The 84,233-nt window shown below is 36.5% G+C and carries 86 protein-coding genes; 53 read left to right on the top strand and 33 right to left on the bottom strand.

Annotated features, from left to right (window positions below; translation table 11 throughout):
- Window positions 1-113: 113 nt before the first annotated feature.
- From ACPV3A_RS02030 to ACPV3A_RS01955, 16 genes are all read right to left on the bottom strand, one after another.
- A complete protein-coding gene (locus ACPV3A_RS02030; RefSeq protein ID WP_063477575.1) occupies window positions 114-2,879 on the bottom strand; it encodes a DUF5704 domain-containing protein in 2,766 nt (921 codons plus the stop codon).
- A 15-nt stretch (window positions 2,880-2,894) separates the two neighbouring features.
- A complete protein-coding gene (locus ACPV3A_RS02025; RefSeq protein WP_063477574.1) occupies window positions 2,895-4,253 on the bottom strand; it encodes an S-layer homology domain-containing protein in 1,359 nt (452 codons plus the stop codon).
- 84 nt (window positions 4,254-4,337) lie between these two features.
- Window positions 4,338-5,414: a hypothetical protein gene (locus tag ACPV3A_RS02020; RefSeq protein WP_063477573.1), complete on the bottom strand. Its 1,077-nt coding sequence runs from the start codon at window positions 5,412-5,414 to the stop codon at window positions 4,338-4,340.
- 21 nt (window positions 5,415-5,435) lie between these two features.
- A complete protein-coding gene (gene ltrA, locus ACPV3A_RS02015; RefSeq protein ID WP_006210078.1) occupies window positions 5,436-7,241 on the bottom strand; it encodes a group II intron reverse transcriptase/maturase in 1,806 nt (601 codons plus the stop codon).
- A gap of 696 nt (window positions 7,242-7,937) precedes the next feature.
- Window positions 7,938-8,498 carry a hypothetical protein gene (locus tag ACPV3A_RS02010; RefSeq protein WP_063477572.1) on the bottom strand — a complete coding sequence of 187 codons (561 nt, stop codon included), beginning with the start codon at window positions 8,496-8,498 and terminating at the stop codon, window positions 7,938-7,940.
- Between the two features lie 17 nt (window positions 8,499-8,515).
- Window positions 8,516-8,902: a hypothetical protein gene (locus ACPV3A_RS02005; RefSeq protein WP_063477571.1), complete on the bottom strand. Its 387-nt coding sequence runs from the start codon at window positions 8,900-8,902 to the stop codon at window positions 8,516-8,518.
- 71 nt (window positions 8,903-8,973) lie between these two features.
- The gene (locus ACPV3A_RS02000; protein WP_063477570.1) at window positions 8,974-9,456 is read right to left on the bottom strand and encodes a hypothetical protein; all 483 of its coding nucleotides are present in this window, start codon (window positions 9,454-9,456) and stop codon (window positions 8,974-8,976) included.
- Between the two features lie 18 nt (window positions 9,457-9,474).
- The gene (locus ACPV3A_RS01995; RefSeq protein ID WP_063477569.1) at window positions 9,475-9,954 is read right to left on the bottom strand and encodes a hypothetical protein; all 480 of its coding nucleotides are present in this window, start codon (window positions 9,952-9,954) and stop codon (window positions 9,475-9,477) included.
- Between the two features lie 21 nt (window positions 9,955-9,975).
- Window positions 9,976-12,057 (bottom strand): hypothetical protein, encoded by a 2,082-nt coding sequence (locus ACPV3A_RS01990; protein ID WP_063477568.1) that lies wholly within the window; start codon window positions 12,055-12,057, stop codon window positions 9,976-9,978.
- Complete coding sequence (locus ACPV3A_RS01985; protein ID WP_063477567.1) at window positions 12,054-13,940, bottom strand: ATPase, T2SS/T4P/T4SS family; 1,887 nt, start codon at window positions 13,938-13,940, stop codon at window positions 12,054-12,056. The genes ACPV3A_RS01990 and ACPV3A_RS01985 overlap by 4 nt, the downstream gene beginning before the upstream one ends.
- On the bottom strand, window positions 13,941-14,774 hold the full coding sequence (locus ACPV3A_RS01980; RefSeq protein ID WP_063477566.1) for a hypothetical protein: 834 nt from the start codon (window positions 14,772-14,774) through the stop codon (window positions 13,941-13,943).
- A 2-nt stretch (window positions 14,775-14,776) separates the two neighbouring features.
- Window positions 14,777-15,454 (bottom strand): hypothetical protein, encoded by a 678-nt coding sequence (locus ACPV3A_RS01975; RefSeq protein ID WP_063477565.1) that lies wholly within the window; start codon window positions 15,452-15,454, stop codon window positions 14,777-14,779.
- A gap of 19 nt (window positions 15,455-15,473) precedes the next feature.
- A complete protein-coding gene (locus ACPV3A_RS01970; RefSeq protein ID WP_063477564.1) occupies window positions 15,474-16,559 on the bottom strand; it encodes an SAF domain-containing protein in 1,086 nt (361 codons plus the stop codon).
- Between the two features lie 16 nt (window positions 16,560-16,575).
- Window positions 16,576-18,012: a hypothetical protein gene (locus tag ACPV3A_RS01965; protein ID WP_063477563.1), complete on the bottom strand. Its 1,437-nt coding sequence runs from the start codon at window positions 18,010-18,012 to the stop codon at window positions 16,576-16,578.
- Window positions 18,009-18,233 (bottom strand): helix-turn-helix domain-containing protein, encoded by a 225-nt coding sequence (locus tag ACPV3A_RS01960; protein WP_063477562.1) that lies wholly within the window; start codon window positions 18,231-18,233, stop codon window positions 18,009-18,011. The genes ACPV3A_RS01965 and ACPV3A_RS01960 overlap by 4 nt, the downstream gene beginning before the upstream one ends.
- Window positions 18,234-18,417: 184 nt before the next feature.
- Window positions 18,418-19,125 (bottom strand): translation initiation factor IF-2, encoded by a 708-nt coding sequence (locus tag ACPV3A_RS01955; protein ID WP_127502912.1) that lies wholly within the window; start codon window positions 19,123-19,125, stop codon window positions 18,418-18,420.
- Window positions 19,126-19,838: 713 nt separating this feature from the next.
- Between ACPV3A_RS01955 and ACPV3A_RS01950 the strand changes: the two genes are divergently transcribed.
- From ACPV3A_RS01950 to ACPV3A_RS01940, 3 genes are all read left to right on the top strand, one after another.
- Window positions 19,839-21,047 carry a ParM/StbA family protein gene (locus tag ACPV3A_RS01950; RefSeq protein ID WP_063477560.1) on the top strand — a complete coding sequence of 403 codons (1,209 nt, stop codon included), beginning with the start codon at window positions 19,839-19,841 and terminating at the stop codon, window positions 21,045-21,047.
- 57 nt (window positions 21,048-21,104) lie between these two features.
- Window positions 21,105-21,602, top strand: coding sequence for a hypothetical protein (locus tag ACPV3A_RS01945; RefSeq protein WP_063477559.1), 498 nt, complete (start codon window positions 21,105-21,107; stop codon window positions 21,600-21,602).
- Window positions 21,603-22,774: 1,172 nt separating this feature from the next.
- Entirely contained in the window at window positions 22,775-24,136 is a 1,362-nt protein-coding gene (locus ACPV3A_RS01940) for a replication-relaxation family protein (RefSeq protein WP_063477558.1), read from the top strand.
- A 77-nt stretch (window positions 24,137-24,213) separates the two neighbouring features.
- Here the strand turns inward: ACPV3A_RS01940 and ACPV3A_RS01935 are convergent, their stop codons facing one another.
- On the bottom strand, window positions 24,214-24,489 hold the full coding sequence (locus ACPV3A_RS01935; protein WP_063477557.1) for a hypothetical protein: 276 nt from the start codon (window positions 24,487-24,489) through the stop codon (window positions 24,214-24,216).
- Window positions 24,490-24,511: 22 nt separating this feature from the next.
- Window positions 24,512-25,171, bottom strand: coding sequence for a hypothetical protein (locus tag ACPV3A_RS01930; RefSeq protein WP_063477556.1), 660 nt, complete (start codon window positions 25,169-25,171; stop codon window positions 24,512-24,514).
- 148 nt (window positions 25,172-25,319) lie between these two features.
- Here ACPV3A_RS01930 and ACPV3A_RS01925 point away from each other — a divergent pair, with 148 nt between their 5' ends.
- From ACPV3A_RS01925 to ACPV3A_RS01915, 3 genes are all read left to right on the top strand, one after another.
- The gene (locus ACPV3A_RS01925) at window positions 25,320-25,442 is read left to right on the top strand and encodes a hypothetical protein (RefSeq protein ID WP_255308655.1); all 123 of its coding nucleotides are present in this window, start codon (window positions 25,320-25,322) and stop codon (window positions 25,440-25,442) included.
- Window positions 25,443-25,690: 248 nt separating this feature from the next.
- A complete protein-coding gene (locus ACPV3A_RS01920; RefSeq protein WP_063477555.1) occupies window positions 25,691-26,692 on the top strand; it encodes a hypothetical protein in 1,002 nt (333 codons plus the stop codon).
- 2,208 nt (window positions 26,693-28,900) lie between these two features.
- Window positions 28,901-30,184, top strand: coding sequence for an RES domain-containing protein (locus tag ACPV3A_RS01915; RefSeq protein WP_063477554.1), 1,284 nt, complete (start codon window positions 28,901-28,903; stop codon window positions 30,182-30,184).
- 21 nt (window positions 30,185-30,205) lie between these two features.
- Here ACPV3A_RS01915 and ACPV3A_RS01910 read toward each other — a convergent pair whose 3' ends face one another.
- Entirely contained in the window at window positions 30,206-30,622 is a 417-nt protein-coding gene (locus ACPV3A_RS01910) for a hypothetical protein (RefSeq protein ID WP_063477553.1), read from the bottom strand.
- 659 nt (window positions 30,623-31,281) lie between these two features.
- Between ACPV3A_RS01910 and ACPV3A_RS01905 the strand changes: the two genes are divergently transcribed.
- The 35 genes from ACPV3A_RS01905 (at window position 31,282) to ACPV3A_RS01735 (ending at window position 58,984) form a co-directional block, all read left to right on the top strand.
- Window positions 31,282-31,770: a hypothetical protein gene (locus ACPV3A_RS01905; protein WP_063477551.1), complete on the top strand. Its 489-nt coding sequence runs from the start codon at window positions 31,282-31,284 to the stop codon at window positions 31,768-31,770.
- A gap of 98 nt (window positions 31,771-31,868) precedes the next feature.
- Window positions 31,869-32,351, top strand: a complete 483-nt coding sequence (locus ACPV3A_RS01900) for a hypothetical protein (RefSeq protein ID WP_063477550.1) — start codon at window positions 31,869-31,871, stop codon at window positions 32,349-32,351.
- Complete coding sequence (locus tag ACPV3A_RS01895) at window positions 32,348-32,650, top strand: hypothetical protein (protein WP_063477549.1); 303 nt, start codon at window positions 32,348-32,350, stop codon at window positions 32,648-32,650. The genes ACPV3A_RS01900 and ACPV3A_RS01895 overlap by 4 nt, the downstream gene beginning before the upstream one ends.
- 136 nt (window positions 32,651-32,786) lie before the next feature.
- Window positions 32,787-33,191: a hypothetical protein gene (locus ACPV3A_RS01890; RefSeq protein ID WP_063477548.1), complete on the top strand. Its 405-nt coding sequence runs from the start codon at window positions 32,787-32,789 to the stop codon at window positions 33,189-33,191.
- Window positions 33,192-33,358: 167 nt separating this feature from the next.
- Window positions 33,359-33,754 carry a PilZ domain-containing protein gene (locus ACPV3A_RS01885; protein ID WP_082834235.1) on the top strand — a complete coding sequence of 132 codons (396 nt, stop codon included), beginning with the start codon at window positions 33,359-33,361 and terminating at the stop codon, window positions 33,752-33,754.
- Window positions 33,755-34,465: 711 nt separating this feature from the next.
- Window positions 34,466-34,744, top strand: coding sequence for a hypothetical protein (locus ACPV3A_RS01880; protein WP_063477546.1), 279 nt, complete (start codon window positions 34,466-34,468; stop codon window positions 34,742-34,744).
- Between the two features lie 115 nt (window positions 34,745-34,859).
- Window positions 34,860-35,279, top strand: coding sequence for a hypothetical protein (locus ACPV3A_RS01875; RefSeq protein WP_063477545.1), 420 nt, complete (start codon window positions 34,860-34,862; stop codon window positions 35,277-35,279).
- A 181-nt stretch (window positions 35,280-35,460) separates the two neighbouring features.
- Window positions 35,461-36,009 carry a methyltransferase family protein gene (locus ACPV3A_RS01870; protein WP_063477544.1) on the top strand — a complete coding sequence of 183 codons (549 nt, stop codon included), beginning with the start codon at window positions 35,461-35,463 and terminating at the stop codon, window positions 36,007-36,009.
- Between the two features lie 522 nt (window positions 36,010-36,531).
- Complete coding sequence (locus ACPV3A_RS01865; RefSeq protein ID WP_063477543.1) at window positions 36,532-38,535, top strand: hypothetical protein; 2,004 nt, start codon at window positions 36,532-36,534, stop codon at window positions 38,533-38,535.
- Between the two features lie 312 nt (window positions 38,536-38,847).
- Window positions 38,848-39,768: a DNA-methyltransferase gene (locus ACPV3A_RS01860; RefSeq protein WP_063477542.1), complete on the top strand. Its 921-nt coding sequence runs from the start codon at window positions 38,848-38,850 to the stop codon at window positions 39,766-39,768.
- Between the two features lie 159 nt (window positions 39,769-39,927).
- Window positions 39,928-40,161: a hypothetical protein gene (locus ACPV3A_RS01855; RefSeq protein ID WP_063477541.1), complete on the top strand. Its 234-nt coding sequence runs from the start codon at window positions 39,928-39,930 to the stop codon at window positions 40,159-40,161.
- 114 nt (window positions 40,162-40,275) lie between these two features.
- Window positions 40,276-40,719, top strand: a complete 444-nt coding sequence (locus ACPV3A_RS01850) for an HD domain-containing protein (protein WP_063477540.1) — start codon at window positions 40,276-40,278, stop codon at window positions 40,717-40,719.
- Window positions 40,720-41,136: 417 nt separating this feature from the next.
- Window positions 41,137-42,423 carry a S1 family peptidase gene (locus tag ACPV3A_RS01845; protein WP_063477539.1) on the top strand — a complete coding sequence of 429 codons (1,287 nt, stop codon included), beginning with the start codon at window positions 41,137-41,139 and terminating at the stop codon, window positions 42,421-42,423.
- A 39-nt stretch (window positions 42,424-42,462) separates the two neighbouring features.
- Window positions 42,463-42,801, top strand: a complete 339-nt coding sequence (locus ACPV3A_RS01840) for a DUF3221 domain-containing protein (protein ID WP_063477538.1) — start codon at window positions 42,463-42,465, stop codon at window positions 42,799-42,801.
- A gap of 467 nt (window positions 42,802-43,268) precedes the next feature.
- A complete protein-coding gene (locus ACPV3A_RS01835; protein ID WP_063477537.1) occupies window positions 43,269-44,105 on the top strand; it encodes a hypothetical protein in 837 nt (278 codons plus the stop codon).
- Between the two features lie 69 nt (window positions 44,106-44,174).
- The gene (locus ACPV3A_RS01830; protein ID WP_063477536.1) at window positions 44,175-44,735 is read left to right on the top strand and encodes a hypothetical protein; all 561 of its coding nucleotides are present in this window, start codon (window positions 44,175-44,177) and stop codon (window positions 44,733-44,735) included.
- Window positions 44,736-44,738: 3 nt separating this feature from the next.
- Complete coding sequence (locus tag ACPV3A_RS01825) at window positions 44,739-44,912, top strand: hypothetical protein (protein WP_156515019.1); 174 nt, start codon at window positions 44,739-44,741, stop codon at window positions 44,910-44,912.
- Window positions 44,913-45,265: 353 nt separating this feature from the next.
- Window positions 45,266-46,336: a hypothetical protein gene (locus ACPV3A_RS01820; RefSeq protein WP_063477535.1), complete on the top strand. Its 1,071-nt coding sequence runs from the start codon at window positions 45,266-45,268 to the stop codon at window positions 46,334-46,336.
- 46 nt (window positions 46,337-46,382) lie between these two features.
- Entirely contained in the window at window positions 46,383-46,928 is a 546-nt protein-coding gene (locus ACPV3A_RS01815) for a hypothetical protein (protein ID WP_063477534.1), read from the top strand.
- 53 nt (window positions 46,929-46,981) lie between these two features.
- On the top strand, window positions 46,982-47,275 hold the full coding sequence (locus tag ACPV3A_RS01810; protein WP_063477533.1) for a hypothetical protein: 294 nt from the start codon (window positions 46,982-46,984) through the stop codon (window positions 47,273-47,275).
- A 215-nt stretch (window positions 47,276-47,490) separates the two neighbouring features.
- A complete protein-coding gene (locus ACPV3A_RS01805; RefSeq protein ID WP_063477532.1) occupies window positions 47,491-47,829 on the top strand; it encodes a hypothetical protein in 339 nt (112 codons plus the stop codon).
- A gap of 109 nt (window positions 47,830-47,938) precedes the next feature.
- The gene (locus ACPV3A_RS01800; protein ID WP_063477531.1) at window positions 47,939-48,217 is read left to right on the top strand and encodes a hypothetical protein; all 279 of its coding nucleotides are present in this window, start codon (window positions 47,939-47,941) and stop codon (window positions 48,215-48,217) included.
- A gap of 407 nt (window positions 48,218-48,624) precedes the next feature.
- On the top strand, window positions 48,625-48,930 hold the full coding sequence (locus ACPV3A_RS01795; protein WP_063477530.1) for a hypothetical protein: 306 nt from the start codon (window positions 48,625-48,627) through the stop codon (window positions 48,928-48,930).
- A gap of 255 nt (window positions 48,931-49,185) precedes the next feature.
- Window positions 49,186-49,461, top strand: a complete 276-nt coding sequence (locus ACPV3A_RS01790; RefSeq protein ID WP_063477529.1) for a hypothetical protein — start codon at window positions 49,186-49,188, stop codon at window positions 49,459-49,461.
- A gap of 187 nt (window positions 49,462-49,648) precedes the next feature.
- Window positions 49,649-50,500 carry an N-6 DNA methylase gene (locus tag ACPV3A_RS01785; RefSeq protein ID WP_063477528.1) on the top strand — a complete coding sequence of 284 codons (852 nt, stop codon included), beginning with the start codon at window positions 49,649-49,651 and terminating at the stop codon, window positions 50,498-50,500.
- A gap of 237 nt (window positions 50,501-50,737) precedes the next feature.
- The gene (locus ACPV3A_RS01780) at window positions 50,738-51,961 is read left to right on the top strand and encodes a phosphoadenosine phosphosulfate reductase family protein (protein ID WP_063477527.1); all 1,224 of its coding nucleotides are present in this window, start codon (window positions 50,738-50,740) and stop codon (window positions 51,959-51,961) included.
- A gap of 254 nt (window positions 51,962-52,215) precedes the next feature.
- Entirely contained in the window at window positions 52,216-52,953 is a 738-nt protein-coding gene (locus ACPV3A_RS01775; RefSeq protein WP_063477526.1) for a Fic family protein, read from the top strand.
- Window positions 52,954-53,065: 112 nt separating this feature from the next.
- Window positions 53,066-53,953 (top strand): hypothetical protein, encoded by an 888-nt coding sequence (locus tag ACPV3A_RS01770; protein WP_063477525.1) that lies wholly within the window; start codon window positions 53,066-53,068, stop codon window positions 53,951-53,953.
- Window positions 53,954-53,991: 38 nt separating this feature from the next.
- A complete protein-coding gene (locus tag ACPV3A_RS01765) occupies window positions 53,992-54,321 on the top strand; it encodes a hypothetical protein (RefSeq protein ID WP_063477524.1) in 330 nt (109 codons plus the stop codon).
- Window positions 54,322-54,485: 164 nt separating this feature from the next.
- Window positions 54,486-55,169: a thioredoxin domain-containing protein gene (locus ACPV3A_RS01760; RefSeq protein WP_231887926.1), complete on the top strand. Its 684-nt coding sequence runs from the start codon at window positions 54,486-54,488 to the stop codon at window positions 55,167-55,169.
- 305 nt (window positions 55,170-55,474) lie between these two features.
- A complete protein-coding gene (locus ACPV3A_RS01755; RefSeq protein WP_063477522.1) occupies window positions 55,475-57,130 on the top strand; it encodes an AAA family ATPase in 1,656 nt (551 codons plus the stop codon).
- Between the two features lie 48 nt (window positions 57,131-57,178).
- Window positions 57,179-57,553 carry a DUF1257 domain-containing protein gene (locus tag ACPV3A_RS01750; RefSeq protein WP_063477521.1) on the top strand — a complete coding sequence of 125 codons (375 nt, stop codon included), beginning with the start codon at window positions 57,179-57,181 and terminating at the stop codon, window positions 57,551-57,553.
- 3 nt (window positions 57,554-57,556) lie between these two features.
- Window positions 57,557-57,766, top strand: coding sequence for a DUF2997 domain-containing protein (locus ACPV3A_RS01745; protein WP_063477520.1), 210 nt, complete (start codon window positions 57,557-57,559; stop codon window positions 57,764-57,766).
- 3 nt (window positions 57,767-57,769) lie between these two features.
- A complete protein-coding gene (locus tag ACPV3A_RS01740) occupies window positions 57,770-58,333 on the top strand; it encodes a 4Fe-4S single cluster domain-containing protein (RefSeq protein ID WP_063477519.1) in 564 nt (187 codons plus the stop codon).
- A 30-nt stretch (window positions 58,334-58,363) separates the two neighbouring features.
- Entirely contained in the window at window positions 58,364-58,984 is a 621-nt protein-coding gene (locus ACPV3A_RS01735; RefSeq protein WP_127502918.1) for a hypothetical protein, read from the top strand.
- Between the two features lie 424 nt (window positions 58,985-59,408).
- Here the strand turns inward: ACPV3A_RS01735 and ACPV3A_RS01730 are convergent, their stop codons facing one another.
- From ACPV3A_RS01730 to ACPV3A_RS01710, 5 genes are all read right to left on the bottom strand, one after another.
- Window positions 59,409-60,650, bottom strand: coding sequence for a replication initiation protein (locus ACPV3A_RS01730; protein WP_063477517.1), 1,242 nt, complete (start codon window positions 60,648-60,650; stop codon window positions 59,409-59,411).
- Between the two features lie 1,357 nt (window positions 60,651-62,007).
- Window positions 62,008-62,298: a helix-turn-helix domain-containing protein gene (locus ACPV3A_RS01725; protein WP_063477516.1), complete on the bottom strand. Its 291-nt coding sequence runs from the start codon at window positions 62,296-62,298 to the stop codon at window positions 62,008-62,010.
- A gap of 5 nt (window positions 62,299-62,303) precedes the next feature.
- A complete protein-coding gene (locus ACPV3A_RS01720) occupies window positions 62,304-62,858 on the bottom strand; it encodes a sigma-70 family RNA polymerase sigma factor (RefSeq protein WP_063477515.1) in 555 nt (184 codons plus the stop codon).
- Between the two features lie 263 nt (window positions 62,859-63,121).
- Complete coding sequence (locus ACPV3A_RS01715; RefSeq protein ID WP_127502920.1) at window positions 63,122-63,349, bottom strand: hypothetical protein; 228 nt, start codon at window positions 63,347-63,349, stop codon at window positions 63,122-63,124.
- A 602-nt stretch (window positions 63,350-63,951) separates the two neighbouring features.
- Entirely contained in the window at window positions 63,952-64,584 is a 633-nt protein-coding gene (locus ACPV3A_RS01710; protein WP_063477513.1) for a hypothetical protein, read from the bottom strand.
- Window positions 64,585-65,041: 457 nt separating this feature from the next.
- On the opposite strand from ACPV3A_RS01710, the gene ACPV3A_RS01705 reads away from it, so the two are divergent.
- Together ACPV3A_RS01705 and ACPV3A_RS01700 are read left to right on the top strand one after the other, a co-directional pair.
- Window positions 65,042-65,308 carry a hypothetical protein gene (locus ACPV3A_RS01705; RefSeq protein ID WP_063477512.1) on the top strand — a complete coding sequence of 89 codons (267 nt, stop codon included), beginning with the start codon at window positions 65,042-65,044 and terminating at the stop codon, window positions 65,306-65,308.
- Between the two features lie 21 nt (window positions 65,309-65,329).
- Window positions 65,330-65,515, top strand: a complete 186-nt coding sequence (locus tag ACPV3A_RS01700) for a hypothetical protein (RefSeq protein WP_063477511.1) — start codon at window positions 65,330-65,332, stop codon at window positions 65,513-65,515.
- 791 nt (window positions 65,516-66,306) lie between these two features.
- Here ACPV3A_RS01700 and ACPV3A_RS01695 read toward each other — a convergent pair.
- The gene (locus ACPV3A_RS01695) at window positions 66,307-66,780 is read right to left on the bottom strand and encodes a type II toxin-antitoxin system PemK/MazF family toxin (RefSeq protein ID WP_063477508.1); all 474 of its coding nucleotides are present in this window, start codon (window positions 66,778-66,780) and stop codon (window positions 66,307-66,309) included.
- Between the two features lie 519 nt (window positions 66,781-67,299).
- On the opposite strand from ACPV3A_RS01695, the gene ACPV3A_RS01690 reads away from it, so the two are divergent.
- The gene (locus ACPV3A_RS01690; RefSeq protein WP_063477507.1) at window positions 67,300-67,986 is read left to right on the top strand and encodes a hypothetical protein; all 687 of its coding nucleotides are present in this window, start codon (window positions 67,300-67,302) and stop codon (window positions 67,984-67,986) included.
- 53 nt (window positions 67,987-68,039) lie between these two features.
- On the top strand, window positions 68,040-68,276 hold the full coding sequence (locus tag ACPV3A_RS01685; RefSeq protein ID WP_063477506.1) for a hypothetical protein: 237 nt from the start codon (window positions 68,040-68,042) through the stop codon (window positions 68,274-68,276).
- Window positions 68,277-68,325: 49 nt separating this feature from the next.
- Here ACPV3A_RS01685 and ACPV3A_RS01680 read toward each other — a convergent pair whose 3' ends face one another.
- Window positions 68,326-68,715 (bottom strand): hypothetical protein, encoded by a 390-nt coding sequence (locus tag ACPV3A_RS01680; protein WP_063477505.1) that lies wholly within the window; start codon window positions 68,713-68,715, stop codon window positions 68,326-68,328.
- Between the two features lie 485 nt (window positions 68,716-69,200).
- Between ACPV3A_RS01680 and ACPV3A_RS01675 the strand changes: the two genes are divergently transcribed.
- Window positions 69,201-70,556: a hypothetical protein gene (locus tag ACPV3A_RS01675; protein WP_063477504.1), complete on the top strand. Its 1,356-nt coding sequence runs from the start codon at window positions 69,201-69,203 to the stop codon at window positions 70,554-70,556.
- A 124-nt stretch (window positions 70,557-70,680) separates the two neighbouring features.
- On the opposite strand, the gene ACPV3A_RS01670 is transcribed toward ACPV3A_RS01675, so the two are convergent.
- Window positions 70,681-71,753, bottom strand: a protein-coding gene (locus ACPV3A_RS01670; protein WP_127502937.1) for an IS3 family transposase whose coding sequence is annotated in 2 segments (ribosomal slippage) — window positions 70,681-71,552 and window positions 71,552-71,753 — 1,074 coding nt in all. Because the reading frame shifts where the segments join, the coding sequence is not laid out codon by codon here.
- Between the two features lie 357 nt (window positions 71,754-72,110).
- Here ACPV3A_RS01670 and ACPV3A_RS01665 point away from each other — a divergent pair.
- The 3 genes from ACPV3A_RS01665 to ACPV3A_RS01655 all read left to right on the top strand — a co-directional run bounded on the left by ACPV3A_RS01665 (window position 72,111) and on the right by ACPV3A_RS01655 (window position 74,358).
- Window positions 72,111-72,488 (top strand): hypothetical protein, encoded by a 378-nt coding sequence (locus ACPV3A_RS01665; protein ID WP_063477502.1) that lies wholly within the window; start codon window positions 72,111-72,113, stop codon window positions 72,486-72,488.
- 259 nt (window positions 72,489-72,747) lie between these two features.
- Window positions 72,748-72,936, top strand: a complete 189-nt coding sequence (locus tag ACPV3A_RS01660) for a hypothetical protein (protein ID WP_306085059.1) — start codon at window positions 72,748-72,750, stop codon at window positions 72,934-72,936.
- Window positions 72,937-73,464: 528 nt separating this feature from the next.
- A complete protein-coding gene (locus ACPV3A_RS01655) occupies window positions 73,465-74,358 on the top strand; it encodes a hypothetical protein (RefSeq protein WP_063477500.1) in 894 nt (297 codons plus the stop codon).
- A gap of 441 nt (window positions 74,359-74,799) precedes the next feature.
- Here ACPV3A_RS01655 and ACPV3A_RS01650 read toward each other — a convergent pair whose 3' ends face one another.
- The 5 genes from ACPV3A_RS01650 to ACPV3A_RS01630 all read right to left on the bottom strand — a co-directional run bounded on the left by ACPV3A_RS01650 (window position 74,800) and on the right by ACPV3A_RS01630 (window position 77,658).
- A complete protein-coding gene (locus tag ACPV3A_RS01650) occupies window positions 74,800-75,111 on the bottom strand; it encodes a hypothetical protein (RefSeq protein WP_063477498.1) in 312 nt (103 codons plus the stop codon).
- 129 nt (window positions 75,112-75,240) lie between these two features.
- The gene (locus ACPV3A_RS01645) at window positions 75,241-75,390 is read right to left on the bottom strand and encodes a hypothetical protein (protein WP_179087372.1); all 150 of its coding nucleotides are present in this window, start codon (window positions 75,388-75,390) and stop codon (window positions 75,241-75,243) included.
- A gap of 87 nt (window positions 75,391-75,477) precedes the next feature.
- Complete coding sequence (locus ACPV3A_RS01640; RefSeq protein ID WP_063477497.1) at window positions 75,478-75,849, bottom strand: hypothetical protein; 372 nt, start codon at window positions 75,847-75,849, stop codon at window positions 75,478-75,480.
- Between the two features lie 145 nt (window positions 75,850-75,994).
- Entirely contained in the window at window positions 75,995-76,396 is a 402-nt protein-coding gene (locus ACPV3A_RS01635; RefSeq protein ID WP_063477496.1) for a hypothetical protein, read from the bottom strand.
- 989 nt (window positions 76,397-77,385) lie between these two features.
- A complete protein-coding gene (locus tag ACPV3A_RS01630; RefSeq protein ID WP_063477494.1) occupies window positions 77,386-77,658 on the bottom strand; it encodes a hypothetical protein in 273 nt (90 codons plus the stop codon).
- 369 nt (window positions 77,659-78,027) lie between these two features.
- Between ACPV3A_RS01630 and ACPV3A_RS01625 the strand changes: the two genes are divergently transcribed.
- From ACPV3A_RS01625 to ACPV3A_RS01610, 4 genes are all read left to right on the top strand, one after another.
- Window positions 78,028-78,369 carry a hypothetical protein gene (locus ACPV3A_RS01625; protein ID WP_063477493.1) on the top strand — a complete coding sequence of 114 codons (342 nt, stop codon included), beginning with the start codon at window positions 78,028-78,030 and terminating at the stop codon, window positions 78,367-78,369.
- A 158-nt stretch (window positions 78,370-78,527) separates the two neighbouring features.
- Entirely contained in the window at window positions 78,528-79,790 is a 1,263-nt protein-coding gene (locus tag ACPV3A_RS01620) for a replication initiator protein A (protein ID WP_063477492.1), read from the top strand.
- 601 nt (window positions 79,791-80,391) lie between these two features.
- The gene (locus tag ACPV3A_RS01615) at window positions 80,392-81,939 is read left to right on the top strand and encodes a hypothetical protein (RefSeq protein WP_063477491.1); all 1,548 of its coding nucleotides are present in this window, start codon (window positions 80,392-80,394) and stop codon (window positions 81,937-81,939) included.
- Window positions 81,940-82,684: 745 nt separating this feature from the next.
- A complete protein-coding gene (locus tag ACPV3A_RS01610) occupies window positions 82,685-83,386 on the top strand; it encodes a hypothetical protein (RefSeq protein ID WP_063477490.1) in 702 nt (233 codons plus the stop codon).
- A 44-nt stretch (window positions 83,387-83,430) separates the two neighbouring features.
- On the opposite strand, the gene ACPV3A_RS01605 is transcribed toward ACPV3A_RS01610, so the two are convergent.
- Complete coding sequence (locus ACPV3A_RS01605) at window positions 83,431-83,853, bottom strand: hypothetical protein (RefSeq protein ID WP_174806178.1); 423 nt, start codon at window positions 83,851-83,853, stop codon at window positions 83,431-83,433.
- Window positions 83,854-84,233: the final 380 nt, after the last annotated feature.

The raw sequence follows: 84,233 nt of genomic DNA, 5'->3' as shown, positions 1-84,233 counted from the left end.
TTGTAGGAGTATTAGGTAGGAAGTTTAAGCTCAACATGAAGGCTTTCATTCCTTCCTTCGAATAATCAGTTGTTATTCTTTTTATTTGATAAGAACCCACTCTTTTCATACCATTAGGCACTTATAGAGTAACGTGTCGCACTGAAATGATAACCTGTTTTAACTGCAATATTTTGCAATCCTGATAAAGGATTGCTCCCCTGCCGCACAGGTAAAATATAATTATTGGCTCCAATTCGTGCAGCCCCGTCAATTTCTTTATCACCTACCCAAAAGCTGTTACCTGTAGGTACACTGCTACCTTTTGCTTTACGGAAAAAAGATTCCCAATTAAAATCAGCGATATCGGTTATGTGAAAGTCGTATACTCTACCAATTACATCAACAGGTACAACATCGGTTGCTACATGGTGCGCTAAATCCAAGTTGGCTTCCGGTTGGGTCGTAAAGTTTGGAGGAGCGTTCTCGGCAATGGTCCGGAAGAGAACATCATGGATTCCTTCATCCACCCATACCGGCATAAAGAATGTTGTTGCTTCCTGATTTACAGGAATTGATATCCAAGTATTTTTAGGATAAAAATTCGATTTGTCCTCACTGTAAACATCAAATGGGAACCAAACTTGTTTATCTCTAACATACTTAGCGTAATCGCGATCACCATAGCCCAATATGTTTCGATGTTGACCACTTGTCGGCATGTAAATCGTGAAAGGTCTATCGAGAATTGTTGCTTCTCGATTTGGCGCAGGGACCGTTTTTTGATTATGTGCCTTATCATCGGAAATAGCAGCATAGATGACAACCGGAGTATGCACAGTCACCGAGTTCATCCCGTTAATAGCAAACTCTTTATTACTTCCTCCATTAATATTACCTGGAATAATGTCGTAATATATCTTACCGGTTGTTGGCTGGTTAGCTTTATTTACAAGCGTTTTACTTACCGTATAACCAGATTGGTACAGAACATTTTGTCCGATTTCCTGGGGTTCAGGGATACTGCCAGGTCTTGGAGCTTCTTTCTCAACTTGAGCATTATTCATGATAGTAGTGCCATTAAATACAACATGGTCATTTTTTACTTTTACTTCTTTTACTTCGGCCTCTGCTACAGGCTGAAAATCCTCTTGAGGTGTTGGAGGTTCGCTTGAACCACCAGAAACTGTTTCGGTACCAAGATCAACCATGTTACATGGTTGTGGTTGCACATGATCTTCAACAGCCGTCTTGTTATCAGAAACCAAAGTAGGCGCTATATATCCGTTTGGATTCAAGGTTACAGTTTCACCGTAACCACCAAGAGCATAATTTTTTACAGTAGCATTCTTTAACTTGTATACTTCAAGATTATCGATTTGCCAGTAACTATAATCTCTGATCACAGTAACATTTTTTTGAACTGGCACTTCTTTGCTCATTGGTTTGGCTGGTGTTCCTGGATTTCCGGGTACTGCTGGTATTGTCCATGTCTTATTGTAGACCTTTTTAACCGTAACGGTATAAGTAACCTGACCGCGCATATTTGCCCATTTATTTTGGAATAAATAATTCTTACCAAAAACGTTAGCATATAAGTCCTCTGATGTTGGTATACCTTTGGAAACATCAAACTTCTCTGAACCGCGATCATCTGCTTTTAACACTCCGTTAGCTGAAGGATCTAAAACAGAACCAGAGAGAATGTTTCCTTTAGAAGGAGCTCCAATTTCATAGGTACAGCTGCCACCTCCACCACCTCCACTACCATCTAGTGGTTTGTAAACACCAACAAATTTAGTACCACCTTTTCCGACGGTTGTGTTTCTGGTAAGTAGATTAGGATCCCCCTTCTCCTGAACAAACTTCTTATCATTAGGAAATTCATTCTGGATGATGTAAGACCTTATAATTTCATTTTGTTTACCTTGGAAAGAGACCTTTTCTTCAAACGTATGACTTACTGGATCTCCAATTGACTTTTCACCAATATCAACCGATTTAATCCTCGTGCCATCTTCCAATTCATATATGGCTTCAACAGGATTTGCTCCCTCTCTATATACGCCAATAACATTTGTTCCTCCAAGATAGGTGGTGAAGCTACGCTGAGCTAACTTAGGATTAGAAGATGGCGTTCCTGTTTGAACATAATCCTGATCATTAGGTTTATGCTTTGATTGAATGTAAGATTTAATAAGTGAGTAGGTTTTTCCGTTGAAGACTACTGTCTCGTCAAGTTTTGCATTAATTTCTTCGCCTACTGGCCAACGCTTATCAGGATCATTAGGATTATCTACATTTCCTCTTTTGATTTCTGTTCCATCGCTTGTTCTGTAGATCTTTGTTACTTCATATTTAGCAGTATAACTTACTGGTATATCGTAATATTGTCTGAATCCATTAGGATCAGCCCAATTTTCTGCATTTTTAATGCTTTGCAAGTCTACATGGTCAGTATGATCTTCATTATTATTTCTTACTACATGGAAAATTGAAGATAAGTAAATGGTTCCTCCATAAGTAATATCTTTTAAGCCCGCAGACTCCAATGCTGCGGAAACCGAAGCTTCAGGCACTTGGAAATAGGTTGTTACAGTCCCATCTCCATTATCAATCTCATCTATCTGCTGAACTCTTACCACCCCATGTGTACCGTTTTGAGGAGCACATTGGGAACCGGAACATGAAGTTGAACGAGTAATTGTAAAACCAACAGTTTTGTATTTAATCCCTGTAGTGGCCTTTGTACTGGTTGTTGTAAAATTTATTCTTCCGTATTTATCAACCATTACACTATCAGCAGCATGAACCGTATATGAAAGGTTTAAAAAAAATAAATTTAAAATTAATACTATGAGCATAGTCAAGGCAATTCTTTTTTTATGAAGAGTTTTCATAGTTATCACGCCTTACTAATTCATCTTGCGAATAATATTAGTGAGTCTAAATAGTGATGCCTGCCCATCAATCTGTCTTAAATGACTACCTCCAACATTGGTTGACAAAGGGATGTCCGCATAACCTTCATACCAAACACCCTTTTGGAAATTAGTACGACTTTTAAAGAATTCGTCAAAGAAAATATCCTTGTACTGATCATATGATGTGATTTTAAATGAAAACTTGGTTCTAATATAGTAGAGACCTAGTCGGTCGGAAGAAAATACCATCGTTGGTTCTGCTGTAAGTTCACCTTCAGTTACAATCTTGTTTTTCTTAACCCACGCAACATAATTCTTCATATCTTTTAATACAAAAACATTCGATTGATTGAAATGACTAAAAAGGTCTTCAGCCCATTTATCGTTTATTGTTTTGTAATTCACATTTAGTAGTGAGTTATAGTAATCTTCAGTATTCTTCTTCCAAGCTTCCATAGTTGGGACATGCTTAATATAATTATCAGTTTGTGCAAGTTTTGACGGCTTGGTATCTACAATTTTAGGATACGCCATTTCGTACATCTCATTTGGATACTGTTCTAGTATGTAGACATAATCTTTTGCGTTTTTAGGTAGATTAGTAGTTCTAATAGTGCGTCCCCACGCATCTTTCTTTGCATTCATCGCGGATTCTGCATTTGCAACGGCTTTTTCATCAACTGGCAACGTTATTCCGCTTTTCACTTTTTGAATTCGTTGTATTACGGTTACAGCTTGAGCTCTTGTCGTTGTACCATCCGGATCAAGCTTGCCATTTCCCGTTCCTGAAATGAGTCCATTCTTCACAGCAATTAACATAAACTCATTATCATCTTTCGCAGTTTCACCGATGGCTCTCACTGCGATATGTACCATATCTAATCGGGTCATCGGTTTAGTCATGTCGCCAGAAGAAAAATCTCCTTCCTTATAAAGACCAGTAGATTTAGCTGAATCGATATAAGGAACAAACCACTTATCAGATTGACCATTGTTATTAACAGGAAGATCCATTGCAACAACAGTCATCTTAATGAACTCTGCACGTGTTACCTTGTTTTCTGGATGAAAGAGTCCATCAGGATAACCACTCACAATGCCTTGTTTGATTGCAGCAACTATACTGGATTCTGCCCAGTGGCCAACTATATCTTTAAAAGAATCGACAACTGTTTTTACAGAATCAGTAACATCCCCTACAACTTTATTTGCACTTTCCAAACCATTTTTAATCATGTCTTGCACGTCCGCAATTGGTGATGTACTAGCCGCTATTGCTGGTCCAATACCAGTTGTAGTTGTTGAAAGCATCGAGATAACCGCTATAGATGCTACTAGAGCTTTTTTCATTTTATATATCCCCATTTCATTTGTAATAATTTAACTTAATTTAATAGTAACCTGTGCAATTATCTGTGTCCAACTGAAACAAGATTATTTGTTAAGGCACGATAATGGATGATAACCATTAGCTGCTGCTTCTTTCCCGCTGATAAATGTTTCATGATTCATCACTCCCGATTTACAGACAGAGCGATCATAGTAGTATTTAGTACCATTTACAGTTATGCCGGTTATTTCTTGCTTTTTAATAATTCTTGCTCCACCAAGTGCAAAGTTATTATAATACTTCGTTCCGACAGGAATTCCTTGAACAAAAGCAAGAACACCTACGTCATCAATGGTGTTATCCCACTCTTCTTGGTCAATCGAAGGAAGAGTAAAAGTATAGGAAACTCCATATCTCCTTACCAGATTATTATGTTTGTTAATTTCGTATTCTAAATCTGACTGTATTAACGACACAATCGTTTGTCGACGAATATTATCAAAATTCGTAGTATCGTGGATTAGAGGAATTGACGAACCTACCCACATGGGTGAGACAAATTTTTGACTAGTGAGTGGATCTATTTCGAATAGATATCCCTGTTTGAGTTCTTTGGAATTTGCTTGATAAACAGTAATGTAATCATCAAGTGTAAATGAAAATATATTCCCTGCTTTATCTTTATAAGAGTATGGTTTTTTTTGTGACCACACATGTTTCAGTGCCTTATCACCATTAGCATCCAGATACTCCTGCTCAGAGTAAATATAGTAGCCATCATAACCGATAACAACGAACGCAGGGATATATCTTTGAATCGTTCCTTGTCCATAAGGATCATCAATAACCCCAAAGTTAATGTACAGATTATTAAAAAAGGCTCTTGCGGCCTCTTCCTTATTCACTCTTACATTCTTTGGTGATTCATATCGAGCTTCATTATCTTGTTCAGAATTGGTTAGGAGCACTGAAGCAGCATCTTGCGCTGCTGTATCGATAATTGCGTTGTACTGAGCTTCGAGATACATGGATTTTTTTTGTGCTTCGACATCAAGTGAATTTATAACGACGAATGGTAGGAGTATGAGTACAAAGATAATTGCAAAATTAATAGAAATAGGTAAGGGTTTGATACGATCACCGCCTTTTCCCCTTCTCCGCACCGTGCGTGCGACTTTCATCGCACACGGCGCTCCATCTTTTTAGATTTTTATATCAATAGGTTCCAAGTTACTCATTTTACGGTACTGGTTGATCTTCTGAATTATGGATTCAGAAATTTCAATGGTAGACATGAGTTTAACAATCGTCTCCGGTATTGATGCATGAATTATTTTATGGATATCTTTGTGTAGGATTCGTAGATTTTTGTACATGTCCGTTCCTCCAAGGTGAAGGGGTTGAAGGTGATGACAATGTATTTCATCAGCGGTAAGGAAGACGCCTGAAATTTCGCATTTCCCCGCCTTCATACTGTATCTACTCAACCTGTTATCCAGATATTCGATGCTCCGATCCGGGATGTTGGACTTCATGAGTTTAATAATCTCAGAATTTATGTCCGGATTTAATTTCTTATGAAGTAGTGTTCTACCTTCAGATGTGAATGGGTTTAGATCTTGTTGAAAACATAAGTTGTTCATCGTTTTCACATCTCTTAAAGGGAATAGGAATACTCCTGCAACTTTAAAAGTTCTGTAGTTATTCTTGTAGAACTTTTTGTAGGTTGGTGGTGGAATATCTGGATGTTGATATTTCCCGATTGCTTTTAGACGATTGTAAGTGAATGCTTTCAGATCATAGGCAAGTCGTGCGAACTCAACACTAACATGTGTTGCTCGTGAGAAGTACCTGTGGATTCCAAGTACAAAGCTATTGAACAAGAGTGCATTTTGTGCAGTGGGCGATTTGTGTATTGTTTTGATTCGATCTTTTGCTTCCTTCTTGAGCTGTTCTTTCTTTTTGTTGTTTATGCCCGTGTATGCTACTCTCTTTTTTCCTTTTTTCTCAGCCCATATAGTGAACCCTAGGAAATCAGATTTTCGTTTTCTAAGGTTCACGATTTGTGATTTTTCGGGTGAGATGTCAAGTTTAAGACGATCCTTGAGATAGAGTCTGACTGCATGGTACCACCTATGGGCTGTCTTCCAATCGCGGCAGAGTATTTTGAAATCATCTGCGTATCGAACAATGTAACCTTCTTTGAGGTTGGTTTTCTTGAGTGCTCTAATTCTGTGAAAGTTCCCCGCATACGCATATTGTGTTTCAAAGTTTACCCATTGCCCAGCTACCCATTGGTCCAAGTCGTTTAGTACGATATTGGATAATAGTGGTGATAAAATTCCACCCTGTGGAGTGCCCTTTAATGGGGTACCTTCTCCTTCAATCTCAGCTTTTAGCATTTTGCTGATGATTCTCAGTACTCTTTTATCCCTTATTCCCATGTTCCATAGCTGTTTTAAGAGTAATGTGTGATTAACATTATCGAAAAACCCTTGTATGTCTACGTCTACAACATAGTGGAGGTTCGCCATATTAATTAAATGTTGCACTCTGGCAAGGGCATTATGTGCTGACCGCACTGGTCTGAAGCCGTAACTATGTTTGTAGAAATAAGCTTCAGCAATGGGTTCAATGACTTGTTTGAAGCATTGCTGAATGATTCTATCGGTTATACAGGGAATACCCAGCGGCCTTTTTTTCCCGTTAGGCTTGGGGATATGGACTCGTCTGACTTTCTTTGGTTGATAATTCAGTAGCCTTCTCCTTATTAGGAGTACCATTTCTTCATCAGTTAGTGTCTTTAGGTTATCAATCGTTTTGCCATCTGTTCCGGGTGTAACCGAGCCTTTATTTGACTTTATGGTGCGGTATGCCAAAAGGATATTTTGTTTTGTTATTATTAGGTCGTAAAGATTGTTAAAAGCTATCCTTTTTTGAGCGTTCTCATATAGGTCAGTAAAGGTACTCGTCATGTCGTAGTAGTCCCAGTAACGTAGAGTTTGCACTGTGGCCTCACCTCTTTCAGGAGATTTCCCACGTTCCTACCTGATCGGTGCAATTCACTTTTTGGAAAATTGATATTAATTTAAAAAGACTTGAGGCTGTTCCTCCACACCCATTACAGGTATTTCATCGGTCGTGCCTCTACTCTCACAAGGATTAGTACACTTCGGCATGTGTTCTGCCTTATAGTAGACGTCTGGGATGGCAGTCCGCTATTACGACGTTCCTTGCTTTCCTTGTTCCCTGAGACCTAGCTATTTGTGCTGAGCCTTAGGTGCCTCCTTTGAGCCTGTGGACTGGATATCGCCTTAGTTCGATATAGCGTATTTCCTAGATCACAATCGTACTTTACGCCATCCACCCTGATCATTGGTCAGGACATATGTTTCCATATGTTATGAATATAGACCCGTACATTCGGAGGTTCGTCAGATCCTAAGATCATTCTCACCATAGCTAACTTTTCAGCCATCCGGCATATCAGTTGGCATACCTTCTTAGATAAGTGGCTCTAGCCTTCTTTCTGCCGACTTTACCTGTGCTTCGAACCCAACACGCTGCCCGTGTTACGCACGCAGGAGATTAATGGGATTGTTTCAGGAAACCTGGTCCCCTCATTCCAATCCTCGGTCACAGAGTTAGACTTAATTCATTAAGTCTCCGCCTTTCCCTTTATAAACCGGTTATAGCAGAACAAGTCACTCGTAATCCTCATTATATATCATGCCCCCGTATGGAATATAAATTTTTGCATCTGTATTATTTCCATTTGTGATAAAATCACGTAGAACCTGAGAGGGGGTACGGTTCGTGTTTTTAACGGTAACTGAAAAGAAATCACCTTTCGATAATTTGTACAATCTGCTAGGGTCATCTATTTTTTTTGTGTTATCTGGAAATAACACAGATAAAATTTGATGACTAAAGAACTCATCATAATTTAACGCATAACCACCAACAAATTGAGGATTATGAGGGTCTGTCATGTTATCGTAAATTGGATCGTATGTTTTATGCCGATGTTCAAGATTAATCTCGTATGTATTGCCTGTAGATTGCAGAGATTCAAAAAAATCGTTATACATAGTTGGTGTGATATAACCCTTGTCACGAACAGAATCAACGAAAGTTGTAACTGACTTATATGCAGTCATAAATGAAATATCATCTTGATGTTGTGCTGAATTATCTAATGGAAATACGTATAATAAAATGATAGCTAAGATCAAGGTAAACACCTTGCTTATTGAGTTCATCATGTTTCTATCCCCATCTCTTATTGTGCTGTATATATCACCTTGGTTATTACCCCTAAGGTATTTCTTTCAAAGTTAGCTGTATATTCTCTGTTTAATGAAATCGTGGATACATCAATCTCATCAAATTGAAGGTTTTTATTGTATAAGTGGTTGTTTACTATAATGTCTATTTTAGTATCCGGAATTTGTATTACAGACGCTGCTACCTCCTGTCCGGTTATAGCAGGTTTTACTGGAACTCCTAATGTCGAGTGTATATCTCTTTCCAAATGAGTATTACTTTTACTAACTAGGTCTAATGACTTTGATATCGATAAATTCAAATAAATTGCACTCCCTAAAGCAATTACAAATACTGTGGCTGAAAAGCTAAAAAACATCCAGGATTTAACGTGACTAGTCATGCTCACCACCTCCATATTGTTATGTGGTAAGTCAGATCTCTCCAACTTACCACATATCTTTACTAAAAATTTTATTTTTGACGGAACAACAGACCCCGAACGACTCCACTATTATCCATGACGACCTGAGCTTCAAACTTACCTGATGGGTTAATATAATCGTTGCTGGATTCATCGGCAGAGGTTACAAGCGAACCTGTTGCTGTGCTTCCTGTAATGGCACCATAACCAGCAGACCCTTTTGGAACGGTAACGTTTACTACTTGGCTGTACCAAACACCAACAGGATTTTTACCAGTGATAACTTGAACGCCAAACTGACCCTTATCTGAAAATTTTCGAAGTGCATTTGTTACTTGGCTACCAGAAACGGTTGTGTTGTCATAAACTGTATAAGCCGTTTGAGATAGTTCAGTTTGAATATCCGAGAAATTGTTCTGTGCACTTTTTGTAGCTTCTTGTGCGGAAATAAACATTACTACAGCAATAGTAATCAAAGCGATTACCAGAAAAAATCCTGCTGCCATTTTTAAAGCGCTTTGTGCATTATTCATCTTTTTAAATCCCCCTAATTATACTTGTTTAAAAACTAATCCTCGCACAACGCCGCTATTGTCCGTTATCACTTGTGCCTTAAACTTACCTGAAGGATTGATGTAATCATTGCTCGATTCGTCAGAAGTAGTTGTTAATTGACCAGGAGCATTTCCAGTAATAGAGCCATAGGCTGTCGTCCCAATCGGCACCGTTATATTTACAATCTTGTTATACCAAGTGCCTACAAGGTTTTTACCAGTAATCACCTGGACGCCAAACTGGTCCTTATCAGAAAACTTTCGAAGTGCGTTCATTACTTGGCTGCCGCTAACTGTCGTATTGTCATATACGGTGAAAGAGGTTTGCGATAGCTCGGTTTGGATATCCGAGAAATTTTCCTGAGCATTCTTCGTCGCCTCTTGAGCAGAGATGAACATTACCACTGCGATGGTAATCAAAGCGATAACTAGAAAAAAACCAGCAGCCATTTTTAGAGCACTTTGTGCATTATTCATTCCAACCTTGCGTCCCCTTTTCTAAGAAATTCTACCTACTTGTTCGTAATAACTACCCATCTGTTCAATACTCATATACACGAGCGGGAATACGAGATACAAGAACACAAGAGCATACATTGGAGCAAATCCGAGCATTTGCCCCCATTCCTTTTTGGTATCAATAATTTTTTCATAATCTTGTTTTCTTTGTTCAAAGTTGAATGCTCGGTCAGTTTCAAGATCGTCGAATGCTTCGTTGATAGGGATTTTCTCAACTGCAACTTGCAATCTTTCGATCGTTCGAACAAAAGGAATAAATGGTACATCTTCTTTTAATTGCTCAAGAGAATCCTCAGGTCCAGAATCATAATGGAGAAGACATTTTTGGAGGGGTTCTTTGAAGACTGATGAGAACCGTTCCATCCATTCAAGAATCGTTTCAACTGATACTCTTTCAATTTCAGATAACATTGAAATGATCGTATGAAATTGTTCAACCTCATTTTGCATCTCCATCGCTCGAATTTTTTTCTGAAACATCAGAATCCAAACCGGAACATAATATCCAACCAATCCTAGACCGATAGCAATCAGAAGTTCCCACCACTTTAAGTACTCATTTGATATAACTATCGTCTTTTCGATTATACGGTTAGATGTGGATGCAACCATTTTGTCATCAGCATCCGGCATTTCTTTTTGTATTGCGAGGGCAACTCTATCTCTTAGATTTTGTTTCACCCCCTTCAATTGATTAATTATTTTTCTATCAAACTCGGTAGTTTTGTTAGCCTTCGCTAGTTCCTCCTGAGAAAGCTTCCCAAACATCACTTCACTTTTTATTGGAGTATTCAACACGTTGTGTACAGTAAGTGAATGCATGTAAATGAAAGAAGAAAACATTCCTAGAAAGAGAACACTGCAAAGCAACAAACGCCGAACGAAAAACCATTCAATTGGAAGGGGAGAATTAGATTCTTTTAGCAAAAGATTGAGCTTGTATCGTTCCCTTCTATTTGAAGCAGGAATAATGCGATCAACAATAAATCTTATAGGGGGAATCTCGTAAATCCGCTTTTCCCATTTAAACCGTTTTGTTTTCGCAACATATTTACCTTCATTTGTTTCTTGTATCTTCCTAAGTAATACATAAGAAACAACAATGATAGTAAAAACGGATATTTTAGTGATGATTCCTAACTTTGATGTATAGAAATCAGTCATGGCTGGGAAATTTCCGCGCGCCCAGGTTTCAATAGCTTTTGTGAACAAAACCGGGGTTATTGCTATGATGGTCAAACCTCGAAGATAGTAACTCAGTTTTTCCCTACGTAATATTTCAAGATTTATTTCTTTCTTTAGTCTGTCAAGAGCTGTTAGAAACATAGATGAACCATCTCTTAATTTTTTGTCACCAAACTCTTTTATTAAGAAGGAAATTCCAGCGAAAACCTTGAGAAACCGATTGGGTGCTACTTCGTAATAATTTTCGAGTTCCTTTTCCGGGTCTATATCTGTAAGAATTTCATATACTCGTTTTGCATGGAGTGAAGCCTCATATGATTTCGCTTCCGCAGCATCAAAGATTGCCTCTTCCACCATCCCATGCTGGTGAAAGTGATACCGGACATCAGACAGCATATCGACAAATTGTTTTAACAATCGATCCTCTACTTTATTAATGAAGGAATCCATCAGACTTCCATGAATGACCAATGCTCCTAACAACACCATAAAGGTGGTTAGAAGATCTCGATTGATGAAGATTAGAAAGAGAACCGTAACAGTGATTATGGTGAGAGTCATAAACACTATTCGCATAGTCATTTTTCGTAAAGTAAATTCATCATAAGAATGAATATTTGAAATCCTTCTCCGAACACGTGCGACGTAATTTTTAATGCCAGGGATTCTAACAGCTTTGGAATACGAAGATCTAAAGAATTTATCTAAGTTCCTCTTATTTTTAACTCTTTTTGGATTGATCAGATCCCTATAATAATTTGATTCCTGAAGGTCGCTGCTATTATCGATCTTTCTGGATATCACTTTCATTGCAATGAAGGTAAAGGCAAACAGAAAAATACTTGCACCAGCGATGGTTAACAGTAGAGAAGTCATGATACTTCACCCCAATGTTCTTCCAGAAATGATTTAAATCCTTCGGTATCCTCTGGAGACATATGGTCTATCATTTCAATTCTGTTTCTTTCAGAGATTTTATTTACCGGTACATACCTACCTTCACGAAATTCAATAATGTTTCTCGGTTCGTAAAGTTTTGGTGCTGTAACTCTCTCGTAATACTCACGCTGAGTGTCGAAGAATTTTTCGAATTTATTCTCCAGCCCTATGACTTTTTTATAATTATCCGGAAGTGGTGCAAGTTCAGTCGGAATACATTCAGTGATACGTTCGATATAACGTCTTCCGTCAAAATCCTTTTTGAGATGAATATCAAAATTGAGGACATTAACAACTTGTTCTTCCGCAATGGTTTCATCATGGAACATTCCAGTTTTCATTAGTGAGTTCCGAAGAGACATTATTAATGCTTGAAATGTTTTAGCATGATGCGAAAACAAAGTGAATAAACTTGCTACCTGACTCATTTGAATCATCCATGCGGCCACCGGATCCGTTGCCACTTCTCCCAAGATGTTCACAGAACCATCGGTTTTCTTTTGAATATCTAATGCTTCTTGACCAGAAATTTGGTCCGTTTCTCTTAAACTCAGTATGTTTCTTTCTTTGTAGATCTTACGGAGGTGGAGCTCAAATGCCATTTCTTGAACACGAATAGTATGCCAAGCATATATAAATCTGACCATCGCCATAATCAGTGTGGTTTTACCTGTTCCCTGTGCACCAGTTATAGCTGTAATTCGTGCGCCCTTGACAAGATATTTTATCAATCCTATTGGTAAATCTGCGTTTTCTTCTTTAATTAGTTGATCAAGAGAAGCGTTAGGCACATCAAATTTCCTCACGAAGAACGCCCATGTTTCTGCTAATTTAGGTCTTAGTACGACTACCCTACTTCCGTCTTTCATTTCATTTACCATATACCCATTACTCTCCGAAAGCTGGCCGGGATTATTATACTTATAGATATTTTGGCAAACACGTTTGAGTTCGTGTTCACTTCCAAAGGTTAGAAAAGATAAATGTATGGATTTCCCCTTAAAGAATATCCAAACGCTATCATGAGCATAAGGTACATCTTCAGATTTCATCTGCTGTATGTAGTGATCATACTCACCAACCAGATGCATAAAAGATGTTGGCAAACCCGAGACACCACCAGAAACACCATCAATATTCATGTCCCTTATCTCGTCAGTTGGTCCGAATCCTTTGAGTTCCTGGTACACCCTTTGAACAACTATATTGAGCTTGTCTTCAAAGTTGATTCCTTTAAATTCTTTTTGAAAAACATATTCAATTTCCTCTGATGTAATAATGTAAGAAGGCGTCTTACCTTCCTCTATTACATTTTTCAAATGATCAAGATTATGATTTTCAATTAATTTGGTGAGAGCATCGAAACCAAATTTCTTTTTGTATTGATATAGAAGAATTTCGAATTTATCCTGTATAGTTAAGCTTTTTCGATCATCAAACGGTATTACTAGATTAATATTGTTATCATTAAATCCATAAGTCTTGTATAACAGATCAAACAGAAAAGTTTTAACATATGTTTTGTCGTTAATGTCACCGTAAACGCATCCTTTTAAAGCCCTTTTTAGCTCTACGCGTTTCCGCTTTAAACGTATAAATTCCTCTTCTGTTAAATTCAAATCCATAAGATCGGATTTAGCGAGTTCGTGTAAAGTTTCCTTGATGTATTCACGTATTTTTTCCAATGAAAACTTCGCATCGCCTTCTTCTTTTCTCGGGGCAACAAATTTTCTGTCAGTAAGCTTGAAATAAAATAGTATAGCGGCTATTAAAATCATTACAACTATTAGGCTTGTATTGATCAAGTAGACTGATATCATTTACTCTCCCCCTGACTCAAGTCTTCCAAGTTTGAGGTCTAACTTAGCAGAAATCGCACGCGAGAGTTTATTCACTTCTGCGAAAAAGGAGCTGTTTTCATGTGAAGAAGATATGTGTCTGTTTCTCAAGAAAAAATCCAACACATTACTATCATTGGTAGCATCTAAGAATGAGCTGCAATGAGGAACAGTATATATTTTGTTTTTCAGTCGATATTTTCTTTGAATATTCTTAACACTATACTTTGATTGATCATCATACTTCCCAAGAACAAATAGGTGCTCCTTTTGATTTAGAATTTCTGGATACTCCTTGTTTTCGAAAAATGAATTCAATACTGTTAAATTCTGATTTAGACAGACAACTACCAAATCACTTTCCTGCAATACCGTTTTTGTTAGCTCATTTGTTACTCCACTAGGGACATCAATCAATGTTAAATCATAATAATTCTCTGCATTTCTTAAAATAGCTGGAACTGCTTGAATAAGCTGCTCATGAAAATCTTGATCTGGTTTTGTTGTTCCGTAGAGCATATCAAGATGTCCTTTAATTAATGGAGTAGTGTTGTCTCGAATAGACTCAGGTGTTAACCTGTTACTTTTTGCAAGTCTTTCCAATGCATCAATCCCATAATCCGTGAAGGAGTGTGATAAATGGTTTGAATCTACAGGTTTTTTATATGAGTTTTCAAGGGTCGTTTTACGCCAATGAGTATGTGTAATTAAAGTTTTAATAGGCGTATTCATACCGATATTTGTAGCCGTAGCAATTAGATTCGATGTTGTAGCAACTTGACCGTCTCTAATTCCCCAAAATGCAACCGTCGCCAATCTTATCCCCTCCTTGCAGTTTTGAGTGCATTGCTGATCGACTTCTCATCAACAATTTCACTATCCATTAACAAACCAGCTAGTGATTTTCTATAGTGTCCTGAAAATCGCTTCAGGTTCGAACGCTCATCATGTACATTTTCAACATATCTTTGGTAGTCAACTTCATCGAAGTTAAACAAGTGAATAGTATCTGTGCGAAGGATTTTCGGATTATCGAAGAAATCATAAATAAAATCCTCATCCATATGGGTTGAGATGTAATTATTAACAATCAGTGTAAAGATGTGCGATTCATTCTCTCTTTCTTTAAACAAATCTTCTAGAATAGCTCGTGTTCTTTTTAAAGCAGACTTTTCGAGTGTTGAAAAAATATAAATTTTATCGAACTCATCAAGAGAAACATCAGATATAAAATCGCTATTATCAATATCGATCTGTATGTAGTCATATTCATTCAAATTGACTTTGTTTAAATGTTTTTTGTTCAACGCACAGTCAAACCCCTCAAACTCGATAAGGTCCATCTTCTCCGTTATTTCAGGTATTGATGCAGCTACATCTCCAGATTGTGTTCCATCTACATAGAGACCTTTTAAGCCAGTTAATGAAACTACCTTTATCAGGTTTAGAAGGACCGATGTTTTATCTACAGAACCTATATATAATATTTTTTTCATGTTTTTCACTCCCATCTTTTTAAGGGTTTATGGCGTCTTGATTCTGCTCAAAGATATTCTGCTGTTTGTCTTCTGGAATTGAATTATCTGTTGTCGGTTCTAAAATATTGCTTTTTTCTGTTGGATTTGTCCCATTCGATGAGTTAACACCTTCATTGCTGGACTTATCGTTTAATTGTTGTTCTTCATTTCCAATTGCACTACTTGATTCATTCTGAGAAAAACCATTGGTTCCGTTATTTACTTGATAACTTGTGGCCCCTGTGGTGTACTTCATTTTGTCCACCTCATTTAATGAAGACAAATCTTTATCAAGTTGATTTCGGAGACGTTTGTTCAACTCAACCTTTGCGACTTCTATGATATTCGGATCATTTTGCATGAGTTCAAGTACTTTATTATTAACTGGATATGTTGTTATCGCCTTCTCTTGGAATTGTGGATCCGTATAAGTTAGGGCATAAATTCTTGCGCCATTAATAAATGCGTCCACTATGGCACTCGACATGGTTAGAATTTCGCTTTCATTCATTTCATACCAAACGGTCCCAGTAGCACCTACGAGTTTTTGAACCTTCTTTTTCGATAACACAATGTAATCATGCCCTGTAGGAAAGTTGATCCTAACATCTACGTATTGGGCATTCGCTAAATCTGAAGGAAGTTGCATTACATTAAACTCTTGATATCTGAGATCATTTGGTGTCACGCCCTCATCGTAAAGAATACTGGGAATAATCGCTGTATTCTTTGCTGCATCGATCTTAATCGTTTTATTTACTATTTCTTTAGGGTCTACTAGACTATTTGCCGGCACTTCGTCCTCATTTAATTCAACTTGTTGAAGATCATCAGGCTTAATTTTTGTACCTGCTTGAATATCTTTCTTAAGCAGCAAAACAGACTTCTTTTTTTCTTGTTCTGCAATTTGAGCTGCTTTCATCTCATCAATCTGTTTTTGATAGGCAGCACGTATTTCATTTTCTTTCTTTGTTTGCTGAACACCGTTGTATACCATTACTCCTCCGAATATAGAAGCAGTCAATACAACACCGGCTAAGCCTGCGATGATTAGTTGCTTGTGCCTTGGACGAATCTTTGACATTTGTATTTATCCCCTCTCAATTCCTTAAAAATAGAAAAGCTATGAATATTACAATTAATAAAGAAATAACAAATCCATATTTTAGATGTTTTCTGTTTCGGTTCTTACTCAATGAAACCGGGGCCAAACTAAGTATTTGTTCAAACATTTCATCAGAAATGTCATTCTTTCTGAATGGGTCCGGATGATACGGCAATGCAAAAACTTTCTCCCTAGATAGGTCACTTTCAATATCCGATCTGGTTTGTGCATCAATCAAAGGGATTACTATGTTCCATTTTGTTTGATGATCAAAAGAATCTGTTGCTGATAGAAACTCTTTTAAATGACGCTGTTTCCACTCACTTCCACAAGCTACAACTATTTGTATATCTGATCTCAAAAATTCTTCAAAATATGAGGTTTCTTCATATCCCCCTAGATCAAGAACAACAAAGTTGTACTCTGATGAAAGAAGTGAAATTAGATTTAGATCCGTATTATCAGATTTGTAAAAATCAACTCCATCAATGTCAAATTTTTTTGTGTTTAGAGTGCGACTAATATCTTTTATTCCTTCATATGCCAGTTCAACATATTTAAAGTCACTGCTTTCATTGCACTCTACTATTGCAACCTTGTTACCTTTTCTTGATAAGAAGTATGAAAGTGATATTGCACTGTGCGTTGTTCCGGTACGTATCTGTGCGCCCAAGACAGCGATTACTACAGAACCAAATACTCTGTTCCTTATTATGATTTTTTCCTTAACTGTGGGAAACGGTAGTGTGAAGTCTTCAATTGAATCATCAATTATAAGAGGTCGTTCTACTTTTCTATCATCTTTTGTACTTGTTATATGCTCTACAATCTCATCATTCTGATTTACTCCTGATTTCTCCTGATCCTCTCCCTTTAATCCTCGTTCTTTTTTATTTGTCGATATCGTTCTTCTTTCTGTCTTTACTGAAATTTCGTTCCCACCATTATCAATTTTGCGCCAGGCGATATCCTTGCTGTACTCCCGATATTTTGCCACTTCTGCAAATTCTTTTGATTTTTCAAAGCAATTCATGATGTCAACAATGCTAATCGTGCTATTTGTTGCTGATCTTACAAAAATGTTGTAAATCCCCATGTTCACAAGTTCTGCAAGTAATGGATGTCCCTCAGATTCGTTTGAAAGAACTACTGTCCTTATCTCACTGTGCCTAGTTCGAATGGACAGAAGAACATCAGAAAGGTATTCCAGGCGTTTATCATTTAACTTGTATGCAAGGTCAGTAATTACAATCAGTCCAAATACCGGTTCGTCATTTTCATAAGCTTCCTCTATTGTTTCGATTAAATGCTCAGCCACAACGACCGATTCAATTACTTTAAAGCCTTTAGACTCAATAAACTTCTTGAGCTTTGAACCAAAATCCGTGTTTTGAGTCGCTATAATTATCCTTCGGGTATCACTCGGCGTCACAATTCACCAACCTCCCAAATGCTTTCCCCAAGTACTTCATTAATTGCTTTTTTTATTTCCGGGTGTGGCTCTTCTTTGCTTTTTTCATATCTAGAGATCATTACCTGGTAAACTCGGAGTTTATCATTCCTTTTTTTAATCTCCCCAACAAGATCCTCTTGGGTCCAGCCTTTTCTTAGTCTGATGATTTTTAGTTTTTCAGCTGGGCTTTCAACAATCATCAACATACACCTCCTTAGTCGATATTTTAGAGACACAAAAAAACACGCTAACCAACCCTATGTAGGGTTTGATTAGCGTGCTTCGCTTTTGAAAAGATATATGGAGTTTTTATTTAAACACTTTGTCACAAAACAATCCTAGTACATTCTAAATGAAGTGTCAAACATCTTTTAGTCTTTTAGTTTAGTTATCTTCGAACGCTGCTTTCATTCGTTCATCTATATGATCATTGATATAATTATTAATGAATTCTAATTTCTTTGCAGTATCTTCTTTTTTTATTATAATGCCTGTTTTTATAGGATTAGCATTCCATTTTTCTTCTGCCTCATTTTTAAGTTCACGGGTTATTTTCCTTTCAGTATCTCTAATATTTAATTGTATTGTTCTAATAGCCACTCTCTCTTGAGCTTCTTTTTCTGCAGGGTCAGGTAATGCGAGCCTTGCTAGCCGTTCCTTTTCTTCATATTCCTGACGAATCTCATTTCTCATCTGGTCCATTTTTTCATTTAAAAGATCACCCATAGCTCGTAAAATGCGTTCTTCAGCTTGGAGTATATCCATAGTATTTGAATCTGCGGAATTTTCATCCTCAAAGTATGTGACTTCAGGAAATTTTTCTCTTACATACTCGGCAATAATCTCATTAGGTATCTTTTTTCCGTATTTTTCTCTTACCTCATATATAAATATTGCTATATTGATTTCGAGTTGTGATAATACTCTCTCTCTCTTCCCTTTTGTTCTGGGTAGAGTGTGAACTTTTTGCTTCTCTAGTTCATTAAACCAAGATCTTAAAGTGACAACCGGTATTTCTATTCCTTTCTCCTCTTTCAAATACTCTTGTGCTTTCCCAAGGGTCCACATCTGTGGTAGTTGTTCTTCTTCCACTTTGATTCCATCTCCTCTCCTCAAATATCAGTTTTATATTAGTGATATAGACTATAATTTGGTTTACGATAGTTTACCAAAAACCTCTATCTATATTATAGCCTATAAATATTCAAGTTAATAGATTCTATACAGGTTTTAGATTCTACAAATATATTAGTTATAGGTATGCAACGTACTAATTCCTACTCTTATAGATATCCTATATAATCGGTATAGTATATATTATAAGTCTCAAACACAAATATAAACTCTGCATATAAACTTCTATAGAATATATATATACAGAGTTTATTTAATGTAGGAATATATTACTTTGGTATAGAATATAGATAGAATAATAGATTTGATGGTCCACTATATCTTATATTCTATACTTCCTCGCGATATAAGTTAGATAATCAATATAGTCTACATTTATCAGTCCTCATCTATAACACTTATAGGTTGCAAAACCCCTATAGTCTATATATAGTAAATCTTCGGTTTGCTTCATATAAACTATATACCTCCTATAGGATATATTATGTAAAGGATAGTTTGTTACATATAGTATATATTTTTCGTATAGGCTATATAATCTTTCGCAAAATTCCTTTTCTTTCCCTCATTCATGTGATATAATCCAATTAAGTTAAATCAGTTAATTTAAGTTAAGTTAACTCAGTTGAGTTAACTTAACTGTAAAAATCATAAATTTGGAGGGTAATTCTATGGAAAAAAAGACATCTATGCTGCAAGCAGGATCGGACGCAGGAAATACTCGGCAAAAAACTTCTTATATTGATGAGACAGGGAATGTTGTCAGCATTTCTTTTCCTACACTAATGGCTCCGGGGAATTCAGTGGGTGACCCACTCCGTAAAGAGTCAAAAGATCTTTCGATCACAGACCGTTTACATGTATACATACAATCAAAAGCTCTTTCCGGAACCTATTATTATGTAGGGGATTATGCAAGAGATAAGAAGGGTATGGTTCAACCCGATGGTGCTTTTAAATCATCCAGTGAACTTCACATTGTTACTCAACTGACCGCATTAGCAATTATTGCAGCTTCAATGAACAAAGAACGAATTGATCATTTCTACTCTGGCGGCCTTCCTATTGAGGAGTTTAAAATCGTAGGTGAATCGACATTTCTTGAACGTATAAGCGGTGAGCATGTGATCGAGTTCTTAGATGGTATTTATAATGGAAAAGTTATTACTATCAATATTACTGGCGGGATTGTTAATATAGAGGGCGCTACTACATCACTTGCACTCACAAACAACATCATTGAGAACAAATTAATAGAACTGCCTAGTGCTAAGATCTTTGATGATGAAGACTACTGTATTGGTGATTTGGGAGCCGGCACCACTGATGTAGCACTGTTTGAAGGCGATGGGCTTAATGGTATTAATAGTACGAATTATGATCTTGGGACAAATAAATATATCGATGAAATGATAAATGAAATCAATGAAATAGATGAATTCAAAGAGGCTCGGGATTTCCTCAAGGAAAACAATATGGATGTCACTTCTCCTTATACAAACCGCGAGCAATTTTTACGGCAAGTGGTTTTTCCTGAAATAGCTACAATGCTAGCAGATAAAACAAATAAGTATCAGCCTACATTCAAGGTTTCCTGGGCTAGTAAAAGAAATGTTATTGTTACAGAAATCGTGTTAAAGCACATGAAGTCTTACTACGACGAAGTTGTAAAGCAACTAAATTTATTCGCTCTTACAAAAGCACCAAATGTAAATAACTTTTTCTTAGTGGGCGGTGGTTTGCTCTTTGCTTATTACTATTTTAGAAACATTGAATTCTTTAAATTACCTGATTTAGAAGTCCGGCCTGAAGCTCAGTATTTTACAAGCAGAGCGTATTTGATTAGTTCCTATATTCAAAACCTTGTTGCCTCTCTATAAAATTGAACTCTATACACAAAGTGGAGGGAGGTAAGACGCCCTGCAGGCGGTTTAAATATGAAAGAAAAAGCAAAGGAATTTAAGAGGGGGGTTGGCTTCACCTTCACTCCCTCGCGTATACCTGATGCCGGTGAAGTGGATTTCATTGATGAGTTAAACCGAATTTTAGCACTAAGCAATCTAAGTCAAAACAAATTTACTGAAATTATGCTGAAAGAGGCAGTTGAGTATCAAAAGATTAAGAAAACCCAAAAATTCAAGGATCTTTTTGAAACAAATGAGCAAGGGTTGATAATAATCGATGAGGATGATAGCACCTCTAATTTAAAAAAACCACTAATACAAACCGTAAACTCAATGGAACTAAACCAAAACGCCCACAGTTCATCAACATCTCAAGTTAAAGAAAAGGATGATTTTGAACATTCGCAAATGAAAGCTGTTGAAGATAAAAATTCTTCAGTTAATTCGAAGGATGTCGTTAAAGAACCGGTAGTTAATGATGTCTTAAGAAAAGCGATGGAAAGGGCAAATAAAACAAAACTTAAATCATAGTACTTGATGAACAAAGGACCTGATATAAATCAGGTCTTTTGTTTTGTATAAAATTAAAGGATCATGGATCCTAGAGAAAAGCCCCTCCTAAATAGGTACAACTAAATTAAAAGGTGGGTCAGAAAAATTTATGATATTTCCTTAAATTCTTATAGATCAAATCAGTATTTTATATTGGAGCACTTATCTTTTAAGATGTGCACCCCTTGAACACATTGGGTATATCCTTCCGATGATTTCGAGAGGGTGCATTTTACATTCTTGGACAAAGGAGAAATTGGAATGAATCATAAAACGCCATTTAATAATTATCCTTAACGAATTATGCGAAGAGAGGAGAGAACTCCTAAAAACGACTACAGCATAAACGTAATGTATGCATCGTAATTGAAAGAGGAGTTAACAAATGAAACTTTAATATCGTCACATTAATGAATAAAGCATATAAACTCTTTCTTTGAATCCCAATCACAAAAATAAGATATTACTCAGAATGTTCAAAGCGGCATTGATATCGTTCCTCAGACAGAGTATTTTTCCAATTTGCCAAGGGCACGAATTTGGGTCAGTCGAATATTAGCTAGCTAACCCTGAGAACTCATTATTAGCGATATTAGGTATGTTGCGTGGATGTTCCATAGATCCCACCTTTGATCATAAAGAAGAAATCTATACGATGAGTAGTCAGTTTAGAAAGGTATTTACAAGCATCCTCCATCTCAATAATCAATTAAGTTAACTTAATTGATTTAACTTAAATTAACTTAATTGATACTCTGGATTCATATTTTTTATATGTCTGTTCTGAAGTCATTCGAGTTCATTAGCAGGTGCATTTATAGTAACTAAAGGGTTTCTTGACAAATCAAATAATGAAAAGCAAGTCAGTTTCATAAATAGAACGCAGCAAGAGAAAGAAAGCTAATTAGTGGAATTTATAGTGGAACAATAAGTGGAATCAAAGGGAGACATTCCACAAATCATTCTTCTTTCTAATCTACTACGCATTCCATATGAATGTATTTAATGAATTCTCTTGTTACTTGATGTCTCGTTTAGAATTTGTTAACTTTTTCATGACACGAATGACATTTAACGAAGACGTGAATAAATACAGTAGAAGGTACGCATGATTTTATGCTCTTAAGCTGCTGTCCGGAGGGATGATATTTATGCCTAGTATTGGTGCATACTACTTCAGCAAAACGGAGGTTGATATAATCTCATCATTGTTTATTTTTAGAAGTGGTACTGCGGAGCAGGTTACTTATATGATCCAACCCGAGCTGGCACCAGAAGGCTTTGCAAATAATGCAGGGAAACGATCTGTTTATACCGGTAGAATAAAGTACATTGCAAAAACACTTAGCGGTTTGCAAAAAAAGGGTCTTGTTGCGCTAATGAAACCAGTACACACAATGAAATTCGTTTATTATTTAACTCAAGAAGGCCTCAACTGTGCATACTCAATCTTCGGAATTGAAGAACATTCAGCTAATCTAGCGAGTGGCTGGCCATGCGATTATGGGTACTTCGAATACACTCTCTATAAGCCATCTCTGGATAGATTCTCACATCACGACCTCTCACTTAACTATCACCTGCAAATGTTGAATTTCGCAGCTCTAAGAGGCTTCAAATACGAATTCATTGATAACCGATATGCATCAAGGGAATTTTATACGAAGAAGCAAGGCAAGAATGTAAAAAGATATTTTCGACCTGATGGGGAATTTAAAATTAATGATAAGAATCACTATTGGCTCGAAGTCGATATGTCCACTGAACGCGGCGAAAAATTGGCAGATAAGTTTGAGTCCTATCGAGACTACCTCGATGTAATCTCTGAGGGAATCTCCTTTTCAGAAATCAATGAAACACCAAGGTCAATTGTTTTCCATTCGTCAGCGACTTATATAACCGTAAGATGGATCTCAGTATTTAATGCTTTCATGAGTAAAATGGAAAAGTATACGCCGTTGATTAACTTCAGACTAACAAACAATTCAACACTTAGTAGGGCTGCAGATGCTGAGGTTAATTCAAATTCATATCTAAATAAGGTTAAAACCAACATTCAAATTCACTTGAAACGCGAGTCTGGATTCGTGGGGCTTCCAGATTCCCGCTCCAGTTCACCTAGCTTCATCAAATTGTTATCAAGTGATGAAGATGCTTTAGGTTGGTCTCCTAACATAGTAATCGTCGAGAATTCTGACGGCTCTAAACAAATCCTACTTTTTGAACGTCTTGAAGGACTTGAAAGCTTGGGTATTGCCAGGATTATTGATTTAAACAAGAAACTTCAAGAACTAGAGATAGGTAGAAGTGGACAAATAAAAGAAATTATCCCTATTTTGTACTACTATGACATAACCCCTGATGAGACAACGGTCAAAGGTACAGGCGTTGATATGGTGCTCCGAAGGACGTTAAGTAAACTGATCGTGCATGATGCTAAGAACAATCTATGGTTTGACGGTTTTAATAACATTGAGATAAAGGGAAACCCTTTAATGTATCGAAGAGACTAGACACCTTTAGCTATCCAGTCTTCGAAGCCATATGGTTCTAATTAAATTAATAAGATTTTCCAAAAAAAAGGGCGTTGTCAGTCATCCTTAATACGACGCCTCTTTTTTTTAAGCTCCGGAACTATTGCAGCAACAATTCTGTTTGTGCTATCTGAGAATGCCTCTTCACAAAAAGTTTCCATCACACGGCTAGTGATAACTTCTGGTGTTAATTCATAATCCACATCTATCCGTTCATTAATCGCGTCACAAATCATTTGCAATTGATAATACCTATGTCTATGCATTCGATATGTTACTTCCTTGTACTTAGAATTTTCTTTCCACCATTCTTGAAGCGATTCAAAAAACATAACAACCCCCCCCGATCTTCAATCACAAAACACTCCATACACTACGCTTCTGATTGTTCTCTGTGACGTCAATCCTTTTAGGATCGTAGATTCGATCACTTTCTTGTACAATATGGATGGCCTTAACCTTATCTTTCTCAAGCTTTTCTTTAGTCTTCTTAGGGAATGCTAGGTCTGTAATAAATAACTGAGTATGTGGTCTAGGTATAGGTGCATTGTAGAAAAGGTCATCATAATTAATGTTCGGTGCAACACGGTGAACCATATCCTTAGTGTGCAGACCATATCTTAATAAAGCATGCGTAGCATGTGATAAAAAAGATGATCCAAGCGCTATTTGAAACTCTGAGATTTTGTCATACAAGCACTTGTTCACTCGTACTTTAAACCGATCCCGCTTCCCGTTAATTTCAATGTAGCTATCTATTAAAGCAGCGTACTCATGTCCTAAGAATACTTGATTACCGTAAGAGAAGTTCCGTTTGAAATAAGGAGAGAAAAAGCGAATACATTCTTCACTTTTAACAGCACATTCGATTAAGCGGACTCCAACTTCACCCTCAGGAATCTCTAGGTGTCGCGCAATTCTGTGTATCCACACACGATAGGTATCAGGTACATATGGAGCTATAGAATGTTTCTTATCTGATCTAACTTTACGGCTGGCACTATTCATACCCATCACTCTCATCATCCCCCATCGGAAATTGCGAATATAACAGGCACTCCGTTCCCTAGTGCCTACTTTAAACATATGCCCGTCCAAGTATATTAGAACCTCACACTGGGCATAATAAGAGCAATATAGTAGGGCGTGGAGGGGTATGGAGATGCACAGTACTAAAGAACTTAAACTAACACAAAAAGAACTAGAGCTTTTAGCAAAAGGGTCAATAGAGACAGCCAAAAAGCTCGGCTATACTCTAAAAAAGAAAAAAAGAACTCGTCCATGAAGGACGAGTTTCTTTTTTAATATCAGAAAATAAATTGATTGGAGAAAATATTATTAGGAGCTGAAGCTCCAAACTACTTAATGCTATCTATTTTGAAAAAAACACTTAGAAACCCTGTATCATCAAGGGTTTTACCCTCACTCTTTTAAGAAAAGGGATAAAAGAAACATAAACTTATAAAGGTTTATGACGTTTTCGTGTATAATGAAATACGTAAACGTCCAGCTAAACAAAGGGGGCTTATTAGTGTGTCTATAATTGATAGCTCAGAGCAACAAGTCATGATCTTAAACAAGAAGAAAGAAGAGATATTAGCACATAAGGAACAGATACCTGATGCACCCTATCACTTATTCAGCATCAATGCGATGATTAGGGATGCAGAAATGCGATATGAACGTCTCAAAGGTAAGTATACATCTATAAAATGCAGTCAGTGTAATCAAGCAGTAGATGATGAAATGAAATCGATTAATCTCGGACGCAATATCATCTGTGAGCGATGCATTAAAACAATTGGTCAAGTAATGAATACGACTGAATTCGAAGATAGACATGGATTGAAAACAGGTACCGTCAAGCAAGATATTCATAACACACTTCACACCCTTCAAGGAACTGGGATAATCAGAAAATCAGGGAAATGCTGGCTTGTACATGATGTGCTTGCAGAACTCTATTATGATGCTGGTAAAAACAAGGCACGTCTTGAAATGTCATGGGTAGAAGAGATGGAAAGACACTTATCCTCACTACAGACCCAACACAAAATTCTTAATGATATTAAAGGTTCATTAACTGGCGCTACATTACAATTATTTAGTCTAGATGCTCAGATAAAGGATTATGAGAATCGTTTAAGAATAGTAAAAGGAGGGACTTTACCTTTTCGATGTTCGCAATGTCTCGGATGGATAAAAGAGAAGGGACTCCCAGTATTAATTAGTCATTTTACTCTTTGTGACAACTGTAAAGATACGATCCAGCAAGTTATGACCTCAAGCGAAGCCGAAACTAAATATAACCTATTACCAGGTCGAATTAGAAAAGACATTCACAAAGGTAATCTAGAAAAGTATCTTGAAAATGGTCTACTCCGTCAATCAGGGGGTATTTGGCTTTTTCATGAAACGATAATTAAGCATCACTACTATCCTGAAATAATAACTCCATCAAATAAACCAGAGATCCCATCATCTTTGCTAGCACGATCAGCTGCTGTGTTCCAAAATTCAATGGAAGGGAGATGACCCATGATCGTTGAGTCGAGGAACAGGACTTAGGAAGCACTCTTATAGTAAATATTTTAACTAGTACATCCTTAAGCATGTTGAATAGTTGTTGAACCTCACAAACAAAGATATTAACCGCCTAAACAAAAAAGACCCCCCATTAAAATATTGGAGGTCTTTTTCCCGCTTCATAGGATACCTCATCTTACTTTTGATTTAGCCAATCCTGTTCGATCAATCCACTCATCTAAATCATATTCATATCCTTTATCAAGCTTTTTCTGTTTGATTGTTATGAGCTTATTATAGATCAAGGGAAAGTGGTCCCATTTTGTGAAAATGACTTTGATTTTTGTTCAATCAAATCGTAATGAGAACACTATGACCGCTGAATACGATTAATAACCTTTTTTGATTGGATCTTTCTTAATTATGTTATTCTTAATCTCATTAATCTCCCGCTTCAATTAATTCCTCTATTATGCATTATTCTGATTCTTTCATTACAAGTGATTTATTGGAGTCTTTATTTCACTATCCAAGTCAAGAAAACAAATTCCCGGAGTTGAATTAGTAACCGATAACCTACGCCAGGACACTTGTAGCACCATCGATTTTTATTATTTCTCATACTATTTTTCCGAAATAATCCACTGAAGCGGGTGTTATATATGGATTTTAATGACTCTTGATAGATATATACCCCGTGATTATACACATTTTAAATGGACTTATATGATTTTTATATGTGTGATGCTCGAAATCATAAGAAAGGATATCTTACATACACCGGTCTCACCTCACTATAGCTTCTGAAGCATGGTCACGTTTTAAGGGACTTGGTTTCTCGAAGTTCTGATAACTGTGATATACTGTGGCGGATCTGAACTAGTTAAGCATGGGGGTACTCAATGGAACTCGGAAACGTAGTGGATAGATTCTTGATAAGAACCGTTCTTTTCTTGACGATTTACGTTATTGTAATGTGTATCGTTATTCTGAAACAAGTAATGTAAAGCGTAAAGCAAAATGCTACTGCAGTACATGTATGGTAAATTAAAGAAAATCTAAGATAATTGAGGTGAACTTTATGGTGTCTAATAGCAAGCGTAAGAATACCCAACCCACGGGAGACAATACCGCCAAACTTGCTTTAAAAATTTCAGTTATGGCAGTTATTATGTTCGCAATAGGCGGGGGAGTGCCACTTGGATTAGCCTTGTTTGGCTACCTCAACCAGTAGCATTTAGATATCTATGTCCAGTAAAGACCGTGCTTAGTACACCTGCCTTCTTATTGTTATGTGTCCTAAACCCCTCAGAACTGGTGTGCTTAGGCATTCCCTAGCTCCGACTACTCCGACGCATCTTTCGGCGTTATGAGTTTCATTAAATATTAGCCATTTCTCCGCTCAGAGCCCTTTGCAGCTTATCTACATAGCACTCACTAAAAATCCATAGGTTGTCTTCCAACGAATCATGCGATCTGCATTCGTGTCTACCTAAGTGGTTTCGTAATTGATAGCACCCCACTTCGTTCTCCACCCTTACGATTGGCAGCTAGAAACCGACATTCAGGTAGAAAAGCGTTACAAGGACAGTTGCAACAGAGGTGAATATGTCCCCCGCTCGTCTCGACTTCACTAATAACCAGTTAACCATAGAATCTCACACCTGTTGGGAACACGATCCTCTTTGTCCTTTTGAGAAACCGGCCCTTCATTCAATCTCCGAGCTGACCCCAATACTCGGAGCTGCAGTGGCTACGCTACAGCCGAGGAGGTAATAGGCCATGATCCTGCCTGATCATGGTGTCAATAGACACAATACTATACAGACATCTTCAGCAGCCCGTGGAGTAAGAATACCGGCTCTTTTTTATTCCGAAATAGCTATAAAGGCCGTCAATGCTCATTCGTTGTAACCAAACAAGTACACTATGACTCAAAGAATCTCTTTATGTTCATAGCGTATTAATTTACCATCTCGATGGGTAAGTAAAATCAATTTATTTATCCATAACCATTTAAATAGCTGAAAGTATTCGATTTGATCCGATTTCTTGTCTTCGCTCTTCTGATAGTTACTTTTTCATTTCAGTTGAGAATAAGGTTTGTTATATTAGATTTACAACTAGTACATGACAAGAGGTAGAGGGGGAGAGGATCCCGCTCCAAGTTAAATCCAAACGTTTGCTTTAGGTTATAAATTAACAATTAGGGGCGATATGACGGTGATCAGAGACTTAAGAGAGACTATGCTATGTTCTACCTGCGGGGAGATTGTTATTGATTTTACAAAGAAATATGGTTATCACCTCCTGGAGTCGCAAGATGACTGTCATGAACAAACACATGATGGTATCGAGAGTCTAGATTGTGAAGGTTGCGATCGTGACATTGAAGAGGAAGAAGTGTATTTCATCCTCAGTGTGGACGATACCACCCTGAATGATATCGCTGATAAAGTGGGGGAGAATATATCCGGTTGCAGCTACTGTGAAGGGGAGGAACGTGCATATTTTGTACATGCTTTTAACGATGACCCCTTTGACCCGAGCTCTCGTATGGAAGAGCCAGAGGGTATGAGCGTAGAATCATATTTATTTGATCAAGATGTACCTGAAGAACTTCACTCGTTAATGACCAAACATTTAGAGTGTAAATGTGGACGTGGACGTGATGGGTATCGTCCTGACGACATTACCGGTGGCGTATTCTCTCCAAGTGATGAAATATACACGAAAAATGATGTTGTAGATTTCTGGGGCTATGATTATGAAACATTCAGTGATTTTAGCGCAAAATATGGAGAAAATATCGAAGTAGATGACTTGATAAATTTCAAGAAATACCTCAGTAAATATCCCATGCTCGCGTTAAAACACCCCACAGGAAGAGCTATTTATAGCACATTGGAAAAACACTATACGGCCAAAGAGTATCACGTACTGTCACCAGAAATCGGAACTTTATATCGCGGCCGAACTCGGAAGCGGGATAATTCTAATGTGTTTACCGATAAAGATATGTGGTCACCACCAGCAGGATTACCTCAACATGGTCGATATAACTGTATTGGTGTCCCAGTGCTGTACGTGTGCGATAACGTGGATGCGGTTCCTTATGAAATACATCCCACCCATGATGATGTAATCGACATTGGAGAATTTCAGATCCTTGAAGATGAGCTGCATTTATTCGATTTAGGATCTTTTGATCCCTATTTCCAGGGCTTCTTCAATGAAGAGAATGAAGAAACTAAGATCCTAAAACAAGCCTATCTTTTACCAAATTTTATAGGTACCTGCTGCAGTGCCATTGGATACCATGGGGTTAAGTATGAAGGCGTACATAGGAACCGCTTCAGCTATACGAACTTTGCTCTGTTCAATATTACACCTGGTAAAGACATTAAAGTAAATGAAGTTATAAGCTATTCACCACAATTCACAATAACAATGGAGAAAATCCCATTGGCAAGCTCTCTGAAGCCTTTGGAGGTCTTCTGACGAAATATGAAGAACCCCCACCTAACGGTGGAGGTTTTTTTCTATTCTTCGAGTATTTCCCATTTCACCTCCATTGATTATATCTTGAAGTAAGAGATCGGGGGCTAGCTCTAAAAAATCACTGATTCGCGACAATTTCGATATAAAAACCGAACGGTCATTATAAGTGGCGCGAAGTTTTACATCATGCAGCAGCGCAGAAAGAGCCGTGGCAGTATCAACATAGACGGATTCGGCCGGTTCTTCTTTTTCCCATTGCGCATCCATTGTTCCAAAATTCAAAACGAGGTGCGTTTTCTCCGGCTCACAATCCGGATGTTCTTTGTAGAAGAACCCCCCACCTTTGCGGATAACGGTAATCTTGATGTGTTCACTCACTAAGCGTGCAACTTCCCCCTCTTGAATTGAACCTAACATTTGTATCGTAGACATGCTCATCTACCCAGCCTCTTTTCATCTTTTCTTTTTATCATATCAGGATCACACTTCATCCAGTAGTGCCCCGCTCCAGTACAGAGCAAAGATAAAATTTCGTTCTTTCTCGTAATTCCAATCTGAATAATACATTGATGAAACCTGGTACTGATGTTTTCGACCGGATCTGAAAAGATGTTCTTTTTAATCGGGAAGAAAGAAATACCCGAATTGATAGTCCTAACTTTTGGGTGTCTTTCTCGATTTTCCACAAGCCGTGTACACTAAGTATATAGCGCTAATAGGAGGTGCATCTCTTGAACAACTATCTACCCAAACGTTGGGTATCAAATCAAAAAACTATCCGACGAGAAACAAAGATCATGAAGATTACGGGATGGATCGTTGTTATACTAATTGCTCTAATGGCAGTTCTATATATGCATGATATGTTAAAGGAGCGGGAGACCCTTTGTTTTATTGCAATAGCTTTTATTGTAATAACCCGCTTCTGTTGTTCTTATGGAAGACGAAAAAAGAGTATAAAAACGATCTCTGCACTAGAAGAGAGGGCCTATACGAAAAATCAAAGTGGACTAAGTTAATTTTCGGAAATCCAGCATTTCAAACATTGTTGGATCAAAGAGGGTTAAAGAGAATTTGATGCAAAAGGATGTATGTCAATGACAAGAAAAATTAACGAGCTCAGAATGATTCTTAACAATATTCCAGATATCAATGAAGAGGAAGAAGCAATTCTGCTCCAAGACTTATCCTTTTTAAAGGATTCATTTGAAGACGCACTTGTAAATTCAAACCAGGAGGAAATTAGATCATTTTTAAAGTCAAAAATCGAATTGGTAGAACGAACGAGTCTGATTGTTTTAAATAAATCGTATTCTGATCTCATGAACTTGGAACCGATCCGTAATCTGTACGCTCCTATTTTTGAAGAACAACCCGAGCCGGTCTCTATACATCTGTCCCTTGATCCATCTCTTGTTCAAGACTTAAGCGAAATTAAAAGAAAACATCCTTACGGAGAAAAATATTCTCTAGATGACTTTATAGTACTTTTGTTAATTGAACAAACGATGAAACATGAAAGTGCAAAGACCCCATCATTATTTGAGAGAGCCAGTCGAGCAGTATCTGTCATCTTCAATAGATGATTATCTCAGCTTTCAGTTATAGAATGTTGCAATTGCAATGATCCATGGAATTGTAATGAATAGCCTATGTTAGAGATCTTGAACGGAGAGTGGTTGTTTTGGTCCAAACGTATAGAGATTTCGAATTGCTTTTTACAAAGAGAGTTGTACCCGAGGAGTTAAAACCGTTTCAAGTCGTGGCTCAAGTAAAGACCTGTGATGAACGGTTCCATAAGCGACTTCAGAACGTACTATCCGATAAGTGTATAACCTACCGACAATTAGATTTGTTCGAGAAAATGTTTACTTTTTGGACTCGTCGACAATATACGTTCTATATCGGTGATGAGAGAGACTACCAAACATGGGCGGAAATGATTAGAAATAATCAAAGGGTCTTGGCATTGAAAGAACTGGTATCTCCAGAGGGCTTGATCTTCGATTTTAATAGTGAGGGAAAAATGGATGCATTTATCACAGAACTCGAAAAGGTTCTTACACCGTCTCTCAATCTCAGATACGACGAATTCATGGAACTTGTCCAGAAAGAAAAAGAGTATGAGGATTTGAATTCCCATCAAATAGGAGCTGGTATCCAATGAAAAAGCGGCAGCGGAAGAAGAATGAAAAAAAGTACATTACGATTTATGTGGATGAATTTAACTTAATAACCATGACCGATGAAGAAAGGAAACAGGCATGGGATGATTACTTAAAGTATCGGAAGAAATATGCTTTCCGGAAGAGATACAAGGATCTTAAAACTTCTAAACCTCTTATGTATGTCTTCCCACCTAGTCAAAGCATGGGGTCGCTTATCTCCGAAATTAGTAAAAGATCGAGGAAAGGGAATCAACCAGGTACAACGGTTTATCAAAATCAAATTGATTTTATAACATAAAGTAATTGTAAAATGTATTTTTATAAGCATGGCTTCAATCATACTAGCTGCTATTTTCTATAAGTTAGATAAGATATGTTGATGCTACGAAAGCAATGTAGGTTTGAACGTTGGCTAAAGAGAGGATATTTTTATTATGAACAATTACGGATTATTTTCAATTGAAAAACGTGTTCAACCAGCTTTGCCTGTTCCCTATATTTTAACAGTAAAGATTTCTGAGGAACCAAAAGGGTTTTACACGCGCTTATACACTAAATTTCAACACAATTCTATATATATTTTTAAAGAAAGAAACAAAAAACTATTTAAGAGAGAATCAATCCATTGGAAAGCAGGTTTAAATAATACAAAAATAATTAAAGGAATTGAATATTCAATCTATAGTCGTTTTCGTCGTGTCATGGGTTTTAATTTTGAAACAGAGATCGATATGATAGATGCTTATTTTGCTTTAGAGTGTTTTCTAGATGAAATTTTGACTAAAGAATTTATAGATTATCAAATTGCAGTAAATTCTGAAGCTAGAATTTCCAAATGAAACCCTTGGATTTGTTGGTTACATTCTATTAGGTGTTTTGATGATAATCGCATTGGCATTATAGTCTGTAATGGGCCCTCAAATATTCTCGGTTCAATGGTGAAATTGGTTGGGCTGAAATACAAAAATTGAAATGGGCTAATCAAATTAGCTCTAACATATTCGTTATGGAATCCGTTATAAACAGTGATAAAAAAAGGTGGAGACATATGACACAGATAAATCGAACAAGAACCAACATGCAGCAAAAACGCGAATTTTTCCGAGTCCCATATCATTCGGTGGTATCCATATCAACAAATGATGAAATCTTTCTCAATCATCCTACCAATGATCTTAGCGGTGGCGGAATTTCTTTCATCTCTGACCAGGAAAAAGAATATCGAATCAACGATCGAATCAAAGGAATTCTTTATATCGATAGGCAGCCTGTTACTTTCTTTGGCAAGATCGTCCGGATCGAGGATGAACGCATCTCAGCTAAATTTATTCATATCAACGAAAATCAGCGATGCAAGATCATTCAGGAATGTAACCGAGTCCAGTTGAAATATCGGAAATAAATGTGATCGATATGAGGGGGAGGTATCATCTTTATGCTTGAGATTTATGATAATGCTTTACTTTTTTCATCCGCAACTGCTTTTGTTCTACTTATATTCGAGATATTTTAATTATTGAAAGAGTGTAAGGAAACGGAGGAACGGATCTCTCTAGTACATACATTGTTTCATAAAAATAATAAAGTAACTATGACTTTGATTCGTATCATTGCATTCGGGCTGATTTACGTCTTTATTAGTAAGGGCGCATTTTCGGAACCGGTTAGAACCATAAGCACCATCCTGGCAGCACTATTCCTTACTTGGGTGTTTATTGTTGCACTTTCTTTGGTAACAGTGAAGAGATCCCAAAAGAAGTAAGTTTAAGAACTTGGAGTTCAAATTATAAATTAAATTATCAAGATATTGAATGATTTCATTTGACTATGATAGGATGTATTTATCTAACTGATGTTTATGTTGACTCTGGCATGCGCCTCAAGAGTCTTTCTATTAAGAAGCGCTCTTCCGAGCGAATGATCTCTCCCTTAGGCAGATACCCGCCTATTTGAATGATCGTTTGTAGGGAAGAACGCTTCTTTTTGCGTTCGTCACAACCCAATCATATCATCAAGAAAGGAGAGAATCAGGAATTAAATCTAGAATAGATAAGCTTTTTTGCAGAACTCTGAAGGAAGGTCAAAGGCAACTATAATACTGGAGGAATAAAGAATGAGAAGATACGATGAATTAAGCGATGATTTAAAAGAAATTGCAAGAGAGCTGCACCCAAATGATTTTAGAGAATGGTCATATAAAACACAAGGCGTTGAAATAGCTTTTAGTACAAAGTCTGGGTGTTATGATTTCAGAAAATGCGAAGACAGAAGTTGTATAAGTTGCGGAAAAGATGTTGAAGACGAAGAGCCATTTATTCACGTAAATATCTGCAAACAATGCCACGAAAGATTCCTGTTTTACACAAATAAATTGGAGAATGCTAATTATTAATATTATGAATCTGCATGGAATCCAAAGGTGAGTGCAGTATCTCATCAAATCGCTACATCAAAACATGAAATACAGAATATAGCATCATCAAAATTATAAATAAGGAGAATGAACAATGAATAATATTACCGTATCTCGCGTTATGACTGCTTATAAATCTGGAGTAGTAAAGCCAGGTTTTGAGGGATGGGGGAGCATAGAAAAAAATTGTGGCTGCGCGATGTCTGCGCTGGCCTTATACGAACAATCAGAAACATTCCCAACCCTTAAGCAAGTGCTTAATGTTTGTGAGTATTTTGGTAGTGATAGAGTATGTAAGGCACTCGATGTCAGTAAGCCGTATATGTTCGGCTTTACGGATGCATATGATGGCATGAGATTCGGACTAAGCCATCACGAGGGCAGTATTGATTACTGGGAGGATTTCGAAAAAGCAGAGTATCATATGGGGTTCGACCATGGCACAGCAGTTCGAATTGCTGTGTTCAATGAATACTTCCCAGATGGGTACGTTGTTACTGAAGGATCCCTTTGAGACTACGAATAATTAGGAAATAACATTATGACCCGCTCCGTTTATGAGGAAGCGGGTTTTACATGTGTTAATGAATACGAATAGCACAGCCGACAATATATCATACAGCTCTAACAATGAATATATCAGTTTTATATGTATACAATCAAAAAACAAAAATTGAAAGGATAGGTGATCTTCTATGCTCAACGAAAATAGTTTTATAGCAATTCTTTCGTTATCAATTCTCATTCTCATCACATTGATCGGACTCAAAAAAATTTCACAGCGATCTACGGCCAAGTGGAGTGACTTCGTTCTCTTACTTCTACTTATTCTGTTTTATTGTGTTATCTTTTGGATCAAACCGGTACTATTTTGGTTTAATTCTCATATTCTTTTGGGATTACTGATTTCTTTGAATTTAATATATCTTATCCATTACCTCAGTATTTGTATACTTTCAAAAAACTGGACAGATTCCGAAAAACCCAAAGAAAACGGTAGTCTTATTATAAAAGGTATGTACCGATTCGTGAGACACCCGATCTATAGTATGTTTTTCTTTGAAGGTTTCGTCTTTATGCTAATCTCTCCTTGGCTACTGCCTATCGCTCTTTGTGCAATGGGTGTTCCCTTTTATCGATTGATTCGTCTGAGGGAAGAGGACTATCTTATTGATAAGTTTGGGAAAGAATATCAGGATTATAAGGAGCGGGTAAAATACAGAATTATCCCTTATGTGTGGTAACATAGATGGGAGCAAATACCTTTCGTTAAGGAGTTCGCGAAATATACTGGCAGTTTTGAGTAAAGGAAGCAATGTCCTTAGAATGGGTTGAACACTCCATACAGGAAATCCACAAACACATATGTTTAAACGCTGATAGGTATGAGTGCAGCCTCTAAAATATCAAAAGAATGTTGAAGTGATAGTAAATGAGTAATAAAATCATGCTTTCACATTCGAGTTCAGCTATTCATGTTATTGAGTGAGACATAATTACTGTTCCCTAAGAGATGTCGTACAATTGTGTTTTTTTAAGTAGAAAATATCTGCAAAGGGAATCGCTTTCGAGCGGTTCCTTTTGTCGACAGTTGTTAAAAACTTGCATGTATTCTGTGAATCCGAAGCTGCTATATAAGACAATCATAGCCGACATTTGAATTGTTTAACGTCTAATGCTTAACCAAATGTCGAATGACAGCTAAATCTCATATTTCAACTGGACTAACAAAATCGATAGTTCAATAAAAAAGCGAGGTACTGAACATGGCGAAATTTAAAAACCTTAGACATAAACTAAGAAACGAGGTGCACTGGAATCCATTCAGTGATAAATATGATGCAGATAAGATAAGTCAAGACTTGGAAAAATATATGGAAGCAGGCTCGTTAGACCTGGACGATCCATCTGCATTAACGATCGTCAGAAAAGGCCCGCTTTTTCACTCCATTTTCAAGATGATATACGATTATATGAAAGATGCCATCGAGAAAACGAAGGCTCACCCAGAGCATATCATGAAGTTTCTAATCGCTATCGGTAATTCAGAAATTATTAAATTGAATAAACACATGGACGAGACTATACGCCAATTTAATGGCATTCGATTAGAAGAAGTCGCTAGTATTAAATTTGATCCGGGGAATGGGAGGCCTCAGCTTAATGCAGGTGGGGTTTTCGAAATGCAGGTCGACCTTCTTAACAATTTATTTAATTATATTCGATACTTCTTGAATAATGAGCAACTCCACAATCATTATGATTCTAAAAAGATAATTGATATTGCAGGTTATTTATACTTAACCTCCAATATGTATTTCGCCGCAAAAGACTCTTATGACCGTATTACTTGGGAAGAAGGGATAATTGAAGAATTTCCTAAGAATGTACTTCATTTAGAATTCAAAAACGAGCAGTATCTTAAGCTTCTTAAGGTCGGTCAACATCGTGTTGAGAGAAATGTCAGTGCGACAGTAGTTGAAACGCATACAATTTTTTCAAAAAACCCTGAGCTTCAAATTATGATGAACCATAAGAGAAAGAAAGCGGCTATTCGAGAAGTATCTGTAGATCATCGAGGCTTCGTCTCTATACAGGTTGCTAAGACTGATGATTATCCTGTATCTAATGATTTGATTGAAGGTATATCCTCGATCTTCTCCTTTTATCCACATATTGATTTAGAACCATTGAAAGAATTACAAAGACTGACAATTCATGATGTCATCCTCCTATATAGCTCCTTGCTAATTTTGGCCAGGGCATTAAGAGAGCAGTTAAGTCAAAATGAAGACGCCAACAATACGGAGTTGAAAAGATTCTTTATAAGAATCAAGAAAAAAGAACTCCTTTCGTATTTGCAAAATGTTACAGCTTTTACTAAATCACAAATTGAATCGTTCCTTTCGATTATCGAAAACGATCTTTACAACACGGACAAAAAAAGAAGAGTTAATCTTTGGGCCCGACCTTTGGTAAAAACAAGGGAGGTATATTTTTTACTTCTTTCTAGCCTCCAAGCACCCAATTACTTGCAACTCATCGATGAATGGTTGGAGTCTGTTAGTTATTCGCTGGAAGATCGAGGTGCCGCATTGGAGAAATATCTTAAGAGGAACATTAAAAATGACCTTAGAGGTAAGGGAGAGTATGTAGTAATACCTGATAAGCAGAAATTCCATGCAAGCAAGAAAGAAGTCGAAGAAATTGATCTTATTGTCTCTATGGAAAAAATGATCCTCATCGCGGAAATCAAGAACATTAAGTTCCCTATGGAAGCGAGAGATTTTCATAATGGCTATAAACGTTTGAAGCAAGGCGCAGAGCAAGTTAAGCGGAAGCGGGATTTTTTGTTGAAACACAGCTCGATTTTTGATTCTGAACTACGCGGTTTTCAGGGTAAGGACATTCACGTAGTCGTGATCTGCAACTACCCGCATTTTACCGGAATGGATATCGATGGTGTATCGATAATCGATTATACAGCACTGCAGAGTTATTTAGATAAGGGAGAAATTAAAGAAATGAAAGCAACCTTCGATGGTGGTCTTGCTGTACAAACAGAGATTGTTGAAAAAACAAAGTTTTGGAGTAACATGGATGAATTCTATAATTCCTTTGAATCGTACGTAAAACTGCCTACCGTAGTTAGTAATCTTTTGGACATGCTTACCATTAAGGAAAGTCGGATAACACTCGAAGAGTCAACTGTTCAGATGCTGATGCAAGTTGCGGCATTCAATAACACTGAATCTGAAGAACAATCGTAATATAGATGTTTAATCCTGGTGGTCGGGGGTCCCATTAATACATACTTTTGGGAAACCTCTCGACCATCTAAGGATTTTTATGGTGATCATCTTATCGATTCTGTTATTTTGTAAACTATGTTAAAATGTCGTTATGAATTAATTCCAGCGGACTCCGACATGCGTCAAAGAGTCAATTTAAGTAAAGCGCTCCTCTGAGTGAATGTACTACCTTCTTGGTAGAAATCCCCCTATATGGGCCAACATTCATTGAGAAGGGCGCTTTTTTTGCGTCTTACACAACCCATCAATTGAATCCAAGGAGAGATAATCATGAGTAAACGTATTTTAGCCAACCGAATTGCAGAAGTCATGGCCCATAATGCAAGACCTATGCATATCAAAGAAATCGCATCCTATTTTCCAGACAAGCCAGAAAGTACAATCCGAGGCAGGCTATATCGCGAACTGAAGGATCGTTGTGAAAAAGTCGCACGTGGAGTATATCTTTTTCTGGACGGAGAAGGTTCAGCTGTTGTGGTAGAAGGTGATGGAAGGAACCTTTCTATTTTTGATGACGAAAGTATTGATGCCATCGTGACCGATCATCCATGGGAGGACATTAAATCAAATTCGGGAACAAATCGTAATTTTGTATCTGGATATGAAGAAACCACATTTCGTTACAATTTAGAGGATTTTAAAGAAAAAGCACGTATCCTTAAACCTGGTGGTTTTTTGGTAGAAATATTGCCGGCCGAAAACGAATCGAATTTCAAGTACCTGTATGAAATCAAAATGATGGCTGAAAAATGTGGGCTTTTATATTTTTCCAAAGTACCATGGAAGAAGGGTGTTCGTGTATGGAATACTGGACGTAAATCAAAAAACACAGAGGACATTATGTTTTTCACAAAGGGTAAAGCACGTTCTTTACGTCCGGATAAGCAACGAGGTGGAAATAGAAAAATGTCTGGTACGGCCTATCTTTTACCCACGGAATTTGATTTTCAACCCGCTTCTCCTCAAAAAAGGATTCATCAGGCAGAGAAACCTGTTGAGCTCTACGAAGCTATTCTGGAGGCAATTACTCTCCCAGGTGAAATCGTGATTGATCAAGCTGCAGGAAGCGGGAATTTAGGAAGAGCAGCTATGAGAAGAGGTCGTATTGCCGTTTTGTTCGAAATCCTAAAAGAGAACGTTAAAAAGATCCGCGAAAACCTTTCTATTCAAGAAATTCCTTTAATGTGTTAAGTAATCAATCAATTGTCCATCCAGCCTTACAATGATAGGATGGAGAGATAGATTGTTTTGCTTTGTTACATTCCTTTCAAAGTTTATAAAATGGAGGAACTAAAGATAAATCCGTAGAAATTTATTAGTATAAGTTAAAGGAAGAGGAAGTGTTTTCAGTTGAGTAGATATGTTATTAAGGTTGGAAATCAATATATTAAGTGGGCTAATATACTGAGTGTCGAAGGTGTAGTAAGGATCGGCAAAGTAGGAGAATATACAGACAATTTGATCGAAGCAAAAGTATTTGATGAGTTTGACAAAGAAGAAGATTTGGAAGCTTGGGAAGAATTTTATGAGACTAAGCATGGCGATCAATTTGAGTATAAGGAAATTGAATTTGTATTAAAATAATAACGAAGATGATCTTTTGCGAATTGGGTTGAATTGCTTTAATAGACACCTGGAAGGTATGTGGCTACGTGAACGTGGACGAATACTTATTTGGATATTTAGGAGGAAGCATAAATGTCGATGCTTGACGTAGCCATTCAAATCGCTGCAGAAGCTCACAAAGACCAATACGACAAAGCTGGGCAGCCATACATTCTACATCCCTTAAGAGTAATGATGCAGCTGGAAAGTGAAGAAGAAAGGGTTGTCGGAGTACTACACGATGTTTTGGAGGATTCGGAAATTACGGATGTTGATTTGAGCCGATTAGGATTCTCCGAGATAATTGTGACAGCCGTTAAAAGTGTCACGAGAAATCATATTTCTCCACAAAGAAAAGAAAATTATTGGGATTTCATTAGAAGGGCACGATTAAACCCAATTGGATGTAAAGTAAAACTTGCAGATGTTAAAGATAATATGGACTGGAGTAGGATTACGTCTCCTACAGAGTCAGACATGAAGAGAATGCAAAGATACCAGCAAGCTTATTTAATGTTGATTGAATATGTAAAGTGAAAAATTAATATTCTAAGCAAGTCCGTTAATAATTCGAATAAAAGTCGATGCGCTAACGGATAACGATAGTTAAACAAACACAGTCGAGCAGCTGGTCAATGTGATCAGCTGCTTTTTTGTTAAAACTAACTGGCAGGATTTTAGCGCGAATTTAATAGAAAAGGCTAGTTTTTACACAAAGCAACTTCTAAATATAGATTTTGAGAAATAACCCAAATTTAACCGTAACTTTTTCTCTGGTACTATGGTTATTAATAGTGTATTGAAAAAAAATAAAAAAGGAGCTGAATACCTATTGATGTTGTTATAAAACTAAGAGGAATAAGTTTTCTTAATCTTAATTACTCGATAGCAGGTAAACTTGACAGGAGGCGCTAGAAAAACGGTATTTAGAAATCTAAAAAAGAGGTGAATTTCATGAAGATAAAAAACAAAATGTTCACATTCATATTATCAATAGGTCTTGTCATGTCTTCAGTTAATGTAAGTGCAAACGAAGTTGAAATTGATTCCTATTCCTATGATTATTCAAATGAAATGAAATTCAGAGAAGAATTCGGATTGAATACTCATATTAGTGAAGATAAGAGCTTTCTGTCTAAGAAAGAAAATATGAACGAAACAAAATTTGGTGTTAAATTAACAAGAGAAGAGGAAGAACAACTAACATATCGTATTGATCATCAATTGAATAAGTTACCTTTGGTAAAAAATTATTTATCAACCAATAGCACTAGAGATGAAACAATTGTATTTATTGATCAAAAATTAGGTGGAGTCTTAAATGTTGGAATTAAGGATAAGAATGATAAAGCAAAACTTGAATCTGATTTGATAAATATTTATGGGGATCCTACATTGATTAACGTTTTCTCAGCTAAGTATTCAGAACAAGAACTGATTGATCTTAATGAAAGATTATTAACGTTATTAAATATTGAGCATAATGGAGTGTTAATCACCGATACCTTAATAAATTTGCCAGAACAAAAAGTAGAAGTAGGAGTTAAGAATCTAGATTCAGAAAAAAAGAAAATACTTGAAGATGCTTTTAATCCTGATATGTTATTAATCAGAGAATCTGCATTGGTTGAAGATCAAAATAGGGACTCAGCATATAATCCTCTGCAAGCCGGTACCGCTATTACTAATACAACAAATGGTGGACTGTGTACCCTTGGCTTTATGGCAAAATTCCCAAGTACTAGTTCAGGATATATTATTACGGCAGCCCATTGTGGTAATGCTGGGAATAGCTTCAAACAAGGAACAAATAGTGTCGGTTCAATGGGTTCAAGAATATACGGTGGCAATGTAGATGCAGCAGCAATTGGTATATCTTCTCTAACATATAGCAATCATTTGTACACTAGTAATTCAAGAGGAGGATATTTTGATACTGTTCAAAATAGTAGTAATGAATTTGTCGGGGAAATGATTTGTATCTCAGGCGCGTCTTCATATAACAACCCAGTTTCATGCGGTGTGCTGAAAAGTAAATCTGTTTCTTATACTATTGAAGGAGTGAATTTTACAGGTTTAAGGAGTGCCAGTTACAGTTCTTATGGAGGAGACAGTGGAGGCCCAATCTACTATAGTTCTGTTTTAAAAGGAGTTCATAAAGGGAGACATAATGGCGAAGGAACATATTCACATGTAGGTAATGTATTAAGTCGACTTCAAATGAATGCCATATTAAATTAATTTGAGAAGACAATAGTGATACTAACTGGGAGCGATTTTATGCATAAGAAAAAAGCATTGTTAATATGTTTATGTTTGTTCTTTCTAACTGCTTGCAGTAGTTCTAAATCTGATTATGAGACATTGACTGGCGTTGTTAAAGAGATTGATGTAGAAAACAAAAAAATCCTTGTCATTTCTGGATTGAAGAAAGAAGATTTGCAAGAAGATTACAAGGTATTAATAGAACTGAAAAAATATAAAGAAGTACTATGGGTAAGTGGAATTGATCCTTCTAAGTTTACAATCGGTGAGAAAGTTGAGATCTCATATAATTCTATAGAAGATTCATATCCAGGACAGGTCACTGCTAAAAACATCACTAAGCTAGATCATTAAATAGTAACTTAGATAAGATCTTACACTGTGCTTTATCTTTAGGATTGAATAACGAATATTCTTAATAAAAGAGAATTTTTCGAAAATCCATATCTTTAATTGATGGTTATAAACAATACCTTTGGCTACAGTTGCTCCTTTTATGTGTCAAGCTCCATGAAGCACTATAAAAGTTGATAAACTTGGTGTATTTTGTTCCAATTGAAGCGGGTCATCCCGCTTCTTTTTGATTAACAGAACTTTTAATCGAGCAAACATCCTGTTATTATAGATAAATAACTACTATCTTTATCAGTCCCTAGCATGCGCTTTAAGGGATTATCTCAAGAAATGCACTTTAACGAAAGTGACTTATTTGCCTATACGGCAGCTTACCTTTTAAGGTAATGGGTCCTTTTCGTTAAGGTGCTTTTTTTTCTGCCTTAATCACAACCCAAATAATTGAAACAAGAAGGAGTGCTATTTGAATGAATGTTTTAGCTAAGAAAATCGAGGAGTTTAATCAGAAACTTATGGAGTCGGAGAAAACTTGTGAGCATTATATTTTCACCCGTACCACAAAGGATTTAGTCCTCACGGAAGAGAAGCTAAATATGTGGAAGCGTAAAGCTTCAGCCGGCTCGGTTATACTTGGAGCAATTGACTGCAGGTACTTAATTGTTCTGAGAGAATTACAGTATGGATTTCTTAATATTGATGATGCGGGATGGGAAATGTGCGAACCCGTTTTCTCCTCAACCGATGAACTGATCGAGTGGTTTGCATTTAATCTGGATAATCCAATCATCGAGGTGACTTCGGGTCAATTAACTGAGAAACTCATTAATCGAGATAAGATCGAAATTCAGGAAGAAGAATATTACACCGTTTACCACCAAGATTCTCATCAGGAGCATAAATGGAGTTGTTGTCCATCTCTTAGCACCCTCAAAATGGAGTTACTATCACTGGCTGATAAAGAAACCCCTTTAGACCAAGTCTGTATCATCACACCAGAAGGTGAGAGGTTTAATTACGATGAAATGGTCAGTCGCATCATAGCAGACCCCATTGTTATTGGTGGTAATACAATCCATTCGCTAAAACAGATTGATGATGCAATGGCCAGAGAACTGAAAGGACACTATATTGCGCATCTTCAAAATCCCTATAACGAGTCAGTAGATGGGGAGCTCATCACCTATTCGGTATATCAATGTCCAAAGTGCCATACAGTCCACCGAATCGACTCTGATCTTCAAGCTGCAAGGTTCCAAAAAAACGATGCAGGATTTTTTAAGATGTTTTGCTTTGATTGTGCATAAATTCATTCGAACTCGCAGATCCACCTGATTCAAGTCAAACATGTTATAATAAACATATGGAGGATTAACATGAAGATTATTAATCACTTCCTTACCGGTGAATACCATACAGAGGGGCTTGAAATTCATATAGATGGATTATCCCCTTGTTTAACTCATCGCCAATCTGGGGAACATTATAAGACAACATTCCTCCCCCTTGAAAGAAATGATCTTTCTACACAGGTAACTCGTGAAAGAAGTTGGATTAATTTCGACTGGGGACAAGAGCTACACCATCCAAAACGGGAAGTGTATAAGTTGCTCGTTCTTGGTTCGGAACAAATTCAAGGCCTGATTAGTTTGGAAATTGATCAAGGCTTCATATTCGTCCATCTTGCAGAAAGTGCACCATGGAATGTTGGCTCCGACAACAAGATATTTAGTGGTGTTGGTGCTCACCTTTTTGCAATTGCCTGCAAGATTAGCTTCACCAGAGGATTTGATGGTTATGTTTCATTTATATCTAAGACTTCCTTAATTGATCATTATAAAAAAGAACTTGGTGCAAAAGATATGGGACGTGGCCTCTATATTGACACTCCAGCTGCATTACGGTTAGTTAACTATTACTTTAACGAGGAGGGGTAAGCGATGAACGAAATTAAGGTCCAACCTATCCCCAAAAATTTCGAAGAAGAACTTGAACGAATTACAGACTCCGGTCAATCTGTTCTGGCTTCACCGGTTGACAGCGAAAAAGAGCGATTGGAAATCCGGAAATCCATGATTGAAATCATGCGCAAGGAAAAAGCTCAACAAAGATAAAGAATAAAGAGAAAAAGGCACTTGGATAATCCAAGTGCCTTTATTCTAATACCTTTTAAACACTTCGTAGTATAGTTTGTCTTACTATAAGGACATCCAACTCTTTTTCCTCTTCAATAATAACTTTTAATTCATCCTCTTAGATGATAAGATGTTATCAAGAACTTACATTTAATTTGTCCCCAGCACGCGCTATAGGGATCATTTTTTTAAGAATACACTTTAACGAAAGTAGACCAATCTGTCATTTTACGGCAGCATGCCTTTTAAAGGGCGAATGGGTCATTTTCGTTAAGGTGTATTTTTTTGCGCCTTATCACAACCCAAATTTCAAAGAAGGAGTGATTTTCAGTATGACAAGAACAATTTATCCTGAACCCGTTGGCAAATCACAAGCAGGTGCATTGGAGAAACTGCAACATACCTTCGGATACAACAGCAAAGGGATCCTAGAGTCTCATGCCAAGAACCCTAATGGATGGAATCTTGAAGTCCATGCACTAAATGGTATGGAGTACAGGCAGCTAAAACGCGCTTTAAAGTTTGGATATACGACTGATGTAAAAGTGAAACGTATCGTAATAACTAGAGGCGAGGGACCAAATCATGAATGCCATATCCCTTATATTGCAAAGAACTGGGAAGATGCAGACGAAATTTTAAAAAGAATGGCCTTAACAGCTCCTGAAATTGGATACTACAAGACCGACTTTGAAATCCTCTTCACGAATGGCGATACATATCGGGGGACGTATGAGTTAAGTTACAAAGATCGGTTAGAAGCGAGTTTGTATGGTCATGTCACAAATCACTGTGAGTTTTATGGCGGCATCTGCAAAAAGCTCCCTGATCATCTAACAGATGATCAATATCTTAGCCTCTTAGATGAGAATACCTACCGATATTTGCTTCTTTTAGATGATCTTATCTATCCAAGTGCAAATCAAATTGGACTTGACCCTGAAATCATTCGAGCTGCAATTACAAAACCAATTAAACAAGAAGAGCAGCTCTATAGAGGATCTCTTACTTCAAACCTTACGGTGTTAAAAGTTGAAGGCCACCAGGATAGTTGCATCTACAAAGTCTTAAGTAATGGTTATAGTTACTCATCATTTAGTAATTCTGAAGCATTTAATAAGTGGATGGATAAATTTGGACTATCGCTAGGGGAACAAATACGTAACGATACCTACCACATCAATGGATCTTATCGAATCAAGATGGTTCCTGATAGATCTCTCTATTTACATCTTCCTCAAATCGCCATTCTTATGAATGGAGGTATGGTTAGAGCTTACAAAGAGCTTACTCCAGAAGTAACTAATATTTATGTTGTCATGAACTATAAAGAGAGCTTTCATTTCGATTACACCAAACCTAGTGGTCAATGGTATCTACGTAAGTTCTTTTGGGACAAGTGATTGAAGTATATTCATTCTAAATTAAATTATGAGGAGAGAGCTACGAATGAAAGAACAATTGATCAAACTAATGAATCAAATCAAACCGGATGCTGTTTTTATCGTCAACTGGTATATCGGAGACAAGGGAATTGAAGGAACATTTAAATCTGAGTACGAAAGTCAGGCTTTCCTAACAGAAATTATTCGAGGTTCAATTTGTATCCAGAAGCATCCCAGATTAGAAGATGTACTTATAATCGATGATAAATATGGATTTAACGTCACACAAATATACAACAGTATTCCTTACCAAACACCAGATACGGATGGATTCAAAGAGTGCATTTGCAAATACAACAAGTATAACAATATTTTTATAAAAGTTGATGAAGAGAACAAAACGGTTACATTCAAATTAGCCAATAAAATGGTTACTCTGAATTTAATCGAGTATACAAAGTGGACGTTCAAATATGTGAAGACCAAAAAACAATTGAAAATCTCAAGCATTAAAGACTTTAAAAGTTTTATTGAGGATCCGTTCTGGCATCCTACAACGATCGAGCTGGGAAGACGGGTTCTTAACATGCGAAACCTAATCCGTATATAATTTACCGTCCGTATTAATGAGAAAACAAACCAAAATAGAGAGGGAAATGAACAATGGATAATTCAAATCTCCAGATTGATAAAATGTTGGTCTTAAGTACGGCACATATCATGCAAGAAACTTGCGAATTTTTAGAAAGTAGATCATGTCCTTTAATTGTATATCCCAAACATGAATATGGTTATATTATTCTTGTTTATACGGATACAGAAGATGATGATAAGTGTGATGTAATCCCTGAATGTTTAAAAGGACTATTGGAATTCGCTGCAAGACAGGACTGTGAATGGATCATGTTAGATCGTGATGCATCGATCTGTGCAGAGCTCCCTAGTTACGAGTGGTAAATATATCAAAGTAGCATTATAACGAGAGGACTTCCAGCGCGAAGTCCTCTTCTCATTTTGATTTAATTAGCAATCTGGTTTCTCAATTAAGGATCTAGACAGTATCATAGGAGAATAGATTGAAATTACTGTCCATGTCATGAGAAATTGAAGTAAGGATCACCCAATAATTATCCCGCTTCTCTTATTACTCTAAATAAAAAAGGAGTGCGAGTATGACTCAAGTATACACCTCTCTTAGTGGAGTACGTTTCTTGAAGCCTCTAACTATTGAATGTAATAAACAATTTGAACTATTTATGTTATTCAATGTGTTGCCAACTGAGTATCTGAAAGTTCTTACTTCTCTATTCAAAGAGAAAAATAAGAACCGGGAATTCACTGCCATTCAAGAATTAATAATTGATATCGATGTGATATTAGAGAAACGAATTGATATTGATTCCACAATGAATGAACTCAAAACCATGCCTTCAGATTTCATTTTACATGTAAATGATTTAATACAATCCATGATAAAGTTCGAGAAAAAACGTGCATCAACCCATAAATAAACTCTATGATTAAAACCGAACCAGGAAGAGAACTTATTGAAAGATACAATTTGCAATTACTATTAGTGACTGATTGCCAGACATTATATCTTAAGAGAGAGGTTAAATTATGCGTAAAAGATTTCGTGTAAAACTAAGTTCTTGTACCCATTGTGGAGCAGACTATCAAAACTCGCAAAGCTCGTATCTGTGTGATGAGGTAAATCTCGATAAGCATAAAATTTGTGGTAACTGTCAAATTGGTAAACTGTTCATAACTGATGTAATTGGTGAGGTTTGTGTCTTATGCGGGGAGCTGGCTAAAATAAGTGATAAGAAGAATAAATGCAATGAGTGTGAAGCAAAATTTGAACTAGCTGCGGAGAGAGATAAGCAAATGGAATCATAAGAGTGACTGATCAAGTAGATTTTTCCCTAAGATAAAATACATGTAGTAGAACGAAATAGCCCTTTTCCACCAGAATATCCGAATACACTAAAAAACGCAAAATATAGTTTGAATTAGGCTTTTCATGTGGCAAGTATAATGAAAATAGGAGCTCAAGAGAGGGCGTTGATTTCGACTATAGTTGTTAGTTTGTATTTATCATGGTAGGATAAATCCATCTAACCCACAATGATGGACTCTTGCATGCGCTGTAGAGTCATTTTTATGAAGAAGCACATTTTTCCCGTGTCAAATCACCTTTGGTGTCTTTATGCCCATTTCTGGTGAATTGATGGGAGATCGTGCTTCTTTTTTTTGTGGTGAAGCGATCACAACCCAAATCTAAGGAAAAAACGGAGGCGTTACGTATGACACATTTTACTTTTACAGGTAGATATGCAGGTCAAACATTTTGCGGAATAACAAGAAATGAGCATGACAAGTTTATGCATATTCAAGGTTCCAACACTCCTGTTATGCAGCGTCTATTAAGAGGAGAAGAACTTTTATGTCCCAGTTGTAAGGGAATCTATTTGGAATCAAAGGATGAAAATGATGATTCAACGGATGATATTGTAAGGCAATTTGAACAGCTGATCGCATCTGAAGAAGATCAAGAAATTAAAAAATTGCTTATGGCAACCCTTGCTAGTTATCTTGTTGAAAATAATTAAGCAAAATCATAAAATAACTTCATTTTGAAACGGAGATATTCTAAATGGCTTTTACTGGTCAAAGAATCAAGGGTAGTAGAATTTAAACACCTCAAACAGTAACTATTTAGATTTAATTAAGAAAAACAATGAGTCTGATTTCTTTAGTATGTTTGAACACATTTCCCATTCAGCACTAAAAGAATTCTTAGAGTGGGCAAACGTTGTAAGATGGCAAACATTGATTAATGAGACATCACGCAAGGAGTGAAATATATGAAGTATAACATTGTTCCAAACATTGAAAACAGCGTATCCTATGCCAGTGGTAAGCACGCTGGTAAACAGGTAAAGCGCGAACGTTACTCAAATATGATCGGCTATGATTTTGGAGGTTATGTATATCTAGGAGCTGCGTATACAGATAATGCTAGGCAATACTTGTTTGAAAGTATAAAGGATAAATCCGTGTGGGTTACGGATTATAAAGGCTTTCGAGAGCATATTGATAAGTATGATTTTCCTGGAAGGATATTAAAATCAAGAGCATGAACACTTTAAAATGAAATTGAATTATTGAAGCGAGCACGCTTCACATGTCTGACCACTTTTAGTGGCTTTCCCCCTAAGAGGTGATAATGACATGTGATCGTGCTTTTTTGTTCTGAAAGCCTTTATTAATATGAATATACCTTTTCTGACATAACCCTACAGGGGTATATAAGGAGGAATAAATTAAATGAGTACCAACTATAAGATGGAACGTTTTTCTATGGAACAACTCATTGATCTACATAGAAATGTACATACTTATGCAATACCAATAAACGGACTTCCTCTCAGCCATTCGGAAGTATTTGAGAAGCGGGGCTGGTTATTACCCTACCTTTTTAGTTATGATGATTTACTATGGGGTAGGTGGACATATTGGTCAGACATTCTATTAAAAGGAACCCTTATTGGCAGTGGCCCAATTCCTCAAATCCAATGGTCTGACATGGGGTCCACCGGCGTAGAAAACACAAAAAAAATGTTTGCGAAATGCCTGCATCACAACGAGGCAACAATCGAAAACTTTGCTGATTGGTTGCTTTGGGGATTAGCATGCTCCGACGATGTACCGGTTGTTTCGGAACGTTTGAATGAGCATTATTATAGAACGTTTGATATATTCCCAGTACTAGATAATCCATATGACTACTTGTCTCATTTACTTTGTGAGCAATCCGGAAAGGGCTATAAAGCAGCTCTTGGGTATTATCCTACACCGTTTCATGTAACAAGAATGATGGTTGATTTTGTACATTCCAATGAAGAACCGGAAAAAATGAAAAGACAGACTGTAAATGATCCTTGTGTCGGATGCGGTGCAATGCTACTGCCCGCATCCAATTACTATTTACGAGGAACTGGTCAAGACATATCCAGCATTGCGGTCAGGCTCTGTAAAATCCAGATGAATTTCTATGCACCTTGGTATGCTAAACCAGGGAATATAGAGGGATTTGAAGAGGAGACGAAACCCATTGAGTTAATAATAAATCCAGCTGATAGCAGGGGGGAAGAGGGGCAGTTTTCCTTTGCATTCTAAGGAGCTTGTCGGTCAAGTATAGGTATGATACCATTAAGATATAATTTTTGTATTTCTTATGGACTCATGCATGCGCAATAGAGTCATTTCATTTTGAAGCACGTTCGTGTCTAATCACCTAACAGGTGGCATTATGCCTTTCTTGTTATCGTGATGGACTCAGAACGTGCTTTTTTGTTGTGCGCTATGAGATTCAATCACAACCCATAACTATTCAATAAGGAGGCGCTTTGATTCATGATTCACCTGAATAAATATTCTGTAAATGATAAAGCCAAGAACCGCGAAGAAATAGTCCCGCTCCTGAAGAATCATATTATTTTCTTTAGTGGTGGAAGAGCAAGTTTAGCTGCTGCCGATTTTGTGATAAAGAAGTATCCAGAGGATAACATTCTCCTTTACTTTACGGACACACTCTGGGAAAACCATGATACCTATCGATTTATAGATGAGGTGTCTGATAAATTGCAGCTCCCACTTCTCATCCATTGTGCAGGGCTCACTCCCATCCAACTCATGTTTGAAAAGAAGCTTGTATATAACAACATGATTGGAGACTGCTCTAAGCTTCTTAAGATGCGAGTAGCATCAGACTACTTGAAGAAGGGGATTAAGCCTGGAATAGAACAATGGCGTAATCCTCAGTATCTCAAACAAAACAACTTTATTGAGAACGCTACTCTCTACTTTGGTATTGGATTTGAAGAAATGCATCGAGAGAAGGCGATCGTAAAAAATTGGCTTCCTTTTAGCGTGAATATGCCGCTCATCGAAAACTTCATACGACCAGATGATGTTTTGAAACAGTATGATATCCGGGAACCTGAACTTTATAAACTCGGTTTCTCCCATAACAACTGTAATGGTCGCTGCATAAAAGCAGGTCAAGGACACTATCGTCACTTGAAGAAAACCATGCCTGACACCTTTAAAAAGCTGCTTGAAGAGGAATTCCATCTATCTATGTGTGTATCAGCTTATCGATATATCATAGATGATCAAGTTCCGGAAGAGGATCAGATTCCTCAACATGTGCAAGAAAAACTGCTTCAAGAATTAGATGACGCTTATCGCGATTACTTTTATGGAAGAGCTGATAAACCAAATTTATTTATCCATCCAGCTGCAAGTGCCCAGTCAGAATATATGAAGATCCGGAAGTATAGTTTTATGAAGAAAAAAAGTAAAACACCGGTAGAATTCGAATATCAAACTGAATCAGAAGAGTACGATACTGATCTTATTCCTGATTTACTTTTTGAAGAGAATGAAGACACCACACAACATACAACAAAGGGATTGCGATTTCCTAGCGAGCCCTACACACTTCGTGACTTTAACCGAGATGAGAAAGCCAAACCAGAACAAATCGATCTTTTTGATATCGGAGGTTGTGGTTGTTTCGTTGAATTTGATGAGCAGGAGAATAATATGTCCTGCAACACTACATTTGGAGGTTGATGATCATGCTAACACGCATAACTTACAATAATTTCGGTACAGTTGAGCATATGTTTTTTTCCGAATCAGAATCCGATGCACATACTTTATGGTGTAACATCTGGGGTGGGAGTTCAGTTAATATAATCAGTGTAGGCGAGGCAGTTGACACAGATGATTTCGGTGGTTTCATACATTCATAAAGTGGTTGGGTATTTAATGCAGCTGCTTCTGATATAATGCTAATAAGAACATCTCAGGAAGGAATAAGTGCCATGTTTGAAAAAATTGATGCCCTTCGTTCAGAGGTCGATCAGAGGCGTCCACTAAGTGCGGATCTTATGAAGATAGTTGCTCAGAAGTTCCGTGAAGAATGGACGTATCACACCAATGCAATTGAGGGTAATACTTTCTCGTACCAAGAAACTGCCTTCTTCCTTAGAGAAGGCCTAACTGTTAAAGGAAAGTCACTAAGAGAACATCTCGAAATTATAAATCATGCTGAAGCGATTGATTATTTACAGGAAGTCATAACGACTCGGGATCTTACAGAGCGTCTAATTAAAGATTTTCATGCGCTCCTTTTCCAAGGAGTTCGGGATATTGACTTCGCACCAGGGGAGTATAAGAAACATGATAATCATGTACTAACCATTTCCGGAAAAATCCATCATTACACACCAGCTATCCAGGTACCTATTGAAATGGAACAACTTATGCTGTGGTATGAGTCGAACAAGACGATTATCCATCCCATACAAATCGCCGCAACGTTCCATCATAAACTAGTAGCCATTCATCCGTTTACAGATGGAAACGCAAGAGTTAGTAGGCTGGCCATGAACTTTATTTTAATGAAGAATGGATTCCCTCCGGCCATAATTCGTAACGAAAATCGAGAAGACTACTATGCTGCGCTCGAAAAGGCTGACAATGGTGATCTTAGCCTCATCATTGATTTAGTAGCAGCAGAGGTGAAAAATAATCTCGACCTGATGCTATCCGCACTGTGACCATTATCTAAGAGATACTGCGCTCCCATTATAAAAGAGAAGAGAATCCGTAGTTTAATTACATACGGCTTCTCTTCTCTTTTTCTATAACCAAAATTGGAGGTAAAAGAACGTGCAAATGACATTTGACTATAATCAAGATCTAAAAGTTAAAAACCCGCCAACAAAACAAGAAAAACAGAAACTCAATAAATCAATTTCCTTATTTACTCAACCTGTACTTTCATTCGGAGAGAATGAAGAAGAGAATGGGGAGTACGGACCGTGGATTATAACAAACAAGTGCGATCGTGATATGCTGCGTCTTGCCGATTGTCATTATTCCCGTGCTCGTAAGTCTATTGGAAGCAGTCAATTTACGAGACCAGGAAAAAATTTGGTCTTACGTACGGAAATAGGAGATGCCGGCTGGGTTTCTTGGTATTCAAAGAAGCGGGATGATCATTTCAAAGATGTTATTGAATGTACTTTTTTTAGAAATGAATCACGTTACCTCTCCTCTGATTTAGTAAAATGGGCTGTTTATGCCAGTGTTCAAAGGTGGGGGATACCTTCAGAAGGCTTTATCACATTTGTAAAGGACGACGCTATACAATCTACGAACCCTGGATCCAATTATATTCACGCTGGATTTAAAAAAGTGGGGCGTACCAAAGTTAGAAATCTCACAATACTGCAGCTTTTACCTAATCAAATCGAGGAGTCTCTTCACGATATCCGTCTTATACATCAATTATTCAGTGTTAGACAACTTATCCATGTTGCTTTGACTGATGGTGAATTAGAGGAAGCTATTAATATTTATCGTTTGGCGAAAACAATTGAAGCAGGTCTACGTGAACAGAAGAGTGATATCGCTAGACGTAAACTTCATAAGTGGGATAGTTTTGTCCCTAATGAGGAACCTATGGATTTTTTACATCATATGTTTACAGATAACTGGATCCCCGAAGAAATGTTATGTCTATTTGAAGATGAAAACAATTCCGAGGAGTGGTAAATATTGACTATAATAATCAGAAGTGAGGCAATTAACTTATGAATAAACAAATCAACGAACTGTTATACCTTAGTAAAATCTCTTATGATGATAAGGCAAGTCTATACCAGGTTATTACTACTTTAAGTAAAACAGTCCTTTACGAATTTAAAGTTGCAACAGGGGAGGATGATCCCGAAGAAATCGCAAACGTCTTAATCGCCGAAGACTGGTTTGAAATCAAAAATGATGATATGAAGGAATGTAGTCTTAATTATTCTTACGATGAGAAGGGGAAATATTACATCATAGAAGACAATGGAAATACCTCCGAAACCCGCTCCTGGGTGGAGGCACTCTATGCATACGAACAATTAGTTAATAATTAATGTGAAAAGGATTGGATCGTAAAGATTCAATCCTTTTTTAATCTTGTCGCAAAGAGGTAACTCGTATCAAATAATGTGAGATTTATCATTCTCGATAAAACACCCTCTATAATACGATTTTTACAAGCCGAGCACTGGCTATGTTAATGAGATGAGGGATGAAGGTGAAATTGAGAAAGTCTTCAATGGTCATTATTGCAGTACTTTTGATTGTTACTTCTTGTGTAATAATGTTAGCTCTAATAAACAGGTCATCGGAGCTAGAAGGGTTACCAAACTACACTGATGATAAACAGAAAATTAATGTTGATGGATTCAAATATGAGAATCAACCTCATATAGGAGATCCCAATGCGAAAATTAAAGTGATCGAATTTGCTGATTTTAAATGTCCTGCCTGTAAGAAGTGGAGTGCCGAAAACTTCGAGAAATTCAAATCCGAATTTATAGATACCGGTAAAGTCGAGTTTTTTTATATGAACTATGCCTTTATTGATCGTGACTCCTATTTAGCTGCTGCTGCTGGAGAGGCTATCTACCAGCAAAACAACGAAAAGTTTTGGGAATTCTATGAATTACTTTATCAAAACCAAGGCAATGAATCTGAAATTTGGGCCACACCTTCATTTCTGATTAAGCTCGTCAAAGAGAATATCACTAACATTGACTTAGAGCAGTTTGAATACGATGTGAGGAATCATGTTTATTTACATGATGTAAAAGTGGATTATAAAACTGGAGGGTATTATGGAGTGAATGGAACCCCCTCTTTTTTTGTTAACGGTAAAATCCTTCGAAGCTCTTCGTACGAAGACTTGAGAAAGGCAATTTTAAGTGAATCAGAATAATATGGTTTTCGAAATGATACGTTTCAAAATTGCACTCTAGATAAACTCAGTTGCTCATTTATCAAAAGGGTATCTACAGAATTTCAAACAATAATGAATATGGATCTAAGCACCCCATTATTGGGGTGTTTTTTTATAAGTGCGGTTTGTTTCTCGAAAATGAGTAGAACATCTAATATTAGATTGTAAGGTAAATACAAGGAAACCACATGGAATTTCCATCTGATCAACCCAAGAAAGAGGGAGACTCAAGGTATCGGTACCTTGCCAGTAATATTAATATCCTTTAGGAGGATTGATTAAGTATGAAAGATATCATGGAATACCTGAACGCAGGATACCCTGCACTTTGGATACAGGACTGGGAAGAAGATCGAGTCTGTAAAGAATTAAAGAGACTTGCATCTATCGGAAAAAAACAAGGTGCTCATTCAAAACCTCTTCATTATTTTGAATGGAGTTGTACCAAAGGGTTAGTAGATATGGAAACCGAAAAACCCATACCGAATACTACGGACCCCTCAGATGCCTTAAGATATGTTGTTGGCGATAAAGCATCCAACTTCTCTATCTATGCTTTTAAGAACTTTCACCCTTACATAGAAAACCCTAATACAAAAAATATAATTATTCAGTTAATAAAAGATCTGATTCCCATAGGGAAACTTGATGAGCGGCACCTTATTTTTGTTAGTTCTTTAGTTAATATCCCAAGTGAACTATCAAAAGATATTACGCATATTCAGTTTGATCTTCCCGATGCAAAAATGCTCGATAATGTCCTTTACGATATTCTTTCTTCTATAGCTAAAGGGAGAATAAATTATCCCGATAACAACAACCCGGAATACATGAAAAAGCTCATTCAAGAGGAAATCAATAAAATGGAATTTACAGAGGAAGATCGCTATCGAGTTGTCCAGGCAGCTATGGGACTAACCTGTAGTGAGGCAGAGAATGCATTTGCATTAACATGGATCAGGCACAAATCCTTCACAACAGATGATGCTGTTACTTCAGTACAAAAAATCAAGACTCAATTCATTAACAGTTCTGGGATTTTGGAGTACATCCCACCAAAGTTCTCTCTTAATGATATTGGTGGATTGGATGAGTTAAAAAAATGGCTGGTACTGTATCAAAAAGCATTTACAAAAGAAGCGCTGGACTTCGGGCTTTCTATTCCAAAAGGACTTGTGTGTACTGGTCCACCCGGAACTGGAAAATCGGCTGCCGCACAGGCAGCATCAGCAGCATGGAAAATCCCGCTTCTACGCTTTGATATTGGAGCTATCTTTTCAAGTCTCTTAGGAGAAACAGAACAAAAGTTACGCTCAGTACTTCGCACTGCAGAAGCTTTATCGCCATGTATTCTCCAGATAGACGAGATTGAAAAACAACTCAGTGGAATTTCTACAGGAGGAAATGGAGATGGGGGTACAACTACTCGGGTAGGAGCGACTCTACTTACATGGATGCAGGAGAAAACAAAGCCCGTCTTTGTTTTTGGTACAGCTAATGATATATCCAAAATAGACTCTGCGCTTATTCGGAAAGGTCGTTTTAATGAAATCTTTTTTGTTGATTTACCTATGGATGAAGAGAGGGCAGAGATCTTTTCAATACATATTCGTAAGCGAGGACGCGATCCTAAATCCTTTAATCTGAACCAATTAGTGGGGAGTAGCGAGGGTTTTGGAGGAGCTGAGATCGAAAGCGCTGTCGAATCGGCTCTTTGGACAGCTTTTAATGATAATCAGCGGGAGCTAACAACTGATGACATCATGCAAGCTTTAGAACATACCGTACCGGTGTCCATTACAAAAAAAGAAACGATTGATACTATTCGTGAGTGGTCAATAGGACGCGCAAGAAATGCGAGTTCATCGGTGAAAGTCATTGATATGAAAAAACTAACTGATCGTTACAAGAGTGAAAAGACGCGGAAAATTTCATTCTAATAGATCTATTTATGTCATCCACACTAAAGTTAATGAGGAGGATATTATATGTCATTTGTGGGAACGAGTTCTACATTTATTCGTGATGAAGAGTCATTACTAGAAGCTTGCAAGTTGTTAAACCTGACGCTAAAGAAAAACGCGAGGGCACGCGTTCATTTAGGATCTGTTAAGGCAGATTACGTTATTAAGCTTGATGGTCCATTTGATGTTGGTCTTGTAAAAGACGGCGAGAACTATTCAATAAAAGCAGACTGGTGGAACGGTCATGTCGCCAAGGTAATTGGGGAAAACGGTTCTAAGTTGCTTCAAGCCTATTCAGCAGCAGCTACTGTAAAAGTAGCAAAAGCCCAAGGAAAGCAAATTGAAATGCAACGGATTGAAAACGGCGATATTAAATTAATTTTGAGAGCAGGTGCATAACTAATGGCCGATCAACGTGTAGAGGTCATATGTCACGCGGATGGTACTATTACGATCGAAGCTTTCGATTATGGAGGCGATTCCTGTGATCAAGCAACAAAAGAAATTGAGCAAATCTTGGGATTTGAAGGATTAGTGAAAGTTAGAAAACCTGAGTTTCTCCATGTTGATGTTCAATCTCAACAATTAAAAACAAATGTAACAGGAGGATAACGGATGCGAATTCACTCTTTTACACCAAGCACGCTTGTGAACGGTCCTGGAAATCGTGCAATGATTCACTTTCAAGGATGTACATTGAATTGTCCCGGCTGCTTTAATGCTTTTACCCATTCGATGACAGGAGGGATGGATTTGAGCGTTGAAGATCTCCTAAAGCTCATACCACCAGAAATTGAGGGTGTGACTATTAGTGGGGGTGAGCCCTTTCTTCAATCCCGCTCCCTACTTCAATTGGTGGAAGCTATTCGTCAGAAGAATAAATCTATAGTTGTTTTTAGCGGATTTTATCGTCATGAAATCTCCAATATGAAGTATGGCCCTGACATACTTAGTCACATTGATGTATTAATTGATGGACGATTTGAACGAGAAGATATTTCTGAATCGGGAATACGTGGTTCCAATAATCAAACCATTCACTTGATAACCGACCGTTATACTATAGATCAATTTCAAGAAAGAAACGTGGAAGTAACAATTGATTCTAAAGGTGCTATGTCCATGACTGGTTTTCCATCAGAAAAACTTCGTGCGGACATGCGTTTCATGGGGGTATAATAATGACTCCTTTTATATTTGGGGAAAGGAGTGAGCGGAAAAAGTATGTTTGGCCAATTAGTTAGAGGTATTTTTATAACTTCTCTTTGCTTGCTGCTCATTTCTTTTGCTCCAAAATTTATTGAATTGATACCAGAACAGACTTCTGATGTCGATTCATCGTTAGATCTAACTCCTTTGGAGAAAGAAAATGCAGCAAAAGGTTCTAGCGGAAAGGAAGAATCTTCAGAACAGTTTTCTGATTCGATTTATCAATTAAAAAACTTGTTGATGTTATTTATTAAAATAGTTAGATTTATATTAATCATAACTTTATTAGTATTACTATTATTATTTTCCTTCAGTATCATTAGTGGTGAAGGTTATTGGGGAACTCGATCAGAACGTTCCCTTCGAGAAGAAAGAGATGTTCAATCACAAGACCAGGCACCATCCGTAGCTGATGCTTTAGAAAACATAATTGCTAATGCTACACCCGATGCTCTCATAAGTTCATCTACTGATAGCCATATACCCATTGATTTGTCCAAGTCTTTTTCTGGAGCTGAAGTCACTGGTTCTCGAATAATTCGTGAGTCCTCAGAAGAGGAACATCCAAAAACGAACGATGAAAAACCTAGTGGTGAAATACGACGAATAATACACTCATAAATCCACAAACACACGAAATGCTAAAAAAACTTAAAACAAACATCTGAGTATATAAGCATATTTGAAAAAGGAGCGATCAATTATCGAAACGGAAATTCTTCCTGGTTCACAGGCATTTTATGAAAATGAGTTGAGAAATGGTAGTGAATCGACTGATAGAATGTATTATTTATTAAGTAAGCATCTTATTAACTCGGATATGAATATAGTAGATATTCTCATTTGTTTGGAAAATCTTATTCATGCATATGAAAGTGTTAGAATAGAGGCGTCGTAGTATTATCCATCGACCTTTAAGATATGCTACTAATGCTGAAAATACTATTAAAGTAACAGTATAGTTAGAGCAAACCCCGCTTCTCATAAACAATAGAGAAGTGGGGTTTGTTCATTCTTATGGACAATCTTCAAAAAATTTGAAGAGTTAAATATGTTGCTCAGAATCACTTATGTAATAAGCAAGTGCTTGTTTTGCATAGTGGTGATAAACATCTTCATCTTCTAGAGGTTTTAAGTTCAATAAGTGGCGTTCGTTCGAGCAAGTAACAATTTTATCTAGGATACTTTTCATCATAATTGAAGTTGCTTCATCAGTTTCGTACACTTTTTCGTTAATACATTTTTCGTAAAAGAAAATGATTTTACCGATCTGTTGGTTTAACTCTGTTATGGATGTTTCTTTATTATCGGGATCTTCAGGAGCATAGAATATACCGCAATCAGCGTAATTCTCTTCAATTGCTTTTATAATATACCCTGAGACACTACTCACATCTTTTGTTTTCATTCGTTCAAACACGTAGAGAATGTTCTCTCTAATGCGTTTTTCACCATGATTCTTAACAAGTGCTTTCGATTGTTTTTGGTTTATATCAAACCGGCTTAGAAGTTCATAAATAGGCTGATTGTTAATATATTCAGCGTCATTAAGATTTTCTCGTACTTCTTTAGCATTACGGAAGATATGGAACGTAATACTGACGACCCGCTGACCATTCTTAGTTTCCTCTATTTCAAATCTTATGTCGGTTTTCTCAGCTAATTCTTCTTGTGCTGTCAACAGAACGCGACTTTTAAGATGTGAGTATCTTTCATACAAACCTGGTTCAATTTCTAATTTTTCTTTGAGTTCAGCAATCGATTTAAACTTACGTTTACCAAAATAGAGGTACTGCTTTAATAACATGTAAAGCTTAAGTGAATGATTGCTACGAAGATATAAAACATTCCAAAGCTTAAATTTAGTGAAATTCTGCTTCAACTGCAAAAGGTAGGGTTGTAATTGGGAAGAAAACTCTAATTCTATTATCCCTTTACCATGATAATAACGTGCAGACGCAAGCCAGTTTGCTTCAAGAGTCGAGTTCATTTGTGGTTCATCTATCACAACTTCTTTACTACGAAGTTTAGTAACAATGTCACGTACTCTTTTATAAAAGTTTCTGTCATTAATGTCGAGTCTCTCGGCAATTTCTTTCACTTTAAAAAAATGCGTTTTGAAATTTTTGTCTTCAGGATGGATACGAGAGGCTAAAATATATATTAACCTGCGTTCATATAGTGTGAGGTTGGTTTTAGCTTCGATTAGAGCATTAGATTCTGAAACGATATAGTGATGTGAAATTGGATCTGGTTCAAAATTCATCTCCAATTGTTCCTCGTTCATCGAGATCACCAACTTTTATTTTATTTCCATCTAGTAGAGATCATATCGGATATTTAATCGAAGTTCCACTCACTTTTGTGTGGCCGGTTTTTTTGACATAAATTGTTCTCTATAGAGAATGTTTTAATACAAAAATCTAAAGTTAATCGATCAATCAAGAAATAACAAGCGTTTATTTTATCCGGCCACACGAAGCAGAGTAGTATTTGGATCTATTTTGCTATAGATCCTTTTAATATAGCGGCCACACAAAGCAGAGTTCGTATTATATGCATCGTCAAAAGAGGCCACACGAAGCAGACTCTATCATCATTTAATATAAGCTCTGATATAGAGGTGGGCTTTTTAAGGTTATTACAGGCCACACGAAGCAGATAGATGCTGTCCTGTAGATAATGTATAGGACTTGAAATAATCTATTTTCAACAATTATCTATATGTATTCAGTTAAAATTATCCGTTTTGTGTGGCCAGTGAAAATAAGCATTATCGGTCATTATCGAAAAAGGTAATTAATTTTTGAATTTAAACATAGTAGTAAAGAGTATATTCATTTTATAGGAAATATTGAGGTAGATAATTCAGCTGATAATAAAGAGCTTATTTTATAACTATATTTTCTTTTATATTTTTTATTATTTGTTCTTTATTTGTTTACCTGTTTAGAAGATGGATTTAGCCAAGTCTAGCAAGAGAAGATGGGTTCAAGCGGCCACATCAAGCAGACTCAAATATCACATATAACAGACAGACCGGCCACACATAAGTGAGGATAGCGGCCACATTAAGCAGACTTGCCGGCCACATTAAGCAGTATATAGAGGCCACACGTAACGGAGTTTATTCTCGTTTACCTTTGATCATTAAAGTTTTTTGTCAGAAAGTGTGTGGATAAGTGGGTATTTATTCTGCTTTGTGTGGCCTCTCATTACTTTACGGCTCACTATGTTCTTTTCCACGTGGCCTCTAAACGTTTAATTATCGCTCATCGATTCCGCGTTTTGGATTTTGTCTGCTTGACGTGGCCTCTAATAAAACAATATAAGCATCTTCATTCTCAACCTTGGTTATAAGGCTTTCTAGTTATCTTGCCCTGCAGTTTGTTTGTTGGATAGTCTGCTCGGTGTGGCCAGCTATCAGGCCCAAAGCGATAATGCTAGAATAATACTGAAATTGTGTATATCTTGATAATTATGTCTGTGTTTTGTGGCCGGTAGTGTTGCTTCTGTACGAGAGTCAAAAAGTCTCTCATATTGAAAGAGCCTTTTTGAAACACGCGATAAGAAGCCATAAAACATAATCTCCTAATCATTTGAATCGGCAAATTGAATATCAAATCAATGAAATTCACCCTGTTTTAGCTAATAGATTTTTTAACCACACTTTTTTTCATATTTGTTAAACGATCAAGTTTCTTTTTCTCTTCAATATCCATCAGATCCCAGAACCCAGGGACTGTTTCTAAATCATATTTATAGACTGCTTCAATCATCTTAAGATTTACTTCTTGTTTTAAATCATTCCTATCTTGGTTAGAGGTTTGCCACAATGACTTTTGGATCTTCGGCGTATATTTTTGTATTATTGTCTCCATCGCAGTTGCATCTTTTTCCTGAGCTTTTTTAATTAAGGAGATTAACGATTCCATAGCCTCTACACCTCTCCATTAGTTAAATAGGATTTTAATTTGTTTAATGCTTTTGTTCTTGTTTTCGAGATAGCTTGCTGTGAGACGCCTTTGTTTTTTGCAATTTCAGTGTCTGACTTATTGAAAACATAAGCATCTAATAGAACCTTTTTTTCAGTTTCAGTTAGTTTTAAGATGGCTTTATGAAGAGGTAAGCTGCTAATGATACTTTCAAATGAAGAAACCTGTGACTCTTCCATATATTGATCTTCTGTTCCTATGTAGGGGAAAGGGCTATTGGGGTCGTTTTCGGGAAACAAAATCGACCGTTTTTTTTCTTTCCTTCGTTTTTTATCAAAATCAATCGATGTAAAGTGGATTAGAGAGGACATATATGCTGTAAAACGGAGTTCAAGAAAATACTTCTTGAAAGCCTCATCTACATTTTTTTTATTTGTATATGTTGGTTCGTGAAGGTAGTTAATTAGCAATTCCATGTGGATTTGATTTTTCAGGAATTCAAGTAATATAGGTTGATTGGATAAGTTTCGTTTCAACTGGTTATATATTTTAGAATTCATAAGCGCCCCCCATGCTAGCTCCATATTTATACATATAAAGAGGTCTTATAACATCATTTAACAACCTATTTTCAAAAAAATAAGATCATATGTTCTTATTTTATCAGTTAATTATTGGATTTTGAACCTAAAATGTGCCGTATCTCAAAAAAAGTTTTTATAACTACAGCGTGCTTTTAAGGGTGTTAATTACTCGATAACTCAAATATGAAATAAAAAAAGACTACCTACGAAATCATTTCATAGATAGTCTTTTTTTATTTCTACTCAATACATTGTTCTGGATGAAATCCACAATTGCATATGCTAACACCAATTTCATCAAAGCAATCCGATTCAATTTTTTTAATATGGCGAGCATATATCTCACAAAGTTCTTGATAAAAGATTACATCTTCATGGTGTGTTGTTGTGACAATTTTTTTACTGAGCCGCAAGAGTTGGATTTTTAAATCATAGTGCCTTGATCTCCACTCACTTAGTTGATCCAACGGGATCACCTCCATTCAGATCTTATCCTTAAAAGTGAAGCAGCACTTAATAAAAACAACCTTCTAAGCACCTAATTTTACATAATAATTAACTTCTCCAGGTCAGGGAATCGTAATGAATTGCATTAGACTTGAATTTCATTTGGTGGTATGATTTTGTATATAGTTAAAAACAAACAATATTGCCATTCGAAACCATTTTGAGCATCAAAGTACTGCACGAGAGGATGATATGTGTTGAGATCATTGGACTCACGTAGAATTTCTATACTTACATTTGTAGTACCTGTCATTTTATTCATATTAGAAGTTTTATTTGTACGAGAAGGACATTGGTTTCGTTTTTTTGGACTATTGTCTACAATAGTCATTCCACCAATTGGAGTAGTATTGTCAATTCGATCGTATGGAAAATCGGATTCTCGAATTGATCTTGTTTTGATTACGTGCAATGTTCTAGCATTTTTATCATATTTCATCTACACATTTTTAGGTTATCTAATTTTCGGTCCATAACACATTGATTAAATTTTTGATGTTTGATTAAACCAAAAGAAAGCTGCCGAATATTCGGCAGCTTATCCTTTTTATTTTACTTCATGTTAGACACAATATCCCGCAATTTGAGCTAGAATAAATGTTGTTCTAACAATATTGGCAGCCCAGCCAGACATGCCTCTCGTACAATCAAGCAAGTCGTAATCGCATTGGCAGCTGGAATAACCATTAATAGCATAACAATTGTCATGATACATGCAACATTTATCAAGAGCGTCTACGGGTGCTCCTGGACCACTACATCCTGGACCACACCAGTTACCATGTGGCCAACAGTTATCTTGTGCAGACACTTCATCCTGTTCAACAACTTCCTCGTCAACACTAAGTTCCTTCGACAGTTTTACTACTCCGTCTTTGACTTCGTATTGTTTTTCAAGGTTATTTTGTACATGAACACCAATCACTTGTTCATAACCCTCGTTGGTATTAAGGACGTCAAATTTACTGTACCAGATCTGATATCCCTCTCCAAGGGAGACTTCCACCGTTACTCCGGAGTAAATATTTGCCATGACCTGATAAGCCCTTGAAATCTTCAGTTCTGCTTCTGTCAAGAGCCCTTGTTCAGCGAGAAATTTCTTGATCTTGATAAACTTCTCATTGTCATTCAGTTTGCTTAATAGAAACTCCTTTTCTAATACACCTAATTCACGTTGTTCAGATTTAACTTCCATTTATTATTCCTCCTCGGTAGATATAGTGATTAAATCCTGCAGGTATTTAATCCAAGGATATTTGCTGCTCTCCTTGTACTTTATAAAGAGATAGAGTTTGGATTATAAACAACCTCTTTTGAATTATTAATTTTCTATAATGATTCCAGAGTTAACTTTAAAATGTTTTCATAAATTGAAAATTGATGCTCAAACGTGATAATATGAATATATTATTCTTACGTTTTAGGTTCTGGCATGCGCCTCATGAACTCATAGTGAAAAGCACTTCTCGGAGTGAAAGCTGAAACAATTTTTAGATTGTTTACTTTCTGTTCTTGCGAGAGGTGCTTTTTTGTTCTGATCATAACCCCAAATTGTTTTAGAAAGTAAAGGGGAATTAATAGAGTGCTAGAACAGATGGGTTAAAGGCAGGATGAATGTAAACGTTATACTCAAATGAAAAGGGGTACATGGAATGGAAGGAATGGTTTCTCAAAAAGGCCTATACTCAGGAATCGAATTACTAGAGCCGCAAGATTATCTAATGGTCAGTGAGTTTGTTGATTTTTTATTAAGCAAACGTGGTTATGCCGGTTATTTAACAGTAGTAAATTTTTTAATGAACGCAACTAATCAGCATCTAGAAGAACTTCGAGATCAGTTATTAGATAATGGGTCTCCTGTATTTAACTCTGTGATTGAACAACTAAATAAGATTCTGATGAAAAGAACCAATAAATAAATTCTGCAGAGGGGGGGAAATATGATTTTGAAGGATCGTAATGGTAGAGTTATTGGATTAGGAGCTACAGCCCGACCCACCGAAGGGATCTGGGCAAACAAAGAGGGCTTGATAACTGAAATTAATGAGAGTATTGGTAATATTACATTAGAATTTGAGAACGGTGAGATCGGTGTATATTTTAATCATAATATTGTAATGTGCTGAGAATAATCACTAAACTAAATATGATGAACTTTCATTGATTTAGGGAATAACAACGGGGTGGTGTGGCATTGATCTTTATTATCTTACTAGCTTGTCTTATCGTTATCTTGCAATTCTATAGAAGAAAATATTTAGAGGGCATGCTCAATTTGTGTTTCTATGGAAGCATTTATTTGATTTTTTTGGGTATAAATACTGAAAAAAATATGATCACTAATATGGGCTTCTTTATTTTACTTCTTTCAACAATGGGATTGGCAATCTATGCATTTTTAAACTTAAGAAAACGATTAAAGCGACAACCACAATAATAAAAGCCCGAATCCGAGGATCCGAGCTTTTGTAGTCCATTGCGGACTTTGATATATACCTTTCGGCAGGCGCTCATTGCGAGCTTGAATAATTACATTTTACCTTTATGTAGTAACTTCGTCAAGAGCACTTATGCTATTTTTGTCCTGCAGCAGCAGTGCGTTGAAGGCTTAGTAACTCATGAATCCCTATTTCAACAGTTTCTTCCCTGGAAGGATCACCCGAAAATAAACCCTTCAGATAGCCTTTCCTTTGAGTAGTATTCATTCCTCGAATCTTAACAAGCTCAATGACTGTCCAATTTGAATCATCGGCAGCTTTACACAAGAGCTGATCATCTACGAGAACATGTTGAACAGGGCGGTTTAGTAGGTATCTGTAAACCGATAATTTTGTCGTAGGGAAACGAAAACCAATGGATGAATCTAGAACATCTCTTAAAAGTGGTTCTTTGAGATGATACTTACGAAAGATATCATTCAACTTTTGAAGCTGGATGCTATCAAGACATAAGGGAACCCTTTTTCCTTGATCCGTTTTCTTCGTAAAATATGGACACTTCTACGAGATATACTCTGTGGTTGATTCACTTTGGCGATACTGTCTTTCTCTTCTCCAGGAGGGTTCAAAGCGTCGATAACCCCCAGGCTAAATGGCGCTGCTTTTCCCGATCTATCTTTACTAGTTAGCGGGATTACAATAATATGCTCACTTTTACGGTCAGCAGCCCATATAACTGCAAAATGTCTCTTATCCAGAGTACTCCCTTGACCCACAAAATCGCAATCAATTACTTGGCCTTTTGTTAATACTGGCTTGTATTCTTTCGTGTTCATATCTTGTGTAAGAGATCGAAGTTCAATGTTGACAATACGATGGAATCTCCCAACAAGCATGGTTTTAAGTGGTTCAGTAATCGCGTGAATTCTTCTTTTTAGACTCTCTATACTCAATCACACCTTATTCATTTATTACTTATATTATATCACCTTACGGGAATTCACGTTCGTATAGTCATAAAAAACTCTTTAGAAAAGTCTGTACAATTCAATGTTAGTTGCAGTTTAATGATTGTTACTGTTCATATGTCTCTTGCAAAAAAAAAGGGAAGCATGTTACTATGTATTAAATATTACTTTATTGGTGGTTCTGGCACGCGCCGAAGAACCTTTAAGATTAGCGTTTCTCCGAGAGTATGTTCAACCTATTTTAGGTTGAATTCGCATTAACTGCGAACATGTTCTGGGAGAAGCGCTTTTTTGCGTTTCTATCACAACCCAAAATCATTAAAAAGGAGTGTTTAGTAGCATGCACCGACCATTAGTGGCTGTCCCAATTACTGGACAATTTAAGCCAAACATCCTCATCCAATGTATCTATCTAGCTTTATGTAGGATGTCATTTGTAGCGAATAAAGTAATAAATAGATAAGGTTTGCAAGAATTTATAGGAATTTGAGGAGGCTTCAACTTATGAGTGAGAACATGATGAACAAGATTTCAGCTGGATCTATTATCGTTACTAAAGATAAATGTCGATACCTTGTAGTAACTTCAGAGGTGAAGGATTCTGTGAGGATGGGCCCTTTTCTGAACTACAAGCTTATCAATATTGGATCCTGGACACTAAGTGAACCAAGCTTTTCATGTCCAAGCCGGCTTATTGAATGGATCAGCACGAAACATAAGAGCTCTATTGTATCAGTGATCCCAGAAAATGAACTATTGCCAGCTATACCTTGGTCGCATAATAACGATTATGTAACTGAACAGGGCCCATTTGTTGTCGTTTCTGAAGTTGATGAGAAATATGAATTTCTTTGCAATAGTATCGGTGATTTTACAAATAACTTTGAGGATGCGCTTTTATTTTATACGAAAGAAGAAGTTCCTCTCAACAGAGCGGGAGAAAGCATTCGTAGATTTGCTGACTTTCTTCCGATACGAAAAGTTAGCATCCAATCTAATAATTACTGCTTCAATTTCGAAACGAACGCAGACGAAGCAGTATTAGAATCAATTATGGAGTATCTGACCTGTAAGGTTATTGGTTATTCCGATGATGACATTGTTCCCGAACTTCAACAGAGGGGATATTATGCAAAAGTGATTTCAGAAATACTCATAAAACCAGATCAAATACTATCGTCAGATTGGTAATAAGTTTGATGATAGTGGAGTTTGTTCATTAATATTATATAAGGAGAGTACATATGTTTATAGCATCCTATAAAGGCCATCATTGTTGTGTAAGAGAGCATATTGAAAGTTCAACTCCTGAAGAAGCAGCTATGATTATTGCACTGAAAGCATATAATCTCAATCAACCTAGTCTAGTAACTGGACTTTTTCGAGGTATCAAAGTCAGACCCCTTGGCAGTAAGAAAAAATCAGCAGTTTATACGGTTGGAGTGAACTCCGCTGGGCAACAAAAGGTTCTTCCAACATAGTAAAATAGACAAAACAAAAAGAGACCGGATCTTCTTCCGGTCTCTTTTTTTAAATTTTAATAGATATTTTTTCTTCATAGATCTGTGTAACATCTTCTATTGAAATCGATTTTTCGAAGCAGTATTTTGCAATTTGAGTAAAGCTAAAATTGTGAGCAATCGTGACGTTAGATGTAATTATCTGAAGCATGTTAAAATCCTGACTTCGAACCATAAACTTTTCACCCATGAATACTACTAATGTTCTAATGTGATAGGCTTCATGAATGTCCGTTTTGGGTACTCTCTTTGTGTAAACCCCAACATCATATTTATGAGGAACAAAACCATGTTGAGTAGACTGCTTATCATAACATAATAAATTTGCCCAATCCCTGCCTTTTTTCCCTAGACAGTATTCAATACCTTTATAAACTGCATATTTTCCTTCACGTACCATGTATACCAGCCTTTCAATTATCTAAGAAGTATGTAAATAAAAATGACCACGTTTAAAAAAAATTAGCGATACAACATAACTTGAACAAAAAACACCACTGAATAAGCCTAATTGGCTACTCAGTGGTGCTTCCACATTGAAGGTATAGTTTAATTTCTTTTAATATGATTTAATATCGGAACTAATTATACTTTGATCGTATCGATTTCTAGACGAGCAGTCAATCAACCTAAATAATAAGAAATGAGCCATTGATAGTCACAACTAGACAAGACCTTATATTGTTGTATCGAAACGAGTATGCTAATATTATCTCTATAAGTACTCAAATTAAATGGTCTCGGCATGCGCTATAAAGACCTTTCCAGAACAAAACACTTCTTTTAGTGATTTAGCAACTTTCGTTGGAAACTCAACGATTGTTTGAATCCTAAATAGAAGTGTTTTTTTTATGGGCACAATAATAATAAACGGAGGACTTCATTATGATGAATGCATTAAACACGAGTCAATGGGAACAAAATTTTGGAATGAGAATAGATCCTGATTCAAGTTCCTATACGATTTCTGTTACTAAATTCTTAGAGGAAGCACATAAAATAATTACTAAAATCACAGGGATAAAAGCAGAGTTATGTATTGAGAACGGAAGAGATAACGCTTTGATATTGGTATTAAAGAAACCATACATAGCTGTGAACGGACCCGATAAAAGACCATGGCCAATTTTTGAATTGTTTAGGGATCATCACAAGCTTCCCATTGAATGTGGCAATGAATTTGCAAATGAGATTATCGGATGTTTGTTTAATACATCTAGATTTCACATTAACAATACAAAACTTTGTGATATTGGGGAAAGTATGACCTTCACTATTACAGCAAAACCTAGAAGGAGATACTTCATCGTGATTAATCCATCAAGTGACTACTACCTTTATGCTTTTCATCAGGAGTATGGCATTAATTCAAATGATTCCATGTTGTTACTCAGGGATGAACAACCTGAACCTATAAAGCTTTGGGAACAAGATGCACTTGAAATTCCAAAATACGATTATGACTATTTGGTTGCCGAAGAGACTAAAAACAACAACTCTCACAACAAATGTGCTTTTTCAATAGTAGAAAAACATTTGAAAAATCGTCTTTACAGATATTACATGGATATCAATGAGAAACATGAACGATACCGCTCTATTTACATGGTCTCCCCGTTACAGAAATATCCGGATATCACTCTCAACGCATTTGATGAAATCGAGGGAACCCCTGTGAAACTGGAGGGAAGTGAGGAAGAGTACTTAAACCTTACTTATGAAGACTACTCGGAGTTATGGCAGGTGGCTTCTCAAAACGGTTTTATGAGTGAGCTTTACATTACAAAAGCATCCCGAATCATTCATAAACAAAAGCCTGTTTACCAGGACATAGGAAGAGAGCAGCTACAAAACCTCCTCTTGCTATATCCACTTTGGGATCGATTTATAGTTAACACTGATAAGGGAATGGCTTTGGAGGCATTTATAGATTATCTTAATAATTGTGGTTGTGACCAAAATATTGATACCGTAATGTTCAGGTTATCAGCGAACCAGTCTGAATTGGACTTTGCACTCAAGTATGTGAAAGATCATGTCTTAATACAGTTACCTCATACGAAAGAGAAAAATTATCTTATGACTAAAGAGCAGACTACATGCATGGGATACTTAAAGAGTGTTATATCTGATCTCCATGAGCAATGTGTCAATGACTTAGAATTTAATGATTGGCTAAGTGAAAAAAGAATATTTGCCGGCAGTCTCAATGAACTTCTCAATGAACTTACAGAAATTTAAATTCAATTAAGAAAATCGTGAGATAAACTTATGTTAAAGTGGTAACTTAGAAATCGTGGATCGTTTACGGGAGTTGGATTATCGCGTTAAGCAGCATATGCTCGTTTGGATTGTCAACAGAAAATCAAACAACATTTTTAAGGGCTTCATAGCGATACTGGACAGGCGTCATATAGCCTAAAGTTCCATGAATACGATGTTTATTAAACCAGTTGACGTAATCATATAATTCCACTTCTAACTGTCGAAGGCTTTGGAAGTTCATTTGGTTTACGAACTCGGTTTTCATGATTTTGTAGGTAGCTTCAGCGACCGCGTTGTCATAAGGACAGCCTTTCATGCTGAGTGAACGGCCAATATTAAACGTCTGTAGAAGCTCATCCATCTTTTGATTCTTAAACTCGCTGCCACGGTCGGTATGGAACCATTGAATCTGACGCAGATCGCCCTTGACCGTCGCAAAGGCGCGGGAAATCAATGCAGCGTCCTTATTTGGACCTGCACTATGGCCAATGATTTCTCGATTAAACAGATCCATTAGCACACAAATGTAATGCCAACGGTTCTGAACTTTTACATACGTCAGATCGCTGACGACGAAGCGTTTGATTACCGATTGCTCAAACTCACGATCTAGCACATTTACCGTAGTTGCTTCGTTACACGCCGTCTTATGAGGCTTGTATTGAGCTGTTGTGTACGTAGAGACTAGGCCTTGCTCTTTCATCATCCGGCCTATTCGACGTCTGGACACAACGAATCCGCGCTCATTCAGCTTCACTTTAATCTTGCGCGTACCATAGGCCTTACGATTCTTGTGGAATATCTCCACCACAGCTGCGGTGACCTCATTTTCATTTACTTGCTCTTTGGCTTCATAATAGAACGTACTTCTTGCGATTTGCAGGACGTCACACATTGCTGATACCGAGTATTTATCACGGTTGTTCTGGATGATAGCTACTTTCGTCCCATGATCAGCGCGGCTTGCTTTAAAATGTCGTTCTCCATTTTAAGGCGCTGGTTCTCTTTTCGTAAGGCAATGAGTTCATTTTCTTCTGCAGAGCGATTGTCCTTCTCTGAGAACGAACCTGAGGCTTGAGATTGCTTAATCCAACGGTCCAAGGAAGAAGCTGTGAGGCCATATTCCTCTACAATTTCGGCTCTGGGTTTCCCGTTTTCATATAGCTCCACCATTTTTTTCTTGAATTCTGATGTAAATGTCCGTCGTTCTCTTGGCACTGTAGATCCGCTCCTTTAATCTTATCTGCTTATTCTACAAGCCCTTATCTTTATTGTCCAACTAAGTGTAGCCGATCCACGTTTCCCCATACAGGAAAATGGTGATTTCTGACTTGATTAACCCCGGCACTCCGTTCCAGAGTGCCAGGGTTAATCAAACCTTAAGGGAAAGAAGCTATCCTAAATATTTCAATGCTTTATTTATCATGCTATAGTTTGTTAATACAATTGAGTTAACTTAACTTACTTAGGTTAGCAATCTTATACATCCTTTAAAAGATGAAATTAAATACGGACTAGTGAGGTCTTCTTATGGAAAATCCAAATCAATTGTTCTCAATAAAAAAACCATGTAACAATTGTCCTTTTCTGATTGAAAATGACCTGAATTTAAAACCAGGGAGATTGGAAGAAATTATACGGAAATTACATGATAATATTCCATTTCATTGTCACAAAACCATTGACTACAGCAAAGAGAGTATTGAAGATCAAGTTGAAAATGCAAGCTATTGTGGTGGATCTATGGTATACCTGAAGAAATGTAACAATACTAATGTGCCTATGCGCTTAGGCCAATTGCTTGGTTATTTAAATCCAGATGAATTAAGAGGAGAAGAAATTGTAATAGAACCTTTAGGATTAGATGTATATGTCCGACCCAAACAAAATGATCAAGGAAATGACTAATCGCTAATGGAGCGGGAAACACTTTATTTCTACAAATCAAATAAGAAATTTAAAATGCCTAAACCATGTTTAATAATTGTGGTCACCAAGGGTATTACTAAAATTTCCACACATGTAACTAAGTAAAGAAAGCTCATCTGTGAAAGGAGGAGCTTTCTTTTTTATTAAAAATAAAAGCATGATAAACAACTTGTTATAAGAACATTTGTTCTGTTATAATATAAGAACAGGAGTTCCTATATGTAAAGGAGGTATGAAGATGAATAAGTATATTGGACAAAAGTTAGAAATTGTTTATGTGGATAATACTGGGAAAATAACACAGCGTAGGATTGGGGTTAAAAATATCATTGGTCAATTTATTTATGCAACTTGTCTAAATACCGGTAGACCACGTACATTTCGCTTAGATCGAGTTCTTGCGTGGCAGCCAGCGAATGTAGCATAATTACATACACGAAAGAAAATAATTCCCCACAACTTTCTCTTTTTTTCATGCTAAAATAGAAATGTAAATTACTTTTCTTTTTTTGTTCCTAGCATGCGCTTAAGGAACGTTCTTAATTAGAATCACACTTTAACAATAGTGGACTCAAATACCGCAGGGTACATTCCGTCAAAAACGGTTTGTTTGGGTCTTTATTGTTAAGGTGTGATTTTTTTGTGCCTTATTCACAACCCATCATAAGGTTCCCCTAGTCCAATGAGGAGGTTATCTTAAGAAAATAAATCACCAAGAATTTTAGCTTGTAGATAAAATGGAAGAACAGATCATAAACCATTATTAAGAAGGATTATAACTTAATCTATATTAAACCGAAGCGGGATGAGTTCTCCATGAGCAGCAGTTTCTCTATAGATTATGTTAAAGGAGCTGTCTTTTCTGTTTATACAGAAAGGCAGCTCCTTTCTTGTTTCTCGAAGGTGAACTCGTATTGCTACAATTGAAAGAAAAGACAAGGTGGAATACTGAAGGATGATAATATTCAATCGTTTAGGTCTTATAAAACGGAATAATTTAATGATAATCGCTTTTTTGCCTATTGTTCTAATCTTATACCTAATTGCATTAATACTTTATGATTACTCTAAATCTTACATTAATTTCGAATGGTATTGGGGATTGTTATTGCTATTTGGTCTCTGGGGCGGGTTAATTACCATCCTGGGACTCAAAGGATGGAAGCTCATATACTGGTGCAGCATTCCTGTTTTTCTTGCAAGTATGTTTGTAACCATTATTGATCATGGTACACCGTCAAGTGGAGTTACATCAGTGTTATTCATTACTCTATGTGCGCCTGTAAGCACGATAATTGGCGTGGCTCTTCAAATCGCAAGCCGTATACTGAATGGTTCCAATTCTGCATCTGAAAAAAAGGAACCGAGGAAATTTTGGATTGGGAATAATGAAAGTTTAACTATAAAACACTTGTTTTTATCGATACCATCTAAGCATAGTAAACTCATCTATGTTCAAGTTTTATGGGTGAGTTCTTTAATGGCTATCATCATTAATTTAATCTCGGTTGCGAAAATTCATGACGAAACAACTTTTATAAAAGACTTATTACTAAGTGTCATTCAAGCTTTAATTATAGGCACCATCGGTTACAAAGGATGGAAGTCATTGTATATAGGCGCCTTAATTGGACTAATTATAAATGGTTTATTAACGATTGTAAGTTTAATCTTTCCCGCCACGAAGATTAGTCAATTATTTCTTTCGATCGAATACTGGCTTTATCAAATCCTTGGTGTGGATTTAATGACATATCTATTCTGGAATTCAGGAATGAGCTGGCCGATTTTATTAGGAATTTTATTAGGCGGAGTTTTTTTAATAATACAAATAAGAAGAAGGAACTAATGAAGGTTTTTGGAATTTGTGGTTGAATAGGTGAATTGCAAATCCAGATTACGAGAATTTGGATAAACAAGAAAGGAAAGGAATGAATTTTGAGTAATGGATTTTCCTGTGATAACCATTTCGGCGCATGCAACGCGAAATACACTGACTGAACTAATAAATGAGTTCATACGTATTGAAAAATCAACAACTGGCTTGGAATATCAACAAAGATCAAATTTCGTTCGTGGTCAAATAGCAGTCATCACGTCTTTGATTAATGATATATGGGATAGAAAACACCAACAGAGCTATTATGCTTATCTAAATTATTTGGTTCAAAAATACTCACTTCAAGGCGTTTGGAGAATCGTTGAACTTGGAAATTGAGCAGATAATTTCAACCATATAATCCGAATACCCATAATGAAAAAGAGCCCTCTTATAAGCAGGCCCTCTTTCTTAAGTATCTCTGGCTACACGTAATTGTTCCGACAGGGCGATGATTTCATTGTGAATTTCAGATCTTCGCATGTCAGAAACCTCAGAATTATATTGATCATACAGTGCTATTAACAAATCTAAACATGTGAGTTCTATTTTCTGCTCTTCAGATAACTCGGTGGTTTTATAATCTATTTCCTTAAGTCTCAATGAATTATATTTTAGTTGATACTCTTTTTGTTCAACGGGATCATGATGCCGGTGAGCTAAAAACAATAACTGACCTAGCGTTCGTTTAAATTCAAGGTAGTTCTCAGCACTCTTCACCATAGAACAGCCTCCCTAGTGCTTTACTTATTTATGTATAAATGCATATTAGGTTAGTTTCATTATATTATATGTTTTTGTTCAATACAAAAAAGAGCCTGCTACATCCTTAAAGGGATGAGCAGGCTCTTTTTATGATTGATCATTTGTTTCTTTACGTTTACGTATTAGATTTTTTATTTTTAATCCGAATTCGTCCTTTTCCATTGCACTATTTGACAAATGATATAATCGAAAGAACCTATGAATTAGATTATCCAGATCTTCATTTGATTTATCCATGCATATTTCCTCCTAAAAACTAGAGTCCCAACTAATTGATATGTATGTGGGGATTAATTTACATAATCCCCATTGGGCCGACTTTCATTATTGTTCCTTATTATTCTTATTATCGACGGGAGTATCTTGCATAAACTTCTTATAAAGCTTATCTACTTCTGCGGTCTCCTCCGGATCCCCAGATCTAGCTAGGGCGTTTTTGGCCAAGAAAGAGAAACCATTGAACCCGGCAAGAACAGCTGTACCTACTCCTTTAACCAGCGTGGTAGGTTCGAGAAGAGCGGTAGCAGCTAAAGCAGCAAAACCTCCGATGAAGAAATCACCTAGAATACCCAAATTAAGATAGCGTTTCTTACCCACCTTTTTAATATACGGGAAGAGCACACCGTCAATTCGTGCAGAAACAACAGCATTGACAATTCCACCAATTGCAAAAGCAATAAGCAAAGTCACAGTCATTCAAAACCACCTAACCTCTCATTTATTTGTTAGAAAATAAATAAAACCACTACCGAGTTAAAAATTCTGAACTCAACAGTGGTTTATTCTTAGTGTGAATACAATCCAACACAACCATGATTACATTTTACTGACTCTGCACCATCTATTGTTCTACTAACTGAACACTGTCATCACTCAAGATGGATTTTCCCTCATCAGAAGAAGTTCTATAAACTTCAATACTCCACCCAAATTCTTCTTCAGATGAATTCTTCTCTTTCGCCCACTTTGTTTTGACAACCACATCGTCCAAAACTCCAAGTTCATGGAAGTCTTGTGGGGTTATCAACAATTTGTGTCGATCTCCATTAGCCAATTCTAATCCCATGACATAATCATATTCATCCTTGTACAGTCGGATAACTTTACCCACTTCTTTTGTATATCGGTACTCAAATTCTCTCTTCTGAGGATTGTCCATAGCTGTATATTTGTTGTTACAGGCCGTTATAGAAAAAATTATTGTAAAGATTAAAAGGATACCGAAAAGCTTGTTCCTAAGCATTAATAGCAACTCCTTATTTAACTACTTTCCTTCCAAAAACAATTAGGGTTTTCACACGCCTTATCCGAATCACCCTCATAGTCGTTTTAAATCAAAATAAAAAAGGCCATACGACCGAATTCTAAAAGAAGGAGCTAAATGGCCCTTGCCAAGTAGCATCGAATCCATAAGGATTTTAGAATCGGTTAGTCGCATGACCTACCGTAGAAGAGAATTATTTATTTGCTTATATTATAGCTATATTTAATTCATGAATCCAGTAAATTCTTTTGATTTATTTGACAATTTCATTTATGAAAAGCATAATCAAAATTATAAGATCAACACCAGGGGAGCACCCTGAATATACAACCAAGAAGGTTGTTATTCAGGGTGCTCTTCTAATGTTAAAAACTAAGTAGAAGGGAGCTAGTAGGATTTGAATAACGTCAATGATACCAAGGGACACCTTATAAAAAGAAAATTATTTATAATAATCTCTTTGATTTTTGCAATTAGCATGGGAATGGGTTCTGCTTTACTTCATTACCGATTTCCTACTCTTTCATCTCTGATAATTGCCCCTTTCGTAGGTATCGGTATCACTGTTTATTTTGTCTTTCTGTCGAAATTCAATCAGAAAGTGACCGATCATTATGCTTTGATATTAATAATGATCATATTCTCATTTATCTCGACCTTAATAATCTATTAGAGAGGTGGCATATAAAAGCTATAAACATATTAACTTGTAAGAAATAACCCCAAGATCGATTTATTTTTGTAATAGTCGCTGTTGTTACAATCGTCTTACTCCTGCTTTTCCACTCATTATCTCTCGCTCTTGTATCTGCTAACAAATATTTAATTGCAGGAAGGTTTCTAATGGAAAATGAAGCGGGAATGTCACAAAAATCGTGTTAAAAGGCATCGACTTTGATGTATTCCTTAGCGTTTCATACCATATGCCTTTAGAGAGGAAACAAGTCTGCTTCGAAATGAGACTTATATCATCTTATTTTCAAATTTAGCTTTCCCTTTCTATTGGTTAGTTCGTTATCGATTGTCATCTTAACATGCATTAAGGAAAGAAGTTGTACCTCATCAATTAAGGAGTCTTTCCGTTCAAGTGAAGTTTTGATTATTTGTTCAATTTCTATACTTAGTGCCTGAAGTTTCTCCTCTGATAATGCTTCCAGTCGCTCTCTTGAAAGTTCCTGGTCGTTAAATACCCATTGAGCTGAAATCAGTTGACCGATTAAGTCTTGGTCTTCTTCTATCATAAAAAAACCCCCTCAATACATCTTTCATCAATGTGATCGTAACACAATCACACTCAATTCGATAAACATAACGGATCAGTAAACATCGATAGCACATCAGTGTTTATATCCTCGTTTAACCTCTATTTATTGACTATCCAAAGAGAAGCTAGGATAATATAATTAATCTAATAATTACACATAAGGGAAGCACCCTTCTTAGCCACTTAAGGCTTAGAGGGTGCTTTTCTTTTTTTTTGCCATTAATGTTAAGAAAGCCGCATTATTCTGTATACTATCCTCTTTGAATACATAGACCTACAGAAATAAACTGCTTAGGTTCCTATTTATCGTTGATAATTCAGGCTCAAAATTAAGGAGAAATGTAGCATGTTGACCGAAAAAATAAAAGAACTTTATAGAGCAGAAATTGAGTATCTTGAGGTACATCATTCAGGTATAATTTTATCTAATTACCTAGAAGAGTTAGTATGGATAGATGAGGAACTAAATAAATGGAATCCGGAAAGAAACCCGTTTAATATAGAATTCTATCTCTCACTGGAAAAATTAAGGAGCTTGGTGATAAAAAGAATAAACTCAATTATTTTCTCTGAAACCAATACGGAAATCGCGTACTTAACAAGCTGTATAGAAGAACTCAATCAATTACCTCCAGATCGATTTGAAAGAGTGGCATCTAAGCCACCTGTTAAGGCGAGATTTGCTTGAATTTTGTTGTGATGATTATTCTATGTTATATTAATCATGGAATTTTATAAGGAACAACATCAGAAGCACTGATGACAAACCCCCAATAGGGGGCATTTGTCATTCAGTGCTTTTATTATTTTCTTTTTAAATATACAATAGAAGGAGAAATGCACGTAATGGAGGACAAGATTATGAAAGTTATAAGAGGGACGCTACGTCATGAAGCTCTTAATATAATTCAGGTCTTCACACAACTTAAAAAGATGAATCTTTCACAAGAAGAGATTGACATGCACTTAGCACCTAATATTCACCAGTCTGCTAAACGATTGGTACGCCATAAAACACTCCAGCTCTCATTAGAGTTTACTCAACTTGGGAACGAATATAATCAAATAACTCGTCAAGTTAATGAAGATGAAAGAAACAAAGTCCCAATCGATGAACAAAAGTACATGCAGCAAATGATTCTTGAATTAGAATACAAAATGTTAGAAAAAGCGCTGGAAATAAAAAAGATTGAGAATCGCAAAGTCCCTGACACACCGATTGAAACGAATCTCATCGAACACGGACTATTTGGTGCGGGCTCTCATTCAAAAGCAGTGATGAAAAAGAAATACTCCGGTGGATTCGTTCAGCAAACCAGAAACGGATTTAGACGACTCTACTATGAAAATGCTAATGGTGTTTTCTTAGGAATATTTGACGCTCGTGTACTCGCTGGACTTACCAAGCTATATTTCGAAAACGGCGGTGAACAAAAATTTTCATTTAACTTTAACGAGTTGGTTCGAGCAATGGAAACAGAACCTTCCGGAAAGGAATACATGGAGCTGCATGAAAGCCTAATAAATCTTTCACGGACCCAAATCATCATGGAAGAGTATTATCTACCAGGTAGTAAATATCGACAGCGTACAATTCTGTATCATCCGATCGATACTCTTGAGTTTATTTTACGTGATGGGGAAGAGCCAGGCAGGGAAAGGGCAGCAAGTGTTACTTTTCATCGGCACATCCATGATTCCTTACAAGCAGGTAATTTCCTTCATATGAACGTTGTATTATTTAACGACCTTCATAAGCCGATTACAAAACTATTGTATGTTAACATGATAAACTCTTGTGCTCAGAATGTAACATCGTATCATGTCGATACTCTTACTCAACACCTGAATCTACAAACAGAGAATCGTTCACTCGTTGTAAGCGGGATTTTAGATGCTTTTCAAGAGCTTCAAACGATGGATGTAATCAGTTCTTATGAGGTTGTATATGGTCCCAGACGAAGTATTCAATATATTAATTTCGTGCCAGGAGACCTTCTACAGATGAGTAACAAATACCCAATAGAAATAGACAAACATGACAATGAGGTAATCCAAGAGACACTTCAACTCATGTTAACTAAAAATGAGCCGATGCATTCTACTTGATGCGTCGGCTTATTTTTATATATTATCATAATCTATTTATCAATAAAAATATTTTATCATAAACAAGAGAATTAAACTATATACTGAACCCCTAAACAAACTATATACTGAGCCCCGAACTATATACTGAACCCCTAAACAAACTATATACTGAGCCCCGAACTATATACTGAGCCCCTAAACAAACTATATACTGAACCCCGAACTATATACTGAGCCCCGAACTATATACTGAACCCCTGCCCAAAGTATATACTGAACCCCGATTGACCAAACGATTTTAAGAATGCTATTGTCAAGTTAGATTCAACCTGTGGAAAATTCGACCTTTTTCGATTAGTTATCCACAGTGGATAAAATAAAAAGAGCCCTTCAAATGTCAAAGGACTCTTCTCTGGATATCTGTGCTACCAACACTAGATATCCTGGAACATATACGGAGATCACCGGCAGCCACCAGATCTCACTTTCAAAGCTTTCTCTTCCATTTTTAAAAATGGTTGATAGAAGGCCTGCTTTAATATTGTCTTCTTTAACTTTATATTATCAAAATCTAGCTTCTAAGTCCACAAAAAAGCGATAGGAAGGAGGTGCCAGAGGAATGAAAGCACTCATTTTAGGTAATAGATTGGGGATCGTTGAGAGTAAAGCAACTTATCCTGTAAAGATCACTTCCTTATTCTTGAATCAGTTATTCGATATGAATCTAAACTTTAGTAGCAGAATGAAGTTTTCATTTAGAGATGGTGGTACTTTGCGATTAAAAGATCATCTTACTCATGCAGATCTTCAACTAGCGTTTATTCTTTTTCGCTGTTGTAATGCTTACGGGTATATTGATCTTACCAATAGGAAAGCTTTATATCGGCGTCTAGAAAATGAATTTGAGTCTCCTATTAGCGAAGGCCAATTTTATGCTGCTCTCGAAAAATTTTCTCATCATCAATTGATTCTCTCCGAAGAATCAGCAGATGGGGATATTCGACATAGGTTAAATTATTTCATGAACGAGAAAACCAATAAAATTGGCCACTATGTCCTGTTTCATCCGTTTGTATTTACTAAAGTGTTTCATGAATTAACATTGGCAGAGAAGAAATTGATTATTTCAGCTTATGCACAGGCGAGCGGCAGCTCAAAAAAGATCATTACTAGGAATTTGAAACAAGTGGATAAGACTTTTAGACACGCTCAATTTTCCGGTCTTTTGTCTTTTTTACATAAAAGCCAGAAGAGCCATATCTCTGATATTCTCAATAATTTGGCTCAACTTTTACTTCCAGTTGAAACTAAAACTAATGCAAAGCTTTTAGATAGTGTGCAATTGGTTAAAGGGAAAAATGGATATAAAGCAGAATTGAAATTTAATTCAGAATTTTTAATTCCTGTAGTGAACAAAGATCAACAAAAATATTACAATCCTCTGGATGCCTGCTCTCTTTATCCAAAGTTTTTTTCGTTTCTAAAAAGGGAAGCTGATTTCTACGGAATTGGAGAACTCTTTTCAGACCAACATTTGTCTAATCGTCTAGTAAAAAGACTACGGCCGGTAAGTGTCCGTTTAATTAGACATGCTTTTCATGATTTGATGGAATATGTAAAAGAGAAGGGGATCCTGCCTCGTAATCCAGAATACATGATTAAGCACAGTATCGAGGATAAGTTCAATACAATCCTCGATAAAGTGATCACTAAGGTAGGAGCAGATGAATTTGTTCGATATCCTGAAACTAGGGAGGAGCTAGTCAAAGAAAGGAAATGGAGTTTCTCGCAGGCAGCTTTAAAATCAAAACTGGGAATTAAAAAAATTCGGATTCGCATGGAACAAACTATAAAATCACTGAACAGAAGTTACCCTGTTCTGCCTTGGGACGTTTCAGATTATGGAGCGGGTCCCACTACATATCAGTATCAAGAACTACGAAAATTCTTGGATATAGATAGCATAAAGAGAGAGGCATTAATAGAAAAGGTTGATCCATTTTATTACGGTGATCTTGAGTATAATGCACTCTTAGCTATTCGAAACACTAATCCAAAAGTTGTAGAAGATTGGATACGTGGGGAATTACCAAAATTACCTAGATTACCTGGTAAGCGCCTTCTACCATATAACTTCCGGTTAGAGAACCTAGTGTTTTCTAATTAACCCCTCAACCTGCTCTCAAAAATTCTTACTTTTTGAGGGCTCTTTGCATTGCAGCTTATAACTTCCCTAAGGATATTTTTTTTAGAAAAGCCCACTCTTTTGTCTGCAAGAAATAGTTCTAACAAATTGAGGTTGTTGATAACTAAGTTGGCAGCCGGTCTTCTGGCCATAAAATCATATTATTCCAAGTTAATACCTGTGATATTTCTGTGTATAAGTTTAGTCCATCAAATAACATATCTGTTTACTTTATCGTTATCCATGTGAAATGTACTAAATCATATAAAACCAAGTTTATAAAAGTTAATTTATGTTGATAACTTGGTCTTTTCCATTTGATTAATTTCACTTGGTTTTATATTAATAGAATAAGGTACAGCTCAATTTAGTATTCCACATTAGCACTTTTTACTTTGATTTATATTCTATAAAGGCTCCTAAATCCTTTTATTGCTTGACTTTTTAGCTCAAAAATTACCGTAGTGTCGTTTTATTTATTAGTATCTAAAACCTATGTATTATCCTATTATAAGCAGGTGGAGAAATACTTATTCCTTAAATTCCTTATCTAAGACTTTTTTAAATATACTTTTCTTTACAAAACGCTATAGGTTATGGAATAATAAATTCAAGATTAAAATTATTCAAAATATTTACTTTAGGGAAGCACCCTGAACCATAAAACTCACCATTGTGAGCTTATATGTCGTTCAGGGTGCTTTTTATTTTGAAAGGAGCAAAAATTATGGAAAAGGCACAAGAAAGACAGTTTCTTCATAACATGTACTTTTACAATCGAATGTTTAATTTTGAAGTGTACACTTTACTTCAAGCAATGGTGAACTGCGGAGTGAATATTCTTGTTCACGGCAGAAAAGGAGCTGGTGGAGACGAATTACTGAATACCCTCTTTGATTCAAAAACAACAACAGAAGATATCACTATGTATCTTGGTCCAGTTTCTATCAAGGATTTGTACCCTAGAAGAAAAATTTATGATATCGGAGTAGAGCAGCCCGATGGGGAGACTTTTCTACAATCTAATGTTGCAGTAATAAATGGCCTTACTAGAGAAAATATTCAATTTTTTTTAGAGATGTGTAAAAGAGGTCAAGGATTAGCTTCTTTGGAGAGTAATACACTTAATTTCGCCTTGGAGGAAGCGGATGAACTATTAAGGGACAGCACTATTTCGGAGGAAAACTTGAATGCGATCGATTTCGTTCTAACTGTTGAGGCCCATAAGCTCGTATCAATATCCGAAGTAGTAGTAAACCAACTTGGTAAATGTGAACTGCAGCCAATTTCACAGTATGTTGGTGGTAATGAATACTCTTTTAACTCCTTCATGTCAGAAGATAAATTAATTAAAATGCGTAATAACAATTACGAAGAAGCAGAACGATTTCTACTTTCTATTAGAACGTACGAGCCATCTGAAGAATAAAAGAAAAGCCGCGGGATCTTAGGATCCGTGGCTTTTCCATTTTTTTAGTTATTTGAATAGTCATTCACATGAACCAATTCAAATCGTTCTGAATTGTTAAAAAGATCCTGTGGTGAAATACCACTAGAATTGATATTTGCAACTGATTTTTTCGCATCATTTTCAGATAAGACATTTATTTCTTCAGGAAGTTTGAAGAGAAGAACGATAAACTTCTTCATATCTGGCTTATAGAGAGTGGTTAAATCGATACACGTTTCAATACTCTCTTTAAAACCAGTACCTATGTCCGCATACAAAAGGTTTGTTTGATAATCAAGGCTTAACGCTAAGAACTTCTGATCTTGAGAGAATGATGATGGATCAGCGATAACCGAATGAAAAACACGCTTCAACAATGCCAAAGCATCCTCATATTGGAGTGATTCAATGATTTTATTTTTTGGTCTTGGGGGTCCCGGTTTCATCAGGACCTCATACAGATGTAGGATGTTTGTCTGTGACATACTCTTTTTTCCCCCATATTCTAGAATATCCAATTAACTATTGTCATTATAAACAACAGATTTTAATTCGAGAAACAGTAGGGAAAACAGAAGTCAAATAGGGGCACTTGATTAAATTAATTACTATTTACTTGGTTCGAAATGTTTTTTGAGAAGTTGATTGTAAACGTCTTGATGAATTAAAGTGTTCTCTTCCAGATATGATGTGAGATCCTTTGTCGAGATAGATAGGATTGTTGACATTGTCTCCTCCTGAAAAGAAGGTGTATTCTCTTTAATCTTTAGCAATAATTCTTCACGAAAGGCTTTTTCTTTTTTTGCACGTTCATTTTTTGAATGAA

Origin of the sequence: Paenibacillus sp. Dod16 (assembly GCF_049893405.1) — a bacterium.
Lineage (GTDB): Bacteria > Bacillota > Bacilli > Paenibacillales > Paenibacillaceae > Paenibacillus_AQ.
This window is presented reverse-complemented; position numbering and strand designations above follow the sequence as displayed.

Coding starts and splice junctions, on each gene's coding strand:
- ACPV3A_RS02030 (WP_063477575.1), bottom strand. CDS start 2,879: ATGAAAACTCTTCATAAAAAAAGAATTGCCTTGACTATGCTCATAGTA.
- ACPV3A_RS02025 (WP_063477574.1), bottom strand. CDS start 4,253: ATGAAAAAAGCTCTAGTAGCATCTATAGCGGTTATCTCGATGCTTTCA.
- ACPV3A_RS02020 (WP_063477573.1), bottom strand. CDS start 5,414: ATGAAAGTCGCACGCACGGTGCGGAGAAGGGGAAAAGGCGGTGATCGT.
- ACPV3A_RS02010 (WP_063477572.1), bottom strand. CDS start 8,498: ATGATGAACTCAATAAGCAAGGTGTTTACCTTGATCTTAGCTATCATT.
- ACPV3A_RS02005 (WP_063477571.1), bottom strand. CDS start 8,902: ATGACTAGTCACGTTAAATCCTGGATGTTTTTTAGCTTTTCAGCCACA.
- ACPV3A_RS02000 (WP_063477570.1), bottom strand. CDS start 9,456: ATGAATAATGCACAAAGCGCTTTAAAAATGGCAGCAGGATTTTTTCTG.
- ACPV3A_RS01995 (WP_063477569.1), bottom strand. CDS start 9,954: ATGAATAATGCACAAAGTGCTCTAAAAATGGCTGCTGGTTTTTTTCTA.
- ACPV3A_RS01990 (WP_063477568.1), bottom strand. CDS start 12,057: ATGACTTCTCTACTGTTAACCATCGCTGGTGCAAGTATTTTTCTGTTT.
- ACPV3A_RS01985 (WP_063477567.1), bottom strand. CDS start 13,940: ATGATATCAGTCTACTTGATCAATACAAGCCTAATAGTTGTAATGATT.
- ACPV3A_RS01975 (WP_063477565.1), bottom strand. CDS start 15,454: ATGAAAAAAATATTATATATAGGTTCTGTAGATAAAACATCGGTCCTT.
- ACPV3A_RS01970 (WP_063477564.1), bottom strand. CDS start 16,559: ATGTCAAAGATTCGTCCAAGGCACAAGCAACTAATCATCGCAGGCTTA.
- ACPV3A_RS01960 (WP_063477562.1), bottom strand. CDS start 18,233: ATGATTGTTGAAAGCCCAGCTGAAAAACTAAAAATCATCAGACTAAGA.
- ACPV3A_RS01950 (WP_063477560.1), top strand. CDS start 19,839: ATGGAAAAAAAGACATCTATGCTGCAAGCAGGATCGGACGCAGGAAAT.
- ACPV3A_RS01945 (WP_063477559.1), top strand. CDS start 21,105: ATGAAAGAAAAAGCAAAGGAATTTAAGAGGGGGGTTGGCTTCACCTTC.
- ACPV3A_RS01940 (WP_063477558.1), top strand. CDS start 22,775: ATGCCTAGTATTGGTGCATACTACTTCAGCAAAACGGAGGTTGATATA.
- ACPV3A_RS01935 (WP_063477557.1), bottom strand. CDS start 24,489: ATGTTTTTTGAATCGCTTCAAGAATGGTGGAAAGAAAATTCTAAGTAC.
- ACPV3A_RS01930 (WP_063477556.1), bottom strand. CDS start 25,171: ATGGGTATGAATAGTGCCAGCCGTAAAGTTAGATCAGATAAGAAACAT.
- ACPV3A_RS01925 (WP_255308655.1), top strand. CDS start 25,320: ATGCACAGTACTAAAGAACTTAAACTAACACAAAAAGAACTAGAGCTT.
- ACPV3A_RS01915 (WP_063477554.1), top strand. CDS start 28,901: ATGACGGTGATCAGAGACTTAAGAGAGACTATGCTATGTTCTACCTGC.
- ACPV3A_RS01910 (WP_063477553.1), bottom strand. CDS start 30,622: ATGAGCATGTCTACGATACAAATGTTAGGTTCAATTCAAGAGGGGGAA.
- ACPV3A_RS01905 (WP_063477551.1), top strand. CDS start 31,282: ATGACAAGAAAAATTAACGAGCTCAGAATGATTCTTAACAATATTCCA.
- ACPV3A_RS01895 (WP_063477549.1), top strand. CDS start 32,348: ATGAAAAAGCGGCAGCGGAAGAAGAATGAAAAAAAGTACATTACGATT.
- ACPV3A_RS01890 (WP_063477548.1), top strand. CDS start 32,787: ATGAACAATTACGGATTATTTTCAATTGAAAAACGTGTTCAACCAGCT.
- ACPV3A_RS01885 (WP_082834235.1), top strand. CDS start 33,359: ATGGAATCCGTTATAAACAGTGATAAAAAAAGGTGGAGACATATGACA.
- ACPV3A_RS01880 (WP_063477546.1), top strand. CDS start 34,466: ATGAGAAGATACGATGAATTAAGCGATGATTTAAAAGAAATTGCAAGA.
- ACPV3A_RS01875 (WP_063477545.1), top strand. CDS start 34,860: ATGAATAATATTACCGTATCTCGCGTTATGACTGCTTATAAATCTGGA.
- ACPV3A_RS01870 (WP_063477544.1), top strand. CDS start 35,461: ATGCTCAACGAAAATAGTTTTATAGCAATTCTTTCGTTATCAATTCTC.
- ACPV3A_RS01865 (WP_063477543.1), top strand. CDS start 36,532: ATGGCGAAATTTAAAAACCTTAGACATAAACTAAGAAACGAGGTGCAC.
- ACPV3A_RS01860 (WP_063477542.1), top strand. CDS start 38,848: ATGAGTAAACGTATTTTAGCCAACCGAATTGCAGAAGTCATGGCCCAT.
- ACPV3A_RS01850 (WP_063477540.1), top strand. CDS start 40,276: ATGTCGATGCTTGACGTAGCCATTCAAATCGCTGCAGAAGCTCACAAA.
- ACPV3A_RS01845 (WP_063477539.1), top strand. CDS start 41,137: ATGAAGATAAAAAACAAAATGTTCACATTCATATTATCAATAGGTCTT.
- ACPV3A_RS01840 (WP_063477538.1), top strand. CDS start 42,463: ATGCATAAGAAAAAAGCATTGTTAATATGTTTATGTTTGTTCTTTCTA.
- ACPV3A_RS01835 (WP_063477537.1), top strand. CDS start 43,269: ATGAATGTTTTAGCTAAGAAAATCGAGGAGTTTAATCAGAAACTTATG.
- ACPV3A_RS01830 (WP_063477536.1), top strand. CDS start 44,175: ATGAAGATTATTAATCACTTCCTTACCGGTGAATACCATACAGAGGGG.
- ACPV3A_RS01825 (WP_156515019.1), top strand. CDS start 44,739: ATGAACGAAATTAAGGTCCAACCTATCCCCAAAAATTTCGAAGAAGAA.
- ACPV3A_RS01820 (WP_063477535.1), top strand. CDS start 45,266: ATGACAAGAACAATTTATCCTGAACCCGTTGGCAAATCACAAGCAGGT.
- ACPV3A_RS01815 (WP_063477534.1), top strand. CDS start 46,383: ATGAAAGAACAATTGATCAAACTAATGAATCAAATCAAACCGGATGCT.
- ACPV3A_RS01810 (WP_063477533.1), top strand. CDS start 46,982: ATGGATAATTCAAATCTCCAGATTGATAAAATGTTGGTCTTAAGTACG.
- ACPV3A_RS01805 (WP_063477532.1), top strand. CDS start 47,491: ATGACTCAAGTATACACCTCTCTTAGTGGAGTACGTTTCTTGAAGCCT.
- ACPV3A_RS01800 (WP_063477531.1), top strand. CDS start 47,939: ATGCGTAAAAGATTTCGTGTAAAACTAAGTTCTTGTACCCATTGTGGA.
- ACPV3A_RS01795 (WP_063477530.1), top strand. CDS start 48,625: ATGACACATTTTACTTTTACAGGTAGATATGCAGGTCAAACATTTTGC.
- ACPV3A_RS01790 (WP_063477529.1), top strand. CDS start 49,186: ATGAAGTATAACATTGTTCCAAACATTGAAAACAGCGTATCCTATGCC.
- ACPV3A_RS01785 (WP_063477528.1), top strand. CDS start 49,649: ATGAGTACCAACTATAAGATGGAACGTTTTTCTATGGAACAACTCATT.
- ACPV3A_RS01780 (WP_063477527.1), top strand. CDS start 50,738: ATGATTCACCTGAATAAATATTCTGTAAATGATAAAGCCAAGAACCGC.
- ACPV3A_RS01775 (WP_063477526.1), top strand. CDS start 52,216: ATGTTTGAAAAAATTGATGCCCTTCGTTCAGAGGTCGATCAGAGGCGT.
- ACPV3A_RS01765 (WP_063477524.1), top strand. CDS start 53,992: ATGAATAAACAAATCAACGAACTGTTATACCTTAGTAAAATCTCTTAT.
- ACPV3A_RS01755 (WP_063477522.1), top strand. CDS start 55,475: ATGAAAGATATCATGGAATACCTGAACGCAGGATACCCTGCACTTTGG.
- ACPV3A_RS01750 (WP_063477521.1), top strand. CDS start 57,179: ATGTCATTTGTGGGAACGAGTTCTACATTTATTCGTGATGAAGAGTCA.
- ACPV3A_RS01745 (WP_063477520.1), top strand. CDS start 57,557: ATGGCCGATCAACGTGTAGAGGTCATATGTCACGCGGATGGTACTATT.
- ACPV3A_RS01740 (WP_063477519.1), top strand. CDS start 57,770: ATGCGAATTCACTCTTTTACACCAAGCACGCTTGTGAACGGTCCTGGA.
- ACPV3A_RS01730 (WP_063477517.1), bottom strand. CDS start 60,650: ATGAACGAGGAACAATTGGAGATGAATTTTGAACCAGATCCAATTTCA.
- ACPV3A_RS01725 (WP_063477516.1), bottom strand. CDS start 62,298: ATGGAATCGTTAATCTCCTTAATTAAAAAAGCTCAGGAAAAAGATGCA.
- ACPV3A_RS01720 (WP_063477515.1), bottom strand. CDS start 62,858: ATGAATTCTAAAATATATAACCAGTTGAAACGAAACTTATCCAATCAA.
- ACPV3A_RS01710 (WP_063477513.1), bottom strand. CDS start 64,584: ATGGAAGTTAAATCTGAACAACGTGAATTAGGTGTATTAGAAAAGGAG.
- ACPV3A_RS01705 (WP_063477512.1), top strand. CDS start 65,042: ATGGAAGGAATGGTTTCTCAAAAAGGCCTATACTCAGGAATCGAATTA.
- ACPV3A_RS01700 (WP_063477511.1), top strand. CDS start 65,330: ATGATTTTGAAGGATCGTAATGGTAGAGTTATTGGATTAGGAGCTACA.
- ACPV3A_RS01690 (WP_063477507.1), top strand. CDS start 67,300: ATGAGTGAGAACATGATGAACAAGATTTCAGCTGGATCTATTATCGTT.
- ACPV3A_RS01685 (WP_063477506.1), top strand. CDS start 68,040: ATGTTTATAGCATCCTATAAAGGCCATCATTGTTGTGTAAGAGAGCAT.
- ACPV3A_RS01680 (WP_063477505.1), bottom strand. CDS start 68,715: ATGGTACGTGAAGGAAAATATGCAGTTTATAAAGGTATTGAATACTGT.
- ACPV3A_RS01675 (WP_063477504.1), top strand. CDS start 69,201: ATGATGAATGCATTAAACACGAGTCAATGGGAACAAAATTTTGGAATG.
- ACPV3A_RS01665 (WP_063477502.1), top strand. CDS start 72,111: ATGGAAAATCCAAATCAATTGTTCTCAATAAAAAAACCATGTAACAAT.
- ACPV3A_RS01660 (WP_306085059.1), top strand. CDS start 72,748: ATGAATAAGTATATTGGACAAAAGTTAGAAATTGTTTATGTGGATAAT.
- ACPV3A_RS01655 (WP_063477500.1), top strand. CDS start 73,465: ATGATAATATTCAATCGTTTAGGTCTTATAAAACGGAATAATTTAATG.
- ACPV3A_RS01650 (WP_063477498.1), bottom strand. CDS start 75,111: ATGGTGAAGAGTGCTGAGAACTACCTTGAATTTAAACGAACGCTAGGT.
- ACPV3A_RS01645 (WP_179087372.1), bottom strand. CDS start 75,390: ATGGATAAATCAAATGAAGATCTGGATAATCTAATTCATAGGTTCTTT.
- ACPV3A_RS01640 (WP_063477497.1), bottom strand. CDS start 75,849: ATGACTGTGACTTTGCTTATTGCTTTTGCAATTGGTGGAATTGTCAAT.
- ACPV3A_RS01635 (WP_063477496.1), bottom strand. CDS start 76,396: ATGCTTAGGAACAAGCTTTTCGGTATCCTTTTAATCTTTACAATAATT.
- ACPV3A_RS01630 (WP_063477494.1), bottom strand. CDS start 77,658: ATGATAGAAGAAGACCAAGACTTAATCGGTCAACTGATTTCAGCTCAA.
- ACPV3A_RS01625 (WP_063477493.1), top strand. CDS start 78,028: ATGTTGACCGAAAAAATAAAAGAACTTTATAGAGCAGAAATTGAGTAT.
- ACPV3A_RS01620 (WP_063477492.1), top strand. CDS start 78,528: ATGGAGGACAAGATTATGAAAGTTATAAGAGGGACGCTACGTCATGAA.
- ACPV3A_RS01615 (WP_063477491.1), top strand. CDS start 80,392: ATGAAAGCACTCATTTTAGGTAATAGATTGGGGATCGTTGAGAGTAAA.
- ACPV3A_RS01610 (WP_063477490.1), top strand. CDS start 82,685: ATGGAAAAGGCACAAGAAAGACAGTTTCTTCATAACATGTACTTTTAC.
- ACPV3A_RS01605 (WP_174806178.1), bottom strand. CDS start 83,853: ATGAAACCGGGACCCCCAAGACCAAAAAATAAAATCATTGAATCACTC.